Raw genomic sequence first — 104,447 nt, 5'->3', positions numbered from 1 at the left:
AAAGAGTGAAAACCATTACCATCAATGATAATTTACCCACGGAAAGAATCACCCCAACACTGAGAGAAGCGCCCAGGAGAATAATAGCAAATTTCAAAACTTTCTTTGATGCAAACTTGATTCCTGCGTTCAAGAAATCCGGCCTCCAAAAATGATTCATTATCATTCCTATAAATAGTGCAATAACCGATGCTCCCACAATATGTATTGGTAGACGGCTTTCAATTGTTTTTGCCACTACTGCAATCAAAATTGATATTGCAAATCCGGGAATAATTCCCCACACCTTTTTTATAATTTTCATGTTATACCTCTTTCGCCAAAATTCGACAATCTTTATAGCATCAATTAAAATCAGGAGTAAACAATTGTTTTCGTCAAGCAATTCATTACGCTAAACGTAATGCCAGTCCGCACCAATCGTGGTCCACAATTTTTTCAATCAGAGTAAAGCCGTTAGCTTGGGCGGATTCCAAAATTTCGTGGCATCGTTCTTCCAAAATGCCCGATAAAATCAGCACGCCGTCAGGATTTAAGCATTGTTTTACATCTTTTAGTAAAATGAGCAGTACGTCTACAATAATATTGGCGGTAATCATATCAAAAGTTTCTTCTCCAACACATTCCAAAAGGTCACCGCAACGAACATCGCAGATATGGGAAAATCCATTCTTTTCAATGTTGATTTTTGCGGTGTCAACTGCCACGGGGTCAATATCGGTGGCAACCAGTTCGGTTACGCCAAGCATACCGCCGATGATAGCCAAAATACCGCTACCTGTGCCGATATCCAGCATTTTGGTCTGGTCTTTTTGGTATTTGCAAATCAGTCTTGCACAAGCCTGGGTGGTTTCGTGGGTACCTGTTCCAAACGCGGCACCGCTATCTAATTCCAGCACTTTTTCGTGGGGTAGTGGGTTATAGTCTAACCAAGCCGGTTTTACCACCAAGGTATCGGTGATTTTAACGATTTTGGCAAACTGTTTCCAGTTATCTTTCCATTCGGAATCATTGGCACCACGAACAGACACCGTAAAGCCGTTTTTGGTGAGTAAATCATATAAATCTTCTGCTTCTTTTGCGGTTTCTAAGCATACGGTGATATAGGCATCCCCCGTGTCTCTTTCATCCTTTAAAAGCCAGGGCATTTCTGCCATAATGTCTGCTTCCAATTTGGGGTCGGTGACAAAATAATTATAAATATCGTGAATCACAAGGAAGTTTTCCGCTTCTTCGGTATTCCCTGCTTCACAGGTAATTTTTAACTCAAAATAATCCATTTTTGATCCTTTTTTCTCGTTTCTAAACGTGGAAAAAAGGGGTTGGAGAACCCCTTTTTCACCTTATTCTTCTGTATTTTCAGTGTTTTCGGTGTTTTCGGTATTGTCAGTATTTCCGTTAGTTTCCTCGGTATCAGAAGAATCCTCTTCTTCACGAGGCGCTCTTGCCACGGATACCACCTTCACATCCGCATCGGGACGCATTAAGATAACGCCCTGGGTGTTTCTGCCAACGGTGTTGATGTCTTCCGCTTTTAAGCGAATCACAACACCTGCAGAGGTGATAATCATAACGTCATCGCCGTCTTTAATGGAACGAACACCTGCAATATTACCTGTTTTTTCGGTAATTTTGTAGGTTTTAACACCCATACCGCCACGGTTTTGCACCTTATATTCACTGTAAGGAGTACGTTTACCCAAACCGTTTTCCGAAACGATTAACAGCTCGGTATCATCGTGTACCACGCTCATACCAACCAGTCTGTCGTTTTCTTTCAGCTTGATACCACGAACACCACGGGTAACACGCCCCTGACTTCTGATGTCGCTGATTTTAAAGCGGATGGACATACCTAAGTAGGTGGTCAGCACCACTTCTTCGTCGTCGGTTACAATCTTAACCTGCATCAACTCGTCACCCTCGTCCATTGCGATCGCACGTAAGCCACCGGAACGGTTGGTGTCATATTCCATCAGTTCGGTTTTCTTGATAACCCCATTTTTGGTGGTCATTACCAAGTATTTATTTTCTTCAAAGCTTCTCATAGGAATGGTTGCCGAAATGGTTTCACCGGGCTCTAAATTGAGCAGGTTTACAATTGCGGTACCCTTCGCCGTACGGGATGCTTCGGGAATCTGATATGCTTTTAATTTGAACACTCTGCCCGTGTTGGTAAAGAACAGAATGTAGTTATGAGTGGAGGTAACAAACAGCTCTTCCACAAAGTCTTCTTCTCTGGTGGAAAGACCTGCGATACCACGTCCGCCTCTGTGCTGACTCTTAAAGGTGTCGGTAGGCTGACGTTTCACATAACCTAAGTGGGTTAAGGAGATTACCATATCTTCTTCTTCGATTAAGTCTTCATCATCAATCTGAGAATAATCGAAGGTGATTTTGGTGCGACGAGCGTCACCGTATTTATCTTTAATTTCGGTGAGTTCGGTTTTGATGATATCCAATACCATCTGTTCGGATGCTAAAATTTCGGTATAATAAGCAATTTGCTTAATAATTTCCGCCAATTCATTTTCGATTTTTTCTTTTTCCAAGCCCTGCAATTTTTGAAGTCTCATATCCAGAATTGCCTGTGCCTGAATTTCGGTGAAGCCAAATTTTTCCACTAAGTTTTCTTTTGCATTGTTATAAGATGCACGGATGGTGGCAATGACTTCGTCAATATGGTCTAATGCTTTTTTAAGACCTTCCAAAATATGTGCTCTTGCTTCGGCTTTACGTTTATCATAAATGGTTCGTCTTACGATAATATCCTTCTGATGATTGATATAGCAATCCAGCACTTCACGGATGTTTAACACCTTGGGCTGACCGTCAACCAAAGCTAACATAATTACCCCGAAGGTATCCTGCATCTGGGTGTATTTATAGAGGTTGTTAAGCACAATATTGGCTGCTGCATCTTTTTTCACTTCGATAACGATACGAACGCCAACATCCTTATCGGATTCGTCACGAAGGTCTGCAATGCCTTCCAGACGTTTTTCGTGCACCAGCTCTGCGATTTTTTCAATAAGACGTGCCTTATTCACCTGATAGGGCAGCTCGGTTACGATAATTCGCTGACGGTTGCCGTCATCTTCGATTTCCGCTTCGGCACGAACGATCACCTTACCACGGCCTGTCTGGAAATAGGAACGGATGCCGCTTTTTCCCATAATGTTCCCTGCGGTGGGGAAATCGGGACCCTTGATATATTCCATGATTTCTTCGATGGTGATTTCGGGATTATCAATGGTGGCACAAATGGCATCAATACATTCGGTTAAATTATGAGGGGGAATGTTGGTTGCCATACCAACCGCAATCCCTGCAGAACCGTTTACCAATAAGTTGGGGAAACGGGAGGGTAACACGGTGGGTTCTTTTAAACGTTCATCAAAGTTGGGAGCAAAATCAACGGTTTCTTTGTCGATTTCTTTTAGCATCAGCTGTGCTAAGCGAGCCATTCTTGCTTCGGTGTAACGATAAGCAGCAGCAGGGTCACCGTCGATAGAACCGAAGTTCCCCTGACCGTCTACTAACGGATAACGAAGGGAAAAGTCCTGTGCTAAACGAACCAGGGCATCATAAACGGATGCGTCACCGTGAGGATGGTAACGACCCAACACGTCACCAACGGTGGTCGCACATTTTCTGTATGCTTTTTCGGGGGTTAACCCGTCTTCGTGCATGGTGTATAAAATTCTTCTGTGTACCGGTTTTAAACCATCTCGCACATCGGGCAAGGCTCTTGCCACGATAACCGACATGGAATATGCCAGATAGGCAGATTTCATCTCATGGACCAAATCAACCGGAACAATATGTTCATTTTCAAACATTTGAGTATCCATAAACTGTTCTTCCTTTCTGACAAATTAGATATCTAAGTTCGATACGTATTTTGCATTGGTTTCAATGAACTCACGACGGGGTTCTACCTCTTCGCCCATCAGCACATTGAAGATTTTGTCTGCTTCAATGGCATCTTCTAAGGTTACCTGCAGTACTGTTCTGGTAACAGGGTCCATAGTAGTTTCCCAAAGCTGGTCCGGATTCATTTCACCAAGACCTTTATATCGCTGTACGTTAGCATCGTTTCCGATTTCTCCCAATGCTTCTTTTAACTGTTCATCAGTGTATGCATAACGCACATTTTTGCCTTTAAACACTTTGTAAAGAGGGGGCTGAGCCAAATATACATGACCTTCTTCGATCAAGGGACGCATATAACGGAAGAAGAAGGTTAACAGCAAGGTTCTGATATGAGAACCGTCAACATCGGCATCGGCCATGATGATGATTTTGCCGTAACGCAGTTTTTCCACGTCAAAATCTTCCCCAACCCCTGCACCTAAAGCGGTGATAACGGGGAGCAGTTTTTCATTGCCGATAACTTTATCAATACGCACCTTTTCTACGTTTAACATTTTACCCCAAAGCGGTAAAATCGCCTGGAAGCGTCTGTCTCTGCCCTGCTTAGCACTACCGCCTGCAGAGTCCCCTTCGACGATGTAAATTTCGGTAAATTCATTATTTTTTTCGGAGCAGTCTGCCAGTTTCCCGGGCAAACGTGTATTTTCCAGAGCGGTTTTTCTTCTGGTTAATTCTCTTGCTTTTCTTGCTGCTTCTCTTGCACGAGATGCAGAGAAGGCTTTTTCCAAGATCATTTTGCCAACGCCCGGATTTTCTTCTAAGTAGGAAGCAAAGGCATCCTGCATCATACCTTCGGTGGCGGTTCTTGCTTCGGAGTTACCCAGTTTGGTTTTGGTCTGACCTTCAAACTGTGCTTCCTGCAATTTTACGCTGATGATGGCTGTTAAGCCTTCACGAACGTCTTCCCCGCTTAACGCTTTGTCGCTGTCTTTTAGCATATTACGCTTTTTCGCATAATCGTTTAAGATACGGGTTAAAGCAGCTTTGAAGCCGGTTTCATGCATACCGCCTTCGGTGGTGTTGATGTTATTTGCAAAGCTTACCAGATTTTCGCTGTATGCATCGGTATACTGCATTGCAATTTCCACAATCATATTTTCTTTCTCTTTGGAAAGGTAGATCACGTCGGGATGTAAGGGCGTTTTTTCCTGATTGATGTATTCCACGAAGGATTTGATACCGCCTTCGTAATACAACTCATTCACAATATGTTCATCGGGACGCTTGTCCGTAAAGTTAATGCGGATTCCCTTGTTTAAAAACGCCTGTTCTCTTAAACGGGTTAAAAGTACATCGTATTCAAACTGCACGGTTTCAAAAATCAAAGCATCAGGCATAAAGGTAACGGTGGTACCTTTTTTGTCAGTATCACCGATGATTTCCAGTTTGGATGCCACCTTTCCACGTTCATAACGCTGTTTGTAGATATGTTCCCCATTGGAAACTTCCACTTCCAACCATTCGGACAATGCGTTTACAACCGAAGAACCTACCCCGTGCAACCCCCCGGACACTTTATATCCGCCGCCGCCGAATTTACCGCCGGCGTGCAAAATGGTGAATACCACTTCCACGGTGGGGATTCCCATTTTGGGATGGATACCAACGGGAATCCCACGTCCGTCATCACGAACGGTTACCGAATTATCAGGGTTGATGGTAACGTCAATATTTTCGCAGTACCCAGCCAGCGCTTCGTCGATGGCGTTATCCACGATTTCGTATACCAAATGATGGAGACCTCTCACCGAAGTGGACCCGATATACATACCGGGACGCTTTCTTACGGCTTCCAAACCCTCCAATACCTGTATTTGATTCTCGTCATAGACTGTTTCTACTTTTTCGTTTAATTCTTCAGCCATGCTATCTCATCCTTTCTTGTGGGATTTTCTCATTTATAAAATACGAAAATTACGAAATAAATTAAAACATCAAACCTTTTCGGTGCTGGATGGTACGGGAAGCAAGGGGCGATAAATACCCGATTTCCACCCCGTCTCTCACAGCGAGGACAAAAGATTTCGGAAGCTCCTCCGACACGGCAATCAACCGATCATCATCTTCTAAAGATTTCAGATATTCCATGGTGGAGGAAGATTCTGAGATATGGTCAAAATCGAACACGCCGATAATATCCTGCTCGTTTAACACGAAATCGTTTCCGATATGCAGATACACTCGATCCCCTCCTCATTTTTTATATCTTGAAAACTTTCATTTTTCCCATAGGGAAAAATGAAAAAATATAAAACAATATACCTATATTATTTTAACACAAAACCAGTCGAATGTAAAGAGTTTTTTGCAAAAAAATACAGAAAAAACAAAGAAAAATTCATCCGTTGGAAAGAAGCTGAAAAAGTTCCTGTTTCCCAAGGATTAAAACATCGGCTTCCCTTTCAAAAATCCTTTGAATCCGCTTAGCATTACACCCTGATTCATCCTCCGGTATCACCAGAATTTTGCGGTCACAAATTCCGGTGTCGTTTTTGTAATTTTGAAACACCAACGCTCTGATCATTTCCTCCGCATATAAGTCTTGTTCCTCCACCATAACCAAAGTGTAAATACATTTTCCGCGCAGATACTTTTTCTCACCCCAAAAATCCCGCAAGAAAAACACCAGTGAAAACAAACCATATGCCGAACAAAACAACATGATACCGTAAAATACGGCTTCTCTCATACTTCTGCCTCCCTATTTTATTCCTGAAAATATGTATCTAAAAAATACGGTTAGTTTATTTTATGTCAAACATCACCTTCGGGTGAAAGAAAAAAACAGGAAAAACAAAAAAGCTATTGCTAAATCACAACTTATGTAGTATACTGATACTATCACATAAGCACCTTTGCTCGCGGTGCTTTTCAAAAGGAGTCTGTCATGGCAAAAAAAACAACCGACAATAAAAAATATTTATGGATTCTTGCGGTAGTTTCTGTCCTGTGTATCTGCTTTGGCGCTATCATAGCAGTTTCTTTTTGGGTGCCGGAACCAGATACCCAGGAAGTGGTTGTAGCCAAGCCCTCTCCCACTCCCAAAATCGTTCCCACTCCGTTTCCCACCAAGGAACCGGGCGTGATTCCCGTATCTGAAGACCCAAACGACCCTTATCCGGAAATTTACGGAGAAAACCCCAATCAGGAATTTGCACCCACCGAAGATTATGTGGTATACCTGACCTTTGATGATGGTCCTTCTAATTCCACTCCTGCTCTTTTAACAATGCTGAAGGAGGAAGGCGTCCCTGCCACATTCTTCGTTTTTTCAGATGCTTATCCCGAAATTTTGAAGCAAGCATACGAAGACGGGCACACCTTGGGCATACATACCAATTCTCACGTTTACCGTCAGATTTATCAAAGCCTGGATGCCTATCTCTATGACTTTGCCAAATGCTTTCAGAATATTGTACAAGCCACCGGCTACACTCCCCGTATTTTCAGATTCCCCGGCGGCAGTGTCAATTCTTATAACCGCAATCTGGCGTGGACTCTGGTTACCGAAATGGAACGCAGAGGATTTGTGTATTACGACTGGAATGTTACCTCAGAAGATGCTGCAGGTGCCACCACTTACGAAGATCAGCTAAACGAACTCATTACCCAATCCCAAAATAAATCCCGCATCATTGCATTGATGCACGACACAGATGCCAATCCGTGGATTGCCGACCTGGTTCGGGATTATATTGGTCATATGAAGGCTTTGGGATATCATTTTGCATCTTTAGATCCCTCGGTTCAACCTGTGCAGTTCCCCCTGCCGTAACACACTCTGAACCCAACGCAATTTCAGAAAGGATTTTGAAACTTGGAAACAAAAAACGTATTTCAAACCCTAGAATTTGATAAAATTTTAAACCGCGCCAAAGAATATGCCGTGTTGGAAGAAACCAAGGAGAACATTCTCTCCCTCAAGGCAGAATCCTCTTTAGGCGCTGTTTCCCGTCTGCTTAGCCAAACAGAAGCGGCAATGTCTCTTTTGGTGAAAGCAGGAAGTCCCCCCATTGATTCCTTCGGGGAAATGAGAGGCATTATCAAACGGTTATCCATCGGTGGTTCCCTGTCTCAAAAAGAGCTGCTTTCCACTGCCAGTCTTCTAAAATCTTCCCGCTCGCTGAAAGAATATTTTGCCGATAACAAAACCGAAATTTTCTCCGATTACGAATACCGTCTCACCACACAAAAACGGTTGGAAGACGAAATTTTTATGAAGATTATTTCGGAAGACGAAGTGTCGGACAATGCCAGCGACGAACTTTATAAAATCCGCCGGCAAAAAATTTCCGCCAACAACAAAATCAAAGAAACTCTGCAGAAATTCACGAATTCTTCCAACTATAAAAAATTCCTGCAAAATGCGGCAGTTACCTTACGAAATGACCGTTATGTGTTGCCCGTAAAACAGGAATACCGAAACGAAATTCCGGGATTAGTGCATGATTCTTCCGACTCGGGAGCAACCGTGTTTATTGAACCCATGGCAATCGTCACCTTAAACAATGAGCTTCGTGATTTGGAATCCAAAGAAAAAGAAGAAATTGCCAAAATCCTCATTTATTTAAGCGGTCAGCTTTCGGGCATCTGGGAAGAAATTGAAGTTGCTTACGGACTGATTTTAGACCTGGATTTCATTTTCGCAAAAGCCAAATACAGCCGTTCTTTGAAAGGCGAAATCCCCCTCTTAAACGATCAGGGAAAAATCAATTTAAAAAAAGCACGTCACCCTCTCTTAAATCCCGAAACCGCCGTTCCCATTGATATTGAAATCGGTGACGGATGCGATACCTTAGTCATCACAGGTCCCAACACGGGCGGAAAAACCGTGTCTTTAAAAACATTGGGCCTTCTCACGTTAATGGTGCAGAGCGGTTTTGCAATCCCGGTATTTATGGGAAGCGAAATTGCAGTATATGAACAAATTTTTGCCGATATCGGTGACGAGCAGAGCATTGAACAGTCTTTATCCACGTTCTCCTCTCATATGACGAGAATTGTGTCCATCTTAAAAAATGCTACTTTTGGAAGCCTTGCCCTCTTTGATGAGTTAGGTGCAGGCACCGACCCCACCGAAGGTGCGGCACTTGCCATTGAAATTATTGAGTATTTACGCAAACGGGGTGTGACCGTGGCGGCAACCACCCACTATCCTGAGCTGAAATTATATGCTCTTTCCCAAAACGGCGTGCAAAACGCCTCTTTAGAGTTCTCTGTAGAAACGCTGATGCCCACATATCGCTTGATTATGGGTATGCCCGGGAAAAGTAACGCCTTTGCCATTTCCAAACGTTTAGGCCTATCAGACGAAGTTTTAGAGGCAGCCGAAAAACGACTCTCCGCCGATGCCATCCGCTTTGAGGATGTGTTAACCGTCATCGACGAACAAAGAATCAAAGCAGAAAAAGATCAGCAGGAAGCTGAACTCTTAAAAGAAAAGATTCGTGTTTTGGAAGAAGAACTTTCCTCTAAAAAAGATGATGCGTTGGCGAAAAACCGTGAAATTATTGAAAAAGCACGGCAACAAGCGATGGAAATCATCGAAGAAGCCCAGGAAAAGGCGGAAGGCATCATCCAGAAATTAAATCAGGAAGCAAAAAATCAAAGAGACCGTGCAAAAGCTGTTGGGGAAGCCAGAAAACAACTGGCAGAAGAACGGCAGAAGCAGGCGCAGAAACTTGCCAACGAAGAAAAGAAAAAACAAAACCCCTTAACCCCCAAAGAATTAAAAATCGGTATGACGGTGATGATGGATGATTTCGACACTCCCGTTACCGTGGACATTCTGCCGGACGATAAGGGAAATCTCACCGTGTTAGCAGGAATTATGCGTATTAAAACCAACATCGCAAACCTGTCCCGCTGTGAAGCGAAAAAGCAAAAGCAGCAACACAGTCCCTATCGGAATGCCAGTGCCAGAGGCAAAGAAATCCGTCCCGAACTGGACCTTCGGGGTATGAATTTGGAAGAAGCAGAATACGTGACCGAAAAATTCATCGACGATGCAGTATTAGCCAACATTCCTTCCGTGGTGATTATTCACGGGAAAGGCACCGGAGTGCTTCGTGCAGGCATCCATCAGTTATTAAAGAAAAACAGATCGGTAAAATCCTTCCGCTTAGGAAACTTCGGTGAGGGCGAAGCAGGGGTTACCATTTGTGAAATGAAATAAGGAGTTTTTTAATATGAATGCAATCGGCGTAACAAACAAACATCAGTTTACCGTGACCGAAAGCCACACCGCAATCACCTTAGAAAGCGGAAATGCACGGGTGTTATCCACTCCCTATTTAGTGGCTATGCTGGAAAAAGCGGCACATGAACTGTGCTTCCCCTATCTGGAAGACGGTACCGCTACAGTTGGCACCGAAATGAATGTAAAACACCTAGCTGCCACTCCCGTTGGAATGAATGTGACAGTTTCTGCCACTGTGACCGAATGGGAAGGACGAAAAATTGTCTTCTCGGTGGAAGCCTTTGACGAAACGGAAAAAATAGCAGAGGGAACTCACACTCGTTTCATTGTTATGAAAGAAAAATTTCAGTCCCGATGCGATGCAAAGAACGGCCTCGACAAATAAAAAATCATAACGCAACACAAAAAATCGCAGTGAAATTCACTGCGATTTTTGTTATTTTTATTTATTTTTCGGCATTATAGAAGCAATCCGATTCCCATTTTAAGGGATTGGTTTCGATATATTCCGCTATTTTCAGATAATCTCGTTCATCACGGATAATATGGTCATGGAAAGAGCGTTGCCACACATTTTCGCCACATTCTTTATTACAGAATCGCTTGAAAGTGCTGACAAAATTTGAAAGCAAAGATTTTGTAGGGACCGACGTCCTCGGCGGTCCGTTGTCGCTATCTGCGATTTGTATCAGCAGGTGAATATGATTTGGCATAATCACATATTTTGTAATTGATATATTATCATAAAAATTGCACATAGACAAAAGATGTTTATTTGCTATTTTCCCGTATGGATATAGTATGTTTTGCGGGGCGTCGAGGACGTCGCCCCCTACAATAATTTCAGACAAAATTTTACGTCTGTCTTTCGTGCAGATTGTTACAAAATATGCACCCGGTCGGGAATAATCATAATCCTGTAATCGTGTTGGTTTTCTATTTGGTAATTCCATCTCTTACAGCACCGTTAATTCCTTCTCCAGCTTGGTGGTGGAATAGAGTTTCCCGTCTTCCAGATAGCAGGTATCCTCAATACGGATGCCGAATTCCCCGGGCAGATAAATTCCCGGTTCGTTGGAAAATACCATGCCGTTCTCGAAAATTTCGGTACTGGAATGCCCCAACGTGGGATGCTCGTGAATTTTCACGCCAACGCCGTGTCCTAAGCTATGGCCAAACACACCTTTGTAACCGCTATTTTCAATATAATTACGGGCAATTTTGTCTGCATCGGAACAGGCTTTGCCCACACCGATAAAATCTTTTGCCAGATTGTGTGCGGTCAACACCGTTTCATAGGCGTGGCGGGCTTTATCAGACACTTTTCCGAAGAAAGAAGTTCTGGTCACGTCCGAGCAATACCCCTCATACACACATCCGAAATCACAAAGAAGTGCATCCCCTGCTTCCAACTTCCGATGGGAAGGTTCTCCGTGCGGCATTGCGGCGTGGTCTCCAAACAAAATAATGGTGTCAAAAGAGGTTTTCTGTGCACCCAGTTTTGCCATCTGATATTCCAGTTCTGCCTTTAGCTCCTGCTCGGTAACCCCTTCTTTCACAAAGGTGAGCATTGTTAAATAGGCATTATCCGCAATCCGTTGTGCCTGTTGGAGTTTGAATAATTCCGAGGCATCTTTGATCAATCGGATATCCATAATCATGGATTTCACATTGGGGAAATCGGTATCGGGAAAATGGTCTAAAAGCATCTTATAAAAATGCACGGTTAAAAATTGCTGTTCAATATACACGGTGGATTCCGTCATCAGCTCTTTTAATTTAGATACCAAAGACCCCTCCGCCATCACCGTAAAGCCTGCCTCATTTTCTTTTGCAGCTGTTTCATAACGAAAATCAGTTAACAAATATGCTTTTTGATGGGTGATATACAAATGAATGTTGGAAGAATTGATTCCCGAAAAATAAAAGCAATTCTTCGGGTCGCTGACCAAAATCCCCTCTTGTTCTTTTAATTGATCTCTTAATTTTTGAAGACGTGATTGGTAAAACTGTTTCATCTTATTTTCCTTATTTCAGATTGTTAAAATAGTTTGCCATACTAAGGGCATCCTTGTCCTGCGTTCCAGCGGATTCGCAGATAATCATGGGTGTGAATCCTTTTTCATAAACCGCTTCTAAAAAGGGCTCGTAATCAGGCCCGAACCGGGTGTCTTCAAAGGTCAGATGCCGTTTTTCCCCCTGATTGGTATATTCAATTTTAGAAAAATGGCAATGAAAGATTTTCGCTTTCTCTCTGCCCAACTTTTTCTCCATTTTATTGAGTAATGTAAGATAATCTTCTTTGGTTTTCAAGCTTCCCAAGGTTCTGCAATTAAGATGTCCGAAATCAATGGCAGGAAGTAACATTTCGTGAGTGGTGCAAAGTTTTATTACCTCATCAAAATCCCCTAACTGATTGATTTTCCCCATCACCTCAGGACAAAGATAAATTCCTTCATACCCTTCTTCTTTGGCACGTGCCAAGGTTTTATGCAGGGTGTCCAAAGACAGCTCGTATGCTTTGGCTCTGGTCATTTTGGCACAGGAGCCGGAATGGACCACAATACGGTCTGCCCCCATTTCTTTTGCCACCCGAAAACACGCTAAAAGATACTCCACACTCTTTTCCCGCTTTTCAGGATCGGTGGAAGAAAGGCTCACATAATACTGACTGTGAATGGATAAATGCACTCCGTGTTTTTTAGCTTCTTCTCCTAAAATACGGGCACTGTCCATAGAAATATGAACCCCTTTATTGCATTGATATTCATAACCGTTTAAGCCCAGTTCGGCAAGGTATTTCGGCCTATCCAAAGAAGATTTATGTCCGTCGTTATAATATTGTTCACTATTTCCGCCGGGACCAAATATAATGCTCATAACAAAATTAGTTCCTTTTGATAATTTTTTTCTCCAAAGAGCGACGAAGTCCCATTCCACGACCTTTATCAGTTCCGTATGGCTCCACCATCCCACAGCGGATGCCAAGCAGCTTAGCGCATAAAATGTCGGTAAAAAATTGGTCACCCACCAACAGAACTTCCTTTTTCGCATAGCCTTTTATCAGCTTTTTCAAACGAAACGGCAAGGGCTTTAAAGAATACCCATGTGCTTCGATTTTATGCTCACCGAAAGCTTTTTCAATACGGTGGGTTTTCCCGTTGGATGCAACCATAACCCGAACGCCAGAATTTCTGATTGCTTCCACCAATAAAACACGTTCCGGCAGAATAAAATCACTCTGCGCCTGAATCAAAGTGGCATCTGCATCCCAAATCAGCAGACGGATATGATGCTGTTGTAAAAACGCAGGAGTAACCTCCTCCACATTTTTGAAAAGAAAATCAGGTTGCATACTCATAGAAATCCCTCATAAACTTTTTTGCTCTTTGGTTATTGTAATGATTTTTACGATTCGGAAGAATTTTCCATTCTCACACCTTGCTATTTTACCATATTTTCTAAAAAATTTCAATAGAATTGATAAAAAAACATTGACAAACCAACTTTCTTTTGATATAATACCACTGTTGCAAACATAAAAGTTTGTATGCGCCTTTACCTCAGCTGGATAGAGGGTTCGGCTACGAACCGAAATGTCGGGGGTTCGAGTCCCTCAAGGCGCGCCAAGAAAAGAGCAGATGCCATAAGGTGTCTGCTTTTTTATTGCCTAAGTGCCGCAGGGGGACTCGAACACTGAGAGGGCAACGAGCGTTACAAAAACCATTTGGGGAATGGTTTTTAGCGAAGTTGGTGCGAAGACGGGTACCGAAGCCGTAGGCTTGGGTCGTCAAGCTATGAAGGTGCGAAGCAACTGTGTCCCTCAAGGCGCGCCAATAAAAAAAGCCGAAGAGGGACTCGAACACTGAGAGGGCAACGAGCCAAAAAATCCGTACATAAAATGTGCGGATTTTTTACTTATTCACTGTTCCTTCTTCACTCTTCCCTAACCACCGTCGTGTACGGATTTTAAAGGAATAAGTAATAGTGAAGATGGAAGAAGTTTTTTACCCCTCACAAAACACGAACAAATATTCGCATTTTTTATTGACATTTATTAAAAAAAGGTGTATGATAACAAATAGGTAACAAGAAAGGAGGAACCGAAGATGAACGCTATGGAACGCATCGCAGGGTTAGTGGAAGAAGTAATTTACTATAACGACGAAAACGGCTATGGCGTAATTGCTTTGGAAACCTCCGATGACTATGTGAATGTGGCAGGCAATCTGCCCATGATTGCCGAAGGAGAAAGCATTATTGCATACGGAAAATGGGTAGAGCACCCCAAATTCGGCACTCAATTTCAATGTGAATACTACGAGCCTCATTTTGAGCAGGATACTGCTTCCATTTATAAATTTCTATCCAGCGGATTTATCCGTGGTGTGGGACCAGCCACAGCGAAAAAAATTGTGGACGAATTCCGCGAAGAAACATTAAATATCATTGAAATTTACCCGGAACGCTTATCCGAAATTTCTGGAATTTCTCTCACCAAAGCAATGGATATCCACAGAGACTACATGAAGAAAATCGAAGTGCAGAATGTAGTGTCCTACTTTATGAAATTCGGGTTATCCCCCACCATTGCGGTAAAGGTGTACAACACCTTGGGAAGCGGTGCTATCAAGCTCTGCAACCAAAATCCGTATATCATCTGCGAACGGGTGGAAAAAATCGGATTTTTAACCGTGGATAAAATTGCGGAAGAAATGGGAATCCCGAAAAACTCTATGGAGCGTCTCAAATCAGGCGTTACATACTTGATGTATCAGGCAGCTTACAATGGACACACTTGTTTCCCAAAAGAAGAACTTGTTACCGAGGCAAAATCACTTCTGGACGTAGGCGAAACGGAAGTGGAAAATGCGTTGTCTCTGCTGTTAATGGAAGGCAGACTGATTAACGTGAAAAAAGAGGGGATCGTCTTCTACTCTCTCCCCCATTTTTATATGGCAGAAAGCTATATTGCTGCAAGACTTCAGATTCTAAAGCAAAGCAAATGTGAAGATTTATCCAAAAAATTGGATATTGACGACCTTTGCGATGTTTCCCTATCTTCGGAACAGAAAGAAGCCCTCACCGAAGCCTTAAAACAAAAAGTGTTTATCATCACAGGGGGGCCAGGAACAGGAAAAACCACAGTAATCAAAAGCTTACTGACTGCCTTTGATGCGCTCAATAAAAAAGTGATTTTAGCAGCTCCCACAGGCCGTGCCGCCAAGCGGATTTCGGAAGTGACGGGCAAAAACGCCAAAACCATTCACCGTCTGTTGGAAGTGAAACAGGTAGGCGGAGAACGTCCTCAATTTGAGAGAAATGAGCAGAATCCCGTGCGGTGCGATGTGGTGATTGTGGACGAAATGTCTATGACAGATTCTTTGCTGTTTGAATCCTTTTTGCGGGCATTTACAGAAAAAACAAGAATCATTATGGTGGGAGACTGCGACCAGCTGCCTCCCGTGGGTGCAGGAAACGTGTTAAAAGATATGATTGCATCGGGTGTGATTCCCACCATTAGTTTTCATCAGATTTTCCGACAGGAAAACGCTTCCCAGATTGTGGAAAACGCTCATCGTATTTTAAACTTCACGGAACCTGTATATAACGGAGAGGGCAGCGACTTTTTCTTTGTGGGAAGTCCAAACGGAGAAGCCACGGTTGCAACCGTTTGCGATCTGGTGGAAAACCGTCTTCCCAAGTTTTTAAATATCTCTCCCGATAAGATTCAGGTATTAACGCCCATGAGAAAAAGTGTGCTGGGGTCGGTTGCTTTAAACAATGCCCTAAAGCAAACTTTAAATCCCGTGCGGGAAAAACAACCGCAAAAATCAGCAAACGGCTATGTATTTTCCAAATTTGACCGTGTGATGCAAACTAAAAACGATTACGAAATCGAATGGGAAACCGAAGACGGTTATCGCGGGCAAGGCATCTATAACGGAGATATGGGTGTGATTACCGATATCGACCCCGAAAACAAGGAAATGACCATTCTCTTTGATGAAGATAAAATTGTCTGCTACGACTTTATGAAATTGGAAAATTTGGAGCTTGCCTACGCAGTGACGGTGCATAAAAGTCAGGGCAGCGAGTTTGATGCGGTGGTAATACCGCTGGTGTATGGTTATCCCCAGTTGATGACACAGAATCTGTTATACACCGCCGTGACCCGTGCCAAAACCTTTGTGTGTATCGTGGGACGAAAATCCTGCGTGACGGGAATGATTCACAACAATACCGAGCAAAAACGATATACCAACTTAACAGAATTTTTATTGGAGGCGGAAGAAGTTCCGTTTTAAGAAAGACCATCTTCTTGTAGGGACAGATGCCCACATCTGTCCGCTCCATTCATTGTACAATTCAAAACACGGGACGGTGTGGGCACCGTCCCCTACAAAAGGGGTGCACTTTTAACACAAATACAAAAAAGGATTGGAATCTATTAAAAGATTCCAATCCTTTTTATTTCTCAATTCATATTTTAGCGGAAAAACAATTCAGATGTATCGGTAGTTTCATAATCGGCATCGTCCATAAAGGTCCATCTTTCGCTGTCATACGTACACCGAATGGTATAGTAGGAATATTCAATAGGTTCACTCTCCATAACCTGGTTTGCAGGATAATAAACCTTAAGTTCTAAAAGATATTCTGTGGGGGATACCTGCGTAAAGGAATGTTCTGCAATTTCATGGTACCAACCATCCAACGCCTGCAGTGAGCCAGTGATATACAGTTGCCCGTCAATATCCTCGGGATTCATTACTTCTACAAATCGTGTTGCCAATTCGGGAGAGAATCTCTGATATACTTCATCCTTTAAAGTATCCGCATCACAAATCGTTTCATGCACAACGGGAACAGTGCAAAGCATCTCATCCAACAGCTTGTGCTCATACTCAGAGGAAACAAATCTGGTATTTACAAGCCATTCATAATAAAACGTGTTTGCTTCCAAAAACTGCTCATAAATTTCTTCGGTATCAACAGCTACCGGTATCGTTTCATCCACAACAGGCTGAGGTGGGGTAAGACGATTGGAAGAACAAGCTGTCAACACCATTACAATCACTATGCTAATAATCCAAAAATAATTCTTGCATTTCATAAAATTTCTCCTTATCCTGATAAAAATCAATCATTTTCTGCTTTCCATACGTTACCAACAGTATAGCATAGTTTTAAAAATTTTGTCAAGAGAAAAAAGGATTGGAATCTATTCAAAGATTCCAATCCTTTTTGATTTGTAATATCAAAATGCGAGCAGATACTAAAAAATTAGTACATTCCGCCCATACCGCCCATGCCGGCAGCAGGAGCTGCAGCTTCGGGTTCTTTAATATCAGCAACCAGGCTTTCAGTGGTTAATACCATAGAAGCCACAGATGCTGCATTCTGCAGAGCATTTCTGGTTACTTTGGTGGGGTCAACGATACCGGTTTCCAGCATATCCACATATTCTTCAGTTAACGCATTGTAGCCCACGTTTTTCTTCTGGGATAACACTTTATCCACGATAACGGAACCTTCCACGCCTGCGTTTTTCGCAATCTGACGAACAGGTTCTTCCAATGCTTTTAACACAATTTTCACACCGGTTTTTTCGTCGCCTTCAGTTTTTGCAACCAGTTTTGCCACTGCGGGCAGAGCATTTAAGAAAGCGGTACCGCCCCCTGCAACAATGCCTTCTTCCACAGCTGCTTTGGTTGCAGCCAAAGCGTCTTCAATACGGAGTTTCTTTTCTTTCATTTCGGTTTCGGTTGCAGCACCAACACGGAGCACTGCCACGCCACCGGAGAGTTTTGCCAGTCTTTCCTGGAGTTTTTCTTTATCAAATTCAGAAGTGGTTTCTGCAATCTGTGCTTTAATCTGGGAAACTCTTGCTTTGATTGCTTCTTTATCACCTGCACCGTCAACAATGATGGTGTTTTCTTTCTGAATTTTTACCTGTTTTGCACGACCTAACTGGAAAATGGTGGTTTCTTTTAAGTCTAAGCCTAATTCATCGGAAATCACTTCACCGCCGGTTAAGATGGCAATATCCTGAAGCATTGCTTTTCTTCTGTCACCAAAGCCGGGAGCTTTTACGGCAACGCAGGTAAAGGTACCTCTTAATTTATTTAAAACCAAGGTAGTCAGCGCTTCGCCTTCAATATCTTCCGCTACGATGACCAGTTTTTTGCCCTGCTGAACAATCTGTTCCAACAAGGGCAGTAAATCCTGAATGGAGCTGATTTTCTTATCGGTGATTAAAATGTATGCATCATCAATGATTGCTTCCATTTTATCAGTATCGGTTACCATATAGGGGGAAATGTAACCACGATCAAACTGCATACCTTCCACCACTTCGCATAAGGTTTCTGCGGTTTTGGATTCTTCCACGGTGATAACGCCGTCTGCAGTTACTTTTTCCATAGCGTCTGCAATCAAGGTGCCGATATATTCATCTGCTGCAGAGTTTGCTGCAACTCTTGCGATGTCTTCTTTGCCTTTAATTTTTCTGGAATTTTTCTTGATTTCTTCCACAGCGGTGGCAACTGCTAAAGCAATCCCTTTTCTTACGATCATGGGATTTGCACCTGCTGCAATATTTTTTAAGCCTTCACGAACCAGTGCCTGTGCCAGTAAGGTAGCGGTAGTGGTACCGTCCCCTGCCACGTCGTTGGTTTTGGTTGCAACTTCTTTTACCAGCTGTGCGCCCATATTTTCAAAGGGGTCTTCCAGCTCGATTTCTTTTGCGATGGACACACCGTCATTGGTGATTAAAGGTGCTCCGAATTTTTTATCTAAAACCACATTTCTGCCTTTAGGGCCTAAGGTGATTTTTACGGTATCAGCCAACTGGTTAATACCGCGTTCTAATGCTTTTCTGGCTTCTTCGCCATAAATAATCTGTTTTGCCATTGGTATCTACTCCTTTTTTATCTGTTAAACAATTGTGAAAAAGAACTCTTTGTTGAAGTTCGAATACTAAAAGAATTAGTCTTCAACTTTTGCTAAAATGTCTGCTTGACGCAGTACGATATATTCGCAACCGTCTAATTTCACTTCGGTGCCTGCATATTTATTGGTGATCACTTTATCCCCAACTGCAACTTCCATCTTGATTTCTTTGCCGTCCACCATTCCGCCGGGGCCAACTGCTACAACCTCTGCCATCTGGGGTTTTTCTTTGGCACTTCCTGCTAAAATGATACCGCTTTTGGTGGTTTCTTCTGCTTCTACCATACGGATAACAACTCTGTCACCCAAGGGTTTTAAATTCATGTGTAATTCCTCCGATATACTTTATTTCCATAGGATTTTCGACAATTTTAGCACTCTTAGCTTTAGAGTGCTAATTCATTATAATCGAGGTTATCGATAATATCAATCATAGATAATCCTGTTTATTGAAGATTAACATCGTTTTTCTTTGTTTTTCTTTTATTTTTATTGTTTTTTAGAGCTTTTCCGTTTTTTGGCAATTCTTAACAATCTGAAATTTTTTTGCATATTTTTGCATAAAAAAGGAGAGCTTTCACTCTCCTTTTTTCGATTCAATTTCAGATGCCCTTGTAGGGCTCCAACGAACAGTGATTCTCAAAGAATCAAATTACATAATAGCACTCATCATATTGCCTGCTGCTTTGATTGCTGCCGGTGTACACAGAGGAATTGCAACAACAAAAGTAATTAAATAGAATGCCGCAAAAGTGATAACACAGCTGATAAACATTGTGTAGGGGACAGAATCCTGATTTAATGCAGCGGAATAGGGTAATACAGAGCTCATCAGGAAATTTCCGAAAACGCATCCTACCATTGCAACAGCAGGCGGAACCAAAAATGCAGACAGAAGACTTCCCATGATATTGCCACTTGCCAAGGAAACAATATTAACAGAGAAGAAGAAAGATACGATAATGCCTAAGAGAATAAACGGAATGCATACTAAGCTGTTCACAGCAGATAATTTGAGCATACTCTTATAATCTGTCTGACCTTTGAACATTTTTACAACCAGCATCATAATTCCGGGAAGAATAAATGCCATACCTGCAGTTGCAATCAATGCAATAAATAATACCAACGGGATAGAATAGCTGATCTGCTGAGCTACCTGAGCTGCCATAAGGTTACCCATACCATTTGCACCGCTCATATTACCCATTCCTGCCATAGCACCAAGTTGGTTTGCCGCACCCCCTGCAGCAGTCATCGCAGTACGGAATATTCCGTTCACTTTCCCTGCCAGCAATGCTGCCAAAATGGAAACCAGAATTGCCTGAATTCCAATAATGATATAAGTCGGCAACAAATTGCCGTTTCTTAAAAATTCGCTGGTAGCGGATACCGGTTTTTTAAACAGATTTAAAAACAGCTGCCAAACATCCTTCATCGCCGTACCGAATGCACTGGGAGCCTGCGGTACCGGAGGTGCCGGAGGTGCATAATATGTAGCGCCGGGTGCTGCCTGAGGTGTGGGCTGAGGAGCTGCCTGAGGTGCAGGTTGGGGAGCAGCCTGAGGTGCTGCCTGAGGTGCAGGTTGGGGAGCAGCCTGAGGTGCTGCCTGAGGTGCCGCTGCAGTACAGGAACAAACCTCTCCATCTGCTAACTGTTTTCCGCAATACTTACAAAATGCCATAATCTTACCCTCCTAAGATTTCTTAATATATTTCTTATTTTTATGCAAAAAATAACAATGATGCTCACAAATTCTGTCAATAAATTTTTTTTGCCATAAATTTCTTTACGATTCTATCTTAGCATAATAAACTCACAAAAGTCAAGTATATTACTAAAATAGTCCTCCTGATACCAAATTGTTATCTTCCTGTAACATAATATGGTGCCACAGTAACAAAAAAGGAGAGCACTGCTCTCCTTTTTTTACTTTTTAATAAAGCAACTTAGATGCCTGTCTCTGAAGTTTATCCCACTTAGGTTCGGTAATTGGAAATACAACCAATCTGGACAGTAAGTAGTATACCAGAAGCATTGCAATGCTGATTGCTAAGATTGCATAAACCCGTTTATCAGGATCGAAACCATTCACTTCGGAGATGGTTGCACACATTAACAGGTAACCGAACAGATAACCAATCATAGCTACCAAAATGCCCCATCTGGTGCTCATGCCAAAACCGCCAATGTGGGAGAATACACCTTTATAATAGGTGCCTGCATTTTCGCCGGTCAGAATTAACACTAAAAGAATACCAACTAAAATGAAGGGAACTGCTACAAAACCGGTCACAGCGGATACTTTCAGTTCTGTATCAAAGCTGGTGGTTCCTTTGAAGATTTTTGCCACCAACATCTTCACGCCTGCAAATGCAGCGGATAATCCAACGGTTCCAAACAATCCAACTAAAATAACAAGGAACACATTCACATACTGTTGCTGAGTTGCAATCTGTTGCTCTAAAATGTATTCAGAACTCATACCGGACATCTGAGCAAGTCTCACTGCCCAATTGCTCTTCAAATCAGCGTTATGTTGACAAGCAAGTATAACCAACAATAAAGTTACCACAATTGCCTGCAGACCAATCATAATAAATGCATGATTTCTGGTGCCGTTCTGAATGAACTCGGAAACAGCAGTCACGGGTTTTTTGAACAGATTCAAAAACAGATTCCAGCAATCTTTCATAATACCGCCAAAATCAAAGGATGATTTCGGAGCAGGAGTTGTGGGGGGATAGTACGCTCCGGCAGGTGCGGGCTGGGGTGCCGGCTGGGGTGCAGGCTGTGGAGCTGCGGGCTGGGGTGCAGCTGCAGCAGCGGTGGTACAGCTGCAAACTTCGCCGTCTGCCAACTGTTTACCGCAATAATTACAAAATGCCATAATGGTAACCTCCTAATAGATTCCAAATTTATATGATATTTTTTATGCAAAATAAAAAAGCTCTATGTCTGCATCGATAATCTTCTTCATTTCAAAAAATACAGACAACTTCTTGAAATCATAATACCATAATATTCCTTAAAAAGTCAAGTATATTACCAAAATAGTCCCCCTGATACCAAATTGTTATCTTCCTGTAATAAAAAGAGCTGTGGAATTGGCAAATCTACCAATTCCACAGCCTTTTTTTATGCAAAATTACAATGTTAAAATTATGCTAATCTTGCTTTTAAGTTTTCCAGTTCAGCTGCTAATTCTTTGGGCAGTCTGTCACCGAATTTTGCGAAGAATTCGCCAATACCTTTGGTTTCTTCTAACCAAACTTCTTTATCAACGCTTAACAGTTCATCTAATACTTCGTCAGCAATATCTAAACCGGTTAAGTCTAAATCTTCTTTCTTGGGCAGGTAACCGATTGCAGTTTCTACTGCATCAACTTCGCCGGCACATCTTGCTAAGATCCAGTTTAACACACGAACGTTGTCACCAAATCCGGGCCAGATGAATTTGCCGTCTGCATTGGTTCTGAACCAGTTAACGTGGAAGATTAAGGGCAGTTTGTCAGTTTTGGTGCCCATATCTAACCAATGCTGGAAGTAGTCACCCATATTGTATCCGCAGAAGGGAATCATAGCCATGGGGTCACGACGAACCACGCCAACTGCACCTGCAGCTGCTGCGGTAGTTTCAGATGCCATGGTAGCACCCATGAATACACCGTGGTTCCAGTTGAAGGACTGGTATACCAGGGGAGCAGTTTTTGCACGTCTGCCACCGAATACGATTGCGGACAGGGGTACACCTGCGGTGGATTCAAATTCGGAAGAGATGCAGGGGCACTGACAAGCAGGAGCGGTAAATCTGGAGTTGGGATGTGCACCTTTTACGCCGGATTCGGGAGTCCAGGGGTTACCTAACCAGTCGGTACCGGTTGCAGGAGCGTCACCATCCATACCTTCCCACCATACAGTGTTGTCATCTTTTAAGAACACGTTGGTGAAGATGGTGTTTTTCATAGTGGTAGCCAATGCGTTGGGGTTGGTTTTGTTGGAGGTACCGGGAGCAACGCCAAAGAAACCAGCTTCGGGGTTCATAGCCCACAGTCTGCCGTCTTCACCAACACGAATCCAAGCGATATCATCACCTACGGTATATACTTTGTAACCTTTTAAAATAGCGGGAGGAATTAACATTGCCAGGTTGGTTTTACCACAAGCAGAGGGGAACGCTGCAGCAATGTATTTCACTTCGCCTTTGGGATTTTCTAAGCCTAAGATGAGCATATGTTCTGCCATCCAGCCTTCTTTTCTGCCCAGGTAGCTTGCAATTCTTAATGCTAAGCATTTTTTACCTAAAAGCACGTTTCCGCCGTATGCGGAGTTGATGCTCCAGATGGTGTTGTCCTGGGGGAAATGCATAATATATCTTTCATCGGGGTTTACATCTTTACAAGCGTGTAAACATTTGGTGAAATCTGCGCTGTCACCCAGCTGTTTTTCAGCCTGGATACCAACACGGGTCATAATAGCCATGTTTAATACAACATAAATGCTGTCGGTGATTTCGATACCAACTTTAGAGAAGGGAGATCCTAACACACCCATGATGAAAGGAATTACATACATGGTTTTGCCGGCCATGGAACCATCGAACAGTTTGCCTAATTTTTCGTAAGCAGCTTTGGGGTCCATCCAGTTGTTGGTGGGACCAGCTTCTTCTTCGCTGGTTGCACAAATGAAGGTTCTGTCTTCTACACGAGCAACGTCGTTCTGAGCAGTTCTGTGATAGAAACATCCGGGTAATTTTTCCTGGTCTAATCTGATCATTTCACCGGATTTGCAGGACTGTTCTCTTAAGCTTTCCAGCTGTTCTTCGCTACCGTCAATCCATACTACGTTTGCGGGTTTTACCAGGTTTTTCATTTCTTCAACCCAGCTTAACACAAATTTGTTGTCAGTCATCGTAATAACTCCTTTTTCATTCTATAATAAACTATATTTTTAATCAATTCTGAGGACGATTTTTTTGGAAAATCCTATCCTCACCCATTTTACCACTAATATATCACACTTTTTTTCTTTTGGCAAGTGTTTTGGTAGATTTTTTTGATTTTTTTTGGTTTCTTTTGATTTTGTTTGTTTCTGCAATTACATTCTTCGAGAAGCGGTTATTTTCCCTGCTGACACATCAGGTCGCTTAGCTTACAAAAATCTACAAGAGAAAGCTTTTCGCCACGGATAGTTTCAGATAAACCGCAAGCGGTAATGAAACCCACCGCTTCCTCACGGGAAAGGGAAAAACTTTGCATCAGACAGTTGGACAAGGTTTTTCGTCTGTTGGAAAATGCCGATTTCACCACTGAGAAAAAGTGTTTTTCGTTTTTGGGTGAAACCGCTTTTTCATGGCGGAAAGACAGTTTCATCACCGCAGAGGTTACCTTCGGAATAGGGTCAAAGGCTTCAGGCGGCACGGTAAAGAGAAGTTCGGTATCACAATGGTAATTACAAAACACCGAAATGGCACCGTAATCCTTTTGGGTGTGGTCGGCACAGATTCTTTTTGCCACTTCCAATTGCACCATCACGGTCAGGCTTTTTAATCCGCAAGGGTTTTCTACCAATTTGGTGATAATAGGAGTGGTAATATAATAAGGTAGATTTGCCACCACAATCATATTGTCGGTAACGATTTTGGAAAGGTCGGTTTCTAAAATATCTGCATTGATGATGGTGAAATTATCACGGTTACCGTGTTTTTTCACCAGATTGTGGTACAAACGGTCATCAATTTCCACTGCAACCACATTTCTTGCCCGTTCTACCAACAAATCTGTCACAGCACCCAGACCGGGCCCGATTTCCAACACGTCGGTATCTTTGTTCACACCCGATTGGGTTACAATATTATCAATCACGGAATCATCCTGCAAAAAGTTCTGTCCCAATGATTTTTTCGCCACGATTTTTGCCATACCGTTTCCTTCCTCTCTGTCTATTCACAAAAAATTCCTGAAAATCCTCATATATATCATAACACAAAACCGTCCATCTGTCAAATAAGATTACACATATTTTTCTAATTTGTTTTCCTGCGACGCAATATAAAAAAAGTCCCTCAGAAAACGATCTCCTGAGGGACTTTTCCATGTTTTAATTATTTGCTTTCCAGATATTCTTTGATGGATTTTGCAGCAGTTTTTCCTGCACCCATTGCCAAAATTACGGTTGCGGCACCGGTTACTGCGTCACCGCCGGCATACACAGCTTCTCGAGAGGTTTTGCCGTTATCATCGGTTACGATACAACCGTGAGAATTGGTTTCTAACCCCTGGGTGGTACTCTTAATCAGCGGATTGGGAGAAGTACCGATAGACATAATCACCGCATCCACGGGGAGTACAAATTCGCTGTCTTTCTTTTCAACGGGACGTCTTCTGCCGGATTCATCCGGTTCACCCAGCTCCATTTCCACGCATTTCATGCCGGAAACAAATTTATTTTCGTCACCCAAAATTTCTTTGGGGTTACAAAGCACTTTAAAGTGGATACCTTCTTCCATAGCGTGTTCCACTTCTTCTTTTCTGGCAGGCATTTCGTCTAAAGAACGACGGTATACAATATACACGTTTTCCGCACCCAAACGTTTTGCACAACGGGCAGCATCCATTGCAACGTTACCACCGCCTACCACTGCCACGTTTTTCGCGTGCAGAACGGGAGTTTTGGAATCCTCACGATAGGCTTTCATTAAGTTCACACGGGTTAAGAATTCATTGGCGGAATACACACCGTTTAAATTTTCGCCGGGAATCTTCATAAATCTGGGAAGACCTGCACCGGATCCGATAAACACGGCATCAAACCCCTCGTCAAACAATTCGTCAACCGCTAAGGTTTTGCCAACCACTACATTGGTTTCAATTTTTACGCCAATCTGTTTTAATTTTTCAATTTCAGCCTGCACAATGGCTTTGGGCAGACGGAATTCGGGAATACCGTATACCAACACACCGCCTGCAACATGCAATGCTTCAAACACGGTGACATCATAGCCCTCTTTTGCCAAGTCCCCTGCACAGGTAAGACCTGCAGGACCGGAGCCGATCACGGCAACTTTTTTGCCGTTGGATTTGGTGTCAATGTGTTCTTCTTTGCTGTGTTCACGGTGCCAGTCTGCTACAAAACGTTCCAATCTGCCGATAGCAACAGGTTCTCCTTTGATGCCACGAACACATTTTGCTTCGCACTGCACTTCCTGAGGGCAAACACGTCCGCATACTGCAGGTAAAGAGGTGGATTGATTTAAAATCTGATAAGCACCTTCTAAGTCTTCTTCCTTAATCTTTTGGATAAAAGCAGGAATATCAATCGCAACGGGGCATCCGCCCACACAGGGTTTATGTTTACAGCCCAGGCAACGCTCTGCTTCGTCTTTCGCCTGTTCTAAGGTGTAACCCAAAGCTACTTCAGAGAAATTTTTATTGCGGATATCCGCCTCCTGATGAGGCATGGGATTTTTTTGTAAAGACATATTCGGCATCTTAGTTTACCCCCTTAAAGAGATTACAGCTTTCTTCGTGACGGTGACGTTCAAATCCGTGATACATACGGGAACGCTGAATTGCTTCGTCAAAATCTACCAGGTGGCCGTCAAAATCGGGACCGTCTACGCAGGCAAACTTAGTTTCGCCACCAACGGTTAATCGGCAACCGCCGCACATACCCGTTCCGTCAATCATCACGGGATTCATGCTAACGGTGGTTTTCACGCCGTATTCTTTGGTCAACTTACAAACGAACTTCATCATAATAAGCGGACCGATTACAATCACTTCGTCATACTGTTCGCCGCTTTCAATAAGGGCTTTCAATGCATCGGTTACTAAGCCTTTTTCTCCGTAGGAACCATCATCGGTCATCATACAAAGACGGCTGCTCACTGCCTTGAATTCGTCTTCTAAAATCACTAAATCCTTATTTCGAAATCCAACCACGGAATGCACTTCAGTACCCTGTTTATGGAGCGCCTTGGCAATGGGATATGCAATGGCACAGCCTACGCCACCACCCACAACAGCCACTTTCTTTAAGCCTTCAATCTTGGTGGGAACACCCAAAGGACCCACAAAATCGTGGAGGCATCCACCTTCGGGAATGTGGTTTAACATTTCGGTGGATTCCCCAACTACCTGGAAAATCACGGTTACGGTGCCGTTTACGGGGTCCGTATCCGCAACGGTTAAGGGAATACGTTCTCCGTTTTCGTCCACTCTTAAAATGATAAACTGACCGGGTAACGCTTTTTTTGCAACACGGGGAGCATTTACCGCAATTCTGGTTACGGTGGGGTTTAATTCTTCCCGCTTAATAATCTGAAACATCTAAAAAACCTCACTTTCGCATTCACAAGAATACCAAACTGTTTCATTTTTATATGAAGGATGTTGTATTTTGTTCTTTTTATAAGGTCAAAATCCTTTAAAATCAGTATACCATAAAACGCTCCCGTTTGTAAAGACATTTTTAAAAAAAGAAAACTTTTTTCCTTCTTTTGATTATTTCCAAAAATGGATAGAAATAATACATTATATAATTGACAGAATTAAAAATTTGTGTTATACTATTATGAACTGTTATGTACGGAAAAATTTTAACAACGGAGGAATATTGTGGCGAAAAAGAAAATACTGAAGGTAATTCCCTTAGGCGGTCTTCACGAAATCGGTAAAAATCTGACCGCTATTGAGTATGGAGATATCGGAATTTTAATTGATTGCGGGATTGCCTTTCCGGATGAGAATATGCTGGGCGTGGACCTAGTAATTCCCGACTATTCTTATATTGTCAAAAACCAACATAAATTCAAGGCATTGGTATTAACCCACGGGCACGAAGACCATATCGGCGGGATTCCCTATCTAATGAAAGATTGCTCCATTCCCGTGTTTGGCACCAAGCTGACCATCGGTCTTGTAAAATTCAAATTAAAAGAACATAATCTGCTCTCCAAGGTAGCCTTAAATCAGGTTTCTGCCGGAGACAAACTGAAATTCGGCGACATTACCGTGGAATTTATCCACACCAACCACTCTATCGCAGATTCGGTTGCCATCGCCGTGCACACCCCGGAAGGAATCATCCTGCATACCGGAGACTTTAAAATCGACACCACTCCCGTTACGGGAAATATGATTGACTTAGCACGCTTTGGGGAACTGGGCAAACAAGGAGTCACCCTCTTAATGAGCGAATCCACCAATGCGGAACGCCATGGTTACACCCAGAGCGAACGCTCAGTGGGAAAAGCCTTAAATGATATTTTTATCACCAATCCTAAAAAGAGAATTATTATTGCCACCTTTGCATCCAACGTGCATCGTGTGCAACAGATTATTGATGCTTCCGTCCGCTATAACCGTAAGGTTGCAGTTTCGGGCAGAAGTATGGAAAATGTAGTGCAGGTTGCTCAGGAGCTGGGCTATATGAAAATTCCCAAAGGCACCCTCATTGATATTGATAACATCAAAAATTACAACAACGAACATTTAACCATTATCACCACGGGAAGTCAGGGAGAACCCATGAGCGGTCTGCACCGTATGGCGTTTTCCGCCCATCGGAAGGTGGAAATCACCTCCAACGACTTGGTGGTGTTAAGCGCAAATCCCATTCCGGGAAATGAAAAACTGGTTTCCACCGTGGTAAACGAATTGTTTAAAAGAGGCTCCTCGGTGGTATATGATAATCTGGCGGATGTGCACGTTTCAGGTCACGCCTGCCAGGAAGAATTAAAACTGATGTTAGCTCTGACCAAACCCAAATACTTTATGCCCATCCACGGGGAATACAAGCACTTAATTCATCATAAAAATCTGGCAATGGAAGTTGGCATTCCGGAAGACCGTATTCATATTCTGCAACTGGGAAATGTGTTGCAAGTATCCAAAACACAGGTCAAACCTGCAGGCAGTGTCACATCGGGCAAAGTGTTTGTGGCAGGATTATCAGTTGGCGATGTGGGCAATATTGTGCTTCGTGACAGAAAACATTTGTCCCAAGATGGGCTGATTGTGATCGTGGTTTCCCTATCTTCGGAAACCGGACAAATTTTATCGGGCCCCGATATTATCTCCCGCGGCTTTGTATATATGAGAGACAGTGAGGATTTAATGGAAGAAACCCGTCAGGTTGCCAAGGAGGCGCTGGATACTCTCATTGCAAAAAAAGTGACCGACTGGGCAACACTAAAGAACGAAATGCGTTCTCAGGTGAGCACCTTCTTAAACAAGAAAACAAAACGCTCTCCCATGATTTTACCAATCATTATGGAAGTGTAAATTTTAAAAAAAGAAAACAACGAGGATTATCTTATGAAACGACTGCGACTGGCATTCGCCGTAATGGTTTGCAAATTTTTAATTGTGGTTGGAAAGCTGATGGGCACCAAAAGCTCTTCCGCACCCGGCAGAATTGCCCTAAAACTTTGCCCTGACGCTCTTCGGCTGCTTGCTCCGAAAATCAAACGAAAAATTATTTGCGTGTTGGGTACCAACGGAAAAACCACCACCAACAATATGATTAACACCCTGTTAACCGAATCCGGTAACATTACGGTGTGTAACACTGTGGGCGCCAATATGTTTGACGGTGTGGCAACCGCATTTATCAACGCTGCAGGAATGTTCGGTTCCTTAAATGCAGACTATGCCGTGCTGGAAATTGATGAAGCCAGCGCAAAAATTGTGTTTGACCACTTAAATCCCCACATCATTGTAATAACCAACCTGTTCCGTGACCAGATGGACCGTTACGGTGAAATTACCGAAACGTTGGAACAGCTTAAAATCGCGGTGAAAAAAGCACCGCAGGCAACTTTGGTGTTAAACGGGGATGACCCCATGTGTGCATCTTTTGTGAAAAGCGTGGAAAATCCTCACGTGATATACGGCGTTTCGGAAGAAACCAATCAGCCCAAAACCGAAACCAAAGAAGGCAGAACCTGTATGTTCTGCGGAGAAGAATTGTCATACAATTTCTATCATTACAATCAATTGGGTGACTTTTTCTGCACCGGTTGTGATTTCAAACGTCCCGAACCAGATTTCAGTGCAACCAACGTTTGGTTAAATCCCACCCTATCCTTCACTTTAAACGAAAAGCTGGAAGTAAAAACTCCCCTTTTGGGCTTTTACAATTTATATAACGTACTGGCAGCAATTTCTGTGGCAGAAACACTGAAGCTTCCTATTTCCAATTACACACAGATTTTTGCGGATTATGAAACCCAGACTGCCAGAATGGAAGAATTTGATTTAGGAAAACCTGTAATCTTAAACTTAGCGAAAAATCCTGCCGGCTTTAACCAGGCAATTGCAACCTTAAAAAACGATCCCCGCAAAAAAGCGGTGGTTGTGGGCATCAACGATATGCCCTCCGACGGTATTGATATTTCCTGGCTGTACGATGTGGACTTTGAACTGCTGTCTGACTGCGTGGCGCACGGTGCATCCGGAAAACGTTGCCACGATATGGCACTCAGATGGTACTATGCCGATGTGGAAGATGTGAACGTGAACGAAAATCCCGTACCGCTGGCATTGGAATTTTTAAAAACCGACTGCGAAGTCATTTACCTTTTGGTGAACTACACTTTAATTTTCGATGCAAAAAAAGAACTTCTTCTGGCAGAAAAAAAGGCCGGAAATGCTAAAAAAAGAAATTAAGAAAGGGGAATTATTATGAAACTGACTTTACTCCATCTGTTCCCCGAACTGTTAAATTTATACGGTGACCGGGGCAACATCACCGTGTTCCGGAAGCGGTGCCGCTTGCGAAACATTGAGCTTATCGTTAAGCCTGTCTCATTTTCAGAGGAGCTGGACTTATCTGATGTGGATATCGTCTACTTAGGCGGCGGAAGCGAAAAAGATTTGCCAAAAATTGTGGAAAAGCTGAAAGAAAAGCAGGAAGAACTTCTTCAATACCGTGATGAAAACGGTGCACTTTTAGCAGTGGCAACCGGATATCCCCTATTGGGAACTGCCTTTGTGGCAGAAGGAACCTCCTATGAAGGATTGGGACTTCTTCCCATCACCACAGAAGTTGGCAACGAAAAACTCATCGGAAACATTTCCGTGGATTCCACCATTGGCGTGCTGGGCGGCTTTGAAAATCACACAGGACGCACTCGTTTGTCTGAGGGCGTGGCTCCCTTGGGAACTGTTATCAGCGGTCGCGGAAACAACGGTGAAGACAAAACAGAAGGCGCCATCTTTAAAAACTTTATCGGCACCTACCTCTCAGGTCCCCTGCTTCCAAAAAGTCCGGAAGTCTGCGACCTGCTCATTGCCAGAGCAATCGAAAAAAAATATGGGTCCTTCCCTGAGCTGGAACCCATTTCCAACAAATATGAAAATCTTGCGAAAGGATATGTCTTAAATTATGGTAACCGAACTCACAAAAGATAGATACGAAGAATACGAGGAATTTAACAAAAATCATCCCAAAGGACATTTTATGCAGTCTGTACTTTGGGCACAGATGAAACCGGAATGGAAAAACGTGATTTTAATCTGCACGGATAAAAACAACAAAATCAAAGGCTCTATGAGCGTATTGATCCGTCCTGTTCCTGTGATCAAAAGAACCATCATGTACTCTCCCAGAGGTCCCGTTTGTGACTTGGATGATAAAGAAACCTTAAAAGAACTTTACGACGGCATCAAAAAGCTTGCAAAAAAACACAAAGCTTATGTGTTTAAAGCTGATCCCGATGTGAAAAGCGATAACGAAGTGTTTAAACAGAATCTGAAAAATGCCGGCTTTAAAATCACGCCCGGAAGCCAGACCTTCGATGGAATTCAGCCTTGCTTCGTATTCCGTCTGGATGTTTCCGGTAAAACTGAAGAAGAAATTTTTAATAATTTCCAATCCAAAACCCGTTATAATGTCCGACTTTCCGTGAAAAAAGGCGTAACCGTTCGTCTGGGCGGAAAAGAAGATATCAACGATTTCCAACGACTGATGGAAGAAACCGGTCTTCGTGACGAATTTGTGGTACGTCCTGCTTCCTACTTTGAAAAAATGCTGGAAGTATACGGTGATAATGCCCGTCTGTATATGGCAGATTACGAAGGAAAACCCATTGCGGGTACCCTTGCTATCTACTACGGTAATAAGGTTTGGTACTTATACGGTGCATCCGGCAATGCTTACCGTAACGTGATGCCAAACTATCAGCTCCAGTGGGAAATGATCCGCTGGTCTATTGAAAAAGGATGCGATATCTATGACTTCCGCGGTGTGCCCGGAGACGTCCCCGAAGATCATCCGCTGTATGGCTTAGTCCGCTTCAAAAGAGGATTCAACGGTGAATACACTGAATTTTTAGGGGAAGCCGAAATTGTGTTCTCTCCCTTTATCAACTGGGCTGTTCACCGTGGAGAACAGATTTTCAGAGAACTGAGAAGAAAACGTTATCTTCGCAAAAACAAAAACAAATAAGCAGTAAGGAACTAACTTATGAAAATCAGATTACAGTTTGAAAAGAATATGCCATACATATCCCATCTGGATTTGATGAAGGCAGTGCAGAAAATTTTAAAACGCACCGGTCTTCCTCTAAAATACTCCGAGGGATTTAATCCGCATATGGTGTTAAACATTGCCAATCCCCTGCCCTTAGGCATTGTGGGAAAACAAGAATTTTTGGATTTCGAATTAAAAACCGATTCCCTCTCCTTCGGCGAAGTGAAAGAAAAGCTCCGTTTGGCAAGTCCCGAAGGGATTGTGCCCGTGGAAATTTACACCGAAAACTTGAAAAAATTCAACCTGACCACCAATGCGGATTACGAAATTACCATTCGCACCGAAGATGGCGAAAAAATTCGTGAATTCTTAGCGCAAGAAACGATCCCTTTTGAAAAATTTTCCAAAGGAAAAACCAAAACCATTGATTTAAAAGAGTTGATATTCCGCTATGAATTAAAAAACACCGAGGATGGCATTCATTTATCATTAAACTGTGCCTGCGGAAACGAAAAAACCTTAAATCCCTTACTGTTAAAGAAAGCGATGCTGGATAGCGGTATTAACATCACCGCATTTTTAGCAACCCGACTCGGATTTTACGACGAAGACGGAAACGGCTTCGCATCATAACATTACACGATAGAACGGCGGTGAATTCTCCCAATGAAAATATTACTGGCAGCTATGAAAATGGATATCGGCGGTGCTGAAACCCATATTCTGGAATTGGCGAAAGGCTTAGTGGCAGAAGGCCATGAAGTTCAGGTGATATCCGAAGGCGGTATTTTTGCAGAGGAACTGGAAACATGCGGAATTAAGCATACTTATGCTCCCTTATCTTCCAAATCTCCTAAAAACATTCTCACCTCTTATCAAACGCTGAAAGAACTGATTCAAAAAGAAAAATTCGATATCGTGCACTCCCACGCCAGAATTCCCAATCTGATTATACATATGCTGAAGAAAAAACTGCAGTTTGGATTTGTGTCTACCCTGCATTTTGCTTTCACAAAAAATACGTTTGTGAAAAAATTTACCGTTTGGGGAGATAAATGTCTGGTGGTATCTGATGACTTAAAACGTCACCTGATCCGCAACAGCCATATGCAAGCAAAAGACATCACCATCACTGTCAACGGTATCAATCCGGATGAATTTGTGGGGATAGAACCTGACCCCACTCTGATGAGTGAACTAGGTATCAAAGAAGGTACCAAAAAAATTGTTTGTGTGTGCCGTTTGGAAAAAGGCAACTGTGACAGTGCCTATATGCTGGTAAAACAAGCCGAAGAACTCAATAAAAAACTGCGTGACGTGCAGATTATCATCGTGGGAGACGGTGATGCTTACGAAGAACTGTCTCAAATGGCAGAAGAAGTGAACCGCTCCACCAAAAACCGCACCGTCATTATGGCAGGCAAACGAAACGACGTGAATAAAATTGTGGCATTGGCAGATGTGTTTGTGGGAATTTCCCGTGCAGCACTGGAAGCAATGGCAGCAGGAAAAATCGTGGTATTAACCGGAAGTTACGGTCATCACGGCGTACTGAATCCCAAAGACTTTTCCGATCTACGCTCCGCAAACTTTACCTGCCGCGGCTTAAAAGCACCTACCGAAGATGTGGTAGCCAAAGCCGTTTGTGATGCCTACCGCATGGAAAAATCGCAAAAAGACGAGTTGGTTTCCCGTTTGCAGAAGTTAGTCTTAACCGAATATTCCGCCAAACGGATGACCGAAGACGCCTTAAATGTATATCAGCAACTTGCTTATGAAATGAAACGAAGCGACATCGTGCTTTCCGGTTACTATGGTTTCCAGAACTCCGGAGACGATGCCATCTTACGGATGATTATAAAAGATATCCGTTCCTATGACCCTGATATCGGGATTACTATTTTGTCCAACCGTCCTGCGGATACCAAACGAAATTATCAGGTTAATGCGGTCAACCGCTGGAATCTGCTTGCAATCCGTAAGGTATTAAAAGAATCCCGCTTATTTATTTCAGGTGGCGGAAGTATCATCCAGGATGTTACCTCCACCAAATCTCTGCTATATTATCTGTCCCTGATTCGTATGGCTAAAAAGCAAAACAATAAGGTAATGCTGTATGCCAACGGTATCGGTCCCGTGCAGAAACCTAAGAATTTAAAACGTACCAAAAACGTGTTAAATCAGATAGATGTGATTACCCTTCGGGAAGAAGATTCCAGAGAACTGTTAAACGAACTGAGTATCATCTCCCCCAAAATTGCTGTTACTTGCGACCCTGTTCTGGCATTGACCGAAATTGATAACGAACAGGCAGATTCTCTGCTGTACCGTCATCAGCTAATCGGAGAACCTTATGTACTTGTGTCTTTGAGAGAGTGGAAAACCATCCCACTCTTTGAAGCAGAGCTGCTGGATGCCTTAAAAGAATTGAAGCAAAAACACAACTGTGAGCTTTTGTTTGTGTCTATGCAATCTCCTCAGGATAACGCCATTAACCAAAAATACGCAAAACTGACCAACTCCGTCTGCATTACCAAACGCCTGTCGGCAGATGCCTGCATCGGGTTGGCACAAAATGCACTGTTTGCCGTGGGAATGAGACTTCATCTTTTAATTTATGCTTTCGCCGCAAACGTGCCCTCCATCGGCTTGGCGTATGACCCCAAGGTGGAAAGTGTGATGAAATATTTCGGGCAGGACACCTATATGGGACTTTTGGAATTTACCAAAATGAGTTTTACCGCCAAAGCAGAACGAATTCTTGCCAACCGACAAACTCTACGCACCGATTTGGCAATCCGCTTGCACGAGTTAAGAGAACTCAACAAAGTGAATCTTGATTACGTGGTGAAACTGCTGGAATCAAAAGAGTAAATACGAACCCGCCCCGATAACGCAATCGAGGATTGCGGTCGGGTATCTCGAAATCTTGCTATATTCACAATAAAAAAGGAATTGTGTCAAAAAATACAGTTCCTTTTTTGGTGCCAAGAAAAACAGAAAAAATCTTTATTCATCTTGACAACCCATCAAAAATTTGGTAAACTATGAAGGATTCTAATAGGGAGTGGTATCGAAGTGGTCATAACGGACATGACTCGAAATCATGATGCCCCTTGAGGGACGTGGGTTCGAATCCCACCCACTCCGCCATAAAGAAAACACCTGCTGATTCAGGTGTTTTTTCTTTTTGCAAAGGGTGGCGATGAGAACCCACTTAGGTTCGTCGAAGCCGCCGAGTGCCAACAGCAATCGGTCGGCGAAGTCTCGAGCAGCGAAGAGTTTTCGCTAACCGCCAAGGGCGGTCGAAAAATCAAGTGGCGCAGAGTATCCCACCCACTCCGCCATAAAAAAAGCACTTGCAATAGCAAGTGCTTTTTTTATTTCACGATATCATAAGGCCAGTCGATAATACCGCCAAATTCCTTCACGTTAGTGTAGCCTAAGTTGACTAAAGCTTCGGCAGCAATTTTACTGCGACGTCCCGAACGGCAATAGACCAAAATCAACTGATCTTTTTGAAGCAGGATTTCTTCCGCTTTGGCGTTGATTTGGGTATACGGAATCAAAATGGCACCTTCGATATGTCCCTCCTCAAATTCGTCTTGCTCTCTTACGTCTAAAATGACATAATCCGATTCGTTTTTCATCAGTTCTTTTGCCTTTTGGGGTGTAATTTGTTCATACATAACGCTTTCTCCTTGTTCTTTTGGTAAATCAGCTGTATGATTGGTGCAAGCGGTAAGAAAGATACAAAAAATACCAAAAATACCCGACAACAAAATCCATATTTTTTTCATTCCAAACACCTACTTTAAATCATACGGAGGCATCGTTTCTCTATTTCGATACTCATGCTTTTCATAATAGCCGATGAAATCTCCTCCATCATCACGAAGAGCCACCATATATACATCCTTGTTTTTCTTGGGGTCATGATAGGTAAACACGATATGATTGTCCTTACTCTTTAAAAACCAGTCCAGCACCGCATCAATCTTTCGATTGGATTCTTGGTTATGGCAATCCTTTAAATTCTGCCCCGTTAAATCTCTGTGATACTGACGAATTGCCGCAGGATTCATATACACAATCACCGAATCGGTATCACAAACAACCACCGGTGCCGTGTCTTGCTCAATCACGCTTTTTAGAAGTTGATTTAACATAAGTTTTCTCCAGTTGTTACTTTTTTAACTCAAACAAACCGTGCTCATTGCAATAATAATAAAATTTACCGCCACGCATAACAGGAAAGCGCAGGGCGCCGTCCTGCTCCGGATAAAGCTTTACGGTAAGCACTCTGTCAAAACGGACATAGGAAACAAAGGAAATATAATGTTCTTTTATCATGGGATGAGAGAAAGTGATATAATACTCATCCTCCACCGTTTCAAAGCAAAGCTCGTGCAAAGCATCCGCCGCCTGAGGCGTGAGCGGCAACAAACTTCTGCCGCAGCATAACACCTGGGTATTTTTGCTGCCGCCTAAGTCTGTGACAATATTACCACACACATCACACACATAAAATTTCGTTCTTTTCACATTTCCCGCCTCCGCTTTTGTCTTGGGTAATTCTCCTGCCAAAAGCTTTTTGATGTCCACCCCAAAAAGTTCCGAAAGAGCGGGCAAAAAAACAACATCCGGGAATCCCTGTCCCCGTTCCCATTTGGAAATGGTTTTGGGAGAAATACCAAGCTTGTCCGCCACCTGTTTCTGGGTATTACCACGTTCCCGACGAAGTGCAGCAATCAAGTTACCTGTTTTTAATAAATTCATTTTGGTCACCTCTTGATACTTATTTTAGCAGAGAATACCAAAAGAATCAATCCACGATTCGTTTACTCAAACTCAATAAATGTGGTTGCATCGGTTAAAGGAAGTGTTCTTAAAGCCAGTTCTTCTTCTAATTCGTAGAATTCGTCTTGGGTCATATCAAGCACGTTTGAGGATGCCGCATCCGGATTCCCGGTGGCATTTTGATACACGCTGATAGTTTCTGCATTTCCCTGAGATTCATAAGTGAAATAGTAATCTTTGCAGAGAATCTGGTTTTCAGCAGAAAGATAAAATTCTCCAAAAAAGATATATTCCCCATCGGAACCAAAATTTGCAAAGTGTCCGTCTGACAATAAGGAATAAGAAGATCTGGGATGTCCGTAAAGAACACAGTTGGGTGCTCCTTCTACCACGGTGTAAACACAACAGATACTGTTTTGCAAATAGTTGTCTTCTCCTGCTGCAGAAAGACCAATCAAAAGCTCCGGAACCTGATCCTGATTCACATCCTTATACTGATAGCAAAGCATTGTTTCTGCTTCCTCTTCATAAACCAAACCAATTTCACGAATGGCATCCATATGTTCGGGAGCTGCTTCTTCTGCAGGTAAGGCGAGCACATTTTTCACTTCGGCAATCACTTCATCATACACAGACACATCATAATCTAAAGCCACTTCACCCTGCTGTGCGGCAGGATCAACCTGAGTTTCTGCCGGGGTGGGTTCCGCTTTTGCGGTGCTTTTTGGATTCTTTTCGGTGCTTTTTTTTGCATCCTCAGAATCAGTGGTACCTTTGGAACAAGCTGTCAGAAGCATAACAAGAGCCATCATACAAACTAAAAATACTCGCATTTTTTTCATCATAAATACCTCTTCTGCTCTTTTTATCAAATTAGTTGAAATACTCATAAACCGAACGGGAAAGCTCCACAATGTGTTCCCTTGCTGCTGCAGTATCGGAAACATTGTTGGATATCACACAAATCACATAATCCCCACCGGGAGAGAACACAACTGCTGCATCATTTTCTGCGGTACTCAGTTCTCCGGTTTTGTTGGCACAAACAGTTCCCTCAGGCAATCCTTGGGGGATTTTCCCAGTGCGGGTCTGCTGTTTTAAGAGTTCCATCATTTGGGTATCAGCCTCTTCGGAAACCAGTTCTTTCCGATACAGTGCACTTAAAAATTTGCCGCAATCCACCACGGAGGTGTAATTTTGCTGCACAATGGGTTTGGAACGGGAATTTTTTAAATCCCGTTGCAGTTCTGTGTCCGAAAAGCCTAATGATTGGCTGTAGGAATTCAGGTGTTGCATCCCTTTTTGGAAAGCTTCTCCTTCCATATCGGTGTAGGTTCCGCCGCCTAAAATCCCAACCAAGTCATTGGTGGCTTCGTTATCACTTACGGTGATCATCTGATGAAGCTTGGTTGTTACCTGCTCTTGTAAAATGGTTCCCTGCTTCATTTCCGCAAAAACATCGCCCATCACGAAAAGCTTAATCAAACTGGCGGAAATCATCTTTTGATTATTGATTTCAATGGCATCATTATTAGATAAATTTTCCACATAAATAGCCCAGTCTCCCTCAAAGGTTTCCAGCTGAACTTGAAGTTCTTCCTGCAACGCCAGCAAAGAATTTTCTTTCGGCGGCGGTTCTGTGGGAACAGGTTCCGTGATGACAGGCTCCGCAGCAATCTTTTCTTTGGGCTCTGCCGGTACTTCTTTCTTGGGAAGCAAATAAGCTCCAATAAACAATCCCCCTGCCAACAAAAAGAGCAAAATAACTATGATCAATACTTTTTTCATCATTCTTCTCCTGCCTGACTTAAAGTGTTGTGCACATACCAGGCAAGGTCAGCAATCACAGTCTTCTGAGTTTCCGGCTTTGGTCCTTCCGAGAGAACGGTGATGACATACTCTGCATCCTCCGAAGAGATAATTGCAGATTCATTATATACCGTGGAAGTAACGGCATTATGGTTTAAGAAGGTAATACCGCTTGGTAAGTACTTGCCGATGCCTGCATTTTTGGCGCTGTCCTCAATTTTGAAAAACTTCTGCAAATAAGAACGGTCAACCATACCTTCCTCAGATCGATACATATCTGCCAACATACCGGTGGCATCGTCAGCGCTGATATAGTTATCCCTTTCTCCATTAAGAATTCCCAGATAACGTTCTACCCGAACGGAATTGTAAGACCCGTTTGCACAAACCTCTTCAATGTAGCCCATGCCATAATGATCCATCAGGGAGTTGGTGGCGTTATTGTCGCTGTAATTTAACATATACTGTGTTAATGTGGTCACATTAAAATACTGACCGTCATCTTCTTTTTTCAAAGCGCCACGACCGTCTTTATCCAAAAATTGGAACAAAATATTGGAATTCCAGGTAATATTTCCAGCCTTCAGATCTTCGCTGACCGTGTATAAAACCGGAATATTCACCAGTGCAGAAGCAGACATTGCCCGATCAGATACACCTGCAGAATAAGTTGCATCATTTTTCACGTCATATACACATACACCGATGGAGGTATCGCTTGAAACACCTGCAAGGATACGGTTAATCTCATCCATATCCAGTAAGTCATCCCGTTTTTCTTCCTCCAAAACAATTGCTTCGGGATCTCCCGTGGGAGCCGGAGTGGGTGTGGGCGCCACAGTAACAACCTCATCAGTTCCTTTGTTGGAAATAAACTGATAACCCAAAAATCCTGCCGCAACCATCAAAGTAGCAAACGCCACAATCAAAAGAACAATCAGCAGTGTGTTCTTTCCTTTGGGTGCCACGGGTGTAGAAACAGGTGGCATCTGCTGTTCGGGAGCACGATAATTTGCGCCGGTTGAGGGCTGTTGGGGAGCCTGGTAATTCACAACCGTTGAGGTCTGATTGCTGTAATTCGCAGACGGATACCCCTGATTTACCGGAGGAGTTCCGGGTTCAACCCTACGTCCGCAATGCTCGCAGAATACTGCACCTTCCTCTATTTTTGCTCCGCAATTTGCACAAAAATTCATCTTATAACACCTTCTTATTCTCTATTCATACAATATCGGGATGTAAAACTACATCCCGATACCTTTTATATGATTTATGCCCGGTCGTTCTCGTCAAAAACGTCCCCGCATTCCGGACAAAACTTAGGCGGATTCATAGGATCCTCCGGAGTCCAACCGCATTTATCACAACGATACAAAGGTGCTCCTTCCGGTTTTTTTGCACCGCAATTCTGGCAGAATTTTCCCTGATTTACTGCACCGCAGCTACAGGTCCAACCATTTTGAGCCACTGGTTTTGCCGCACCGCAATTCTGGCAGAATTTTCCGGTATTCTCGGTTCCGCACGAACATTTCCATCCATCAGCTGCAGGAGATGCTCCCCCAACAGGCTGATTCACCATCGTGTCCTGAGTGGTTCCGCCCTGCATAAAGCTGGACATACCGCCCATCATATTGCCTGCCATACCCATCCCCATGAAGCCTGCCATAGCACCGTTTTCATTTGCTGCAGCGGTGTTCATAGCCTGAGCGGTAGCACCTGCCATATGACCTCTTAGCATATTGGCATCTCTGCCCATAGCGGTGGAACGCTGATATTCGGTAATTCTTGCTTCGTCTTCTTCGGTTGCATTCACGGAAGAAACGCCAAATTCCACAATTTCAATTCCGCGTCTGTCTCTCCATTTGGAAGATAACAGCTCATTTAATTCCTCTGCCAGCTGCATGGTATAAGCAGGAATTGCCGCATAATATATATTGTTTTGAGAAATTTTAAACATTGCGGGATTTAATGCGGTCAGTAATTCCGATTTCAACTGTCCGTCAAGTTCGTCACGAGTATACTGATATTCCACATTAGCACACACATTGGTATAAAACAGAAGCGGATTGGTAATCCGATAAGAATACTCGCCGTGGCAACGGATTTTAATATCTAACGGAAATCCGATTGCCTGGTCCATAATTCTGAACGGAATAGGAGACGGTGTGCCGTATTTATTGCCCATAATTTCTTTGGTGTTGAAGAAATACACTCTCTGGTCTTTAGCGGGTTCTCCGCCAAAAGCAAAACGCTTGCCGATTTCTACGAAAGACTTTTTGATGTTTTCTCCTAATTTTCCGTAAAAAATACTGGGTTCCGTCTGATTATCATACACAAATTCACCGGGGTCTGCACAAACTTCCACCACTTTTCCGGATTCCACAATCATCATACACTGCCCTTCATTCACATTGATGATGGAACCGTTGGAAATGATATTGTCAGTCCCTTTTTTATTGGAAGAACGACCTCCGATTCTTTTTTCGCCTTTTACTACTAAGGTATCCGCGTCCATACTTTCACAATAAAAATAGTCACGCCATTGATCCGCTAAAACGCCACCCAGCGCACCAAATCCGGCTTTTAATAAACCCATAATTCATCCTCCTTTTGATTATTTATGATTCCGATATATTCTATCACTTTTAACCTTTGGGTAATTCCACACGAAGATGGGTGTAAAGAATTCTGGCAACAATTGCGGCAGCTTCACTTCGTTTGATGGGATCTTCGGGATGGAAGCTCATGGTTTCATCACCCACTGCCACCCCACGGTCATACAATTCTAAAATTTCCACTGCGTAGGGATGGTCTTCTGCCACATCAGGAATGTCTGTAATCGGCACTTCGTTGGGATAGTAATTTTCTGCATCCGCACGGCAAAACAGATAAGCCATCTGTCCGCGAGTAATGGGAGCCTCCCAATCAAACATTTTGCCTTCTTCGATAACATAGTTCTGATAGCAATAATCCACATAGGGTTCGTACCAGAGTTCCGTTGTCGATTTGGGAATGGTGTGTCCGTTCCGCATTGCAGCGATACCAGCCGCGATTTTTGCCGCCTCTGCACAGGTCATAGTGGCAAATGGGTCAAAATGATCTGCGCTTTTTCCGTTGATGATGCCCATATGATATGCCGCATCCACATACTGATAGAACCAGTCTTCCACCTTCACATCTTGAAAAGGAATTCCTAAAGTACCGGGATAATAAACATCCGAATAACCGCATTTGGAGCAAGTGGAAACAGGAATCTTATAGTCTCCCCGTTGTTCTACGGTTTCTATGGACTCTCCATGAATGGTTTCTACCACAAATTCATAATTTCCTTTTGCTTTTGCAAAGGCATCATAGAACAAGTCCATATCGGTGGTGCAATACACATATACCATCATATTGGGAGTATTATCAAAAGCATTTTCCCCGAAGGCAGGAATGTTTCCTTCGGGAGAAAACATTGCCATATGAAGATTTTGGCAATTCATAAATGCTTCGTCTCCAATGTGTGTAACGGAAGCAGGAATATCCAAAGACATCAGATTAGAGCCTTCAAATGCATTGTTACCGATTGCTTGCACGCCGTTTTCAATGGTTACGGAACTGATGCCCAAATCGCAAAAAGCCTTTTCCCCAATGGAGTTCACCTTCACGCCGTTAACTTCCGCAGGGATATATACATAACTTTCGCCGTAATAAGCAGTGATTTCGCCGTCTGCAGTAATCTCAAACTCAGGCACGGTGATTTCATCCGCAAAAACACTGACGGATGCACCAATCAAAAGCACTGCCCCAATCAACAGAGAAAGAATTTTTTTCATAGTCAGAACGCCTCCTCATTTTTTTGACAGACATTTTAAAATCAAATCGTTTATCGGATATTCAGCCGCCGTACATCCATACGGCGGCTGGCTTTTCATATCAAGTTTGCCGATGAAAAGATATGCGCAATTCATTTGCTGTTTGACAGTTCAAATAAAGTCCGTGACCTTCTTTATTATCGTAATCCATCAAAAGGTGATTCTCCCGAAAAGGCCACATCATAATACCACATGCAAAAGCATGACAATTTTCCGTCAATTGCTTTTATTGTAGCACAGTTTCTGCAAAAAAGCAATTGATTTTTTGTAATTACTGATTCACTGCCAATCCCAGATTGGTAGAACCTGCTGCATACAGAGTCCAGTTTCCTTCGTTTTCCGCAAAAGTGATTACCAGCTTTGCAGTACTGTCATCAGATGCTACCCAGGTGTAATTTCTGTACTGATTCTCAGCATCATACTGATATTCGGATGCATCCACGCCGATGTATTCTTTAAAATCTGCATAAGTTCTTTCATCATTGGAATAAGCAAACAAACTGTTTCCGCCCAGATATTCTTCTGCAGTTTTCTTTAAAACTGCCACTTCAGCCAGTTCTTCGCTCATAGGCTGAGTACCTTCGCCTGCTAAGTCAATCCCGAAAGCGGTTCCGTCTTGCGCTTCCTGTGTGGTCGCTTCGGTGCCACCCTGTTTGGTTTCTTCTTTGTTTCCGCAAGCCGCCAGGGTAACCAATAACATTACTGACAATAAGATTGCAATTAATTTTTTCATTGTTTTTTCTCCTTTTTTTACATCATTTTATGTTTTTTATTTTTTTAAAAAGAGCCACCGCCGCCCCCTCGGGAACTACCCGAAGAGGAAGTGGAATTGTTGTTTTCTTTTTTCACTTTGGTAACACGGCTGTATAAGAAAACGTCTTTTGCAAAATCCAGATGATAGCTGCCATCTTTTTCATAATTTGCCGCATAATCGTTGGCAACCGCCGTTTTCATCTTGGAAAGCTGCACCATCATCATAATAAATGCCAGAATCAACGGAATTGCTACTGCACATCCTATAACAATTGCCACATATCCCCAATCAGTTTCTTCGTAAGGTGTGCCGCTTTTTGCCATAGAAACCAACTCGTCCGTAACAGAAACGTAAGCCTCCACCGCTTTGGCAAAATCTCGGTCTTTTAAATGAGGTTCCACTTCCCGTTTTAAATACGAGATACCGCTTTCATTGATTGCAGTGGTACCGTATCCGTTGGTGAGAATGTAATATTCTCCCGCTTCCACGCCAATGTAGAATAAACAACCGTCTTTATTCGCTCCAACGCCAAATTCCATTTCATCATAAATCGCATTGGCAGACTCTTCGGCAGTGCTTTTATAAAGTTCTTCGTCAATCATAACAACTGCCTCAAAATCGTATTTTTCGGTAAATTCGGTCAATTGGTTGTTCATCGATTCCCACTCCTCATAGGTGAGCAGGTCTGCAAAATCGTAGATACAAATCTTCTCTGTCTGAGAATCGTCCGAAACAGCTTCCATTGCAACTGCCGGCACCGTACAGGTGAGGCAGAACATCAACAAGCATAACATCCATACTATTCGTTTCATATCCTCACCCCCTTAACGCAACATCAGATATGCCACAACTGCGGACACAATTGCTGCAATTCCTGCAATTTTCCAGAAATATTTCCATTTTTTCTTCTTATCTACGGGATATTCCCCAACCACTTTACCGGTCTGCCCGTTGATGGCATACTGGTAAGTTTTTCCCCGATAACCGATATTCAGCATCCAGACAGGTAACAGCGCATATCTGATTTTCCCATTGGAAAAGCTGACACTTGCCTGGTCGGGAAGCACGCTGGTATAACCGGTGGTGGTGCGGTCAAACGCCGCAATGGTGGAATTTTTTACCCGTTCATTGGCACGCTCTATGCTTTCTTCGTGCGAAACATCATACTTATCCGCCAGATAACCTGAAAGATAAGCACCGTCAAATTCCACAGCATCGTGATAATCAAAAGGTTCCACCGCTTCCATATAAGCATCGTCCGCTTTTTTAGAGCCGTCCACAGGAATATTGGCAAAACCAACGCCTCCTTGTCTTAACAGCTTATAGAAATCGGTTTTGGTGTATCGATAGTTGGCGTCGCTCCAAGTAGTAACACGTTGGGCGTCGTAGGTAAGATAAGCATCGCAATCACAGTCAAACATCCAAAATGGCACATAAATCCCTGCCATTTCTTCAATTTTTTTCTGTTGCTGAAAGCTGTCCGGTAAAAAAGGAGCTTTTTTTGCTGCTTCCAAAAAGGCTGCCATTGCCGCTTTTTTATCCACGCGGAACGGAATAATATAGTCCGGACGAAGGGTTCCTTCAAACTGGGATTTCACCACAGTGGACTGTCCGCAATAAGGACAAACCGTGGCACCAAGAGTGTCATCCCCCGTAATTTCAGCGCCGCAGGATTGGCAGGAATAGTTTGCCAGATTCACACTTCCTTCTGCCTCATAATTTCTGGGTTCATAATGATCCCAGTTATATTTGGAGGCTTGGGTTGCATGCTCCATCCCTTCGGTCATCTGAGCAATATCTTCTACCGAAAAGGTAGTGTCGCAGGAAGCACATTGTAACGTTTCGCCTAAAAAGGTCAATGGTGCTCCGCAACAAGGACATTGATAACTTTTGACGGTATCCATAGTAAATTCCTCCTGAATCTATTAATCTTATGGTTTGTTCAAAAAACTGCCATAATGAAAACCGCAAATTTCCAAAATCACTACATTCTCTTTGGAAATAAATCAGCAATCTGCTATGAAATTTCGGTTCTTCATTGACAATCGCCCGTTGCCTTAGGATTTTTCATTCAACGGTTGACTGTTATCATTTTATATGATATACTATAACTTACTTGAAATAGATTGTTCCAAATCTATCCTGACAAAGAAATTCTAGCATATTTTTTAAACAATGTCCCCACACTTTTTAAAAAATCCAGTGTGGGATTATCATTTTGTTAACATTTTTCACCTAATTATGACAAAAAGTGTGGGAAAAAGTGTAGGATAGTCTCCTTACTGATTGCCCCACCTCATATTTCTTGTTGAAAGGAGCTCTTATGAAACGAAAGTTCTTTTTATGGAGTGTTTTCAGCTTGGCGATTGCCACACTCTCCGGCTGCACTCCCATCGGAGAGAAAAGCACAGGCCTTTGGATCATCTACGGTGTAACCGCGATTCTTTCGCTGATTACCCTGTTTGGATATACAGTTGCGATCCGCAAAAAATCTTCCTGGCTACTGGTTCTTTTTTGCTCGGTGTTTGTGGTCAATTCAGGATACTTTTTCATCTCTGTTTCCGATTCCCTGTCAAAAGCGCTTTGGGCAAACCGTATTGCCTATCTTGGCTCGGCATTTTTGCCTCTTTCCATGATTATGACCATTTTAAAAATGTCAAAAATGAAATACCCCAAATGGCTCACTCCCGTACTTCTCGGGATTTCTGCCGTCATATTCCTGATTGCGGCAAGTCCGGGCTATTCGGATATTTATTACAAAGAAGTTTCTTTGGTGCAACGAAACGGCGTGTCCTTTTTGGAAAAAGAATACGGTGTGTTGCATCCGGTATATCTGTTTTATCTGATTGGCTATTTTGCATTGATGTCCGCCGTAACTCTGCGCGCAATTTCAAAAAAGAAAATTGAATCATACTCTCAGGCGGTTATTTTAGTGATTGCCGTGTTTGTCAATATCTGCGTATGGCTTTTGGAACAGCTGGTACATATTGATTTTGAATTTTTATCTGTTTCATACATTATCAGTGAACTGTTTTTGTTAAGCGTATCTCTGATGATTCAACAGCAGGAAAATCTGATAGCCTCCCTACAGGCACAAATCACCCAATCCAAACAGCCGCCCAAAACAATCCTTGACAAAAACGCACCCGAATTTTTGGAACACTGCAACTATATGAAAGAACAACTTCCTTATCTGACAGCGTCAGAACGGGCAATTTATCAATGCTATCTGGAAGGCAAATCCACCAAAGAAGTGTTGCAGACAATGAACATTGCAGAAAACACATTAAAATTTCACAACAAAAATATTTACGGAAAACTTGGTGTTTCTTCCAGAAAACAACTTCTGGAATATGCCAAAGCCATTTTAGAAGACTAGAAAAGAGGCGATCTTGCCTCTTTTTTTATTGTGAATACAACAAGGTTCCGGGGCACCCGACCGCAATCTTTGATTGCGTCATCGGGTCGGGTTCTTATTCCACCACTTCAATATAAAAGCTGACGGGACGAAATCCGTCATTACAGGAAATCATAGCAGAATGGGGATTTTTCATCCAACCGTCGTAAAAGTTGCCGCCTCCTTGGGCAAGCTCTTTTACAAAAAATGCCATACTGTCCCAGGCACTTTGGCAAAGTCCTTCCGGTTTTTCTCCGTTTTCAGAGATAAAAACATCACCCACCCGGATATCACAAGTGTGTTCGAGGGGATTTTCATACAGCTTCATTAAATCCTGATGCTCCACTTGCTTGACCGCTGTAATTTTACAAGGTTTCATACCACACTCCCCTTTTCTTTTCTTACATTATACTCCTTTTTTCTAAAAAAAGCAAGGATTTTTCTCCATGAATTTTTTTTGCAAAAAAGAAGCGCAGTTGTATTTACTGCGCTTCCTTGTTGCCTTATTTTTGTTTGGAGAAAATTGCTTTTTCGCCGTATCGATCGTAAATGATATCATCTCCGTCCACGGTCATATCAAAGGTTTTTACTTCAGTAACATCGCCACCGTATGCAAAGGTCAGCTGATCTCCCTCACGATTCCATCTGAAGTGCTTGATTACGTCTGCCCCCTGATATTTACAAGTGCCGTTTGCATAAACGATCAACTCCATATCAGAGAATTCCTCGGTAGATTCTTCCTGATCCTTTTCATAGTGGGTAATTTGATAAGTACCCGCAACGGGATCCATCTCTACATCAGATATTCTGGTAAGAACCATTTTGCTGCTTTCATGTTCATCTTCATAGGTAAGGGTTAACGTATCTCCGTCCACAGAACAGCCAAGGGCATTTTCTCCTTGTTTTATGCTAATTACGTCACCATCCTGTGTCCAGGAAAAATCCTGCATTCCGATTTCGCTACCGGAAATAGTTCCGTCGGGATAAAACATCAATTTGATATCTGCAATTTCCTCTTCCTCGCCGTTTTCTTCAAAAGAAGTCATCTGATAGACGCCGGCAATGCTTTTCACTTCGGTGGAATCTTTAACACCGTCGGAACCATCCTGATTGTTGCATGCTGCCAAAACAAACATCATAAGAACTGCTAAAAGTAATGCTGCAAATCGTTTCATAATAAAATCTCCTTATAAGTAGTCTGATATTAGCACAGACGAGCAAATTCAAAAAAGGTTCCCACATGATGGAAAATATTTTGAAATAAGAACCCGACCCGATGACGCAATCAAAGATTGCGGTCGGGTGCCCCGGAACCTTGTTGTATTCACAATAAAAAAAGAAGCCTCCGTAGAAATAAAGTAAAAAGGCTTCTTTTTCGTTTAGAGATTATTTTGTGTAAATAGCGTTGCCGTCTGCACCCTGCTGAACCAAATTGCCGTCCTGCACGAGCAGTGTCAGCGGAGTCTCTTTGCCGGGCGCGGTTAAAATAACGCTGTTATTTTCGTAAGTCCAATTGATAGAAATCGCCTGTCCGTTGGGACCGTAAGTGCCGGTGCCGTCTCCGTTTAATACTAAGGTTAACGGAGATTCTCCCTGGATGGGCGCTACCTGTCCGTCCATTTCGAGAGCAGTCAGATTGTATGTACCAACCATACTTTCCACAGAAACAGTAGCTTGGGCAGAAGCAGTTTCTTTCGGAGTCTCTTCGGTAGATTCCGCAGCTTTAGGTGCTTTTGTGGTTGCCGAGCTTTCAGCAGTATCAACAGAAGCGCCGGTATCTGCAGGTGCAGTTTGTGCTGCTGCAGTTTCTGCGGTTTGGGGAGTTATTTTTTCTTCTGAGCTTACAGTTGCTCCCGAATCAGCATTTTCTCCCTCAGAAGGAGCAGTTGTCTCCTCTGCGGTAGCTTCTGCATCCGCAGGAGTTTCGGTTTCTTCGGGAGTTGCAGTTGCGGTAGGAGCCGGAGTTGCATCCGTTTTTTTCGTTGCGGTTTCCTTGGTTTCTTTTTTGCAACCTGCCACAACAAATACCATCAGCATTGCTAAGAAAAGTGCTGTTAATTTTTTCATTTGATTTCTCCTTGTGTTATTTTTTTAGTCACAAAATTCCAATACTATTGTTTTTGGAAGGTCATAGTCTGTTCCCCGTATACTGCAATCAGGTTATCTCCATCCGCAGTCAGTACCAACGGGTCATTAGGACCAAGCTGTTGGGAAATCAGCGTATACTGATCGCCTTCCTGAGTCCACACAATGTTCATCTGCCCATTGGCATCACCATAAATACCGGTACCGTCTTCCTGCAACACGATTTGTATTGCAGGCAGCCCAATACCAGTTACTTCGCCATTTCCATAATTTGCTGCCGACAGTTTATAGGTAGCGATAACAGGACTGTCGGAAACTTCTGTTGCCGCATACATATCAGGTGTTTCTCCACCCACAGAAGAGCCGGATACATCAGCTTCCGCAGACTCCATAGCAGGTGTGGGAGTAGGGGTCACGTTTTCTTCCGTTTGGTTACCGCATCCTGCCATAGTAAACACCAAAAGCAGGGCTAAAAAAAGTGCTGTTAATTTTTTCATTGATTTTATCCTCCGTTTTTCTTGATTCTGACAATAGGATTTTAATGACAGCCATGATTACCGCAGGAATGCCCGCTGCAGGAGTGTCCTTCCCCATGATGATTGCAGGTTACATTAGGATTATAGGAAAGATTTTCTGCCAAAAAGGCTTCCACTGCCTGATCACAATCCCCTTTCACACCACCAAAGAAACGAATGCCGGCATTTAACAGCGCATTTTGCGCACCACCGCCAATACCGCCGCAAATCACCACGGTAACTCCCTGCTCCTTCAAAAATCCGGAAAGAGCACCATGCCCGTGCCCTCCGGTGGAAACTACTGAAGAGGAACTCACTTTGTTATCTTCTACTTCGTAAATTTTAAAAAATTCAGTATGACCGAAATGCTGAAACACCTCACCGTTTTGGTAGGTTACTGCCACTTTCATAAAAAACTTCCTTTCAAATTTTTAACTACCGTTCATTATAGCACATTCTGTTCTTAATGTAAAGAGATTTTTCTTGCATTTTTTGTGGATTTATGATACAATAACCACAGAAGATAAAAACCGAAGAGGTGAAAGGATGTTTTTCGGAGAACTTGCTCTTTTACAATGGTTGGAGAGTATTCGTACCCCTGCCTTGAATACATTGATGGAAGCCGTTACAGCTTTGGGAGAAGACACCATTTTAATTGTTCTCATTGCTGTGTGGTATTTTATGGTGCAAAAAGAAGGTGCCTACCGCCTTTGTTTTTTAACCATCTGTTCTTTAGGAATCAATGGGATTTTGAAAAATTTGTTTCATATCCCCCGTCCCTTTCATACCGGCAAAGTGACTTGTGTCCGTCCTGAAACGGCAACGGGGTATTCCTTCCCCAGCGGTCACACCCAGAACATTTCCACCTGGACCACGGCACTGGCACGTTTACTGCGCAAACGATGGCTTTTAATTACTGCAATCATTGTATCTGTGGCAATCGGATGCTCCAGAATGTATCTGGGTGCCCATTATCCTTCCGATGTAATCGTGGGTCTTATTTTAGGAATTTCCATCGGGATTTTGGGAAGCGCTCTCTACGAAAAGCTGAAAAATCCCGTAATGATGTTTGCACCTGTATTTTTAGGAATGTTAGCATTTGGCATCTTTTTTCTTATCAAGCCGGACCCCCATTATGCAGATTATTTCAAATGCCTGGGTCTGATGGGGGGGTTAACCGCATCTTCTCATATTGATCGGGCTCTCATTCGCATGAACTACAATGTATCTTTTACAAAAAAACTGTTTCGGGTTGTGGGGGCAATTGTCTTCGCTTTGATTTTTAAAGCAGGGCTGGAAGCCATTCCGGTTCCCGAAAATCTGTCGCTGTTTCTGATTTGGGATGCATTCCATTATCTGGTGCTTATCACCTTGATTTTTGGCTTGTATCCGCTGATTTTACAAAAAATAAAATGGTAAGGAGTGTCATAACATGAACTTTTATGAACTGGCAAAAAGCCGTTATTCTGTCAGAAATTTTCTGGATAAAAAAGTCCCCCAAGAACTAGTGGAGAAAATTTTAGCCTATGGACACATCGCTCCCACAGGCTGTAATATGCAGCCACAACGCATTTTGGTGCTGGACTCCAAAGAAACCTTGAGCAAACTTCCAAATTGCACCAGAAGCCATTTTAACGCGCCTTTGGCAATGCTTGTTTGTTACAACAAAAATGAAGGCTGGACCCGCCGATATGATGGTGCAAAATCCGCTCCTGTTGACTGCTCTATTGTAACCACCCATCTGATGCTGGGTGCCTGGGAATTGGGTATTGGTTCCTGCTGGGTGATGAGCTTTGACCCTGCAGCAATGAGAGAAAACTACAACATTCCCGAAGAATTGGAACCGGTGGCTCTTCTGGTGATGGGATATCCATCGGAAGACAGTGCTCCCTACCCGATGCACAATGAATTTCGTCCCATGGAAGATTTAATCAGCTACAATTCTTTTTAACCCTTGACAAATGTCTCATTGTTTGCTATACTGTAGACGATAAAAAATTGAAGATATCAAAAGGATTCTGCCACCGGGTAGAATCCGTGCGGAAGCATTCGGCATACAACGTTAGGTCTTTGAAGTTGTATGGACGGATGCTTTTTTATTGGAGGAACGATGAAAATTTTGACCTATTTTTCCAAACGGGAATGGATACTTTGGCTGGGGTCTATGGCAACCATTCTCGCATCTTATTTTATTTTCCGTCAGGAAAGTTTTTTGGTACTCGTTGCATCTCTTTTAGGTGTAACTTCACTGATTTTTTGTGCCAAGGGAAATCCCATAGGACAACTGATGATGGTTGTGTTTGGCTCAATCTACGGCTATATTTCCTATTCCACCAGGTACTACGGTGAAATGATCACCTATCTGGGAATGTCGGTACCTATGGCGGCATACGCTTTTATATGTTGGTTAAAAAATCCCTTTCAAGGAAAAAAATCCCAGGTTGCTGTAAATCACATCCGTAAAAAAGAATGGTGTGTTTTTGTCCTCCTCACCGCCATGGTGACTGCCGTCTTCTACTTTGTGTTAAAATGGCTGAATACCCCCAACCTTTGGTGGAGCACCTTATCCGTTTCCACCAGCTTTGGCGCTTGTTATTTGATGGCAAGGAGAAGTCCCTATTTTGCCTTGGTTTATGCATTAAATGATATTGTGCTGATTGTGCTTTGGAGTGTTGCCTGTTTTTGGGATATCAATTATTTATCCGTGGTGATTTGCTTTTTGGTATTTTTGGCAAACGACTTATATAGCTTCTATAATTGGCGAAGAATGGAAAAGATGCAAAAGAAACAAAAATGCAAAAAGAACAATAAGATATGAAATACAAAAAAACAGAGAGAATTGCTTCTCTCTGTTTTTTTATTGTTTGGATTCAGAAATTAGTCAACAATTTCTACGTAAATTGCGTTAACGTTGATATTTCTGTTGTAGTAAATGGTGGAACCTGCTTCTAAATCTGCTTCTGTTAAATCTACATATTCCACTTTACCGTTTTTGAATTTAACACCAACAATATTACAGTTGTTACCAATGTGGTAAGCTGCACCGTTTTCTAAGAACAGTCTGTAATCGGTAATCTTTTTCAGAGTACCTCTCAACATACCGGGCATAATGTTCTGATACCATTCGTCAATGGTCATATCAGCACCGGAAGCGCTCTTGGGATATTCTTCCACGCCGGTGATATACACTTCGTTATTGCAGAAGAGTGCGCCATCCATATATTCAACCTTCATACCAACTTCCAGTTTGTCGGGAGCGGGTTCAGAAGAAGGTCTGTAGTGAGTAATATCTGAAGATGTAAGACCCAACTCTGCTAAAACAATGGTATCTAATTCCCATTCCATGTCGCCGCCATCTAAAACTACTTCATAGTAGTTTTTGTCTTTTTCAGCGTCATATTTTAAGGTGATGGAGTCGATGGTAGCATCGTCGTCACCGTTATGACGGCGGATTTTATCGGTGTTACCGTATAAGAACCAGAATGCAGGAGTGGAATCTTCCGGTTTTGCAAACATTGCAATGTTTACTTTTAAGGATTCATCACTCATATTGAAGGTACCGTGTGCTAATAACTCATTATAAGATTTTTCCATAACACCTAATTTACCGTCAATATTAGTTAAGATGATGAATCTTTCGTTACGGATGTAGAACAGCTGAGTGGAAGCTAAGCTGCTGCCGATACCGGTAGTGATACCGTTGGTTTTGGTATCAGGCAAGTAAATCGCACGATAGTCACCGGTGAAGTGGTCCAGAGGAATGTTGATTGCGGGTAAGCAAGGAACAGTCATAGTCTGTTCTACTTTATTATCATCCAAGTAGGTTACATCGTGTTCTTCACCGAAGAGCAGATAGTAATCAGGTTCAGCAATCTGAGTGATTACACCTTCATCATCTACGGTAAATTTGTAGAGCTTATTGGTTGCATTCATCTTGTCGCTCCATTTCATTGCATTTGCTGCAATGCTGGATGCGGAAGAGAACACGGTTGCAATGTCATTGATTGCGGTTGCAGGATTGTCAATGATTTTAGATGCCGGTAAATCGGTAGGCAGCGTAATGGTTGCCTCTTCTACATCAGGATAAAGTTTCTGAACTTTAATTTTGATATCTTCAAAGCCCTTCTGAGAAGAACCGATGATATAAGCGGTAAATTCATTGCTCTTGTTCAATTCGTCTAATGCTCTCATGTAACGGATGTCGCCAAAGATATCCACATAGCAGAGCACCTGATTGCCGAATACGCCATCAAAGTTGTTGGTAACGTAGGATTCGCCACCGTCTTCGGAAACATAAATATCGCCGTTGGTGGGATAGAAATGTCTTCCGATTTCCATTTCGTCAGTAGACATACTTTCTAAGTTCCCGGAGATGGTTTTTTCGGAAACTACAACTACTAACTGATCATCGGTCTGATAATAGTAGAATAAGCTGCCGGGTTTAATCTGAGTACGGTCGGTGCTTCTGCCATCAATGATAACCATGATGTTTTCATATTCACCGATTTTCTTTACTCTACCTTCAGCTTCCCCTTTGAAGAAAGAAATGTAGCTGTTATTTACTTCTCTTACCATACCGCCTTCCTGGAGGTTCCAGGTTTCGATAAAGGTAATTTTGTTGTTAATTAAAACGATTTTCGCATATTTGCCTGCTAATTTCACAGGAGTTTTGGTGATAGCACCGTTGTAGCTAACGCTTGCTTTGGGATCAATTTTATATTCTTTTTCATCACGGTTTAATTCAATAGATTCAACCAGATTTAAAGCATACGCATTGTCAGGATTGGTATCGTTGTTTACGCTGTAAATCACATCGTAGAACACTTCTACATTCTGCTGGGGAGCAATGTAAACGATAACGCCGTCGCTGTCAATCCAAATTTCAACAGGAATGTTTTTGTAGAAGTTCATATCCACTTTACCGTTGGATAAGAAATCATATTCCTGATTTACTGCTAAGATTTCGGGATTTGCTTCGGACACGTTTTTGGTCACTTTGAATCTTGCGCTGGGTTTTAAGTTATTTACATCAACGATAGAACCGTAGTAACGGGAAATACCAAAGTACTGAGATAAGATAGTTTTGGTAGCACCGGTTCTAGACAAGTTGATGTTACCGTCTTTATCATAGCTGTAGTTAAATTCGGTAATATCTGCAGTCATCAGGTTGTAAATCAACTGACGATACTGTTTTACGGTTACGGTTTCATAATTGTTGATAGTAACTTTGTTATAGATTTTTAAATCTCTAACGGTTTTGATTGCGCCGTCAACGCCGCCGCCATTTGCCTGTGCGATGGTTTCATAAGCTAACAGTTTGATAACTGCATCGTTGAAATCATACAGAGAAATAGGATCATTGGGGCAGAACATATTACCTTCCGGTAATAAGAAGCCGTTGATGGTTGCATAGTAAATGTAACCGGAATCTGCTTCGTCTACGGTAACATCAACAAACTGAGTTTCACGGGGTTCTGCTTCACCACTGCCTAAAATATTGGCAATGGTGTAAGCAAATTCTCTACGGGTTACTAAATTGTCGGAGTCTGCAGAGCAGCTCTGGGGCATAATGTTGAATTCAGAAATAACCTGACTTGCACCGCCGGATGCTGCAGAAGCAACCAAACCAAAGGAGCTAAGAATCAGAGTCAGAACTAATAACAGGGAAAAACCTTTTTTCATCATACACCTAACACCTCCATCATACTGTAAATTACTTTTGCGGACTGTGCTCTGGTAGCATTGTTAGCAGGAGCAAAGGTGCCATCACCCATACCGTTGATGATACCCTGTTTTTCCAAAGCGCTAACTGCTGCTTTTGCATAGCTTGCAATATCATTGGAATCTGTGAATTCATTGGTGCCTTCCGGCAGGTCGATACCCAGTACCTGGAAAGTTCTGTAAAGCATTACAGCCATATCCTGACGAGTAATTCTCTGACCTAAACCGAAGGTGCCGTCAGCATTACCCTGAACGATACCCAACTGCTGAGCGGTTGCAATGTAGGAAGTTGCCCAGTGATCTGCGGAAACATCAGATAAGGTAGATTTTGCATCAGCTTTGTGAGAACCGATAACGGTTACCAGCATTTTTACATATTCTTCACGAGTTACGCTGTCCATAGGACGGAACATTCTTTCTTCGTTTTTGGAAATGATTCCTTTTGCAGCTAACTCATGAACCATATCCTGAGCCCAGAGAGCTTCGCCCATATCATCGAAGAAATATTTAGATTTATTAGAATCATCTTCCTCTTCCACTTTTTCCTTCGGAGGAGCAACATAGCCAGTGTTACCGGTAGGTCTGGAAGGACTGCTGGACTGAGCAGGAGATACAGTTGCACGAATGGTGCCACCTGCTACTGCGATGGGCATATCCACATTAATGTCAGCAGGGTTGCCTTCTTCGTCAGTGATTTGAGTGGTAAATCTGTAAATAACGGTTGCATCCACATTAATATCATGAGTTGCGATGACAGATGCCTGCAGAGAAATTTTACCCACTTCATCGTATACTTTTGCTGCATCGTATTCGAAATCAATGGTGAAGGTTGCGGTATCACCGTTAATTACAGCATCCACGGGTTCTAAACCATCAACAACTGCCTGTGCATTTGCTAATAAACCTGCTTCAGCGGTAGTAACAGTTACTACAACAGATTTTACTTTGGACTGTGCAACTGTAAAGTCTAAGGGAATTGCAATTTCACCTGCATATCTGCAAGCGGTAGTTGCTTCAGATAAATCTAAGCTAGTTGCGGTGATGTTGTTGGTTTCTAATAACCAAGCATCCAGTAAGGTTGCGATTCTTTCTAAGAATGCTGCTTCAGAGGTGCTTGCACCATTGTTATTGGTGTCCTGTGCAACTTTTGCAGCGAAGGAGCTTTTCTTACTGTTGCCGGGGTCATTTTTGATAATTAAATCCATTTTATCGGATCTAATACCCAGTAAATCACAAATTTCTTCAGTCAGATAATCATCCACGTCAGAACCACGAGTTGCCTGGTTCATACCTTCTAATGTCAGCATTTTGTTGTAGAAGGGAGCAACATCTCTTACTGCAACAAAGTCTTTTCTTTCAAAATGACCTAAGAACAGAGCATCATTTGCTAAAGAAGCACAATCTGTTGCATAATTGGGAACCAATAAGATTTCGCCGTAAGATTCAAAAATAGAATATACAGCTTCGGGAGTGGTTGCGGTTAAGAATAAATCTAAGATTCTTAATTCTTCTGCTTCGGATACATAGCTTACAACTGCATTGGTGGTTGCACCATATTCAGCGGTTACGGTGTAGGTATAAGCACCTGCATCGGTACCGTCTGCGATGGTGAATTCAGCAGTGAACACACCATTGTCGCCGGAAGTAACAGTTGCAACTTCAGCACCTTCGGGAGAAGTAACGGTTACGGTTCTGCCTTTGATACCTTTTCCGGTGGAACCTTTTACGGTACCGGTAATGGTAACATCTTCACGAGAAGAAGTAACGTCAGTTACTTCAACTGCATCAGTACCTTCATCAGCAGATTCGTCACCGGTGGTGAAGGTGTAGGTTTTGTCTTCTAATGCTTCTGCATCGTTTACACCCTGTAAACCGGTAACGGTTAAGGTGTAGTCGGTTTCGTATGCTAAAGTTTCTAAGAAAGAAACGATAACTTTTGCACCGTCAACAGTAACTTCAACGGGAATATCGTTGCTTAAGGTAGCAGCAGCGGTATCCATCATATTGTCATTGAAGGTAATGGTTAAGTTGTCAGTACCTCTTGCAACGGTATCGCCATCAGCGAAAGATTCGCTTTCAACGTCGGTTTCGTAGGGAGAAACATAGTCCACTTTTACCCAAGCCAGGCTGTAATCAGTAAAGCCTTCTAAAGTCAGAGTGTAAGTGTCTGCAGTTAAGGGGAACACACCGATGTCAGCATATCCATATGCATCATTAGAAACGGTAGCAGTGATTGCATCGCCGCCAAAATCAGCAGAAACGGTATTGGAACCGGTTGCTTTACCCATTACAGATACCTGATATTTACCATCAACAGGAATGTCCATATTGATGAAGGTAACAGTGCCAACTTCTGCCTGATTGTAACCATCATTAAAAACAACGGTTAAATCAGCAATTTCATTTGCACTTGCAATGGGAGCAATCCATGCTACATCGGTAGCATCTGCAGTATCGTCTAAGGTCAGGTCAAAACCTTTAAAGTTTATAACTGCACTGGATTTGTTATCTGCATAGATGTAGTTGGTGCCTGCTGCCAGGTACACATAACCCAAATTAGTTGCAGTGGTGAACGAATACGCATTCTGACCACTTTTTGCCAGATGAGTTTCGATAATGGTAGATTCGGTACGAATCACGAAATCTGCACCGGCTGTCGAACCGCAACCATAGGTCGCATCAACAGAATAAAAACCTGCAGTGGGAGCAGTCACTTCAAATCTTGCCCATTCACTAGCTGACATACTTAAAGATGCACGGTTAGCCATTGACCACACTTCCAAGGGAGCATAACTTCTGTTATAGTTACCTTGATCCAAACCCGTACTGGGGGTACTGTTACCAGGGGTGGTATCAAAGAACAAAGTTCCATTACCACCGGTTAGTGTGTTGGAAAGAAGGTCCGTATAGGACACTGAAATGGGTTCGGTTGCAAAAGCGGGAATTACAAAATTCACTGCCAAAACAACCATCATAAGTGCTAATGAAAGCACTCGTTTCAAATTACGGTTCATAAGCAATCCTCCTTAATTTTTGCTGTAATTTGATATATATAAAATTTTTATTAGCGAAATATATGTAACTAAAATTATTTTCAAAATTTGGGGTTCCCCGGGCAGAGGCATCTACTCCTCTGCCCGAGAAACAGTTTTTAAAACATCAACACTAAGAATCATTGGTACCTGCAACAAAGCAGTCCGATTATTTCTTTGTGCATCCCTGAGTTAATTCGGGATATCCAGCATACGCATGGTTCTCCAGGTGGGATAAGTATCGATTTCGTTTAATCTGGTTTTATCTTCCAGCCCTGCTTCCGCCATAATTCTCTGTGCAGCGGTAGACCAGGTGGATACTCTGTAGGAGTTACCTTTTAAAGCAACTTCCTTGGTGCTGGTTCCGTTGGTGCCATAAATTTTAGAGGGGTCTCTGCCATCGGTATGGTTATATCCTGCAAAACAGTTATTGATATTTACAAGCTGTCTTGCAAAGAACCAGTATTCGCTGCTATTGTCATAAGCATTAGTTACAACGTTATCACAAACGTTGGTGTAACCGGTACCCTGGTCAAAGTAGATGCCGGGAGCTTTGATCTGACCCGGGTCGATGACATAGTTATCGTTAATCTGAGTTCCGCGAAGATTACCTAAGGTGTAGATGTGAGCACCATCACCCATGGTCTGCATTACATTGTCAATCTTGTTGTAGGAGATGTTGTGATTACCGCAGTCAACGGGATCATCATATCCCCAACCCCAACCAACAACGATACCGGAATAAGAGGTATCTTTAATATCGTTGTGGTGAATGTTTGCATTGCCCACATAATATACGGAAATTGCAGTTAAGCCCTGGAATTCCTGAGCGGTACGACGGAAGATATTGTTGTCAATTTCAATGTTTTTACAACGTTCCGTACCGGAGGCTGCAGAATTACCGTCTCTGTAGTCACCGAGTACAACGCCGGTACCTGCGATATCGTGGAAATAGCTACCGGTAATCTGAGAGTTGGAAACGCCTTCTTCCAAAATGATGGCGCTGGAGCCCATAGAACCGAATTCACAGTTTTTAAATACTAAAGAATCTGCATATTTTGCCACGATCTGCGCGGGGAACAAATGCTGACCGTAGTAAGTTTCACCGCCTAATCTCCATTCGTCGGTCTGGTTGAATGCTACACCTTTTACGGTAAAGTCATCATATCCGCCGTAACGGAAGGAAATACCGTCAAATTCTAAGTTGGTAACTTTGTTGTTGCTGCCAACACCGGTGATATTCATCATACCGTCGGTTACTGCACACCAGGTTTCGATGGTAGCCATATTTTCCTCGGCGTAGGGATAGTAGTACATTTTGCGATCTTCTTTATCGAAGTAGAACTCGCCGGGTTTATCTAAGAGCAGCAGAGAGTTTTCCAAATAGAATTTCTGTCCCTGACCGGGAGTGATGGTGGAGGTGTGTAATCCTTCGATACAGAATGCATTGTAGTAGGGATAAGTGGTGTAAATGTAGGCATTGCTACCACTGTATTCGATTCTGTCTAAGGGGAAACGATGATTTGCCCACTGCAGACTGAATACGATCTGCATTCTGGAAGACTGAACTTCGGTCTGCTGGTCTAAACCTTTGGGGAAGTCTTTGTTGCCACCGGAGAGGGACAACAGAATACCGTCAGTTACATGAGAATCATTTTTCTTTTCGGCAGGATTCATCAGGGCACCTGAATACCATTCGTCACTTCTTGCTAAGGTAGCCTGATAGCCGTTTACAAACAGGGCTCTGGTTTCACGGGTAGAGGTAGATGCTACATAGTAGTTTTCACCGTCTACCTTGCTCCATTTACCGGTTAAGTCTTCCCCGCCGGATAAAACAGGTTTATTGTTCATATCTTCTGCACGAATGATAACTTTGTGACCGTTTTTACCGCCCATGGTGGAATCGATATCAATGGAAACGGAGCTTTTGTAAGTGCCGGGAGCAACATTTACGATAATGTCGCCGGTCATATCAGCGTTGATGGTTTTTACAATTTTCAGTGCATTTGCTAAGTTGTTTACGGGAGCTTCCTTGGTACCTGCATTAGTAGATTTACCGGTAGTTGCCACATAGATTTCACGGTAAGGAGTGCCGTAAACTTCTTTTGCATAGGGAGCAGCTTCTGCTAAATCAGTCATTGCCAGTACTTTCAGATTGCAACCTGCAGAAAGTTCAGTGAACGCTGCAGTTGCCAGACCGTTTTCTCTGGTCATAGCAGTTACTGCTACCAGCTGTTTACCGCTGTAAACTGCTGCAATTAAGGTAACCTCGGAAGGAATGTTCATGCAATCCACAGACACATAAGCAGTGCCTTCGGGCATTGCACTAACTTCCTGACCGGAAGCATTCTTCACGATTACAGTGGGATCTACGATACATTCGTTGTAAGCTTCCAGCATTTCGGCTGCAGTTTCGTAGTTTTTACCAACCATATTCCAGAAGGACATGGGTGCATATACATGGTTTACGGTGTCTGCATTCACGTCGATGTTTGCAGATGCGCCGTATTTTTCCAGAAGATCAAATGCACCTTCCGCGGTGGTAATATCTTTGAAATCGTGAATCAGATGATAGTACATGGAGTTTGTGTCTTCCAAAACGATAGAATCAAAATAGAAGGTATCGCAGTAGAACACAAATTTTAAGGTGTGAGTACCTGCATCCAGGTGAAGCTGCGCCACTTCTTCCTGCTGGTATGCCCAAGTGGTTCCGCTTCTGTCATTATCAAAATGCATGGTAGCGTAATCCACTAAGGTGTCATCCACATATAAGTCGAAGTTTACATCTTTCCAAGCAGCACCAACCATATTCAGGTTGTAAACAGTTTCCTGCGCCACATCCAAGGTGTACGCTGCTTCGGTGTACATATCGGTCAGTTTCAGACCGTTTTTGCCGTTGTAGGTAGCTTGTTCGGTTAATGCGGTGGAAACGGAAGTTTCCGCTTCAATAACCGTGTATAAGTCTGTGTTGGAAACATCGGGCAGAACGGGTGCGGGAGTTGCAGTGGGAGCTGCATTGCTGCTTCCGCTGAAGACTTTCAAGTTTTGTAAGTTCATCTGGGGACCCCAAGTTTCGTGGTCTGCCAGACCGTCTTCCCCGTCAGTCATGGAAAGACGCAACGCAGTTACGGTTGCAATGGAAGAACCTGTATTTTTAATGGTGATCAGGTTCTTGCCTTCTCTTACATACAAGAATTCCATATCCAATCTGTCGGCATCTGCCCAACAGAAGGAACCGCTGCTTACAGGTTTTAAAATTTCTGCATAAAAGCCGGTATCGGAGGTGATTTCAAAGGTGTTTTCTGCACCATCTAATACACCAAGGTAGGGATATACGATACCTGCCCCGTCTTTCGACATGGTTAATTCATAAGTAATCGCAGCACCGGGAGACAGATTCACAAACTTACCGTTCTCATTGGTACCGGTCTGATAGGTGCCGTCTGCTTCCACAAAATTGTGGATATCAGCAACAGAAACGTGCTGTCTGCCGTATGCAGTAAATGCAGTTTCGATTTTGGAAAGATGATTCATACCGAATGCATCTAACTCATTGAAGGTAATATCTGCAGATAAATCAGAGGTGCTCAGATTGTTCACGCCTTTGATCATATACAAATATTTTACGGTACCGCTTCCGGAGAAGGTTACGGTAGAACCGGTTTCGTTAATTAAGGTTACCGCTTTATCAGAAGCCACACGATAGATACCTGCGCTGGGAGCATCATAAGTGATGGTGCCAACCGGAGCGAAGGTTGCGGTGGGAGGAGCGGTAGGAGTGGGAAGATCTACTTCCAAAGTTTTTAAGTTTTTCAGATTAACCTGAGGACCCCATACTGCATGGTCTTTGATTGCGGTTTCTGCGGTTTTAGACAAACGCAAGGAACCGATGAGTGCAGCATTGGAACCGGTATTGGTGATGGTGATCTGGTTTACGCCTTCTCTTACATACAAGAATTCCATATCTTGCTGTTTGGAACCGTCTTTCCAACAGGTAGTCTGCCAACCGGCAGCATCTTTGGTAATTTCTGCATAGAAGCCGGTATCGGAGGTGATTTCAAAGGTATGCTGAAGGTCATCCTGAACATTCAGGTACGGATAAACAATACCTGCACCGGTAGCGCCTACAGTTGCATTTACAGTAACAGATGCGCCGGATTCCAGAGACATCAGGCTGTTAATAGCCTGCGTATGGTCTACTGCGTAGCATACAGAAGGAGCAGAAATCTGATCAATATATGCCAGGCCGTTATCTTCCAAGTTGGTAAAGGTTACGTTTGCATTTTTGTTAGTGGTTTGAATTTTATTTACACCTGCGATTAAGTAGATGTATTTGGTTTCGTTTGCTGCTAATGCTGCAACGGAACCGGTTTCGCTGGTCAAAGTAACCGCTTTGTCGGAAGTTACTTTGTGCACCCCTGCATAAAGAGCAGTGTAAGTAACAAAGTCTGCAGCAGGAGTGGGAACAGGTGTGGGAGTCGGAGTGGGAGTTGCTTCGGGTTCGTTGCTGTATGCAACCACTTTCAACTCAGTCATTTTCATCTGAGGATCCCAGGCTGAGTTGCCAACCAGTTCTCCTGCACTATGAATTGCAATAGTGTACAGTGTAGTATCGGTGGATCCGATGTTTTCGATGGTGATGGTGTTTTCACCATTTCTTACATATACCATTTCGGGATCCTGTCTTGCTGCATCTGCCCAAGCTTGGGAGCTGCCGCTGGTTCCTGCAGGATTGTATATATCGCCATAGAAGCCGGTATCGGTGGTAACTCTGACAGTAGCTTCTGCACCACCATTGAAGGCAATGTAGGGATATACGATACCCGCCATTCCTTTGGAAGGAGTATAGGTAAAGGTATAGGTTTCTCCGGGAGCCAAAGCTTTGTAAATAGCTGACGCAACTCTGTCTTCCTGACCGGAGATGATGGGTTCTTTGGGAATATTCACCTGATTGAAGTAAGCTTTACCATTGTCATCTAAAGCGGTAAAGGTTAATTCTGCATCAAGGTCGGTGGTGGTGATTTTGTTTTCACCTGCGATTAAGTAAATGTATTTGGTTGCGCCTGCAGTTAATGCTGCCACAGAACCGGTTTCGTTGGTTAAGGTAACCGCTTTGTTGGAAGAAACTGCATAAACACCTGCGTATTGTGCTTCGTAAGTAACGGTAAGTACTTCAGGAGTCGGTTCCGGAGTCGGCTCGGGAGTGAGACTATAGGGAACAACCTTCAAGGATGCCATATTCATCTGGTCTTTCCAGTAATCAGCTTCCGCTAAAACACCGGTAGTACGAATGCCAACAGCATACAGCGTAACAGAGGAAGTACCGATATTTTCAATGGTAATTTCCTGTTTGCCGTCTCTTACATAGAGCATTTCAGGATCCTGACGAGCAGCATCTGCCCATGCAGAAGAGCTATAGTTATAAGCAAGATAGATGTCTGCATAGTAGCCGGTATCGGTGGTTACTCTTACAGAGTTACCTGCGCCAGATGCGGGAGCAATATAGGGATATACAAGACCTGCATCGATTACACCCGGAGTATAGGTTGCGGTGTGTTTTGCACCGGGAGCCAAAGTCACATAACTAAAGCCTGCAACCGTATCGCCGGTATCACCGGGAAGAACGGGCTCTTTGGTCATAGCAACTTTGTTGATATAATCCAAACCATTACCATCTAATGCGGTAAAGGTTAAGGTTGCTGATGAAACACTTTTGGTAATGTTGTTATTACCTTTAATCAGGTAGAAGTAATCGGCAACACCTGCTTTTAAGGTAACAGTATGACCGGTTTCGTTGGTCAAGGTAACTGCTTTGTTGGAAGTTACCTGATACACACCTGCATAAGGTGCATCGGTGTACGAGATAGCTTCACTTGCTGCAAGCACTGCAGTTGCGGGTACTAAAGCTACCAGCAGGCTACACATCATGGTGCATACCAGAAGGAACGATAGTAACTTTTTAAAGCTTGTTGTCATAATGTCAAGACCCTCCTTAAGTTGAAAATATAATGTGGTTTACGGGGGTTTTTATTTTTCTCCCGGAATATGCAAAAAAAGCATATTCCGAGAATTATTTTGAACAGAATTTATTCGTCTGCAGGTTTATCCACACCACGCATGGTACGCCAGGTGGGATAATAGTCGATAGCAGCAACTCTGGACTTATCTTCCACGCCTGCTTCTGCCATAACACGCTGTGCGGTCTGGCTCCAGGTGCGAACATTGATGTTATTGGAGCTGTATGTCACACCGGCAGTATCCAACGGGAAGGTGCCAAAATATTTGGGGTCACCGCCGTCGGTATGGTTATAGGCTGCATAGTTGTCATTTAAGTGAACATTTTTTCTTGCAAAGAGCCAGAAGTCACCGGAATCATTGGCTTTTTGGAACACATTATCGCAAATCTGAATGTAGCCGGAGCCTTCATCAAGATATAAGCCACCGCGACGGAAGTCATCGGGATCTATAAAATAGTTATCCATAATGTGGGTATTTAACTGATCGCATAAGGTGTAAACCTGGGCGCCATCGTCCAATACCTGCAAGCAATCCTGGATTTTGTTGTATGCCACCGTGTGATTACCGCATTGGGTGGAAGCATTGTAGCCCCATCCCCAGCCTACGGCAATTCCGGTGTAGCCCAGATTTCTGATGTCGTTATGATGAATGTTTACGCCGTTTGCATAATACACGGCAACTGCATTCAGTCCCAAAAATTCTTGGGTACAACGGCGGAAAATGTTGTCTCCGATTTCAATATTGGAGCAACGCTCCACCTTGCCGTCGTAGGTTTTATTGTGCAGATAGCTTCCTACCGATATGCCGCCGCCGGAAATATCGTGGAAATCACTGTGAATCACTTTGGAGTTGGACACGCCTTCGGTAAAATAGATACCGCTGGAGCCAAGACAAGCAAATTCACAACCGTTAAACACAACGGAATCTGCATAAGAAACCAAAACCTGCGCATGCATCAGCTTTTGAGTATAATAGGTTTGGGTGCCGATGCGAAGCTCGTCAGACTGGTTAAATGCCGCACCGTAGGTAGTGGCATCGTCCCAGGCACCGTGTTGGAAGGAAATATTTTGAAATTCCAAATTTTCCACCTTGGAAGAGGAGCTGACACCTTGAATGGTGAGCAATCCATCCGTTACGGCACAATAGGTTTTTGCAGTGGTCATATCTTCGTTGGCATAGGGATAGTAGTACATTTTTTGGTTAGCTTTATCGAAATAAAACTCACCGGGTTCATCTAAGAGTGCCATTGCATTTTCCAAATAGAATGCTCTGATATGGCCATTGGGGTCAATAGGCATAATGGTTTGCGTATGATTATTGAGCAAATATGCGTTAAAATAGGGATATTTGGTGTTGATATATGCATAGTTGGAATCATAGGTAACGCTGTCTACCGGAAAACGATGGTTTGCCCATGCAAGATTGAATACAATCTGCATCCGGGACTCCCCTTTTAATTCTCTGGAAATATCAGGACGTTCCTTCAAGCTTACCTTGATGCCGTCTGCTTTATGAGAACTGTTTTTGGGCGAGCTTGGAGTAATAGGATCTCCCCAATACCACTGATCGCTTCGTGCCATAGTTGCCTGGTAGCCGTTCACATACAAGGCTCTGGTTTCACGGGTGGTGGTAGAAGCTACCCAGTATTCTTCGCCGGAAACCTTGCTCCATTTACCGGTTAACGATTCGCCACCGGATAGAATCGGACGATTTTCGGGGTCGTCTCCCCGGATAATTACCTTATATCCGTTTCGACCGCTCATAGTGGGGTCAATCGTAAGAGTGGTATTGCTGCGGTAAACACCGGGAGCCACATGAATGACAATATCACCGGTCATGGAAGCATTTACGGATTTTACCTTGGTAAGGGCTTGTGCCACAGTGGCAAGAGGTTTTTCCGGCGATAATCCGTCATTGGTGGATTTTCCGCCGGGTGCCACGTAGAAATCCATATAGGAACCGCTGGCAGTGTAGGGCGTAATCTCATCCATATCGGAGAATGCCAGAATTTTAAGCGTGCTACCTGCTTCCACATCTGTTAAGCCAAAGGAAACAGTGGTAGAGGTGCTACTTGCTGTTTTTGGGATTTGCGCCAGCTTTCCGCCTTTGTAAATTGCGCAAATCAGCGTGATGTTGCGAGGAATATTGGAGCAATTCACGGTCACAGTGGAACGTCCTTCCGGAAGGGTTGCAACCACCTGGTTGGAAGCGTTTTTAATTCTGACCGTGGGGATTGCTGCTTCTTCCTCCAGTGCTGCCTCATAAAGAGCAACCAACTCTGCAGGGGTGTCATACTCCTTACCAACCATACTCCAAAATGCCATCGGCGGATACGCCAGGTCTTGGGTGTCGGCTTCCACATCAATATAAATGTAATCGCCGGAGGTTAACAGGGCTTCATAAATGCCTTGAGAGGTAGCAATATCTTTGATTCCGTAAAGAATCTGATACTGCTTAGAGTAGGTGTCTTCTAAGGTGAAAGAATCAAAATAGAATGTATCGCAATAGAAAGTAAATTTCAGTGTATGCGTTCCCTTGGATAAGGGGAAGGTTGCCACACATTCCTCGTTATAAGAATAGGTGGCGGAGCGGTCGCTTTGGAAGTGCATATTTTCATAAAAATAGTTAGTTCCGTCGATGGAAATATCAAAGGAAACATCCTTCCAGGCAGCGCCCTTCATATATAAATTGAAAACTGTATCTTCTTCTACGTTAATGGTGTAACTACCGTTGGATTCCGAACCCGCCTTGGCAACTGACGTGCCGGCATAGGTGGTTTTGGAAATGCTGCCGGAGGCATAATTTTCAGCCTGGTACACCGTTCTCATCGCTCTGTCGGAAACATCTGGGTTTACCGAGGGAGGAGTGGGAGTCGGTTCGGCAGTGGGAACAGGTGAAGGCAAGCTTGCCCCTTCTGTTACCTTTAAATTGACTAAATTGATTTGGGAACCCCATGTTGCATGGTTTTTCACGCCGTCGGAACCATCTGTCATAGACATACGAAGGGATGCAACGGTAGCGGTGTTACTTCCGGTATTCAAAATGGTGATGGTGTTGGTTCCTTCTCTTAAATAGAGAAATTCCATATCCATCTGTGCAGAACCGTCTGCCCAGCAGGTGGTCTGCCAACCGGTGGTATTATTTTTCATAAGTTCGGCATAGAAGCCGGTATCGGAGGTCACAACAAAGCTATGCGCCTTATTGTCACACACACCCAGGTACGGATACACAATGCCTGCACCATCGGCAGAAACCTCTGCCTGTAAGGTAACAGAAGCACCGGGGCTTAGGGCAATATACTGACCAATGTCATTGGTCTGTGTGGAGTAGGTTCCCTCTCCCCCTACCAAATAATTGTGAATACCCACATCGAGTCGATCTCCAAAGGAGGTATGTTCGGTGGCATAGGGGATATAGGAGGTAGTGATTTTGGAAAGATAACTCATTCCGTAATTCGTTAGCTTGGAAAAGGTTACGGTAGCGGATGGATTGGAGGTGGTAATCTTATTGTTACCCTGAATCAGATAAAGATATCCGATGTCATCCGCCGCTAAGGTTAGCGTGCTTCCCGTTTCATTTGTTAGGGTCACTGCTTGATCGGCGGTTACTCGATAGATTCCTGCATTCTCCGCAGTGTATTCCATCGTTCCGGCCGGTGCATAGGTAGGTTTTGGGGTTGCAGTCGGAGTAGGTGCAACAGTAGGAATCGGAGTGGGTGTGGTGCCGCTTTCAGTAAACGGAATCACAACCAACTCTGCCATTTTCATCTGTGCATCCCAATAAGAATTGCCAATCAGCTCGCCGCCACTGTGCACACGAATGGCATGAATCACAGATTGGGTATCGCTGATATTTTCAATGGTGATGGTGTTTTTTCCATCTCTCACATACATTAAAGCCGGGTCTGTTTTTTTGCTGTCTTCCCAAGCATAAGAAGTAACAGGGTACCCTGCGGGTTTATATATGGTAGTCTGATAACCGGTATCGGTGGTTATCTTTAACACATATTCGTTGGGATCGTTAAAGGCAAGATAGGGATACACAATCCCGTTCTTTCTCTTGGAGGGAGTGTAGGTGAAAGTGTAGGATTCACCGGGATCGAGATGGGGTTCATCCTTGGTAGCAAATGTAACTACCACATCTTCCTGCCCAACAGGAATAGGCTCGTTGGTCTGGGAAACTTGATCAAGATAATCCAAACCATTGCCGTCTAATGCAGTAAAGGTTAAGTTTGCTGATGCAACACTCTTGGTAATGTCGTTATTACCTTTGATCAGGTAGAAGTAATCAGAACTCCCTGCTTTTAAGGTAACAGTATGACCGGTTTCGTTGGTCAGAGTTACTGCTTTGTCGGAAGTTACCTGATACACACCTGCATACGGTGCATTGGTATACGAGATGGTTTCGCTTGCCGCTGCAGACATTGGTACAAAAACTACCAATAAACTGCTCATAATGGTGCAAACTAAAAGAAACGAAATAAGTTTTTTAAAGCTTGTTTGCACGTTTATGCCCCTCCTTAAGCTGAAAATTTTGTAAATAGTACGGGGGGATTATTTTTTGGGAATCACTTCGGGATAAGTCGTCCTTTCAAACTTATCCCGAAGTTTTTTTAAGGTTTATAACGATGATAACGCTATCACAGATTAATCCTCTGCGGGAACGTCTAACATACGCATGGTTCTCCAGGACGGATAGAAGTCTACCCTCTGAAGTTCCTCCTGATTGTCTACACCTGCTTCAGACATAATTCTCTGTGCAGATAAAGACCAGCTGGTAACGCTTACGTTATTGTTTTCCATGGTTACGCCGGAGCTGTCAAAACCGTAGGAACCGCCGGTGGAAGGCATTCTACCGTCAGTATGGTTATAAGAACCGTAACAGTTGTCAATCTGAACGTATCTTCTTGCAAACAACCAACGGTCAGTGGTGGGTTTTGCATCGGTGAACACGTTATCGCTGAAATACAGATCCTGAGTTGCCTGGTCAAGGTACAGACCGCCTCTTAAGTGGTCGCCCGGATCGATAAAGTAGTTATCGTTAATCTGGTTGTAGCCCTGCAAACCAACAGTGTAAATCTGAGAACCGTCATACATGGTCTGCATAACATCTTCAATTTTGTTATAGGATACTACGTTGTTTCCGCAATCATCGGGTAACGCTGCTCCCCAACCCCAACCAACAGTGATTGCGGTGTAAGGCATATCAGCGATATCGTTATGATGAACTTTGGAATCACCGGTATAGTACATCGCAATTGCGGTGGTACCTAAGAATTCCTGTGCACAACGACGGAAGATGTTGTTATCCACTTCAATGTGAGTAGAACGCTGTTTGGAAGCATCCATGTTTCTATCGTGTAAGAAGTTACCCACTACTACACCGGTACCGGAAATATCGTGGAAGGAGCTTCCGGTTACACGGCAGTTGGTGTCCCCTTCTTCAAAGAGCACTGCACTGGAGCCTAAGTTTGCAAATTCGCAGTTTTTAAATACTACGCTGTCAGCATATTTTAAGGTAACCTGTGCCGGGAACATATAGCTACCATACCAGATTTCGCCACCCACACGCATATCGTCTGCCTGATTGAATGCTGCACCGTTGGTGGTTGCATCATCAAAGGCACCGTAGCGGAAGGAGATGCCGTCAAACTCGATGTTGGAAACTTTGTTGGTTGCGTTTACACCGGTAACAGTCATCAGACCATCTGTTACTGCACAATAGGTTTCTGCAGTTCTCATATCTTCGTTTGCATAGGGATAGTAATACATCTTACGAGCATCTTTATCAAAGAAGAATTCACCGGGAGCATCCAGCAGATCCATAGAGTTTTCCAAATAGAAGGAACCGGTGGGCTGAATGGTAGAGGTGGTGGCATCATCATTTACGAAGATGTGATATTTGGGGAACGGAATGTAGATATAGGCGTGTTCATAACCATAGTAATCACCGTAAACAATTTTTTCCACGGGGAAACGATGGTTTGCCCAGTTTTTCTGGAATACTACCTGCAATCTGGTATCATCTCCCAGAGTTCTGGGGAAGGTGGTATCCCATCTTTCGATATCTACCACAAAACCGTCTGCAACGTGCACGTCATTCTGGGGATTTGCAGGTTTGATCAGGTCTTTTCCGGTATACCAAACGTCACTTCTTGCTAAAGTTGCCTGGTAACCGTTTACATATAATGCTCTGGTTTCACGAGTGGTGGTAGAAGCTACCCAATAATTTTTACCGGAAACCTTGGTCCATTTACCGGTTAAAGGTTCCCCACCGGATAAAATGGGACGGTTATCGGGATCTTCTGCCTTGATGATAACTTTGTAACCGTTCATACCGCCCATGTTCTGGTCGATTGCAATGGTGGTGTTGCTGCGGTATACACCGGGAGCAACATGTACCACGATATCGCCGGTCATGGAAGCATTATAGGATTTTACTTTGCTTAATGCCTGTGCAACAGTTGCTACTGGGGTTTCGGGAGTTAAACCATCGTTGGAGGATTTCCCGTTGGTTGCCACATAAATATCTTTGTAAACGCCGGTGGAGGAGTAGGGTTTTACTTCTGCCAGGTCGGAGAATACCATGATTTTCAGCTCACTCTGTGCGGTTAAACCGGTTAAGTTGCAGTTAACGGTGGTGGAAGTACTTGGTAAGGTATTTAAGTTACCAACCATCTTGCTGCCCTTGTATTCTGCCACAACCACGGTGGATTTTGCAGGCATATTGGAGGTATTGATAATCATTCTTGCATTGCCTGTGGGAACTTTATTCACCAGAACATTGGAAGAATTGTATAATTTTACGGTGGGGTTAGATGCTTCCGCAGCAACAACATCATTGTATACTGCAAGCATATCATCTAAAGAATCAAAGTTCTTGCCAACCATAGGCCAGAAGGACATTTCCGGACAGAATAAATCGGAAGTGTCAGCTTCCACATCGATATCAATCAAGGTACCACATTCTTTTAAAATGTTATATGCCTCAATAGAAGTGGTAGCATCTTTGAAGCCATAGAGCAGATGATAGGTTCTGCTGCTGGTGTTTTCCAGACGGAATGCATCAAAGTAGAACACATCAGTGAAATAGGTAAAGCTGATGGTATGTGTGCCTGCAGTTAAATTCAAGGAACAAATTTTTTCGTTCAGTGTAGGATAGGAAGAATCCTTCGGCACATTGAAATGCATGGTTTCGTAAGACACATAGTTATCGTCAACGGTGATATCAACGGAAGCATCTTTCCATGCAGCACCTCTGAAGTACAGGTTATATACCCCGGTATCGGGAACAGTAACGGTGTAGGTAGAGGTGGATTCGTTGGCAGCACTGATAACTGCTGCACCATCATAAGTGGTTTTGGAAACACCGCTTGCAGAGGTATAGCTTTCTGCTTCGGTGATAATCATATACTCAGAATCGGTAATATTCGGAGTAGGAGTAGGAGTGGGAGTGGGTTTTGCAGTGGGAACGGGAGTTGCGGTGGGAGCAGTGGTGGGAGCAACAGTAGGTTCGGGAGTTGCTACCGGAAGGTCTGCCACTTTCTTCACAAACTGCATATAGTCAGTGGAATCGTATCCTGCTTTGTCCAAACGACCAAAGTCGGTTTCGGAAAGCATAACGGAATAGGTTCCGATATTTTCAATTTTAATGGTATTAGCACCTTCCACAAAGTACAAGGGCTGGTCCTGATACATGGGACCGTTGGTCCAACCGGTCTGAGTCAGGTAATAATCTGCATAATAGTCGCCGCTGGTCACACGAATGGTGGTGTTGCCGCCAATCGCTTTAACCAAAAGCTGCATACCATACACGCCGGTATAGGGAGCGTTGAAGGTGTAGGTTGCATATTCTCCGTTTACCATGGTGAAATCAGCACCGTTTAAGTGGGATTCATCCATGTTCACATCACCGGTGATTGCATCCATTCCGAAACCGCCGATGTAACCGTTGAAAGCAGGTTCTGCTTTTACGTTACCAATCCATTTGGTAATTTCCTGGGGAGTAGGAGTGGGAGTGGGTGCCGGAGTGGGAGTGGGAGTCGGTTCGGGAGCGCCGGTCACTTTTACGAAGGGCAGAAAATCTAAGGATTTTTCTGCGCTGGTAGCATCCAGACGACCAAAGTCGATAGAAGAAACGGTTGCATTGTAATCACCGCGTAATTCTAATTTAAAGGTGTTTTTCCCTTCTTTGAAGTACATAGGCTGGTCCTGTTTACAGCCGGAGCTCCAACTTGTAGCAGTCACGTTGTAGGTTGCTTCGTAACCGTCTTCGGTGGTAACATGCCAGTTAACAGGAGTACCACTGAACCAGTCGGTACGAATCTGCATTGCATACACACCGGTATAAGGCATATCAACAGTGATATAAGCCCAGTCCCCTGCAATCATGGTGAATGCACCGTTTGCAGCAAAGGGAGCACCTGAAGATGCCTGATAATCGGTTCCTGCAACAGCATCAGCGCCGTTGCGGAAAGAAGCTTTGATATCTTCCACGGTGGAGGTGTAGCCATTTCTATAGGCATCACCCAAATCGCTGTACGCACCGGGCCAGGTTAAGGGAGCTTCGGTGGGTTCCGGAGTGGGAGACGGAATGGGAGTGGGAGTGGGAATCTGCACAGGAGAATCCACGCTTTTTACTAAGGGTAAAAAGTCTAAGGATTTGTCTGCACCTTGTGCATCCAATCGACCCATATCCAATGCATTCACAATTGCATTGTTATTTCCCATCAATTCAATTTTGATGATGTTTTTACCTTCTTTTAAATAAATGGGCTGGTCCTGATTACAACCGGAACTCCAGCTGGGGGAGTTTAAGTTGAACTGAGCCAGATAATCTTCATCGGTGGTAACGTGAACGGTGGTAGTGCCGTCGCCGCCAATCCATGCTGTGGACATCTGCAGCGCATACACACCGGTGTAGGGAGCGGTAATTTCATAGTAACCCCAGTCACCCACTACCATGGTGAAGGAACCATCTGCTCCGAAGGGAGCACCGGAAGATGCCTGATAGTCAACCCCGGCAACCGATTCGGTACCATTAGATTTGGTGAAGGTGGTTAAGCCGTAGTACTCACCCACATAGCCGTTTTTGTAAGCAGCATCTAAAGTGCTGAACTTACCGGTCCAGGTGGGGGTTGCCGCAAATGCGGGAACTGCCATCATACTTGCCAGCATAGAAACCAACAAGCAGAATGCTAATAGTTTTTTCAATGCGATTTTCAAGGGAAACTCCTCCTTCAAACGTAATCGTTTGTTTTTTTAGAATCGGACAGAGATTAGTAAGGTCCGATTGGATTGAGTCTTAGTCGATGATAGCATCATCGGGAATGTGGAACATGGGAATGGTTCGCCAAGCGGGATAATAATCCACATCTGCTACTCTTTCTTTATCTTCCACACCTGCTTCTGCCATAATTCTCTGTGCTGTGGTTTTCCAAGATGTCTGATTGATGTAGTTGGTGCCATAGCTCACACCGGAGGTATCCATGGGGAAGGTGGCAAATCTTCTCGGGTCACCGCCATCGGTGTGGTTATAAGCTACATAGTTGTCATTTAAATTTACATATTTTCTTGCAAAGAGCCAGAAGTCACCGGAATCTTTTGCTTTTTGTACCACGTTATCGGTCATAGAGATATATCCGGTACCTTCATCAAAGTAAACACCGCCGCGACGGTAGTTACCCGGGTCGATTAAATAGTTGTCATTTAAATGCATATTTTGCTGGTCGCCTAAGGTGTAAATCTGAGCACCGTCATCCAACACCTTGCAGACCTCTTCAATTTTATTGTAAGAAACTGTGTGATTACCGGTGTCGTCGGGTTCGTAGTATCCCCAACCCCAACCGATAGAAATACCGCTGTATGGCAGGTATTTGATATCATTGTGATGTACATTCACAGAATCCGCATAATATACAGCAACTGCAGGCAGATTCATAAATTCCTGTGCAATTCGGCGGAACACGTTGTTTCCGATTTCAATATTCCTGCATCGTCCGACACTGGAATAGTTACTGTTGTGCAGATAGTTGGCAACGGAAATACCGCCACCGGAAATATCGTGAAAATCACAGTTTACTACTTTGGAATTGGTAACCCCTTCCACCATATACATTGCGGAAGAGCCCATATTGGCAAATTCACAACCGTCAAACACCACAGAGTCTGCAAAGTTTACCATAATCTGTGTATGCATCAGATGCTGAGAATAACCGGTTGCGGTACCGCGGCGAAGCTCGTCTGCCTGGTTGAATGCTGCACCATAGGTGGTGGCGTCATCCCAGGCACCGTGTTTGAAGGAAATGTTTTTAAATTCCACATTTTCCACACGGTTTGTGGAAGAAGCGCCCTGAATGGTTAATAAACCGTCGGTTACTGCACAATAGGTTTCTGCAGTAGTCATATCCTCATTGGCATAAGGATAGTAATACATTTTGCGGTTGGCTTTGTCAAAATAGAACTCGCCGGGCTCATCTAAAAGCGCCATAGCATTTTCTAAATAGAAATCTCTGTTTTTGAGCGGCTGAACCGTAGAAGTATGTCCATCCATCAGGAATGCATTGTAATACGGATAAGTGGTATTAACATATGCGTAGCTGGAATCATACTTCACACTGTCAACGGGGAAACGCTGATTTGCCCAAGCTAAGTTGAATACAATATGCATTCTGGTTTCCCCACCTAAATCTTTGGAAATATTGGGATAGCTGGACAAGCTTACTTTAATACCGTCTGCAGTGTGATCTTCGTTTTTCGGACTGGATGGCGTAATGTAAGAACCGCTGTAACATTCTGCACTTCTTGCCAGTACCGCCTGATAACCGTTCACATACAGTGCTCTGGTTTCACGGGTAGAGGTAGAAGCTACCCAGTAGTTTTTGCCGGAAACCTTGGACCATTTACCGGTTAAGGGTTCCCCACCGGAAAGAACGGGTCTGTCATCCGGGTCGTCCCCTTGGATGATGACCTTGTAACCGTTTTGACCGCCCATCGCAGGGTCGATTGTAATGGTCACATTACTACGGTACACACCGGGTGCCACGTGAATGATAATATCACCGGTCATCTGGGAGTTTACGGATTTCACTTTGGTCAACGCTTGCGCCAAAGTTGCCAACGGCGCATCGGGTGAGGTTCCTGCATTAGTGGATTTTCCGTTGGTTGCAACGTAGAAATCCATATAAGTGCCGGAGGAAGTATAAGGTTTTAAATCCTCCATATCGGTAATTGCTAAAATTTTCAGTTCGCTTCCTGCTTGCACATCCGTTAAACTAAAGGAAACAGAAGTGGAATTGCTCAGTTGAACCTGAGGAATCTGCATCAGTTTCCCGCCCTTGTATATTGCGCAAACCAAAGAAGTATTCTTGGGAATATCTGCACAATCCACAGTAACGGTAGATTTTCCTGCAGGTAAATCGGAAACTGAAACATTGGAAGCATTTTTGATTTTGACGGTGGGATTTGCCACTTCGTCAGCCAGCACGGATTCATACAGCGCTTTTAATTCTGCAGGCGTGCTGTAATCTTTACCGACCATACCCCAGAATGCCATTTCGGGACAAGCTAAATCAGCGGTGTCAGCTGCCACGTCAACATAAATGTAATCCCCTGCGGAAAGCAGTGCTTCATATATACCCTGGGATGTGGCAATATCTTTGATTCCGTAAAGAATCTGATACTCTTTGGAATAGGTGTCTTCCAAGGTGAAGGAATCAAAATAGTAGGTATCACAGTAGAAGGTGAATCCAATGGTATGTGTTCCTTTGGATAAGGGGAAGGTTGCCACACATTCTTCATTGTAGGAGAAGGTGGAGTTTCTGTCACTCTGGAAATGAGCGGTTTCGTAGTAATATACGGTTCCGTCCAAAGCGATGTCAAAGGAAACATCCTTCCAGGCAGCCCCCTTCATATATAAATTGTAGATAGTATCTTCGGGGACAGTTACGGTGTAAGTAACAGAAGATTCGGAAGTTGCTGTTGCCACAGAAGCACCATTATAGGTGGTTTTGGACAAGCTTCCGGATTTATAATTTTCCCCTTCGTACACCGTTCTCATCGCTCTGTCGGAAACATCCGGGTTTACGGACGGAGGAGTGGGAGTGGGTGCCTGAGTGGGAGTGGGGGTAGCAGTAGGAGTGGGAGTAACCACAGGTTCTGCCGGCATAGAAGATACCGGTTTTACAAAACTCATATAAGACATGGAATCATATCCTGTGGCATTTAAGAAACCGTAATCCAAATCGGATAAGGTTACCTCATTTGCTCCGATATTTTTTAAGGTGAAGGTGTTCGCCCCTTTGGTGAAATACATGGGCTGGTCAACAAGCACACCGGTCTGATTGGTCCAACCGGTTTTGGTGAGCGGAAAATCAGCATAATAGTCACCCGAAACCATACGGACGGTGGTTTTACCACTGATGGCATTCACCCTCAGTTGAACACCATACACTCCGGTATAGGGAGCATTAAAGGAGTAGGTTCCCCATTCCCCGTTTGACATGGTGAAATTATCACCGCTGATATGACCGCTTTGTGCATAATAGTCACCACTGAAGCTGGTTGCAGCTACTTCCCCGCTGTAACCATTAAACGCAGGCTCCTTCTTGACGTTCCCAATCCAGGTAGTTACCTGAGCAGGTGTCGGGGTGGGCGTTGCGGTAGGTTTCACGGTAGGAGTAGGAGTAGGAGTTGCAGTCGGCTTCACCGTAGGAGTAGGTGTTGCCGTAGGTTTCACCGTCGGTGTAGGTGTTGCAGTAGGCTTCACCGTAGGAGTAGGAGTTGCGGTTGGTTTTACTGTGGGAGTGGGTGTGGGCTTCACAGTAGGAGTGGGAGTGTTTGCCGGTGCTTTGGTAGGAGTAGGCGTGGGACAGAATGTGGGAGTTGCTCCCTCTGCCGGCATATCTGCCACCTTTCTTACTAAGGGCAAAAGTTCCAAAGAATTACAGCCGGTTGCATCCAAACGTCCAAAATCGTAAGCACTCACGGTTACAGATGCATCGCCAACATTGGTTACCACAACGGTGTTTGCGCCTTTTTTAAAGTACATGGGCTGGTCCTGCAGGTTATCGTTAGAATTGGACCAACCGGGATATTCCATAAAGAATTCTGCGTAATAGTCACCGGATACGGCACGGATTGCAGCAGTTCCTTCCGGTAAAGAAGAAACTTGAATCTGCATTGCATACACGCCGGTATAGGGTGCGTTATAGGTATAGGTTGCATGGTCGCCGGGTTTCATGGTAAAGGTGCCGGAACCTACGGTACCGGAATAGTCACCGGTGAAATCGGTTGCTTTAAAATCACCATAGTAACCGTTGTAGCCGATTTCCCATCTGGCATTGCCCCACCAGATGATGCCTTCCTCTTCTTCGTAATCAGCTTCCGTATTGGGGCCTACGGAGGAAGATAAAATCAGCTCACGGTAGTTAAAATAAGCACCATTGTTCTGAATTACAATTTCGTTTACCCCTTCATTCAAATAGAAGGAACATAACTTGGTTAATTCAGTAAAGTTCAAAACACCGGATGTGGAAGGAAGAGAGGTATCGTATGAAGTGCCGTTTACCTTCACGGTGATGGAAGTTTTTGCGGAGGTTCCCGCATCCAGTGCCAGACTGTAGGTACCGGCTTCTTCCACGTTGAAACGGTAAGTCAGCCATTCACCTTTCAGCATTTCCACAAAAGTACCATAGTTCCCGCTGTATACTTCCACGGGGTAGTATTTTGTTAAGTACGTGGAATTATCAAAGCCATTGGGAGAATTGTCTTTATACTCCCCTACCGTTAAACTGAAATCTGTTGCCAGAATACTGATTTCGGTGTACGCATATACGGTTAATCCCGCAAGCATACTGCACAACATTGCAATTACAAGAATTGCAGACAATAATTTTTTCATAAATTTTAAGAAATCCTTTCATTAATTTTTGGGTTTCAATATTTCTTTGATGTCGCAATTCTACAGAGGAAACGTCCTCCAAAATTCTCAGTCATCTGAAATATGGGAGAATTTTTCCTCAATAGAGTTGCATCTCGGGGAGATTTGGGTTCTATCTTAACATTCGGGTCGGCAGGAGCATAGCACTCCTGCCGAGTCCCTTTTGTTTGTTTTGTTTGTATGCTCTCACGCTATTTTAAAGCAACAACGTGAGAAAAATCAAACTATATTTTGCAAACCGAACCCACAGGGGTTATCCGAAGACGTACCTTGTGTACGTCGAGTGATGAGGTTTGCGAAATAGAGGAAGATTTTTTTAGAATACGGGTTTTAAGCCGTCAAAGCTATCCCAAACGAATACTTTAATAGTATCGCCGTCTTCGGGAACGTAGTCATACAGAGTAGCTTCTACAGGTAAATAAGAACCGGTTGCTTCTTCATATTCCAGATAGCCTTCGCCCATCATGTATAACTGTTCGCCGGTATATACTGCAACTAATACAGTAGTGCCGGGTGCGTTCCAGTCACCAACCTGGAAGGTGTATACTAAGTTACCGGAACCATCGTCTGCAACAGTGATCATATCTTTTGCAAAGTTGTATGCAGTTTTGATATCATCGTAAGTTTGATATGCACCGGATTCTAACATAGCGCAGTTTAATAATGCGTTGTATGCATATTCAGGATAGATGAAGTCGGTTTCGGGAGTAACGGTGATGTCGGAAGTTAATACATCTTCGAATTCTGCTAAAGCATCTGCGATGTCTTCAGTGGTTTCTGCAGACTGCATTGCTGCTAAGAACATATCCTGACGAGTCAGAGTGGTGAATTCAAAGCTGTGAACGTGAGTCATCATGAAGCGATCTCCACCTGCATCATTGTTTTCGGTTAAGGTGAAGGTCATGGTGTATTCACCAGCCGGTAAGAATACTTTATCGGGAGTGATGGTTACACTTGCTACTTCGTTTTCGTTACCGAAGTAAGGCAGTTCGCCGTCTACCATTACGATTTCTGCATTCACGCCGTCATTCATAGTGATTTTAACGGTGGGAGTCAGCGGAACGGTAGCGGTCATAACCAGACCATAGTAATCATCTGCAGGAATGTTGATAGTATACTCATATTTGAAGGTGTTTGCTGCAGTATCATTATTGTCTGCAACGTGGATACCGTAGTAGTTATTTCTTACAGTATATTTTTCGATTGCACTTAAATCTGCAGGAGCACCAACATAGTTATGTGCCTGAACAAATGCAGAGGGAAGAACTGCAGAAGTATCTTCTACATAAGAGAAGGAAATTCTCTGTAAGTACATCCAACCGCCGCCTAAGTTCTGAACCCAAACGGAGTTTACACCTTCATCTAAATAAATGGTGCCGCCTTTGATGGTTCTGTAGTTATCGGGGCTTGCAGGATGATCAACTTTTGCAATAGAATCTTTGGTTTCTACTGCGATGGTAGCTTCAGCACCATAAACAGCTGCAGTGGTGTATACATCGTAGTAACCTGCAACTCTTGCTTCTACTTCAAATCTCTGCCAGCAACCGGATAATAACTGACAACCAATGGAAGAACCTATAACAGGAGTTTCAGCATTGGTCAGATAGTAATCGTAGTTTTTGCCGCCAGCGGTTAAGGTATCGTTGTAAGGATTGATTACTAAGTCAGCGGGAGGAGTTTTGGTTAAGTCATCCATAGTAATGGTTGCTTTTTCTTCTTCGCTTAACAGTTTGAATTCTAAGTTCCACAGAACGTGGTGAGTGCCACCTGCGGTAACAGAAACTTTGTTGATACCTTCTTTTAAGTATACATACTGGTATTCGCCGTTTGCGTCGGTTGCTCTCCAAGCGCCAAAGTCATCAGCATAAGTGGTAGCCAACTGTGCACGATATCCTTCGTCACCGTCGGTATCAACGGTAATAATGGGGCCTTCATTGGAAGTACCACCGATTTTTGCCTGTACTCTGTAGATACCGGGGAATGCACATCTTACATCATAGGTCATGGAAGAACCAGCATACTGAACAACTGCTTCGTATGCACCATACTGATAGAAACCACTGTCGTTGGTTCTGTCGGTGTATACTCTGGGAGTTAAGTCGATGGGTTCATCGGGAGCATCGTTTACGTTGTTGTTCTGATCTAAATAGTCTTCAGAATTGTTTAACTGATAGAAGGTTGCACCGATAAAGTCAGCATTACCGGTAGCTTTGATTACGTTATCGCCTTCTGCTAAATAGATGTAAGCAGGCATATAGTCTGCAAAATCAAAGGTTACATAGTCTAAAGCTTCGGTGGTTAAGGTAGCAGTGCCTTCGTCAGCTGCAGTTGCATCTACTAAGTACATACCAGCTGCAGGAGCGGTTACAGTGTAATTTACCCAAACACCGTCTAAATCAATACCGTTTTCGGTATAGGGAACGGGCATAATGTATTCATTGTAAGAAAGTGCGGTAATAGAACCGTCGTAGCCAGCGAAACCTGCGAATTCGTCAACCATACCGTCCCATCCTTCAGGATCAACACCTGCAGGATTTTCGGGAGTACCAACGCAATCGATATACTGCATAGAATCAGCAATGATACCAAAGTCGTTGTTTTCATAAGTACAACCGTAATTACCAACGTTGGTAATGGTGATTTCGTTATCGCCTGCCTGTAAGTAAATCAGGTCGTCCGCTTTAATAGCAGAAGCGTTGGACCAGGTGGTAACCCAGGTACCGCGGTTGGGGAAGGTATGCTGAGAAATGTATTCCACGCCGTTTACGTTATTGGTCATCTGCAGGGTAGCTTCACCTTCTGCAGTACCCATTTTAACCTGCGCACCGTATACACCTTCAGCATCTACGTTTACAGTGTAGGTTACGGAAGCACCGGGTGCTAAATAAACAGCCAGGGGCTGACCTTTGTTGGGGATAGAGGTAGAACCTTCGGTTCCCCAGTCGGTACCGTATAATTCAGTACCTTCGTCAGAAGACATGTTGGGCATGAATGCATCAACATAGAGTGCTTCTGCATCAAAGTTTACGTCGGGATGATTTTCAACCACGCCGTCCCAGCCTTCAGGGAAGTACGGCTTCGGAGTCGGTTCGGGAGTCGGTTCGGGAGTCGGTTCAGGAGTAGGAACTACTAAATCGTCTGCTAATTTTACTAAGGGTAAAAAGTCTAAGGATTTTTCTGCGCTGGTTGCATTTAATGCACCAAAGTCGATGGAAGAAATACCACCGTTGTTGCTACCAACCAGCTGGAATTTCAGCACGTTGGTACCAGCTTTTAAGTACATGGGCTGGTCCTGTTTGCAACCGGAAGACCAACCGGTGTTGGTGATTTTGTATTCTGCTGCATAGCCTTCGTCACTGGTTACATGCATTACAAAGGGGAAACCGGAAGTCCATTCGGTTCTCAGCTGCATTGCATATACACCGGTATAAGGCATATCAACAACGATGTACGCCCAGTCGCCTGAAATCATGTTGAACATGCCACCTGCACCCCAGGGGTCAGAAGAGGATGCCTGATAGTCAACGCCTGCTTCAGCAGCGTCGCCATTGCGGATTGCACCTTTGATGCTATCCACGGTAGATACGTAGCCGTTTTTGTACTCGGTACCCAAATCACCGTATGCGCCGGGCCAGGTGGGAGCCGCAAAAACGTTTGTGATGCTTACCATGCTGAGTAACATACAGATGGTTAAGCAAATACTAATGAGTTTTTTCATAAGCTTGATGTCCTTTCTTTTTTTGTTTATTTTTAATTTTTTTTTACAAAAATAGCGGGAAACATCGTAAAGGATGTACTACATTGTTGTGAGACTTCCCTTGCCTTCTGCTTGTTTGAAGGCAAGGGAGCCATTTTCATTTTTACGATAGTCCTAAAAGCTAGAAACTATAAATTAAAACTTGTCAGTAAAACGATATAAAACAGTGGTTGCTTCAGCTCTGCTTAAGGTGTTTGCCGGACGGAAAGTGCCATCTTCATAACCTTCGATCAGTTCCTGATCAATTGCACCATAGATTGCGTGACGATACTGTTCGTTGATAGCATCAGCATCGGTGCAGTATTCGTGATCAACCACGATGGTATAACTGCCAACTACTTTTTTGTATGCTTTCATGACGATATCGATGAAACGTTCTCTGGAAATAGGAGCATCGGGTTCGTTTACGGAAGTGAGCATACCCAGTTCCACTGCCTGTTCTTTCCAGTTGGTATCATCAGAAGTATCGTTCATAACTCTTAAGGTCAACATACATGCCTGATGTAAGGTTACGTTATCATCAGGACCAAAGGTATATGCATCGTAACCTTTGATATAACCTGCATCGGTCATATCCAGAATGTTGTAGTATGCCCAATGATTGTCAATATCCTGGAATCCTTCCGTGAAGCGTGCTACGAAGGTTTCCTGGTCAACGAGCTGACAATCATCAAAGTTGGGATCGTCGGGTAACAGTTTACCGTTATCAAAGATGAAGCCGCCGACCATCCAGTCGTTACCCTGAACTTCCATTTTGAAGACATGGTCGCCTTTGGTTAAATAAACAGTTCCAACTTCAAAGTTTTTCAGGTCCCAACCGCCACGTTTGATGATAAAGCCATCTGCAATTACTTGGTCATCCAAGGTCAGTTTTGCAGTACAATCTGCACCGCCGGTCCAACCATCGGAACCACGGATAGACAGTTTATAATTGCCTTCATCTTCTACGTGAACATTGAAAGATACCCATTCGCCGGGTTTGGTGTCACCTAAGTGACCGCCTGCATATACGGTGGGTTTTTCATGGCTGATTTCAAAGAAATCATCATATTCCTGACCTAATACCCAACGGTTTACGTCCGGAACAACGCCTACCTGATATAAAGAATCCGGATTGTATTCCCAAGCGAAGACTCTCCAATCGGGATATTCAGCTTCTTTTAACAGGTGAGTATACTGATCCTGTAAGCCTGCATCAGCCATAATTTCCTGTGCTCTTGCCGGCCATTTACCATCTAAAATGTGATAGGTAACATCAATTTTGTTTCTGTGAGAGTCAACAGTTTCTGCAGTAAAGCCGGTGTAATCGGTATCAACATAGTTATTGTTTGCATAAATATCTCTGATGATTGCGCCGGCACGTGCAAAGATGGGGTTTGCTGCACGCTGAACAACGTTTTCTTCAACGGTGATCGCTGCACTTGCTTCATCCAAGTAAATACCGCCACGGGTATCCCCGGATTTTACTAAGTGATTGTATTTAATGGTAGAGTCTTCCATTCTACCTAAGGTGTAGATGTGAGCACCGTCATAGTTCTGAGAAGTAACGTTTTCCACGTAGTTGGATAACACGTGGATATCTTTTACTTCCGGCGGGTTCCATGCACCCCAGCCCCAACCAACGGAGATACCGGTGTAGGGAACGTCACGAACGTCATTGTGTTCAATGGTAGCGTGTGCGGGATAGTAAACTGCCATTGCGGCAGAACCACAGTGTTCATAAGCCACACGATGGAATAAGTTGTTGGAAATATTGATGTATTCACATCTTTCCTGATCATCGGAAAGTTCAACCTTGTGGTTCCAGTTACCAGCAACCAAACCGGTTGCAGCACTGTCTCTAAATAAGTTACCAACAATATTTGCATTTAAAATACCATTGGTCATATTCAGACAGTTAGAACCTAAGTTTACAAATTCGCAGTTTTTAATGTCAATATACTGCGCACATTCGATAGTAACCTGTGCAGGTTTCATAACTTCTCTATGCCAAACTGCATCGTTGGTGCTTGCAACAATCAACTGGTCAGTCTGGTTTTCTTTCAAACCGGTTTCAGAAAGCTCGTTCCATGCACCGTACTGGAATCTTAAGTTATTAAATTCCACGTTCTGCACCTTGGTCATCAAGGAGCTACCGGACATATTGAGCAGTTTTTCGGTGGTGGAAACCCAAACGTCTGCAGTGGTCATATCTTCTTCCTGGTAGGGATAGTAGTAAATCTTCTTGTCATATTTATCAAAGAAGAATTCACCGGGTTCATCCAGCAATTCAATTGCATTTTCCAGGTAGAAAGTATCAGAGGGGTCAACATTCAAGTGACCGGCACCGCCTAAGCTGGTTGCACAGGTCCACACGGGTTGTGTCATTTTAAAGGTAACCGAAGTGTCAGAATAGAATGCGGATTCAACCGGAGTTCTGGAGGTGGTCCAAAGAACAGGCCAAACAATCATCATATCTTCCGGATGAGTCAGTTTTTTCGGGAAATTGCTCAAGGGAACAACAAAACCGTCGGAATCATATTTGCTTCCATCAATTTTATATAATTCACTGGGCTGATATCTGTAACGGCTCTTTGCCAGAACTGCAGGAAATTCATTCACATACATATTTCTGGTATCTTCCACATGGCTTGCATCAGCAACCCAGAAGGGAGTGCCTTCCTGAGGCTGCCATCCGGTAATCTGAGTACCACCGTTGAATACGGGGGGATTTAACAGATCGTCGCCTTTGTAGATTACTTTATAACCATTGAAACCGCTAATTTTTTCGTCCATGGTCATCATTTCTTTCACGGGATAGTTACCGCCTGCAAAATGAACCACGATATCGCCGGTCATATCTTTATTAAATTTTGCAACTTCTTCGTTTGCTCTCTGCCAGGTTGCAAAAGGAGCAGCTTTAGAACCGTCGTTTTCATCGCTTCCGTTAGGAGCTACATAAATGTCTTTGTAAACATTTGCCAGAATCTTTTCTTCTTCGGTAGTATCTTCTTCCGGTTTGATAAAGTCTGCCAGTGTGTAGCTTTCTTTATCAGTTTCAACGAAATCGATATAGTCGATGGCTGCACTCTTGGAAGGGCAAACCAGTTTCAGTTTGTATTCACCTTTATCCAACCAAACAGTTGCAGCTTCATAAGTGTCACGATAATTGGTTGCTGTAAAATCAGCCATACCTAATTCAATGTCATTTAAGTAAGCAGTTACAGTACTGTTTTTAGTTGCATTGAACTGTAAGGAATAGGCACCTGCATTTTCAACCTTAACGGTGTAGGTAACAAATTCCTTCGGTTTCAGGTTTACGGTTGTTCTTTCGAATTCTTCCCAGGAACCGTCGGGATATTCTTCCTCATACTCGTCGGTTTCGGTGTCCATGGGGTCATCTTTTCTGTATTCACCGCCAACATTCTCACCGTCTAAGCTGTAGAAATTATCTACGTCATAATCTTCTGCCTGAATTCTGGTGGGCAGATAGTGAAAACGGTATGCACCTTCGGTGGGAGCTAAGTCGATTTTGGAAGGTTCGCCCATATATTCGAATTTTAATTCGTAAATGTTAGCACCTGCGCCTTTATGTTCCAGGGTAATCACGTGTTTACCCACGGTCATATCAGCAGAAGCAACTTTTGCACTCCAGAAGTTAGACCAGTTTCCGCTACCGGGAACAGAGCCCTCTCCGGCTACCACACCGTCAACACTAACAACGAAGGTGGGAGAGTACATTGCAGCTGCACTTGCATAGATATCATAAGTACCTGCTTTGGTAACATTTACGGTATACTGATACCACATGGGAGGCATAGAACCCATATGGAGAACCGGGCTTGTGTAGAAGTTCAATGTAGCATCATCACGATACTTCTGTGCATAGGATTCCGGCTGACCATTCATTCTTGAGTGGCCCACACCGGGACCACCCAAGTCGAAGTCTGCCATATTGATTGTGCCCGGAAGATTATGCTGTTTAAAGGGAGTTGCCTCTTCTGCTTCTGCCATGATGGACATGCCGAACAGCATCATCAATGCCAAAAGCAGGCAAAAAGATTTTTTCATTAACTTCATAAATTCTTCCTCATATTTTCTGTTGTGTAACAATATCGCATTTGCTGATACGTCAGCTTATCATCTGGAATTCCAGGATGCTTTCAGAAATTAGTCCAGCATTCCTAAGTCTTCCATGTAAGGAGTTGCAGCTTTGGTACAAGCATCTTCCATAGCTTCGATATCAACGATACCTTTCATGGTTTCTTCCAGTTCAGCCCATCTAGCTTCGAATTCGCCGGGTTTTGCACCTAAAGCGATACGAGTTTTGGATTCCCACTGTTCTCTGGTAGACCAGTATTCAATAACTTCAGGAATATCAGCGTAGATAGAAGCCCAAATCTGAGTGGGCGGATATGCTACAACGTTTTTAACGTGTTCGCTTTCAGGCGGGAATCTGAAGCCGCCATCACCGGTTTCGCCATAGTAGTGTGCTCTATTGTAGATTAAAGGTTGGAATTTGGTAGTGTTTAATACATAAACAGGGAATTCGGAACCGGAGGTATCACCAAAACCTAAGGTTTCACCATCATCTAATGCGTTGGTATCGCCTTCTAAGAAATACTGGTTGAATCTTTCGTCATTGAATTTTCTGATGGTTCTGCCGGTTTCCGGATCATTTTCTTCGTGCCAAATATCTTTAGCCATATCCTGGGGACCCCAAGAAGCGATTTCTTCCCATTCGCTGGTGTACTGAGTGTCAATCCAGTTTAAGTACTGATAAACATCGCCTTCTTCCATAGTGGTGGTCAGAGCCAAGGAGTTCATCCACATGGATTTTTCGGTAAATGCAGGATATCTGGGATCGTTGGGGATCTGCATAATGAAAGGACGATATCTGAAAGGTTTGCCCATTTCTTCCAGCTGGTCATTTAAGTTACCAACCTGGTTGAAGGTGTTAACAGCAGCAATTGCATACTGACCGTTCATAACTTTTTCCTGATATAAGTTGGTGGGCTGTGCTAAGGATTCAGATTCAATAACTTCATCGTTTAACATCTGATTCTGCAATCTTGCAGATTCTTTCACGATGTCAGACAGTAAGAATAATTCATAACGTTTGGTTTCATAGTTGATGGTACCGGAATAGTTGTGGTTTTTGTAACCCATTAATTCGGAACCGAACTGAGATAATGCTAACCAGTTATCGCCACCGTTGTAACCGAAGGGATATACGGTTTTACCGTCTACTTTATAGTTTTTCGCCTGAATAGCATACATGAAATCTACTAATTCTTCGGTAGAGTAGATCGGAACGTCCAGCATAACATCGCCTAAAGGAGCATTGGTTTCTTCTAAGATTTCTACCAGTTCATCATAGGTTTTTGCTTCGGGGAAGAAATCTTTTAAAATATCGTCACGGATGTATAAGCACTGGGTGGATAAGAAGGTAACGTCAGTTTCGTATTTTAACTGAGTTTCTCTGATGTAATCAACTTCTTCCTGAGTGTAAGGAGTGAATTCATCAGTTTCTGCTAAGAAGGGTTCATCATAGCTTACATGAATGTTGTAAGGAATACCGGTGATGTAGGTTTCGCCATCTTTGGTTACGGTGAAAGCATCCCAGCAGTCCTTGGGAGTTCTTGCCCACAGGTTGGGAGCTACTTTCTGAATCATTTCGGGAGTTAAGTGATACAGAACGTTCATTTCGTCTAATTTGTTGAAGTGTGCAGGACCCTGGAAAGCGCCACAGAACACAACGTCGGGCATATTTTTACCGGTTACCAGTCTGGTCAGCTTAGCATCCCAGGAACCGTTGTCATTACCATAGATGTTTTTGTAAACAACGTTGGTTTTTGCTTCCAGCCAATCTGCTGTTAAGTCGGTGAAGCCCAGGTCTGCGCCCATAGCGTAGTCAGTACCCTGAGTGTTCCAGCCTACGATTTCCAGAACTCTGTCCGGAACAACGTAATCGCCGTTTGCATCAAATTTTACTTCGGCAGATTCTCTCTTCTTTTTGCCACATGCACCAAGAGAGAACGCCATGGTTGCTACTAAAAGCAACGCGAGAACTCGTTTCATGGTTTTCATAATGTTTTCTCCTTTTTATATGTATTTTATTTTTACAAAATAACAGTTGAAAAATCTGTCCTATATATAATATATAATAGTATAGAGATTTTTCGGCTTGTTTTATCCTTTTACTGCACCGATGTTGATACCTTTGATGAAGTATTTCTGCAGGAAAGGATATACCATCAGAATCGGTAAGGTTGTAACAATCAAGGTTGCTGCTTTTACGGTATCACCGGTAACCGTGGGCACAACCTGACCTTTACTCATAGCAGTCTGCTGAGACATCTTGCTCGCGGTTTCTGCTTCTTTTACCAGACGCATCATTAAATACTGCAGAGTATGTAAATCAGGTTCGGTAACATAGATCAAGGTAGTTGTCCAGTCATTCCATGCACCAACGGATACCCACAGTGCTACGCAGGCAACAACCGGTAAGGTCATGGGGAAGATAATACGGAACATAATGGTCAAGTCGTTCGCACCGTCAATCTTCGCACTTTCTTCCATTTCGGGAGGTAGCTCCTGAAGATAAGAACGGATAATAATCATATTATAGAAGCCGAACAAACTGGGAAGGATATATACCCAGAAATTATCCAAAAGTCCCAAATTACTGATGTTAATGTAGTTGGGAATGGTACCAACGGGGATATAACCGGGTAACATTAAGAATAAGGTTAAGAATTTTCTGTAAGGTAAGCCTTTTCTGGTCAAACCGTACGCTGCAGCGTAGGTTACTAAAAGCGCCAAAGAGGTTGCACAGAGAACTCTCAGTACGGAAATTTTCGCTGCCTGTACAAATGAAGGATCAGAAAACAGGGTAGTGTAGTTTTCCCAAGTAAATTTTCTGGGGAAAATGGTGATACCACCTGCCATTGCATCTCTACCATCGTTTAAAGAAATCGCTACCTGATTCAAGTACGGATAAACAGAGATGACGCAGATGAGTATCATAATGATAGTGTTAATAACTGTGAAGACTTTTTCACCTAAACTTCTTTTCATGTCTATTGATACTCCTCCTTACCAAATACTCTGATCGGTTACTTTCTTAGAAACCCAGTTTGCGGTAGTAACTAAGAATAAGCTAACCAGACCCTGGAATAAACCGAACGCTGTGGTCTGTGAATAGTCACCACCCATAATACCACGACGATATACGATAGTACCGATAACTTCGTTATCTGCCTGGGTGAATGCATTCTGCATACCGAATACCTGTTCAAAGTTTACGTTTATCAAACCGCCCAAAGACATAATCAAAATGATTACCATGGTGGGTTTGATACAAGGAAGTGTAATGTGCCAAATCTGTTTCCACTTGCCGCAGCCGTCAATACTTGCTGCTTCGTAAAGACCGGGGTCAATACCGGTAATCGCTGCAAGGAATACAACGGAGGAGTAACCAACGCTCTTCCAGAGATGTGAGAAGAACATAATGGCTAAGAAGTATTCAGATTTCATCAAGGGGTTGGTGGGAACCCATCCATCTATCAAAGAGCCCATCAACTGGTTAAAGGGACCTTCTTTTGCCAGGAAGGTATATAACAAACCGATTACGGAAATCCAGGATAAGAAGTGGGGGAAGTACGCAATGGTCTGCGAAACTTTTTTGAACCACTTGCTTCTGATTTCATTGAACATCAAAGCTAAGATAATCGGGAAGGGATAACCGCCGAATAAAATAACCAAACCGAATACGACGGTGTTTTTTACCGCTTTGAGCATATCAGGATCTCTAAAGATATTGATAAAGTGTTCAAAGCCGTAGTTGGCAGCCCAGGGAGAGCCGAAGATCCCCTGCACAGGGTCGAAATTCTTGAATGCCATGATGATACCATACATCGGCAAATAGGAGAAAATAATTGTCACTATAATTGCCGGCAGAATCATTAAGTACGCACCACTGAATTTCCAGAGATTGAAGAAGAAACCTTTTTTCTTCTTTTTCGCCGGAGCCGTAGGCACCGATGAAACAACTTCTGCAGTAGTTTCTTCCGGAATTACTTCGGAAGAGGTTGCCTGTTTCAGAACTTGTTCATTTCCTTGTTCCATTACATTTTTCATTTTTCTCTCATTCCACCTTACTTTAATGATTTTTTTGCGTTTTGGAACACGCGGATTCTTCCGCACTTCAATTTTCGAACCGCCTCCCCCCAAACACTTTTCGCAGACGACAAAATGGACAAAGCTCACCCTTTTTATAGGGATTGACGTTGTCCTGCCCGATAGTGTTGTCATCTCAGAAAACACTGCTTGGGAATCGGTTCGTTCAGAAATTGTAGTTTTTGGTCGAACCCAAGTATCTTATTTTGTCTATATTATACAAAAAAAAACAGTTTTTGGGAACCCATAATCTGCTTTTTTTGTGCTCTAAAATATGCTTTTTTTCGTAAAACATCCCAAATTTTAGCAGAAATTCGGTGTATGTTGACTCAAATCACCTGCTTTTTGTAAATTTTTGGGAATTTCAGGTGTCTTGCGCTGTTTTTTTTCAGCAATTTTTTATGCAAAAAAACCAGAAGCAAACCGCAAGCTAATAAAAGCAAATTTTAGGGGTGGTAAAAAAGCAAATTTTAGGTTTACAAAATTAAGAAGATAAACTATACTAATGCTGAGATATTATTGCCCGTCTTCAGCAAAGGAAGAGATTGGCAATAACCATGCCGAAAGGATTGAAAATTATGGCAAATTATGAATTGAAATTGAAACAGGTTTCTTCGCTGGAAAAAGTGTTTTTTGACAAAGAGCCCACCTTGGATGCCATCCGGGAAGGCTCCGCTTTAAAAGGAGAAGAATATTCTTATCAGATTGCCTTTACCAAAGTATTCAAAGCAGACTGGTGGGCAGGAAGAAGCGATTTGAAAGTTAGCGTAAATTCTGAGCTGGCTCCCTATGTAACTGTGAGAAAAGTGAGAAATGTGCCGGTGGAACTGGCTGCATTTCCGCCCAAATATGATGCAGGCTATTACTCTTTGAATGCCGGCATGTATCCCGACCCGTTAATGCCGATTGACGAAGAAAATCCCGTTTACGCTGTATGCCACAAATGGCATGCCCTGTGGGTAAGCGTGCGAGTGCCTGAAGATTGCAAACCCGGTGTGTATCCCATTGAAGTTGTGTTGGAAGGCACCGACCCTGACGATGATTACAAAACCTCCTCTGTTTTCGAGCTGGAAGTAATCGATGTGAAACTTCCCAAACAGGAAATGATCTTCACTCAGTGGTTCCACTGCGACTGTATCGCTGATTTGCATGGCTGTGAAATCTTCTCCGACAAACATTGGGAAATGATTGAAAAATATATCCGTGTGGCGGTGGATAACGGCATCAATATGCTCTTGACCCCCCTCTTCACTCCCCCACTTGATACTGCATATTTATCCGAAAGAAAAACCGTTCAGTTGGTAGATTGTTTCTGTGATAACGGCAAATATTCCTTCAAATTTGATAAGCTGGATAAGTGGATTGACATCTGCTTAAAAAACGGTGTGCAATATTTTGAAATGAGCCATCTGTTTACCCAGTGGGGTGCAGTTCATACTCCCAAAATCGTTGTAATGGCAGACGGCAAGGAGGAAAAACGCTTTGGCTGGCATATGGAAGCCAAAACTCCCGAATACAAAGAATTCATTGATGCAATGATGCCTGAGCTGGTTGCTTTCTTAAAAGCAAAAGGTGTTCAGGATAAAGTTTATTTCCACGTATCCGATGAACCCTTCTTAAGTTTAGGACATTTAGAAACGTATAAATATGCAAAAGAACTGATTGCTCCATACACCGAAGGATTTAAGATGCTGGACGCTCTTTCCGACATTGATTTTTACAAAGAAGGTCTGATTAACACTCCTGTTCCCGCCAGCGACCATATTGAAAAATTCTTAAAAGAAGATATCAAAAACCGTTGGGTTTACTACTGTTCCGCTCAGGCAAAGGATGTGTCCAACCGATTCTTATCCCAGCCTTCTCCCAGAAACAGAATTATGGGAACCCAGATGTTTAAATATGACTGCGTGGGCTTTTTGCATTGGGGCTTTAACTATTTCTATTCCATTTTGTCCAAAGGGGTAATCAATCCCTTTGAAACCGTGGATTCCGGCGGAGCATTCCCTGCAGGAGATGCCTTCAGCGTGTATCCCTACGGTGATGAAGTGGTGGAAAGTATCCGCTTGAAAGTGTTCAAAGACGGGATTCAGGATTATGCCGCTATGCACCTTTTAGCAAGCTACAAAGGCAAAGAATATGTTGTAAATTTGATTGAAGAAATTGCCGGTCAGGAAATTCGTTTTGACAGTTTCCCCTATTTTGGTGATTACATTCTTCGCTACCGCGAAAGAATCAATCAAGAATTGAAAAATCTAATCTAAATCCATGTAAGGAAACCACTGCCGACCCTTCAATACATCCGCATTTTTAAAAAGAGCGGCGCGAGGTATCTCTATGTATAAAATATTGCTTGTAGATGACAATTATGTCCATCTGCAAAGTTTGCTCAGCTATATTGAGCCGGAAGAATTTAATATCAGCGGCATCAAAATTTCCCAAAGTGGTTACGAAGCGCTGGAAATCTGCAAAGAATTCAAGCCTGATGTGGTAATCACCGATATTTCTATGCCTGAAATTAACGGGATGGAACTAACCAAGCAAATCCGTGCTATGGGAATTGACCCGCAATTTATCTATATTAGCTGTTATGATGATGTGGAATATTTCAGATGTGCCATTGAAAATGAAGTGCTGGCATATCTGATGAAGCCAATCATCCCGGAAGAACTGAAAAATGCCATCCAAAAAGCAATCAGCAGAGCCGCAAAAAACACGGAAACCGCCAACAGTTTGCAGCTTGGACGGGAAAATTATATTTACCGTCTGCTTTCTGCAGACACCTTGGAAGCTTCCCGTTTATATGAAGCTGCCCCCACCCTTCTTCTGCAGAATTTCAAGCATTTTATTCTGGTAAAAGCAAAGTTCTTGGAAGCAGAGGAGGATGTATTCTCCACTTATCGGGATTTAAAAGAATTTTCAGACCTGCAAAACCGCGGCATCGTTCCTGTGATTCTGCCGGAAGGAACTGACACAATGCTCATTCTCTTTATGAGCGAGAAAAACAATAACTTTCAGGACACGATCCGCAGCGTAATGTGCAACAAGATCAAAGATTTGTTTGACCGCTATGCGGTTACCGTAAAAGCAGGTGCTTCCGATACCGGCGGTAATCTGTTTGAATTAAAATCGCTGCAAAAGCAGGCAGATTCAGCCTTAAAAACCAATCTGGAGCTGATTCGTTCCGATTACATTGCCTACTCTGATATCTCGGTGAAAAACGTTTCCTTTAATTTTATTGCCTATAACGAAACGGTATCTAATCTGGTCAGAGCGGATGTGAGCGCTACGGAAATCAGTCAGTTTATTAAAACCTTTAATTTTACGGAGCCGGAATATGACGAAACTCTGCTCAAAGAGCTGTATTTATCCACGGTTTCGTCCATTCAGTCCGTGCTGTTGAAAAACGGAATCGATATTGCGCAAATTGTGGGCAGAACCGACCTTTCTTACCACAAAATCAATCGTTTTTCCGATCCGGAACACTTTTTAATCTGGCTCAGAAATATCCTCACATTAACCGGAGAATATCTGAAGAATTACAAAGGGAAATCCCAGTTTGCACTGGTACAGAAAACCATTAACTATATTCACAAGAATTTCTCCACCATTTCTTCCATTGAAGAAATTGCATCTCAGCTGTTTGTAAGTTATTCTCACTTACGAAATGTGTTTAAAAAAGAGCTTGGTATCACCATTTATGACTATCTGCTCTCCGTTCGTATGGAAGAAGCAAAAAAACTTTTATCCACCAGCAAAATGAACCTGACACAGATTGCATACAAAGTGGGCTACAGCGACTATGATTACTTTAAAACCGTGTTTGCCAAATATAATGGCATCACCCCCAGGGAGTATCAGCAGTCTAATCAGAAAACTCCCGAAAACTGAGGTAAAAATCTATGAAAAAACCGATACGCAAAAGTTTACTGGAACAGATTTTATACGGTAACATCCGCGTTATCGGTTTTTTTGTGTTGCTTATCTGGGCATATTTCTTGGTATCAGCGACATATAACACCTACCATTCCGAATTACGGGAATTGCAGGACACACTCAGTTTATACACTGATACCCTGAAAGAATCCTGCCATCAGGCGTTAATCCACTCGGAACACATTGTGCAATCTTCTTACCTGAGCAGCGCCTTAAAACGAAGCAGTTACTCCACCAGCGAAATGATAGAAATGCTGGAATATTCCAAGGAAATTCTGCTTTCCGCTTCCGGTAATCAGAACAGTCCTGTTATTTTCACGCCAAACGTAGCCATTTTTGAATCCCCTTGGTATTCCAACGTTTCCAAACTGCCCAAATACTATACCATTTGCCAGGCCTTTGAACAGGAAAAATCGGATATTATTTTTGACCAGACTATTGAAAAAATGAACGGAAATATGACACGAGTCACCATGTATCGGCGAATGCCCAGAAACCCCGGAAATATTCTGCGTTATCGGATTATGCTGCAAAACACCAATGTGTTTAGCCATCCGGTGGAAATTGTGTTTTCCTCCGACGAAAAGGTGCAAAATACAGGGGATTATTTATCTTCTCCCATCAACGCAAACCTTTCCTGCGTCATGAAAATTCCCAAACAAGAACTAAATAAAAGCTGCCTTAGGGTCATAAGTACATGGGTTGCCATTTTAGCGGTGCTGGCGATTTTAATTATTGTTATCTCCAGAACAACCGCTCGAAAAGCCCTTCAGGAAATTCAACAATTTATGAGTCAGCTGGACGGCGAAGATTTGCTTTACGACAGCGAATTTTTCCGCACGGAATATAATTTGCACGAATTAAACACCATTAAAGAAATTCTGCACCGATTGTCCGGCGATTTGAAAGCTTATCACGATGCCGTTAAAAATGCAGAACTGGAAAACAAACATCTGGAAATGGAACGTCTTTCCATGCAATTGGACCCCCATATGCTCTATAATTCCCTGTCTGCCATCCGATTGGATGCTTACCGCATCAAAAATGAAAAAATTCTCAGCCTAGTAGATAACATGGCCCTTTATTATCGGGAAATTTTAAAGAAAGACCGTAAATTTATTCCCGTTTCAGATGAAATTGAAACCATTCGCAAATACCTGTTTATCAACGAACTTTCTCACGAGAAGAAATATCCTCTATCAACCGAAATTGAACCTGATTTGCTAAACCTGCTTATTCCGCCCCAATTTTTTCATACGTTTGTGGAAAATTCGGTAGTGCACGGACTTTCAGGTGCAAGAAAAGACTGTGAAATCAAAATTTCCATGCGAAAAGAAAAAGGCTTTGTGGTTACCGAAATTTATGATAACGGCTATGGAATCACACCCGAAAAACTGATGATTTTAAACAACGGTACCCAAGAGAAAAAGCATATCGGAATCACCAATTCATTAAAACGAATGAAGCTGGTATACGGAGCGGAAAGCTCTATTCGTTTTGAAAGTGAAAAAGGAGCGTTCACCCGTGTGATTATCCGATTTCCCGCTCAACCAAAGAATTCCGATTCCGCGGTTTAGAGAATAAAACAACAACACCTCTCATATATTGTATCAATCCACATACTTGATACAAATCTGAGAGGTGATTTTTTTGGACATATTCTACGATATTGACAAACGGGTAATTCTGTTTGCGGATTATATCATCGAAAACCGCTCCACAGTACGTAAAGCTGCCAAAAACTTTGGAATTTCCAAGTCTACGGTACATAAGGACGTGGCAGTTCGGCTGCAAAAATTAGATCCCGACCGTTACGACCAAGTGCGGGAAATCTTAAACCAAAACAAAGCAGAACGGCACATTCGCGGTGGTCTTGCCACAAAACAGAAGTATGCCAGTCGGGGAGAATAGCGCAGTTCTCCTCTTTCTTTTTTCAAAATTCAGAGAAAATGAATTGACAAAAAACTGCCTGTGTGCTATACTTTTTCATAGAAAGATGTTACTCTTGCTAACCATCTTCGGAGGACTTTCCTCTATTAAAAAACAAGGGAGAATTTATGATGAAAAAATCCAATCTGACCGCATTTTTACGCATATGTGTCACCGCTGCACTCTATGTGGCATTAACCCTGGTAATTGCGCCCCTTTCTTACGGAGCTTTGCAATTTCGCATCTCTGAGGTGCTTACCTTGCTGTGCTTTTTTAAGAAAGATTACTGCTATGCTCTGATTTTAGGCTGTTTTATCAGTAATCTGTTCAGCCCGCTGGGGGCTTTGGACTTAGTCTTTGGCGTAGCATCCACCGTATTTACCGTGGTGGGAATGCGTTATGTGAAAAATATCTGGACAGCATCCATATTCCCTGCCCTTTCTATGGTGTTTATCGGCTGGGAACTGGTTTATATCGGTTTGCCCTTCTGGTACAGCTTTTTCACTGCGGCATTGGGAGAAATCGGAGTGGTCACCGTAATTGGTGTCCCGTTGTTTAAAGTTCTTGAAAAAAACCGTTTCTTCAACGAAACGGTGCTGAAATAAACTCTGATTACACGGAGAATTGTTATGTACGAATCCATCAAAACACAGGCAAAATCGCTGATTGAAGAATTTCTGGAAAAAACCGGTGCCAAAGAAGGTTCTCTTCTGGTTATCGGCTGTTCCACCTCGGAAATTCTGGGGGAAACCATTGGAACGCACTCAGCATACGAAGCGGCAGACGCTTTGGTTTCAACGATAGTTCCCCTTTTAAAAGAAAAAGGAATCAAGTTGGCAGCCCAGTGTTGCGAGCATTTGAACCGTGCTCTTGTGATAGAAAAAAATGTGGCAGATTCCCTGGGGTATGAGCCTGTTTGGGTGGTTCCCAAGCCCAAGGCAGGAGGCTCTTTTGCCACTGCTTGCTATGCACATTTTTCCAACCCTGTAGTGGTGGAAAAAGTGCGGGCAGACTTAGGGATTGACATTGGCGGAACCTTAATCGGAATGCACTTAAAAGAGGTTGCCGTACCTGTAAGATTAGCACATAATATAATCGGAAAAGCTCCCATTCTCTGTGCTTATACCCGCCCGAAATTGATTGGCGGAGCCCGTGCGGCATACGAATAGAAAAAGGACTTTTACTTATGAAATCTTATCAAAAAGCGATGATTTTCACCGTTCTGGCCCTTATCTGGACGGCGGTGATTTTTTCCTTTTCCCTGCAACCTGCCGAAGCATCAGCAAACTTGTCAGGCGGTTTGCTAAAGCGTCTGTTAAACTGGTTTCATTGGTTAACAGGGCTTCAGATTCCCACCTATTTCGCCCATTATCTGATTCGGAAAGCCGCTCATTTCAGCGAATTTTTCCTGCTGGGCGTTTTCGCATATCAGGCGAGCAAGTATTGGCTGCAAAAATGGTGGCCGGCACTTGGGTATGGGATACTGATTGCCATATCCGATGAGTGCATCCAATATCATACCGGTGGCGGAAGAGCCATGCGCATCTCAGATATGTTGCTGGACACTGCAGGCGTTGCCGCAGCAATCCTTACAGTGATGTTTCTGGCAAAACGGATTGCCTGCAGAAAGCATAAAAATGCAAATCAGGATGCATAAAAATAAGAACCCGACCCGATAACGCAATCAAAGATTGCGGTCGGGTACCCCGGAACCTTGTTGTATTCACAATAAATCTTTTTTTCAAAAAACAGATTTGACTTTTTAAAAAAAGTGTGATATAATGATTTGAAATTGATTTTAAACAAGAAAAATACAACAAAAATTCATCAGAGAGGAGGCAGATATTCCGATGGGAAAAATTGTTGCGATTGCATCCGGAAAAGGCGGCGTTGGCAAAACCACCGTTTCGGCAAATCTGGCGGCAGCATTGGCACAATTAGGCAAAAAAGTGCTGATTATTGACACGGATATCGGCCTTCGAAACTTAGATATCGTATTTGGCGTGCAAAGCGTTATTGTGTACGATATGACCGATGTTTATGAAGGGAAAATTCCCTTAAAAGAAGCTTGCTATCACTTTGAAAAATACGGAGAGCTTTATTTTCTTCCGGCATCCCAGACCATTGAGAAAGAAGATCTGGAAACAGAAAAATTCTGTTGGATGGTGGGCGGCGCCGCAAAAGAATTTGATTATGTAATCTTAGATGCCCCTGCAGGTATTGAAGCAGGTTTTAAAAACGCCATTTCGGTGGCAGATATCACCATCACGGTGGTAACTCCGGATTTTGCGTCTATGCGAGATGCGGATCGGGTGCTTCAGGCAGCAACAGGAGCGAATATCAAAGATAATTATGTGATTATCAATAAATTTAGTCCCAGATTGGTACGAAGAAAGATGATGCCCAATGTGGACGAAATCTTAAACCGTTTGGGAACACCGTTACTTGGCATCTGGCGTCACGAGGACAGTATGATTTCCTTCCAGAATCAGGGAAAATTGATTTTAGATGATCCTCGCAAAAAATGTGTCAGAGAAATCAAAAATACCGCAAAACGTATCACGGGCGAGAAAATTCCCGTAAAATTACGTTAATTTTAACAGTTTTCACCCACTTACACAGAAGAAATGGAGGGGCCGACTATGAATATTGCTTTGATTGCACACGACCAAAAGAAAGAACTGATGGTTCAGTTCGCCATTGCATATAAATTTATCCTGCAAAAACATAATTTGTTTGCCACAGGGACCACCGGTGGATTGGTTGCAGACGCAACCGGACTGCAGGTTCATCGTTTTTTATCCGGCCCTCAGGGCGGCGACCAGCAAATCGGAGCAAGAATTGCTTATAACGAAATTGACCTGGTTCTGTTTTTCCGTGATCCCTTAACTGCACAGCCTCACGAACCTGATGTAAACGCTCTGTTCCGTCTGTGTGATGTGCATAATATTCCTCTTGCTACCAACGTGGCAACTGCGGAAGTTCTGATTCAGGGGCTGGAACGCGGCGACTTCGGTTGGCGTGATATCGTTAATCCTAAAGGATAATCAATGTTTCCTGCAGGGTGTTTTGTTTCTTGGCTTTTCGGAATATGTTTATCAGGATATTTGGGTTCAAATATCCTGGTTTTTATATTAGCCTCTTTTTTGGCAGGGCTTTTGACAACCGGAATCTTCCTCTATTCTCGGGTTACCAAGCGGAAATTTCCTTTGCTAAAAACAATGGGAAAGTGCACGGTTTTACTGATTATTTCGACATGTTCCGCCCTGCTTTATCAAACCTACGAGGCAGTACACTTTCAAAAGGCTGTTACCCTTTGCCGTGAAAATCCATCTTCTTTAACGGGAGTGGTGAGCGGAGAGATCAACCGTTATCACGATACCGACTATTGCACCATCACCTTGGAAAACGGTGAAAAGGTTTCGGTAAAAATCAGAACCGAAAAGTCCTTACTTCCGGGTGAAAAAGTGACCTTGTACGAACCTGTTCTTTCAGCGATCCAGCCAAACAACAAAGAAGCGGGTCAAACACGACGTCTTTTGGGAAACAATACCTTTTTGTCCGCTACCTTTCCCTATGAACCTAAAGTAACCCGTCACGGAATCGAAAATGATTGGTTATACGGCTCCAAAGTTCTCAGAAATCTTGCAAAAGACCATTTTTCAAACCATTATCCCCGGAAAACTGCTGCTTTTCTGACAGCGCTGTTAAGCTCAGATAAATCCTTGATGGCAGAGGACCAGTATCAGGAATTTTTAGACACCGGCACAGTGCATATTGTGGTAGTGTCGGGAATGCATTTTGTCTTTTTAGCAAATGCCTTGCTGTTCCTTTTGGGAATCTTTTTTAAAAGCAGAAGAAAACGGCTGTTCATCACCCTGCCTCTTCTGATTCTGTTTGCCTGGTTTACCGGCGGAACCATCCCTGTGATGCGTTCACTTTTGATGATATCACTTTTGTTTGGATACGATATATTTTACATAAAACCCGTAAAATCCTATGTTACAGTGCTGGCAATTGCCTGCTTATTTTTAACAGTAACGCCCATTTTGATTTTTAATCCCTCATTCTTATTAACCTTCGGGGCAACCTTTGGTATTACCGCATTTTATGAACCTTTTACCAAGCTGTTTCGTAAGGTTCCCACAGAATATTTAAGAAGCACCCTTGCCATGTATGCTGCGGTGCAACCCTTTACCCTACCCGTCATTCTGCTGTATTTTTCCAAAATCCCCTTAGGCTCCGTTCTTGCTAATTTTTTGGTAGCACCCTTGGTGTCTCCAATCCTGATTCTTGCGGTCATCGGAATGGCGGTTGCCAATCTTTCGTTGGTTGGACCTATTGTTTTGTACGGAACCAATCTTTTGGCAAACCTCTTCCTGTTTTTGATACACTGCTCTGCAAAAATCAGCCATCCGTTGACATTTTCTTTGGGAGAAATCTCATTTCTCTTATGGATTGGCGGAGCTGTACTGTTATTCTTTGTTTGCCGATTAACAGGAAAATACAAACGAATTGCTTTGGGGAGTCTTTCTGCAATCATTTTGATGACAGCATTGACCAACACTGTCTTCCCCTTCCCGAAAAATCAATTGACGGTTACTTTTTTAGGTGCAAAAAACACCAATTCTGCAGTGATAAAATCTCCCGCAGATCGTCTGATTTTGTACGGAAGCTTAAAAGATATTGCCTACGCAAGAGGTTCTTCCTACGATGAATATGCCTCTGTGGCACTGATTATTTTAACCGAACTTTCCAATTCCGAGCAGACAGAAACACTCTTAAAAGAGCTGCCATCGGCACCTGTAGTTTGTCCTGCAAAGTATGAACATCTGATGAAAAACACCACCGATACGTTCTTATTGGAGCATAATCTTACCACCCGGGTGGACGGAATTTTTATTCGGCTGATTGCTGATTCTAAAAAACTCTACGAAACAGAATTCTCTTACGGAACACATCTGGTTTCCTTTTCGCAAGATGCGGGATATGTTCTGGAAAAGGCATCCCAAAACCCATCTAAAATCTGGATTGCAAACTTCAAACGCCGAAGCAGTATCACAGCCCAAATCGGTAAAATCACAACTGATTTTCGGATGCTATCCAAAAAAGAATGGCATCCGGACACCAACTTATATGATAATTATTCCATGTTGATATTTGACCGTGAAAATTTCAGCTTTTACGGTACCAAGGAGCAAAAAACGTTATGGAATTAAAAGAATTAAACCGCACCATCACAGAAAGAAACTTCTCCAACCTTTATTTCTTTTATGGAGAAGAAGACTACTTAAAAGAATTTTATATCAACCGAATCATCCAAAGTGTGGTGGATGATAATTTCTCTTGCTTTAATTTGTTCCATTACCAACAATTACCCGATAAAACAGAACTGCGAAACACCTTGGAACAACCTCCCGTGATGGCAGAATACAAAGTTGTCTATTTAAATCAGGTGGACTTAATGAAAGCACCTGCCGACTTTCGGGAAGCTCTTACAGAGCAGATGAAAAACTTAGCTCCCTTTACCATTTTAATCATCAGAGAAACCGCTTTGGACAAGCGTTCTGCCATCTGGACAATCTCTCAGAAACAAGGTGTCTGCGTGGAATGTAAGTACCCGAATCCCGCAGATATGCGTGCCTTTATCAACCGCGAATTTACCAAACGGCAGAAGAAAATTCCTGCTTCTCTGGTGGATAAAATTATCACAGACAGCGAACCCAATATGTATGCCATCATCAACCTAATCGAAACGATTTGCGCATACCTGCAGGACATTGACACCGTCACCGAACAGGTGCTGGATCAGTTTATGCAAAAATCCATGCAGGCGGTAATCTTCGATTTATCGGAATTTTTGGTAACGGGACAAAAGGAAAAAGCGTATCGATTATTAAATCAACTGAAATTAACCCCGTCCAAAACGCCTGCACAGATGATTTTTACCCTGCTTGCCCGACACATTTCGGGAATGTATCTGGCAAAAATTGGTCAGGACGAACGGATTCCCAACGCTGAAATCAGACCTCTTTTGGGAAAGAATGTGCCTGATTTTGTCATCAACAAATATCTTCGTCAGGGGAAAAATATCTCTGCCAAAAAACTGGAACAGTTGCTCATCTTCTGTGCCGAAACTGACTGCAAACTAAAAAGCGGTCAGGTAACAGACCCCTATCTTGGTATTTACACCTTATTTTTGCAATTCTGGTCTCTCTAAGAGAAAGGAACGCTTGCTATGACACTGTTTTTTGATACCGTCAACGCCATCGCCCCCGTATTTGTGGTGGTGTTTCTGGGCGTATTTTTAAATCACATCCGCTTTTTTTCGGAGGTTACCAAAGAAGACATTGTGAAGCTGGTATACTATGTGGGCACACCTGCCCTGCTGTTTCACACCGTGGCAAAGGCAGATTTATCCACTGCATTGAATCCAAAACTACTTTTGTTTGTGATTCTCGCAATTTTAGGGTATGTATTCTTGTTGATTGGTCTATGCTTTAAAATCCGTGACCCTAAGAAAAAAGGTGCTGTGATTCAGATTGGCTTCCGTTCCAATTTTGCCATTGCGGGAATGCCCTTAGCTATCAGCTTAATGGATAACCAAGGCGTGCTGACAATGGCGATTGTTCTGGCATTTGTGACCATTTGCTACAACGTGACCGCTGTGATTTTGCTCTCCTATTACGGCAACCAATTGCAAAAGAAATCCAACCTGTTTTTGGATGTGATAAAAAACCCTCTGATTATCGGCACAGCTTTGGGACTTGTGGTGTCAGTTTTGAAACTTCCCATCCATCCCATTTTGGATAAAAGCCTTGAATTTGCAGGAGATATTGCCTCCTCTTTAGGTCTTTTAATCATCGGTGCCAACATCACCTTAAAGGGGTTTCAAACCAACCGTGGCTACATTCTGTTGGCTGTGTTTTTCCGAAACATTTTGGCCCCTGCGTTATTTTTAGGCACCGCCATTCTTTTGGGATTTCGTGGAAATGCCCTGATTATCACATCCATTTTAAGCGCAACTCCTGCGGCGGTAAACTGCTTTGTAATGGCAAAAAAGCTGGGGGTAGACCCGGATATATCCGCCTACGGTGTTTCGCTGACATCGTTGGTCTCCATCGGCAGTATTTTTATTTGTGTGTATCTTGTAAAATTGTTAGGACTGGCTTAAATGATAAAAAATCCCTTTCGAATCTGTCCCTTTTGTGACGCCCCTGTTTCCAAAGAAGACTTTCTGTGTCCCAAATGCAGAAATCTGATCAAAGAATACCGAAAAACACAAAAATGTGCCATCTGCGGTCAGGATAAAGGCAGACTGCCTCTTTGTGAGGAATGCGATAAAAAGCTTCCGCCCTTCCGTCTTGCCATCTCCTGCTACTATTACGACGGCGTGGCGAAGGACGGACTTTTAGCGTATAAGCTGGGGCATCAGTTTTACAAAGCCAAAGGGTTTGCCAAGCTGATAGCAGAAACTCTGGATTCTTATCACATTACGCCGGATATCATCACCGCTGTTCCATCCGGCATCAAATCCTTTTGCAAAATGGGCTACAATCCAGCCTTGGAAATTGCCATTGTACTAAAGAAATTCTTAAAAGTTCCGCTGTGTTCAGGCTTTCTGAGAAAAAAGCTCGGTGCAATCCGTCAATCTTCCTTAAGCGGAAAGGAACGAGTGGAAAACGCCAAGAACAGCTTTGTAGCGCTCCCTTTCCGTAAGAGAAAACTGCAAGGAAAAACCGTTCTTTTAATTGACGATGTATACACCACTGGCTCCACCGCCCGTGCATGCAGCAAACTGTTGCTTAAAATGGGTGCCAAAGATGTGTATGTACTGACACTTTTGGGAAATGCAAAACGGTAATTTTTTTGGTGTTTCTTTTGGTATTTTTTAATCATTCCCTTTAAAAAAGCAATTCAAAAAATCCATAAAATCAAAAAAATTGCAAAAAAATCAAATTTTTCTTGATTTTTGAAAAATAGTATGCTATAATATCATCTGTCCGCAAACGGACATATCGGGATATAGCGCAGTTTGGTAGCGCGCTTCGTTCGGGACACGGTACTATTCAATTCATTAGTAATCAGCCGAACTCCCGCAAACCTTTTAACACAGCCACTTTACGGCGACTAAAAAAACAAAATACATGTGGTCAAACAGGTTTTGACCACATGT

The 104,447-nt window shown here is 43.2% G+C and carries 72 protein-coding genes, 2 tRNA genes and 1 pseudogene; 31 read left to right on the top strand and 44 right to left on the bottom strand.

Going from position 1 to position 104,447, the window contains the following annotated elements:
• From E7413_05015 to E7413_04990, 6 genes are all read right to left on the bottom strand, one after another.
• A partial coding sequence (locus tag E7413_05015; GenBank protein ID MBE7019216.1) for a putative sulfate exporter family transporter occupies positions 1-304 on the bottom strand: 304 nt, incomplete at its 3' end.
• A gap of 85 nt (positions 305-389) precedes the next feature.
• Positions 390-1,280 carry a 50S ribosomal protein L11 methyltransferase gene (locus E7413_05010; GenBank protein ID MBE7019215.1) on the bottom strand — a complete coding sequence of 297 codons (891 nt, stop codon included), beginning with the start codon at positions 1,278-1,280 and terminating at the stop codon, positions 390-392.
• Positions 1,281-1,343: 63 nt separating this feature from the next.
• Positions 1,344-3,854 (bottom strand): DNA gyrase subunit A, encoded by a 2,511-nt coding sequence (gyrA, locus tag E7413_05005; GenBank protein ID MBE7019214.1) that lies wholly within the window; start codon positions 3,852-3,854, stop codon positions 1,344-1,346.
• A 24-nt stretch (positions 3,855-3,878) separates the two neighbouring features.
• Positions 3,879-5,801, bottom strand: a complete 1,923-nt coding sequence (gene gyrB / locus E7413_05000; protein ID MBE7019213.1) for a DNA topoisomerase (ATP-hydrolyzing) subunit B — start codon at positions 5,799-5,801, stop codon at positions 3,879-3,881.
• Positions 5,802-5,862: 61 nt separating this feature from the next.
• Positions 5,863-6,117 (bottom strand): DUF370 domain-containing protein, encoded by a 255-nt coding sequence (locus E7413_04995; GenBank protein ID MBE7019212.1) that lies wholly within the window; start codon positions 6,115-6,117, stop codon positions 5,863-5,865.
• 157 nt (positions 6,118-6,274) lie between these two features.
• Complete coding sequence (locus E7413_04990) at positions 6,275-6,625, bottom strand: hypothetical protein (protein MBE7019211.1); 351 nt, start codon at positions 6,623-6,625, stop codon at positions 6,275-6,277.
• A 198-nt stretch (positions 6,626-6,823) separates the two neighbouring features.
• Here E7413_04990 and E7413_04985 point away from each other — a divergent pair, with 198 nt between their 5' ends.
• From E7413_04985 to E7413_04975, 3 genes are read left to right on the top strand one after another with little or no spacing between them, the layout of a single operon-like run.
• On the top strand, positions 6,824-7,711 hold the full coding sequence (locus E7413_04985) for a polysaccharide deacetylase (protein ID MBE7019210.1): 888 nt from the start codon (positions 6,824-6,826) through the stop codon (positions 7,709-7,711).
• A gap of 42 nt (positions 7,712-7,753) precedes the next feature.
• Complete coding sequence (locus tag E7413_04980; protein ID MBE7019209.1) at positions 7,754-10,111, top strand: endonuclease MutS2; 2,358 nt, start codon at positions 7,754-7,756, stop codon at positions 10,109-10,111.
• 13 nt (positions 10,112-10,124) lie between these two features.
• Positions 10,125-10,520: a hypothetical protein gene (locus E7413_04975; GenBank protein ID MBE7019208.1), complete on the top strand. Its 396-nt coding sequence runs from the start codon at positions 10,125-10,127 to the stop codon at positions 10,518-10,520.
• Positions 10,521-10,581: 61 nt separating this feature from the next.
• Here the strand turns inward: E7413_04975 and E7413_04970 are convergent, their stop codons facing one another.
• Genes E7413_04970 through E7413_04955 form a run of 4 tightly spaced genes read right to left on the bottom strand, consistent with a single transcriptional unit; the run spans position 10,582 to position 13,496 of the window.
• Positions 10,582-11,088 carry a transposase gene (locus E7413_04970; protein ID MBE7019207.1) on the bottom strand — a complete coding sequence of 169 codons (507 nt, stop codon included), beginning with the start codon at positions 11,086-11,088 and terminating at the stop codon, positions 10,582-10,584.
• A 3-nt stretch (positions 11,089-11,091) separates the two neighbouring features.
• On the bottom strand, positions 11,092-12,153 hold the full coding sequence (locus tag E7413_04965) for an aminopeptidase P family protein (protein ID MBE7019206.1): 1,062 nt from the start codon (positions 12,151-12,153) through the stop codon (positions 11,092-11,094).
• A gap of 10 nt (positions 12,154-12,163) precedes the next feature.
• Positions 12,164-13,015 (bottom strand): endonuclease IV, encoded by an 852-nt coding sequence (locus E7413_04960; GenBank protein MBE7019205.1) that lies wholly within the window; start codon positions 13,013-13,015, stop codon positions 12,164-12,166.
• 7 nt (positions 13,016-13,022) lie between these two features.
• Positions 13,023-13,496, bottom strand: coding sequence for a hypothetical protein (locus tag E7413_04955; protein MBE7019204.1), 474 nt, complete (start codon positions 13,494-13,496; stop codon positions 13,023-13,025).
• 191 nt (positions 13,497-13,687) lie between these two features.
• On the opposite strand from E7413_04955, the gene E7413_04950 reads away from it, so the two are divergent.
• Positions 13,688-13,764: transfer RNA gene (locus E7413_04950), tRNA-Arg, on the top strand.
• Positions 13,765-14,244: 480 nt separating this feature from the next.
• Positions 14,245-16,443, top strand: coding sequence for an ATP-dependent RecD-like DNA helicase (locus E7413_04945; protein MBE7019203.1), 2,199 nt, complete (start codon positions 14,245-14,247; stop codon positions 16,441-16,443).
• Between the two features lie 182 nt (positions 16,444-16,625).
• Here E7413_04945 and E7413_04940 read toward each other — a convergent pair whose 3' ends face one another.
• From E7413_04940 to E7413_04900, 9 genes are all read right to left on the bottom strand, one after another.
• Positions 16,626-17,252: a hypothetical protein gene (locus E7413_04940; GenBank protein MBE7019202.1), complete on the bottom strand. Its 627-nt coding sequence runs from the start codon at positions 17,250-17,252 to the stop codon at positions 16,626-16,628.
• Between the two features lie 170 nt (positions 17,253-17,422).
• Positions 17,423-19,051 (bottom strand): chaperonin GroEL, encoded by a 1,629-nt coding sequence (gene groL / locus E7413_04935; GenBank protein ID MBE7019201.1) that lies wholly within the window; start codon positions 19,049-19,051, stop codon positions 17,423-17,425.
• Between the two features lie 75 nt (positions 19,052-19,126).
• The gene (locus tag E7413_04930; protein ID MBE7019200.1) at positions 19,127-19,414 is read right to left on the bottom strand and encodes a co-chaperone GroES; all 288 of its coding nucleotides are present in this window, start codon (positions 19,412-19,414) and stop codon (positions 19,127-19,129) included.
• Between the two features lie 328 nt (positions 19,415-19,742).
• Positions 19,743-20,774 (bottom strand): hypothetical protein, encoded by a 1,032-nt coding sequence (locus E7413_04925; protein MBE7019199.1) that lies wholly within the window; start codon positions 20,772-20,774, stop codon positions 19,743-19,745.
• A 252-nt stretch (positions 20,775-21,026) separates the two neighbouring features.
• A complete protein-coding gene (locus tag E7413_04920; GenBank protein MBE7019198.1) occupies positions 21,027-21,980 on the bottom strand; it encodes a hypothetical protein in 954 nt (317 codons plus the stop codon).
• A 272-nt stretch (positions 21,981-22,252) separates the two neighbouring features.
• Entirely contained in the window at positions 22,253-24,001 is a 1,749-nt protein-coding gene (locus tag E7413_04915; protein ID MBE7019197.1) for a phosphoenolpyruvate carboxykinase (GTP), read from the bottom strand.
• Positions 24,002-24,207: 206 nt separating this feature from the next.
• Positions 24,208-25,011, bottom strand: a complete 804-nt coding sequence (gene rsmA, locus E7413_04910) for a ribosomal RNA small subunit methyltransferase A (protein ID MBE7019196.1) — start codon at positions 25,009-25,011, stop codon at positions 24,208-24,210.
• Positions 25,012-25,193: 182 nt separating this feature from the next.
• Positions 25,194-26,579 (bottom strand): NADPH-dependent glutamate synthase, encoded by a 1,386-nt coding sequence (gene gltA / locus E7413_04905; protein MBE7019195.1) that lies wholly within the window; start codon positions 26,577-26,579, stop codon positions 25,194-25,196.
• 1 nt (position 26,580) lies between these two features.
• Positions 26,581-27,420, bottom strand: coding sequence for a sulfide/dihydroorotate dehydrogenase-like FAD/NAD-binding protein (locus E7413_04900; GenBank protein MBE7019194.1), 840 nt, complete (start codon positions 27,418-27,420; stop codon positions 26,581-26,583).
• Between the two features lie 285 nt (positions 27,421-27,705).
• On the opposite strand from E7413_04900, the gene E7413_04895 reads away from it, so the two are divergent.
• The 7 genes from E7413_04895 (at position 27,706) to E7413_04865 (ending at position 35,719) form a co-directional block, all read left to right on the top strand.
• Positions 27,706-29,376: a ribonuclease J gene (locus tag E7413_04895; GenBank protein MBE7019193.1), complete on the top strand. Its 1,671-nt coding sequence runs from the start codon at positions 27,706-27,708 to the stop codon at positions 29,374-29,376.
• A gap of 33 nt (positions 29,377-29,409) precedes the next feature.
• A complete protein-coding gene (locus E7413_04890; GenBank protein MBE7019192.1) occupies positions 29,410-30,762 on the top strand; it encodes a DUF1727 domain-containing protein in 1,353 nt (450 codons plus the stop codon).
• Between the two features lie 15 nt (positions 30,763-30,777).
• Positions 30,778-31,506 (top strand): glutamine amidotransferase, encoded by a 729-nt coding sequence (locus E7413_04885; GenBank protein ID MBE7019191.1) that lies wholly within the window; start codon positions 30,778-30,780, stop codon positions 31,504-31,506.
• Entirely contained in the window at positions 31,481-32,542 is a 1,062-nt protein-coding gene (locus E7413_04880) for a peptidoglycan bridge formation glycyltransferase FemA/FemB family protein (protein MBE7019190.1), read from the top strand. The genes E7413_04885 and E7413_04880 overlap by 26 nt, the downstream gene beginning before the upstream one ends.
• An 18-nt stretch (positions 32,543-32,560) precedes the next feature.
• Positions 32,561-33,199 (top strand): DUF2344 domain-containing protein, encoded by a 639-nt coding sequence (locus E7413_04875; protein MBE7019189.1) that lies wholly within the window; start codon positions 32,561-32,563, stop codon positions 33,197-33,199.
• A 33-nt stretch (positions 33,200-33,232) separates the two neighbouring features.
• Positions 33,233-35,440 (top strand): polysaccharide pyruvyl transferase CsaB, encoded by a 2,208-nt coding sequence (gene csaB / locus E7413_04870; protein ID MBE7019188.1) that lies wholly within the window; start codon positions 33,233-33,235, stop codon positions 35,438-35,440.
• Positions 35,441-35,630: 190 nt separating this feature from the next.
• Positions 35,631-35,719: transfer RNA gene (locus E7413_04865), tRNA-Ser, on the top strand.
• Positions 35,720-35,946: 227 nt separating this feature from the next.
• Here the strand turns inward: E7413_04865 and E7413_04860 are convergent.
• The 11 genes from E7413_04860 to E7413_04810 all read right to left on the bottom strand — a co-directional run bounded on the left by E7413_04860 (position 35,947) and on the right by E7413_04810 (position 45,690).
• On the bottom strand, positions 35,947-36,366 hold the full coding sequence (locus tag E7413_04860; GenBank protein ID MBE7019187.1) for a rhodanese-like domain-containing protein: 420 nt from the start codon (positions 36,364-36,366) through the stop codon (positions 35,947-35,949).
• A gap of 9 nt (positions 36,367-36,375) precedes the next feature.
• Positions 36,376-36,735 (bottom strand): PAS domain-containing protein, encoded by a 360-nt coding sequence (locus tag E7413_04855; protein MBE7019186.1) that lies wholly within the window; start codon positions 36,733-36,735, stop codon positions 36,376-36,378.
• 16 nt (positions 36,736-36,751) lie between these two features.
• On the bottom strand, positions 36,752-37,345 hold the full coding sequence (locus E7413_04850) for a helix-turn-helix domain-containing protein (GenBank protein MBE7019185.1): 594 nt from the start codon (positions 37,343-37,345) through the stop codon (positions 36,752-36,754).
• Positions 37,346-37,407: 62 nt separating this feature from the next.
• A complete protein-coding gene (locus E7413_04845) occupies positions 37,408-38,211 on the bottom strand; it encodes a hypothetical protein (protein MBE7019184.1) in 804 nt (267 codons plus the stop codon).
• A gap of 28 nt (positions 38,212-38,239) precedes the next feature.
• On the bottom strand, positions 38,240-39,157 hold the full coding sequence (locus E7413_04840) for a serine hydrolase (protein ID MBE7019183.1): 918 nt from the start codon (positions 39,155-39,157) through the stop codon (positions 38,240-38,242).
• Positions 39,154-40,371, bottom strand: coding sequence for a zinc-ribbon domain-containing protein (locus tag E7413_04835; GenBank protein MBE7019182.1), 1,218 nt, complete (start codon positions 40,369-40,371; stop codon positions 39,154-39,156). Before E7413_04835 ends, E7413_04840 begins: the two co-directional genes overlap by 4 nt.
• Positions 40,372-40,445: 74 nt before the next feature.
• Positions 40,446-41,771, bottom strand: coding sequence for an SPFH domain-containing protein (locus E7413_04830; GenBank protein MBE7019181.1), 1,326 nt, complete (start codon positions 41,769-41,771; stop codon positions 40,446-40,448).
• 49 nt (positions 41,772-41,820) lie between these two features.
• Positions 41,821-42,993, bottom strand: coding sequence for a hypothetical protein (locus E7413_04825; GenBank protein MBE7019180.1), 1,173 nt, complete (start codon positions 42,991-42,993; stop codon positions 41,821-41,823).
• 310 nt (positions 42,994-43,303) lie between these two features.
• Complete coding sequence (locus E7413_04820) at positions 43,304-43,765, bottom strand: hypothetical protein (protein ID MBE7019179.1); 462 nt, start codon at positions 43,763-43,765, stop codon at positions 43,304-43,306.
• 44 nt (positions 43,766-43,809) lie between these two features.
• Positions 43,810-44,598: a TPM domain-containing protein gene (locus E7413_04815; GenBank protein ID MBE7019178.1), complete on the bottom strand. Its 789-nt coding sequence runs from the start codon at positions 44,596-44,598 to the stop codon at positions 43,810-43,812.
• Positions 44,599-44,610: 12 nt separating this feature from the next.
• Complete coding sequence (locus E7413_04810) at positions 44,611-45,690, bottom strand: hypothetical protein (protein ID MBE7019177.1); 1,080 nt, start codon at positions 45,688-45,690, stop codon at positions 44,611-44,613.
• Positions 45,691-46,109: 419 nt separating this feature from the next.
• On the opposite strand from E7413_04810, the gene E7413_04805 reads away from it, so the two are divergent.
• A complete protein-coding gene (locus E7413_04805) occupies positions 46,110-47,165 on the top strand; it encodes a hypothetical protein (protein MBE7019176.1) in 1,056 nt (351 codons plus the stop codon).
• Between the two features lie 94 nt (positions 47,166-47,259).
• On the opposite strand, the gene E7413_04800 is transcribed toward E7413_04805, so the two are convergent.
• The 5 genes from E7413_04800 to E7413_04780 form a co-directional block, all read right to left on the bottom strand.
• Complete coding sequence (locus tag E7413_04800; GenBank protein ID MBE7019175.1) at positions 47,260-47,562, bottom strand: TIGR04076 family protein; 303 nt, start codon at positions 47,560-47,562, stop codon at positions 47,260-47,262.
• 124 nt (positions 47,563-47,686) lie between these two features.
• Positions 47,687-48,358, bottom strand: a complete 672-nt coding sequence (locus E7413_04795) for a hypothetical protein (GenBank protein ID MBE7019174.1) — start codon at positions 48,356-48,358, stop codon at positions 47,687-47,689.
• Between the two features lie 211 nt (positions 48,359-48,569).
• Positions 48,570-49,250 (bottom strand): hypothetical protein, encoded by a 681-nt coding sequence (locus E7413_04790; GenBank protein MBE7019173.1) that lies wholly within the window; start codon positions 49,248-49,250, stop codon positions 48,570-48,572.
• 44 nt (positions 49,251-49,294) lie between these two features.
• Entirely contained in the window at positions 49,295-49,765 is a 471-nt protein-coding gene (locus E7413_04785) for a hypothetical protein (protein MBE7019172.1), read from the bottom strand.
• A 41-nt stretch (positions 49,766-49,806) separates the two neighbouring features.
• A complete protein-coding gene (locus E7413_04780; GenBank protein MBE7019171.1) occupies positions 49,807-50,193 on the bottom strand; it encodes a dinitrogenase iron-molybdenum cofactor biosynthesis protein in 387 nt (128 codons plus the stop codon).
• Between the two features lie 136 nt (positions 50,194-50,329).
• Between E7413_04780 and E7413_04775 the strand changes: the two genes are divergently transcribed.
• The 4 genes from E7413_04775 (at position 50,330) to E7413_04760 (ending at position 54,859) form a co-directional block, all read left to right on the top strand.
• A complete protein-coding gene (locus E7413_04775) occupies positions 50,330-51,202 on the top strand; it encodes a phosphatase PAP2 family protein (protein ID MBE7019170.1) in 873 nt (290 codons plus the stop codon).
• 13 nt (positions 51,203-51,215) lie between these two features.
• Positions 51,216-51,734: a nitroreductase gene (locus E7413_04770; protein ID MBE7019169.1), complete on the top strand. Its 519-nt coding sequence runs from the start codon at positions 51,216-51,218 to the stop codon at positions 51,732-51,734.
• A gap of 159 nt (positions 51,735-51,893) precedes the next feature.
• Positions 51,894-52,601, top strand: a complete 708-nt coding sequence (locus E7413_04765) for a nicotinamide mononucleotide transporter (protein MBE7019168.1) — start codon at positions 51,894-51,896, stop codon at positions 52,599-52,601.
• Positions 52,602-54,805: 2,204 nt separating this feature from the next.
• The gene (locus tag E7413_04760) at positions 54,806-54,859 is read left to right on the top strand and encodes a hypothetical protein (protein ID MBE7019167.1); all 54 of its coding nucleotides are present in this window, start codon (positions 54,806-54,808) and stop codon (positions 54,857-54,859) included.
• A 605-nt stretch (positions 54,860-55,464) separates the two neighbouring features.
• Here the strand turns inward: E7413_04760 and E7413_04755 are convergent.
• From E7413_04755 to E7413_04740, 4 genes are all read right to left on the bottom strand, one after another.
• Positions 55,465-58,518, bottom strand: coding sequence for a hypothetical protein (locus E7413_04755; protein ID MBE7019166.1), 3,054 nt, complete (start codon positions 58,516-58,518; stop codon positions 55,465-55,467).
• Between the two features lie 210 nt (positions 58,519-58,728).
• Positions 58,729-64,512 (bottom strand): right-handed parallel beta-helix repeat-containing protein, encoded by a 5,784-nt coding sequence (locus tag E7413_04750; GenBank protein MBE7019165.1) that lies wholly within the window; start codon positions 64,510-64,512, stop codon positions 58,729-58,731.
• Positions 64,513-64,622: 110 nt separating this feature from the next.
• Positions 64,623-69,059 carry a right-handed parallel beta-helix repeat-containing protein gene (locus tag E7413_04745; GenBank protein ID MBE7019164.1) on the bottom strand — a complete coding sequence of 1,479 codons (4,437 nt, stop codon included), beginning with the start codon at positions 69,057-69,059 and terminating at the stop codon, positions 64,623-64,625.
• A gap of 141 nt (positions 69,060-69,200) precedes the next feature.
• Positions 69,201-73,778 carry a carbohydrate-binding protein gene (locus E7413_04740; GenBank protein ID MBE7019163.1) on the bottom strand — a complete coding sequence of 1,526 codons (4,578 nt, stop codon included), beginning with the start codon at positions 73,776-73,778 and terminating at the stop codon, positions 69,201-69,203.
• 3,422 nt (positions 73,779-77,200) lie between these two features.
• Between E7413_04740 and E7413_04735 the strand changes: the two are divergent.
• A pseudogene (locus E7413_04735) lies at positions 77,201-77,383 on the top strand (hypothetical protein).
• A 1,425-nt stretch (positions 77,384-78,808) separates the two neighbouring features.
• Here E7413_04735 and E7413_04730 read toward each other — a convergent pair.
• The 5 genes from E7413_04730 to E7413_04710 all read right to left on the bottom strand — a co-directional run bounded on the left by E7413_04730 (position 78,809) and on the right by E7413_04710 (position 90,544).
• Complete coding sequence (locus tag E7413_04730) at positions 78,809-82,210, bottom strand: hypothetical protein (GenBank protein MBE7019162.1); 3,402 nt, start codon at positions 82,208-82,210, stop codon at positions 78,809-78,811.
• Between the two features lie 174 nt (positions 82,211-82,384).
• Entirely contained in the window at positions 82,385-86,308 is a 3,924-nt protein-coding gene (locus tag E7413_04725) for a carbohydrate-binding protein (GenBank protein ID MBE7019161.1), read from the bottom strand.
• 90 nt (positions 86,309-86,398) lie between these two features.
• Entirely contained in the window at positions 86,399-88,318 is a 1,920-nt protein-coding gene (locus tag E7413_04720; protein ID MBE7019160.1) for a hypothetical protein, read from the bottom strand.
• Positions 88,319-88,420: 102 nt separating this feature from the next.
• Positions 88,421-89,308 carry a carbohydrate ABC transporter permease gene (locus E7413_04715; GenBank protein MBE7019159.1) on the bottom strand — a complete coding sequence of 296 codons (888 nt, stop codon included), beginning with the start codon at positions 89,306-89,308 and terminating at the stop codon, positions 88,421-88,423.
• Positions 89,309-89,326: 18 nt separating this feature from the next.
• On the bottom strand, positions 89,327-90,544 hold the full coding sequence (locus E7413_04710; GenBank protein MBE7019158.1) for a sugar ABC transporter permease: 1,218 nt from the start codon (positions 90,542-90,544) through the stop codon (positions 89,327-89,329).
• Positions 90,545-90,966: 422 nt separating this feature from the next.
• Between E7413_04710 and E7413_04705 the strand changes: the two genes are divergently transcribed.
• The 13 genes from E7413_04705 (at position 90,967) to E7413_04645 (ending at position 104,135) form a co-directional block, all read left to right on the top strand.
• Complete coding sequence (locus E7413_04705) at positions 90,967-92,670, top strand: DUF4091 domain-containing protein (protein ID MBE7019157.1); 1,704 nt, start codon at positions 90,967-90,969, stop codon at positions 92,668-92,670.
• Between the two features lie 73 nt (positions 92,671-92,743).
• Positions 92,744-94,297, top strand: a complete 1,554-nt coding sequence (locus tag E7413_04700) for a response regulator (protein MBE7019156.1) — start codon at positions 92,744-92,746, stop codon at positions 94,295-94,297.
• 11 nt (positions 94,298-94,308) lie between these two features.
• Entirely contained in the window at positions 94,309-95,919 is a 1,611-nt protein-coding gene (locus tag E7413_04695) for a hypothetical protein (GenBank protein MBE7019155.1), read from the top strand.
• 79 nt (positions 95,920-95,998) lie between these two features.
• Entirely contained in the window at positions 95,999-96,253 is a 255-nt protein-coding gene (spoIIID, locus tag E7413_04690) for a sporulation transcriptional regulator SpoIIID (protein MBE7019154.1), read from the top strand.
• 149 nt (positions 96,254-96,402) lie between these two features.
• A complete protein-coding gene (locus tag E7413_04685; GenBank protein MBE7019153.1) occupies positions 96,403-96,876 on the top strand; it encodes a QueT transporter family protein in 474 nt (157 codons plus the stop codon).
• A 24-nt stretch (positions 96,877-96,900) separates the two neighbouring features.
• On the top strand, positions 96,901-97,440 hold the full coding sequence (locus tag E7413_04680; GenBank protein MBE7019152.1) for a TIGR01440 family protein: 540 nt from the start codon (positions 96,901-96,903) through the stop codon (positions 97,438-97,440).
• A gap of 17 nt (positions 97,441-97,457) precedes the next feature.
• Positions 97,458-97,928 carry a VanZ family protein gene (locus E7413_04675; GenBank protein MBE7019151.1) on the top strand — a complete coding sequence of 157 codons (471 nt, stop codon included), beginning with the start codon at positions 97,458-97,460 and terminating at the stop codon, positions 97,926-97,928.
• A 193-nt stretch (positions 97,929-98,121) separates the two neighbouring features.
• A complete protein-coding gene (gene minD, locus E7413_04670) occupies positions 98,122-98,865 on the top strand; it encodes a septum site-determining protein MinD (protein MBE7019150.1) in 744 nt (247 codons plus the stop codon).
• Positions 98,866-98,913: 48 nt separating this feature from the next.
• Entirely contained in the window at positions 98,914-99,318 is a 405-nt protein-coding gene (mgsA, locus tag E7413_04665) for a methylglyoxal synthase (GenBank protein MBE7019149.1), read from the top strand.
• A gap of 3 nt (positions 99,319-99,321) precedes the next feature.
• Positions 99,322-101,490, top strand: coding sequence for a ComEC/Rec2 family competence protein (locus E7413_04660; GenBank protein MBE7019148.1), 2,169 nt, complete (start codon positions 99,322-99,324; stop codon positions 101,488-101,490).
• Positions 101,481-102,491, top strand: coding sequence for a DNA polymerase III subunit delta (holA, locus tag E7413_04655; protein MBE7019147.1), 1,011 nt, complete (start codon positions 101,481-101,483; stop codon positions 102,489-102,491). Before E7413_04660 ends, holA begins: the two co-directional genes overlap by 10 nt.
• 18 nt (positions 102,492-102,509) lie before the next feature.
• Complete coding sequence (locus E7413_04650; GenBank protein ID MBE7019146.1) at positions 102,510-103,445, top strand: AEC family transporter; 936 nt, start codon at positions 102,510-102,512, stop codon at positions 103,443-103,445.
• Positions 103,446-104,135 carry a ComF family protein gene (locus E7413_04645; protein ID MBE7019145.1) on the top strand — a complete coding sequence of 230 codons (690 nt, stop codon included), beginning with the start codon at positions 103,446-103,448 and terminating at the stop codon, positions 104,133-104,135.
• Positions 104,136-104,447: the final 312 nt, after the last annotated feature.

Source organism: Oscillospiraceae bacterium (assembly GCA_015068645.1).
Lineage (GTDB): Bacteria > Bacillota > Clostridia > UMGS1840 > UMGS1840 > SIG452.
The sequence above is the reverse complement of the archived record's forward strand: the minus strand, read 5'-3'. Positions and strand labels throughout refer to the sequence as shown.

Bases quoted from the DNA above. Each gene is read 5' to 3' on its own strand.
- E7413_05010 (MBE7019215.1), bottom strand. From the start codon at position 1,280: ATGGATTATTTTGAGTTAAAAATTACCTGTGAAGCAGGGAATACCGAA.
- gyrA (MBE7019214.1), bottom strand. From the start codon at position 3,854: ATGGATACTCAAATGTTTGAAAATGAACATATTGTTCCGGTTGATTTG.
- gyrB (MBE7019213.1), bottom strand. From the start codon at position 5,801: ATGGCTGAAGAATTAAACGAAAAAGTAGAAACAGTCTATGACGAGAAT.
- E7413_04990 (MBE7019211.1), bottom strand. From the start codon at position 6,625: ATGAGAGAAGCCGTATTTTACGGTATCATGTTGTTTTGTTCGGCATAT.
- E7413_04985 (MBE7019210.1), top strand. From the start codon at position 6,824: ATGGCAAAAAAAACAACCGACAATAAAAAATATTTATGGATTCTTGCG.
- E7413_04975 (MBE7019208.1), top strand. From the start codon at position 10,125: ATGAATGCAATCGGCGTAACAAACAAACATCAGTTTACCGTGACCGAA.
- E7413_04970 (MBE7019207.1), bottom strand. From the start codon at position 11,088: ATGGAATTACCAAATAGAAAACCAACACGATTACAGGATTATGATTAT.
- E7413_04965 (MBE7019206.1), bottom strand. From the start codon at position 12,153: ATGAAACAGTTTTACCAATCACGTCTTCAAAAATTAAGAGATCAATTA.
- E7413_04960 (MBE7019205.1), bottom strand. From the start codon at position 13,015: ATGAGCATTATATTTGGTCCCGGCGGAAATAGTGAACAATATTATAAC.
- E7413_04955 (MBE7019204.1), bottom strand. From the start codon at position 13,496: ATGAGTATGCAACCTGATTTTCTTTTCAAAAATGTGGAGGAGGTTACT.
- E7413_04945 (MBE7019203.1), top strand. From the start codon at position 14,245: ATGAACGCTATGGAACGCATCGCAGGGTTAGTGGAAGAAGTAATTTAC.
- E7413_04940 (MBE7019202.1), bottom strand. From the start codon at position 17,252: ATGAAATGCAAGAATTATTTTTGGATTATTAGCATAGTGATTGTAATG.
- groL (MBE7019201.1), bottom strand. From the start codon at position 19,051: ATGGCAAAACAGATTATTTATGGCGAAGAAGCCAGAAAAGCATTAGAA.
- E7413_04930 (MBE7019200.1), bottom strand. From the start codon at position 19,414: ATGAATTTAAAACCCTTGGGTGACAGAGTTGTTATCCGTATGGTAGAA.
- E7413_04925 (MBE7019199.1), bottom strand. From the start codon at position 20,774: ATGGCATTTTGTAAGTATTGCGGAAAACAGTTAGCAGATGGAGAGGTT.
- E7413_04920 (MBE7019198.1), bottom strand. From the start codon at position 21,980: ATGGCATTTTGTAATTATTGCGGTAAACAGTTGGCAGACGGCGAAGTT.
- E7413_04915 (MBE7019197.1), bottom strand. From the start codon at position 24,001: ATGACTGACAACAAATTTGTGTTAAGCTGGGTTGAAGAAATGAAAAAC.
- rsmA (MBE7019196.1), bottom strand. From the start codon at position 25,011: ATGGCAAAAATCGTGGCGAAAAAATCATTGGGACAGAACTTTTTGCAG.
- gltA (MBE7019195.1), bottom strand. From the start codon at position 26,579: ATGCCGAATATGTCTTTACAAAAAAATCCCATGCCTCATCAGGAGGCG.
- E7413_04900 (MBE7019194.1), bottom strand. From the start codon at position 27,420: ATGTTTCAGATTATTAAGCGGGAAGAATTAAACCCCACCGTAACCAGA.
- E7413_04890 (MBE7019192.1), top strand. From the start codon at position 29,410: ATGAAACGACTGCGACTGGCATTCGCCGTAATGGTTTGCAAATTTTTA.
- E7413_04885 (MBE7019191.1), top strand. From the start codon at position 30,778: ATGAAACTGACTTTACTCCATCTGTTCCCCGAACTGTTAAATTTATAC.
- E7413_04880 (MBE7019190.1), top strand. From the start codon at position 31,481: ATGGTAACCGAACTCACAAAAGATAGATACGAAGAATACGAGGAATTT.
- E7413_04875 (MBE7019189.1), top strand. From the start codon at position 32,561: ATGAAAATCAGATTACAGTTTGAAAAGAATATGCCATACATATCCCAT.
- csaB (MBE7019188.1), top strand. From the start codon at position 33,233: ATGAAAATATTACTGGCAGCTATGAAAATGGATATCGGCGGTGCTGAA.
- E7413_04860 (MBE7019187.1), bottom strand. From the start codon at position 36,366: ATGAAAAAAATATGGATTTTGTTGTCGGGTATTTTTGGTATTTTTTGT.
- E7413_04855 (MBE7019186.1), bottom strand. From the start codon at position 36,735: ATGTTAAATCAACTTCTAAAAAGCGTGATTGAGCAAGACACGGCACCG.
- E7413_04850 (MBE7019185.1), bottom strand. From the start codon at position 37,345: ATGAATTTATTAAAAACAGGTAACTTGATTGCTGCACTTCGTCGGGAA.
- E7413_04845 (MBE7019184.1), bottom strand. From the start codon at position 38,211: ATGATGAAAAAAATGCGAGTATTTTTAGTTTGTATGATGGCTCTTGTT.
- E7413_04840 (MBE7019183.1), bottom strand. From the start codon at position 39,157: ATGATGAAAAAAGTATTGATCATAGTTATTTTGCTCTTTTTGTTGGCA.
- E7413_04835 (MBE7019182.1), bottom strand. From the start codon at position 40,371: ATGAATTTTTGTGCAAATTGCGGAGCAAAAATAGAGGAAGGTGCAGTA.
- E7413_04830 (MBE7019181.1), bottom strand. From the start codon at position 41,771: ATGGGTTTATTAAAAGCCGGATTTGGTGCGCTGGGTGGCGTTTTAGCG.
- E7413_04825 (MBE7019180.1), bottom strand. From the start codon at position 42,993: ATGAAAAAAATTCTTTCTCTGTTGATTGGGGCAGTGCTTTTGATTGGT.
- E7413_04820 (MBE7019179.1), bottom strand. From the start codon at position 43,765: ATGAAAAAATTAATTGCAATCTTATTGTCAGTAATGTTATTGGTTACC.
- E7413_04815 (MBE7019178.1), bottom strand. From the start codon at position 44,598: ATGAAACGAATAGTATGGATGTTATGCTTGTTGATGTTCTGCCTCACC.
- E7413_04810 (MBE7019177.1), bottom strand. From the start codon at position 45,690: ATGGATACCGTCAAAAGTTATCAATGTCCTTGTTGCGGAGCACCATTG.
- E7413_04805 (MBE7019176.1), top strand. From the start codon at position 46,110: ATGAAACGAAAGTTCTTTTTATGGAGTGTTTTCAGCTTGGCGATTGCC.
- E7413_04800 (MBE7019175.1), bottom strand. From the start codon at position 47,562: ATGAAACCTTGTAAAATTACAGCGGTCAAGCAAGTGGAGCATCAGGAT.
- E7413_04795 (MBE7019174.1), bottom strand. From the start codon at position 48,358: ATGAAACGATTTGCAGCATTACTTTTAGCAGTTCTTATGATGTTTGTT.
- E7413_04790 (MBE7019173.1), bottom strand. From the start codon at position 49,250: ATGAAAAAATTAACAGCACTTTTCTTAGCAATGCTGATGGTATTTGTT.
- E7413_04785 (MBE7019172.1), bottom strand. From the start codon at position 49,765: ATGAAAAAATTAACAGCACTTTTTTTAGCCCTGCTTTTGGTGTTTACT.
- E7413_04780 (MBE7019171.1), bottom strand. From the start codon at position 50,193: ATGAAAGTGGCAGTAACCTACCAAAACGGTGAGGTGTTTCAGCATTTC.
- E7413_04775 (MBE7019170.1), top strand. From the start codon at position 50,330: ATGTTTTTCGGAGAACTTGCTCTTTTACAATGGTTGGAGAGTATTCGT.
- E7413_04770 (MBE7019169.1), top strand. From the start codon at position 51,216: ATGAACTTTTATGAACTGGCAAAAAGCCGTTATTCTGTCAGAAATTTT.
- E7413_04765 (MBE7019168.1), top strand. From the start codon at position 51,894: ATGAAAATTTTGACCTATTTTTCCAAACGGGAATGGATACTTTGGCTG.
- E7413_04755 (MBE7019166.1), bottom strand. From the start codon at position 58,518: ATGAACCGTAATTTGAAACGAGTGCTTTCATTAGCACTTATGATGGTT.
- E7413_04750 (MBE7019165.1), bottom strand. From the start codon at position 64,512: ATGACAACAAGCTTTAAAAAGTTACTATCGTTCCTTCTGGTATGCACC.
- E7413_04730 (MBE7019162.1), bottom strand. From the start codon at position 82,210: ATGAAAAAACTCATTAGTATTTGCTTAACCATCTGTATGTTACTCAGC.
- E7413_04725 (MBE7019161.1), bottom strand. From the start codon at position 86,308: ATGAAGTTAATGAAAAAATCTTTTTGCCTGCTTTTGGCATTGATGATG.
- E7413_04720 (MBE7019160.1), bottom strand. From the start codon at position 88,318: ATGAAAACCATGAAACGAGTTCTCGCGTTGCTTTTAGTAGCAACCATG.
- E7413_04715 (MBE7019159.1), bottom strand. From the start codon at position 89,308: ATGAAAAGAAGTTTAGGTGAAAAAGTCTTCACAGTTATTAACACTATC.
- E7413_04710 (MBE7019158.1), bottom strand. From the start codon at position 90,544: ATGACAACACTATCGGGCAGGACAACGTCAATCCCTATAAAAAGGGTG.
- E7413_04705 (MBE7019157.1), top strand. From the start codon at position 90,967: ATGCCGAAAGGATTGAAAATTATGGCAAATTATGAATTGAAATTGAAA.
- E7413_04700 (MBE7019156.1), top strand. From the start codon at position 92,744: ATGTATAAAATATTGCTTGTAGATGACAATTATGTCCATCTGCAAAGT.
- E7413_04695 (MBE7019155.1), top strand. From the start codon at position 94,309: ATGAAAAAACCGATACGCAAAAGTTTACTGGAACAGATTTTATACGGT.
- E7413_04685 (MBE7019153.1), top strand. From the start codon at position 96,403: ATGAAAAAATCCAATCTGACCGCATTTTTACGCATATGTGTCACCGCT.
- E7413_04680 (MBE7019152.1), top strand. From the start codon at position 96,901: ATGTACGAATCCATCAAAACACAGGCAAAATCGCTGATTGAAGAATTT.
- E7413_04675 (MBE7019151.1), top strand. From the start codon at position 97,458: ATGAAATCTTATCAAAAAGCGATGATTTTCACCGTTCTGGCCCTTATC.
- minD (MBE7019150.1), top strand. From the start codon at position 98,122: ATGGGAAAAATTGTTGCGATTGCATCCGGAAAAGGCGGCGTTGGCAAA.
- mgsA (MBE7019149.1), top strand. From the start codon at position 98,914: ATGAATATTGCTTTGATTGCACACGACCAAAAGAAAGAACTGATGGTT.
- E7413_04660 (MBE7019148.1), top strand. From the start codon at position 99,322: ATGTTTCCTGCAGGGTGTTTTGTTTCTTGGCTTTTCGGAATATGTTTA.
- holA (MBE7019147.1), top strand. From the start codon at position 101,481: ATGGAATTAAAAGAATTAAACCGCACCATCACAGAAAGAAACTTCTCC.
- E7413_04650 (MBE7019146.1), top strand. From the start codon at position 102,510: ATGACACTGTTTTTTGATACCGTCAACGCCATCGCCCCCGTATTTGTG.
- E7413_04645 (MBE7019145.1), top strand. From the start codon at position 103,446: ATGATAAAAAATCCCTTTCGAATCTGTCCCTTTTGTGACGCCCCTGTT.